The organism is Streptomyces sp. NPDC085900 (genome assembly GCF_044540925.1).
Classification (GTDB): domain Bacteria; phylum Actinomycetota; class Actinomycetes; order Streptomycetales; family Streptomycetaceae; genus Streptomyces; species Streptomyces gilvifuscus.
Genome location: NZ_JBITSP010000008.1, coordinates 279,672 through 395,014 on the forward strand (window position 1 = coordinate 279,672; position 115,343 = coordinate 395,014).

Annotated in this window: 85 protein-coding genes and 6 pseudogenes (1 of these 91 only partly in view); 40 read left to right on the plus strand and 51 right to left on the minus strand. The window is 69.5% G+C overall.

The window, feature by feature from the left end; all coding sequences use genetic code 11:
* From ACIGDI_RS27730 to ACIGDI_RS27780, 11 genes are all read left to right on the plus strand, one after another.
* Window positions 1-272: the final stretch of a hypothetical protein gene (locus ACIGDI_RS27730; RefSeq protein WP_399901871.1), read on the plus strand. The gene continues 1,723 nt to the left of window position 1, outside the view; 272 of the gene's 1,995 nt are visible here — the last part of the coding sequence; its start codon lies off the left edge, out of view; the stop codon is at window positions 270-272.
* Entirely contained in the window at window positions 265-1,917 is a 1,653-nt protein-coding gene (locus ACIGDI_RS27735) for a TOMM precursor leader peptide-binding protein (protein WP_399901873.1), read from the plus strand. Before ACIGDI_RS27730 ends, ACIGDI_RS27735 begins: the two co-directional genes overlap by 8 nt.
* Window positions 1,914-3,488: a SagB family peptide dehydrogenase gene (locus ACIGDI_RS27740; protein WP_399901876.1), complete on the plus strand. Its 1,575-nt coding sequence runs from the start codon at window positions 1,914-1,916 to the stop codon at window positions 3,486-3,488. Before ACIGDI_RS27735 ends, ACIGDI_RS27740 begins: the two co-directional genes overlap by 4 nt.
* A complete protein-coding gene (locus tag ACIGDI_RS27745) occupies window positions 3,488-6,139 on the plus strand; it encodes a lantibiotic dehydratase (protein WP_399901879.1) in 2,652 nt (883 codons plus the stop codon). Before ACIGDI_RS27740 ends, ACIGDI_RS27745 begins: the two co-directional genes overlap by 1 nt.
* Window positions 6,132-7,109 (plus strand): lantibiotic dehydratase C-terminal domain-containing protein, encoded by a 978-nt coding sequence (locus ACIGDI_RS27750; RefSeq protein WP_399901882.1) that lies wholly within the window; start codon window positions 6,132-6,134, stop codon window positions 7,107-7,109. Before ACIGDI_RS27745 ends, ACIGDI_RS27750 begins: the two co-directional genes overlap by 8 nt.
* Before the next feature lie 130 nt (window positions 7,110-7,239).
* Window positions 7,240-8,664, plus strand: coding sequence for a nitroreductase family protein (locus ACIGDI_RS27755; protein ID WP_399901885.1), 1,425 nt, complete (start codon window positions 7,240-7,242; stop codon window positions 8,662-8,664).
* Between the two features lie 13 nt (window positions 8,665-8,677).
* Complete coding sequence (locus tag ACIGDI_RS27760) at window positions 8,678-10,534, plus strand: TOMM precursor leader peptide-binding protein (RefSeq protein ID WP_399901888.1); 1,857 nt, start codon at window positions 8,678-8,680, stop codon at window positions 10,532-10,534.
* Complete coding sequence (locus ACIGDI_RS27765; protein WP_399901891.1) at window positions 10,531-13,002, plus strand: lantibiotic dehydratase; 2,472 nt, start codon at window positions 10,531-10,533, stop codon at window positions 13,000-13,002. The genes ACIGDI_RS27760 and ACIGDI_RS27765 overlap by 4 nt, the downstream gene beginning before the upstream one ends.
* On the plus strand, window positions 12,999-14,105 hold the full coding sequence (locus ACIGDI_RS27770) for a thiopeptide maturation pyridine synthase (protein ID WP_399901894.1): 1,107 nt from the start codon (window positions 12,999-13,001) through the stop codon (window positions 14,103-14,105). The genes ACIGDI_RS27765 and ACIGDI_RS27770 overlap by 4 nt, the downstream gene beginning before the upstream one ends.
* A 14-nt stretch (window positions 14,106-14,119) precedes the next feature.
* A complete protein-coding gene (locus ACIGDI_RS27775; RefSeq protein WP_399901897.1) occupies window positions 14,120-15,112 on the plus strand; it encodes an ABC transporter ATP-binding protein in 993 nt (330 codons plus the stop codon).
* A complete protein-coding gene (locus ACIGDI_RS27780) occupies window positions 15,109-15,972 on the plus strand; it encodes an ABC transporter permease (protein WP_399901900.1) in 864 nt (287 codons plus the stop codon). The genes ACIGDI_RS27775 and ACIGDI_RS27780 overlap by 4 nt, the downstream gene beginning before the upstream one ends.
* 26 nt (window positions 15,973-15,998) lie before the next feature.
* Here the strand turns inward: ACIGDI_RS27780 and ACIGDI_RS27785 are convergent, their stop codons facing one another.
* Window positions 15,999-18,680, minus strand: coding sequence for an AAA family ATPase (locus tag ACIGDI_RS27785; RefSeq protein WP_399901903.1), 2,682 nt, complete (start codon window positions 18,678-18,680; stop codon window positions 15,999-16,001).
* Window positions 18,681-18,926: 246 nt separating this feature from the next.
* Here ACIGDI_RS27785 and ACIGDI_RS27790 point away from each other — a divergent pair, with 246 nt between their 5' ends.
* The 4 genes from ACIGDI_RS27790 to ACIGDI_RS27805 are packed head-to-tail and all read left to right on the plus strand — an operon-like array spanning window position 18,927 to window position 22,358.
* Entirely contained in the window at window positions 18,927-19,832 is a 906-nt protein-coding gene (locus tag ACIGDI_RS27790; RefSeq protein ID WP_399901906.1) for an ABC transporter ATP-binding protein, read from the plus strand.
* Between the two features lie 5 nt (window positions 19,833-19,837).
* On the plus strand, window positions 19,838-20,575 hold the full coding sequence (locus ACIGDI_RS27795) for an ABC transporter permease (protein ID WP_399902260.1): 738 nt from the start codon (window positions 19,838-19,840) through the stop codon (window positions 20,573-20,575).
* 32 nt (window positions 20,576-20,607) lie between these two features.
* Window positions 20,608-21,759 carry a sensor histidine kinase gene (locus ACIGDI_RS27800; RefSeq protein WP_399901909.1) on the plus strand — a complete coding sequence of 384 codons (1,152 nt, stop codon included), beginning with the start codon at window positions 20,608-20,610 and terminating at the stop codon, window positions 21,757-21,759.
* The gene (locus ACIGDI_RS27805; RefSeq protein ID WP_399901912.1) at window positions 21,756-22,358 is read left to right on the plus strand and encodes a response regulator; all 603 of its coding nucleotides are present in this window, start codon (window positions 21,756-21,758) and stop codon (window positions 22,356-22,358) included. The genes ACIGDI_RS27800 and ACIGDI_RS27805 overlap by 4 nt, the downstream gene beginning before the upstream one ends.
* Before the next feature lie 68 nt (window positions 22,359-22,426).
* Here ACIGDI_RS27805 and ACIGDI_RS27810 read toward each other — a convergent pair whose 3' ends face one another.
* Window positions 22,427-24,442, minus strand: coding sequence for a radical SAM protein (locus tag ACIGDI_RS27810; protein WP_399901915.1), 2,016 nt, complete (start codon window positions 24,440-24,442; stop codon window positions 22,427-22,429).
* A 168-nt stretch (window positions 24,443-24,610) separates the two neighbouring features.
* Between ACIGDI_RS27810 and ACIGDI_RS27815 the strand changes: the two genes are divergently transcribed.
* Complete coding sequence (locus tag ACIGDI_RS27815) at window positions 24,611-27,409, plus strand: hypothetical protein (protein ID WP_399901918.1); 2,799 nt, start codon at window positions 24,611-24,613, stop codon at window positions 27,407-27,409.
* A gap of 97 nt (window positions 27,410-27,506) precedes the next feature.
* Window positions 27,507-28,232 carry a hypothetical protein gene (locus tag ACIGDI_RS27820; RefSeq protein WP_399901921.1) on the plus strand — a complete coding sequence of 242 codons (726 nt, stop codon included), beginning with the start codon at window positions 27,507-27,509 and terminating at the stop codon, window positions 28,230-28,232.
* A 651-nt stretch (window positions 28,233-28,883) separates the two neighbouring features.
* On the opposite strand, the gene ACIGDI_RS27825 is transcribed toward ACIGDI_RS27820, so the two are convergent.
* Entirely contained in the window at window positions 28,884-30,914 is a 2,031-nt protein-coding gene (locus tag ACIGDI_RS27825; RefSeq protein WP_399901924.1) for a WD40 repeat domain-containing protein, read from the minus strand.
* A gap of 66 nt (window positions 30,915-30,980) precedes the next feature.
* On the opposite strand from ACIGDI_RS27825, the gene ACIGDI_RS27830 reads away from it, so the two are divergent.
* Window positions 30,981-33,275 (plus strand): WD40 repeat domain-containing protein, encoded by a 2,295-nt coding sequence (locus ACIGDI_RS27830; protein ID WP_399901927.1) that lies wholly within the window; start codon window positions 30,981-30,983, stop codon window positions 33,273-33,275.
* A gap of 338 nt (window positions 33,276-33,613) precedes the next feature.
* Here the strand turns inward: ACIGDI_RS27830 and ACIGDI_RS27835 are convergent.
* A pseudogene (locus tag ACIGDI_RS27835) lies at window positions 33,614-33,874 on the minus strand (GyrI-like domain-containing protein); the annotation flags it as partial.
* Window positions 33,875-34,187: 313 nt separating this feature from the next.
* Between ACIGDI_RS27835 and ACIGDI_RS27840 the strand changes: the two are divergent.
* Window positions 34,188-34,718 carry a hypothetical protein gene (locus tag ACIGDI_RS27840; protein WP_399901930.1) on the plus strand — a complete coding sequence of 177 codons (531 nt, stop codon included), beginning with the start codon at window positions 34,188-34,190 and terminating at the stop codon, window positions 34,716-34,718.
* Here ACIGDI_RS27840 and ACIGDI_RS27845 read toward each other — a convergent pair whose 3' ends face one another.
* Complete coding sequence (locus ACIGDI_RS27845; protein ID WP_399901933.1) at window positions 34,719-35,570, minus strand: helix-turn-helix transcriptional regulator; 852 nt, start codon at window positions 35,568-35,570, stop codon at window positions 34,719-34,721.
* 86 nt (window positions 35,571-35,656) lie between these two features.
* On the opposite strand from ACIGDI_RS27845, the gene ACIGDI_RS27850 reads away from it, so the two are divergent.
* On the plus strand, window positions 35,657-36,439 hold the full coding sequence (locus ACIGDI_RS27850; protein ID WP_399901936.1) for an SDR family NAD(P)-dependent oxidoreductase: 783 nt from the start codon (window positions 35,657-35,659) through the stop codon (window positions 36,437-36,439).
* Between the two features lie 481 nt (window positions 36,440-36,920).
* On the opposite strand, the pseudogene ACIGDI_RS27855 reads toward ACIGDI_RS27850, so the two are convergent.
* The 10 genes and pseudogenes from ACIGDI_RS27855 to ACIGDI_RS27900 form a co-directional block, all read right to left on the minus strand.
* A pseudogene (locus ACIGDI_RS27855) lies at window positions 36,921-37,177 on the minus strand (IS5/IS1182 family transposase); the annotation flags it as partial.
* A 126-nt stretch (window positions 37,178-37,303) separates the two neighbouring features.
* On the minus strand, window positions 37,304-38,089 hold the full coding sequence (locus ACIGDI_RS27860; protein ID WP_399901939.1) for a DUF1963 domain-containing protein: 786 nt from the start codon (window positions 38,087-38,089) through the stop codon (window positions 37,304-37,306).
* Window positions 38,090-38,837: 748 nt separating this feature from the next.
* Window positions 38,838-41,762 carry a discoidin domain-containing protein gene (locus ACIGDI_RS27865; RefSeq protein WP_399901942.1) on the minus strand — a complete coding sequence of 975 codons (2,925 nt, stop codon included), beginning with the start codon at window positions 41,760-41,762 and terminating at the stop codon, window positions 38,838-38,840.
* A 26-nt stretch (window positions 41,763-41,788) separates the two neighbouring features.
* Complete coding sequence (locus ACIGDI_RS27870) at window positions 41,789-43,249, minus strand: glycoside hydrolase family 32 protein (RefSeq protein WP_399901945.1); 1,461 nt, start codon at window positions 43,247-43,249, stop codon at window positions 41,789-41,791.
* A gap of 67 nt (window positions 43,250-43,316) precedes the next feature.
* Window positions 43,317-45,617 (minus strand): glycoside hydrolase family 3 N-terminal domain-containing protein, encoded by a 2,301-nt coding sequence (locus tag ACIGDI_RS27875; RefSeq protein ID WP_399902263.1) that lies wholly within the window; start codon window positions 45,615-45,617, stop codon window positions 43,317-43,319.
* 61 nt (window positions 45,618-45,678) lie between these two features.
* Complete coding sequence (locus ACIGDI_RS27880) at window positions 45,679-46,566, minus strand: carbohydrate ABC transporter permease (RefSeq protein ID WP_399901948.1); 888 nt, start codon at window positions 46,564-46,566, stop codon at window positions 45,679-45,681.
* 6 nt (window positions 46,567-46,572) lie between these two features.
* The gene (locus tag ACIGDI_RS27885; RefSeq protein WP_399901951.1) at window positions 46,573-47,559 is read right to left on the minus strand and encodes a carbohydrate ABC transporter permease; all 987 of its coding nucleotides are present in this window, start codon (window positions 47,557-47,559) and stop codon (window positions 46,573-46,575) included.
* 34 nt (window positions 47,560-47,593) lie between these two features.
* Window positions 47,594-48,889: an extracellular solute-binding protein gene (locus ACIGDI_RS27890; RefSeq protein WP_399901954.1), complete on the minus strand. Its 1,296-nt coding sequence runs from the start codon at window positions 48,887-48,889 to the stop codon at window positions 47,594-47,596.
* A gap of 453 nt (window positions 48,890-49,342) precedes the next feature.
* Window positions 49,343-50,350 carry a LacI family DNA-binding transcriptional regulator gene (locus ACIGDI_RS27895; RefSeq protein WP_399901957.1) on the minus strand — a complete coding sequence of 336 codons (1,008 nt, stop codon included), beginning with the start codon at window positions 50,348-50,350 and terminating at the stop codon, window positions 49,343-49,345.
* A 188-nt stretch (window positions 50,351-50,538) separates the two neighbouring features.
* On the minus strand, window positions 50,539-51,540 hold the full coding sequence (locus ACIGDI_RS27900) for a LacI family DNA-binding transcriptional regulator (RefSeq protein ID WP_399901960.1): 1,002 nt from the start codon (window positions 51,538-51,540) through the stop codon (window positions 50,539-50,541).
* A 324-nt stretch (window positions 51,541-51,864) separates the two neighbouring features.
* Between ACIGDI_RS27900 and ACIGDI_RS27905 the strand changes: the two genes are divergently transcribed.
* Window positions 51,865-54,417 carry a GH32 C-terminal domain-containing protein gene (locus tag ACIGDI_RS27905; protein ID WP_399901963.1) on the plus strand — a complete coding sequence of 851 codons (2,553 nt, stop codon included), beginning with the start codon at window positions 51,865-51,867 and terminating at the stop codon, window positions 54,415-54,417.
* A 265-nt stretch (window positions 54,418-54,682) separates the two neighbouring features.
* The gene (locus ACIGDI_RS27910) at window positions 54,683-55,459 is read left to right on the plus strand and encodes a hypothetical protein (RefSeq protein WP_399901966.1); all 777 of its coding nucleotides are present in this window, start codon (window positions 54,683-54,685) and stop codon (window positions 55,457-55,459) included.
* 65 nt (window positions 55,460-55,524) lie between these two features.
* Here ACIGDI_RS27910 and ACIGDI_RS27915 read toward each other — a convergent pair whose 3' ends face one another.
* From ACIGDI_RS27915 to ACIGDI_RS27940, 6 genes are all read right to left on the minus strand, one after another.
* Window positions 55,525-56,835 (minus strand): alpha-glucosidase/alpha-galactosidase, encoded by a 1,311-nt coding sequence (locus tag ACIGDI_RS27915; RefSeq protein WP_399901968.1) that lies wholly within the window; start codon window positions 56,833-56,835, stop codon window positions 55,525-55,527.
* Complete coding sequence (locus ACIGDI_RS27920; RefSeq protein WP_399901970.1) at window positions 56,832-57,788, minus strand: carbohydrate kinase family protein; 957 nt, start codon at window positions 57,786-57,788, stop codon at window positions 56,832-56,834. The genes ACIGDI_RS27915 and ACIGDI_RS27920 overlap by 4 nt, the downstream gene beginning before the upstream one ends.
* A 42-nt stretch (window positions 57,789-57,830) precedes the next feature.
* Window positions 57,831-58,724 (minus strand): carbohydrate ABC transporter permease, encoded by an 894-nt coding sequence (locus tag ACIGDI_RS27925; RefSeq protein WP_399901972.1) that lies wholly within the window; start codon window positions 58,722-58,724, stop codon window positions 57,831-57,833.
* Entirely contained in the window at window positions 58,721-59,659 is a 939-nt protein-coding gene (locus tag ACIGDI_RS27930; RefSeq protein WP_399901974.1) for a carbohydrate ABC transporter permease, read from the minus strand. Before ACIGDI_RS27930 ends, ACIGDI_RS27925 begins: the two co-directional genes overlap by 4 nt.
* Window positions 59,660-59,670: 11 nt before the next feature.
* The gene (locus ACIGDI_RS27935) at window positions 59,671-60,999 is read right to left on the minus strand and encodes an ABC transporter substrate-binding protein (RefSeq protein ID WP_399901977.1); all 1,329 of its coding nucleotides are present in this window, start codon (window positions 60,997-60,999) and stop codon (window positions 59,671-59,673) included.
* Between the two features lie 713 nt (window positions 61,000-61,712).
* The gene (locus ACIGDI_RS27940) at window positions 61,713-62,528 is read right to left on the minus strand and encodes an endo alpha-1,4 polygalactosaminidase (RefSeq protein ID WP_399901980.1); all 816 of its coding nucleotides are present in this window, start codon (window positions 62,526-62,528) and stop codon (window positions 61,713-61,715) included.
* A 1,237-nt stretch (window positions 62,529-63,765) separates the two neighbouring features.
* Here ACIGDI_RS27940 and ACIGDI_RS27945 point away from each other — a divergent pair.
* A complete protein-coding gene (locus ACIGDI_RS27945; RefSeq protein WP_399901983.1) occupies window positions 63,766-65,001 on the plus strand; it encodes a Gfo/Idh/MocA family protein in 1,236 nt (411 codons plus the stop codon).
* A gap of 208 nt (window positions 65,002-65,209) precedes the next feature.
* Here ACIGDI_RS27945 and ACIGDI_RS27950 read toward each other — a convergent pair.
* Window positions 65,210-66,004 (minus strand): annotated as a pseudogene (locus ACIGDI_RS27950) (family 16 glycosylhydrolase); the annotation flags it as partial.
* A 283-nt stretch (window positions 66,005-66,287) separates the two neighbouring features.
* The gene (locus ACIGDI_RS27955) at window positions 66,288-66,965 is read right to left on the minus strand and encodes a hypothetical protein (RefSeq protein WP_399901985.1); all 678 of its coding nucleotides are present in this window, start codon (window positions 66,963-66,965) and stop codon (window positions 66,288-66,290) included.
* A gap of 432 nt (window positions 66,966-67,397) precedes the next feature.
* Between ACIGDI_RS27955 and ACIGDI_RS27960 the strand changes: the two genes are divergently transcribed.
* Window positions 67,398-68,540 (plus strand): protein kinase, encoded by a 1,143-nt coding sequence (locus ACIGDI_RS27960; RefSeq protein ID WP_399901988.1) that lies wholly within the window; start codon window positions 67,398-67,400, stop codon window positions 68,538-68,540.
* 232 nt (window positions 68,541-68,772) lie between these two features.
* The gene (locus ACIGDI_RS27965; protein ID WP_399901991.1) at window positions 68,773-69,285 is read left to right on the plus strand and encodes a hypothetical protein; all 513 of its coding nucleotides are present in this window, start codon (window positions 68,773-68,775) and stop codon (window positions 69,283-69,285) included.
* A gap of 133 nt (window positions 69,286-69,418) precedes the next feature.
* On the opposite strand, the gene ACIGDI_RS27970 is transcribed toward ACIGDI_RS27965, so the two are convergent.
* From ACIGDI_RS27970 to ACIGDI_RS27990, 5 genes and pseudogenes are all read right to left on the minus strand, one after another.
* Window positions 69,419-69,919 (minus strand): hypothetical protein, encoded by a 501-nt coding sequence (locus tag ACIGDI_RS27970; protein ID WP_399901994.1) that lies wholly within the window; start codon window positions 69,917-69,919, stop codon window positions 69,419-69,421.
* Between the two features lie 54 nt (window positions 69,920-69,973).
* A pseudogene (locus tag ACIGDI_RS27975) lies at window positions 69,974-70,790 on the minus strand (IS5 family transposase).
* 103 nt (window positions 70,791-70,893) lie between these two features.
* Window positions 70,894-72,273 (minus strand): MFS transporter, encoded by a 1,380-nt coding sequence (locus tag ACIGDI_RS27980; protein ID WP_399901996.1) that lies wholly within the window; start codon window positions 72,271-72,273, stop codon window positions 70,894-70,896.
* Between the two features lie 8 nt (window positions 72,274-72,281).
* Entirely contained in the window at window positions 72,282-74,312 is a 2,031-nt protein-coding gene (locus tag ACIGDI_RS27985) for a PEP/pyruvate-binding domain-containing protein (RefSeq protein ID WP_399901999.1), read from the minus strand.
* Window positions 74,309-75,682, minus strand: a complete 1,374-nt coding sequence (locus ACIGDI_RS27990) for an acetyl-CoA carboxylase biotin carboxylase subunit family protein (RefSeq protein WP_399902002.1) — start codon at window positions 75,680-75,682, stop codon at window positions 74,309-74,311. Before ACIGDI_RS27990 ends, ACIGDI_RS27985 begins: the two co-directional genes overlap by 4 nt.
* Before the next feature lie 378 nt (window positions 75,683-76,060).
* Here ACIGDI_RS27990 and ACIGDI_RS27995 point away from each other — a divergent pair, with 378 nt between their 5' ends.
* Together ACIGDI_RS27995 and ACIGDI_RS28000 are read left to right on the plus strand one after the other, a co-directional pair.
* Window positions 76,061-77,410, plus strand: a complete 1,350-nt coding sequence (locus tag ACIGDI_RS27995) for a PAS domain-containing protein (RefSeq protein WP_399902005.1) — start codon at window positions 76,061-76,063, stop codon at window positions 77,408-77,410.
* 535 nt (window positions 77,411-77,945) lie between these two features.
* Window positions 77,946-79,582 (plus strand): annotated as a pseudogene (locus ACIGDI_RS28000) (M4 family metallopeptidase).
* A 109-nt stretch (window positions 79,583-79,691) separates the two neighbouring features.
* On the opposite strand, the gene ACIGDI_RS28005 reads toward ACIGDI_RS28000, so the two are convergent.
* The 9 genes from ACIGDI_RS28005 to ACIGDI_RS28045 all read right to left on the minus strand — a co-directional run bounded on the left by ACIGDI_RS28005 (window position 79,692) and on the right by ACIGDI_RS28045 (window position 88,290).
* Window positions 79,692-80,759, minus strand: a complete 1,068-nt coding sequence (locus ACIGDI_RS28005; RefSeq protein ID WP_399902008.1) for a histidinol-phosphate transaminase — start codon at window positions 80,757-80,759, stop codon at window positions 79,692-79,694.
* Between the two features lie 3 nt (window positions 80,760-80,762).
* Entirely contained in the window at window positions 80,763-81,782 is a 1,020-nt protein-coding gene (locus ACIGDI_RS28010; protein WP_399902011.1) for a 3-oxoacyl-ACP synthase III family protein, read from the minus strand.
* A complete protein-coding gene (locus ACIGDI_RS28015; protein WP_399902014.1) occupies window positions 81,779-82,432 on the minus strand; it encodes an SRPBCC family protein in 654 nt (217 codons plus the stop codon). The genes ACIGDI_RS28010 and ACIGDI_RS28015 overlap by 4 nt, the downstream gene beginning before the upstream one ends.
* Window positions 82,404-84,188 carry a thiamine pyrophosphate-binding protein gene (locus tag ACIGDI_RS28020; RefSeq protein ID WP_399902017.1) on the minus strand — a complete coding sequence of 595 codons (1,785 nt, stop codon included), beginning with the start codon at window positions 84,186-84,188 and terminating at the stop codon, window positions 82,404-82,406. The genes ACIGDI_RS28015 and ACIGDI_RS28020 overlap by 29 nt, the downstream gene beginning before the upstream one ends.
* Window positions 84,185-85,258 carry a GlxA family transcriptional regulator gene (locus ACIGDI_RS28025; RefSeq protein ID WP_399902020.1) on the minus strand — a complete coding sequence of 358 codons (1,074 nt, stop codon included), beginning with the start codon at window positions 85,256-85,258 and terminating at the stop codon, window positions 84,185-84,187. The genes ACIGDI_RS28020 and ACIGDI_RS28025 overlap by 4 nt, the downstream gene beginning before the upstream one ends.
* A gap of 223 nt (window positions 85,259-85,481) precedes the next feature.
* The gene (locus ACIGDI_RS28030; RefSeq protein ID WP_399902023.1) at window positions 85,482-85,661 is read right to left on the minus strand and encodes a hypothetical protein; all 180 of its coding nucleotides are present in this window, start codon (window positions 85,659-85,661) and stop codon (window positions 85,482-85,484) included.
* 238 nt (window positions 85,662-85,899) lie between these two features.
* Window positions 85,900-86,892, minus strand: coding sequence for a serine hydrolase domain-containing protein (locus tag ACIGDI_RS28035; protein WP_399902266.1), 993 nt, complete (start codon window positions 86,890-86,892; stop codon window positions 85,900-85,902).
* A gap of 2 nt (window positions 86,893-86,894) precedes the next feature.
* Window positions 86,895-87,416, minus strand: coding sequence for a pyridoxamine 5'-phosphate oxidase family protein (locus ACIGDI_RS28040; protein ID WP_399902026.1), 522 nt, complete (start codon window positions 87,414-87,416; stop codon window positions 86,895-86,897).
* A 367-nt stretch (window positions 87,417-87,783) separates the two neighbouring features.
* Window positions 87,784-88,290, minus strand: coding sequence for a hypothetical protein (locus ACIGDI_RS28045; RefSeq protein WP_399902029.1), 507 nt, complete (start codon window positions 88,288-88,290; stop codon window positions 87,784-87,786).
* Window positions 88,291-89,090: 800 nt separating this feature from the next.
* On the opposite strand from ACIGDI_RS28045, the gene ACIGDI_RS28050 reads away from it, so the two are divergent.
* From ACIGDI_RS28050 to ACIGDI_RS28065, 4 genes are all read left to right on the plus strand, one after another.
* A complete protein-coding gene (locus tag ACIGDI_RS28050) occupies window positions 89,091-89,501 on the plus strand; it encodes a gas vesicle structural protein GvpA (RefSeq protein ID WP_399902031.1) in 411 nt (136 codons plus the stop codon).
* A complete protein-coding gene (locus tag ACIGDI_RS28055; RefSeq protein WP_399902034.1) occupies window positions 89,498-90,280 on the plus strand; it encodes a GvpL/GvpF family gas vesicle protein in 783 nt (260 codons plus the stop codon). The genes ACIGDI_RS28050 and ACIGDI_RS28055 overlap by 4 nt, the downstream gene beginning before the upstream one ends.
* A gap of 111 nt (window positions 90,281-90,391) precedes the next feature.
* A complete protein-coding gene (locus ACIGDI_RS28060; protein WP_399902037.1) occupies window positions 90,392-90,685 on the plus strand; it encodes a hypothetical protein in 294 nt (97 codons plus the stop codon).
* Window positions 90,686-90,914: 229 nt separating this feature from the next.
* Window positions 90,915-91,181 carry a hypothetical protein gene (locus ACIGDI_RS28065; protein WP_399902040.1) on the plus strand — a complete coding sequence of 89 codons (267 nt, stop codon included), beginning with the start codon at window positions 90,915-90,917 and terminating at the stop codon, window positions 91,179-91,181.
* A gap of 49 nt (window positions 91,182-91,230) precedes the next feature.
* Here the strand turns inward: ACIGDI_RS28065 and ACIGDI_RS28070 are convergent, their stop codons facing one another.
* Together ACIGDI_RS28070 and ACIGDI_RS28075 are read right to left on the minus strand one after the other, a co-directional pair.
* Window positions 91,231-91,608 carry an STAS domain-containing protein gene (locus ACIGDI_RS28070; RefSeq protein WP_399902043.1) on the minus strand — a complete coding sequence of 126 codons (378 nt, stop codon included), beginning with the start codon at window positions 91,606-91,608 and terminating at the stop codon, window positions 91,231-91,233.
* 29 nt (window positions 91,609-91,637) lie between these two features.
* On the minus strand, window positions 91,638-92,165 hold the full coding sequence (locus ACIGDI_RS28075; RefSeq protein ID WP_399902046.1) for a winged helix-turn-helix transcriptional regulator: 528 nt from the start codon (window positions 92,163-92,165) through the stop codon (window positions 91,638-91,640).
* A 109-nt stretch (window positions 92,166-92,274) separates the two neighbouring features.
* Between ACIGDI_RS28075 and ACIGDI_RS28080 the strand changes: the two genes are divergently transcribed.
* Together ACIGDI_RS28080 and ACIGDI_RS28085 are read left to right on the plus strand one after the other, a co-directional pair.
* Window positions 92,275-93,066, plus strand: a complete 792-nt coding sequence (locus ACIGDI_RS28080) for a crotonase/enoyl-CoA hydratase family protein (protein ID WP_399902049.1) — start codon at window positions 92,275-92,277, stop codon at window positions 93,064-93,066.
* Between the two features lie 35 nt (window positions 93,067-93,101).
* Complete coding sequence (locus tag ACIGDI_RS28085) at window positions 93,102-94,328, plus strand: acyl-CoA dehydrogenase family protein (protein ID WP_399902052.1); 1,227 nt, start codon at window positions 93,102-93,104, stop codon at window positions 94,326-94,328.
* Window positions 94,329-94,594: 266 nt separating this feature from the next.
* On the opposite strand, the gene ACIGDI_RS28090 is transcribed toward ACIGDI_RS28085, so the two are convergent.
* From ACIGDI_RS28090 to ACIGDI_RS28120, 7 genes are all read right to left on the minus strand, one after another.
* The gene (locus tag ACIGDI_RS28090; RefSeq protein WP_399902055.1) at window positions 94,595-95,095 is read right to left on the minus strand and encodes a MarR family winged helix-turn-helix transcriptional regulator; all 501 of its coding nucleotides are present in this window, start codon (window positions 95,093-95,095) and stop codon (window positions 94,595-94,597) included.
* A 50-nt stretch (window positions 95,096-95,145) separates the two neighbouring features.
* Window positions 95,146-95,577, minus strand: a complete 432-nt coding sequence (locus ACIGDI_RS28095) for an STAS domain-containing protein (RefSeq protein WP_399902059.1) — start codon at window positions 95,575-95,577, stop codon at window positions 95,146-95,148.
* A complete protein-coding gene (locus ACIGDI_RS28100) occupies window positions 95,574-96,665 on the minus strand; it encodes a B12-binding domain-containing protein (RefSeq protein ID WP_399902061.1) in 1,092 nt (363 codons plus the stop codon). The genes ACIGDI_RS28095 and ACIGDI_RS28100 overlap by 4 nt, the downstream gene beginning before the upstream one ends.
* Window positions 96,662-98,242 (minus strand): PP2C family protein-serine/threonine phosphatase, encoded by a 1,581-nt coding sequence (locus ACIGDI_RS28105; RefSeq protein WP_399902269.1) that lies wholly within the window; start codon window positions 98,240-98,242, stop codon window positions 96,662-96,664. The genes ACIGDI_RS28100 and ACIGDI_RS28105 overlap by 4 nt, the downstream gene beginning before the upstream one ends.
* Before the next feature lie 668 nt (window positions 98,243-98,910).
* On the minus strand, window positions 98,911-100,032 hold the full coding sequence (locus ACIGDI_RS28110) for a PP2C family protein-serine/threonine phosphatase (protein WP_399902064.1): 1,122 nt from the start codon (window positions 100,030-100,032) through the stop codon (window positions 98,911-98,913).
* A gap of 424 nt (window positions 100,033-100,456) precedes the next feature.
* Window positions 100,457-100,702, minus strand: coding sequence for a hypothetical protein (locus ACIGDI_RS28115; RefSeq protein WP_399902067.1), 246 nt, complete (start codon window positions 100,700-100,702; stop codon window positions 100,457-100,459).
* Window positions 100,703-100,878: 176 nt separating this feature from the next.
* Window positions 100,879-101,283, minus strand: a complete 405-nt coding sequence (locus ACIGDI_RS28120; protein WP_399902070.1) for a helix-turn-helix domain-containing protein — start codon at window positions 101,281-101,283, stop codon at window positions 100,879-100,881.
* 315 nt (window positions 101,284-101,598) lie between these two features.
* Here ACIGDI_RS28120 and ACIGDI_RS28125 point away from each other — a divergent pair, with 315 nt between their 5' ends.
* The 4 genes from ACIGDI_RS28125 to ACIGDI_RS28140 all read left to right on the plus strand — a co-directional run bounded on the left by ACIGDI_RS28125 (window position 101,599) and on the right by ACIGDI_RS28140 (window position 103,976).
* On the plus strand, window positions 101,599-102,189 hold the full coding sequence (locus tag ACIGDI_RS28125; protein ID WP_399902073.1) for an RNA polymerase sigma factor: 591 nt from the start codon (window positions 101,599-101,601) through the stop codon (window positions 102,187-102,189).
* Window positions 102,156-102,902 carry a BN159_2729 family protein gene (locus ACIGDI_RS28130; RefSeq protein WP_399902272.1) on the plus strand — a complete coding sequence of 249 codons (747 nt, stop codon included), beginning with the start codon at window positions 102,156-102,158 and terminating at the stop codon, window positions 102,900-102,902. The genes ACIGDI_RS28125 and ACIGDI_RS28130 overlap by 34 nt, the downstream gene beginning before the upstream one ends.
* On the plus strand, window positions 102,899-103,336 hold the full coding sequence (locus tag ACIGDI_RS28135) for a WhiB family transcriptional regulator (protein WP_399902076.1): 438 nt from the start codon (window positions 102,899-102,901) through the stop codon (window positions 103,334-103,336). Before ACIGDI_RS28130 ends, ACIGDI_RS28135 begins: the two co-directional genes overlap by 4 nt.
* A gap of 163 nt (window positions 103,337-103,499) precedes the next feature.
* Entirely contained in the window at window positions 103,500-103,976 is a 477-nt protein-coding gene (locus tag ACIGDI_RS28140) for a hypothetical protein (protein ID WP_399902079.1), read from the plus strand.
* A gap of 494 nt (window positions 103,977-104,470) precedes the next feature.
* Here ACIGDI_RS28140 and ACIGDI_RS28145 read toward each other — a convergent pair whose 3' ends face one another.
* From ACIGDI_RS28145 to ACIGDI_RS28160, 4 genes are all read right to left on the minus strand, one after another.
* On the minus strand, window positions 104,471-105,178 hold the full coding sequence (locus tag ACIGDI_RS28145) for a plastocyanin/azurin family copper-binding protein (protein WP_399902082.1): 708 nt from the start codon (window positions 105,176-105,178) through the stop codon (window positions 104,471-104,473).
* Window positions 105,163-105,690 (minus strand): hypothetical protein, encoded by a 528-nt coding sequence (locus tag ACIGDI_RS28150; RefSeq protein WP_399902085.1) that lies wholly within the window; start codon window positions 105,688-105,690, stop codon window positions 105,163-105,165. The genes ACIGDI_RS28145 and ACIGDI_RS28150 overlap by 16 nt, the downstream gene beginning before the upstream one ends.
* A 105-nt stretch (window positions 105,691-105,795) precedes the next feature.
* Entirely contained in the window at window positions 105,796-106,845 is a 1,050-nt protein-coding gene (locus ACIGDI_RS28155; RefSeq protein ID WP_399902088.1) for a plastocyanin/azurin family copper-binding protein, read from the minus strand.
* Between the two features lie 49 nt (window positions 106,846-106,894).
* Window positions 106,895-108,223: a copper resistance protein CopC gene (locus ACIGDI_RS28160; protein ID WP_399902091.1), complete on the minus strand. Its 1,329-nt coding sequence runs from the start codon at window positions 108,221-108,223 to the stop codon at window positions 106,895-106,897.
* A 2,179-nt stretch (window positions 108,224-110,402) separates the two neighbouring features.
* Here ACIGDI_RS28160 and ACIGDI_RS28165 point away from each other — a divergent pair.
* Window positions 110,403-110,552, plus strand: a complete 150-nt coding sequence (locus ACIGDI_RS28165) for a hypothetical protein (protein WP_399902094.1) — start codon at window positions 110,403-110,405, stop codon at window positions 110,550-110,552.
* 164 nt (window positions 110,553-110,716) lie between these two features.
* Here the strand turns inward: ACIGDI_RS28165 and ACIGDI_RS28170 are convergent, their stop codons facing one another.
* Window positions 110,717-114,019, minus strand: coding sequence for a S8 family peptidase (locus ACIGDI_RS28170; protein WP_399902096.1), 3,303 nt, complete (start codon window positions 114,017-114,019; stop codon window positions 110,717-110,719).
* A gap of 274 nt (window positions 114,020-114,293) precedes the next feature.
* Here ACIGDI_RS28170 and ACIGDI_RS28175 point away from each other — a divergent pair.
* Window positions 114,294-114,549 (plus strand): annotated as a pseudogene (locus ACIGDI_RS28175) (IS5/IS1182 family transposase); the annotation flags it as partial.
* A gap of 177 nt (window positions 114,550-114,726) precedes the next feature.
* Window positions 114,727-115,104, plus strand: coding sequence for a nuclear transport factor 2 family protein (locus ACIGDI_RS28180; RefSeq protein ID WP_399902099.1), 378 nt, complete (start codon window positions 114,727-114,729; stop codon window positions 115,102-115,104).
* Window positions 115,105-115,343: the final 239 nt, after the last annotated feature.

Sequence of the window (115,343 nt, forward strand, 5' to 3'; positions counted from 1 at the left end):
GACTGGAGCGGACGCTGCTCGCCTACCAATCCCAGGCCGCGGCCCAGCCCGGCTACGCGCCGCCGCCGGTGCCCGACCTGCCCGCGAAGCTGCGCGGTGACCTCGGAGGCACCGACGGAAACGGGACGCTGCCGGATTCCGTGAGCCTCGGAGAGGCCGTGAAGGCTCTGACGAGCGAGGGCGGCCGCGTGGTCGCCGTACCGCTCGACCACGATCCCTTCCTGGCCCGGATGTGTCCGTTCGTGGTGCGAGCCGTGGTTGTCCATGGCTGATCGGCCGCAGGTGCTCGTCGAACCTCATCAGGTGGTCGTCGGGCCGTGGGCGCCGGGCTGCCCGGAGTGCCTGAGGACGCGGCGCGCCGCGGCCGCGGCCGCCGAGCGTGCCGCCGAGATGGCCGCCGCGGTGCCGGACCGGGAGTTGCCGACCTTCATCGCGGACACCGTCGCCGGACTGGCCTCGGCCGGGTCCGAGGAGCGGCGGTACTGGATCGTCGACATGGCCACCCTCACGGTGACCCGGCACGCCTTCCTCAACGACCCGCACTGTCCGCGCTGTTCGGCCCTGCCCGTCGACACCGAGCAGGGCGCGAAGCCGCCCAGGCGGGCGCGGCCCAAGCTGTCTCCCGAGTCCAGCCGCGTCCGCGCGCTGGACCGGGACGCACTCGCCGCGCTGTACGTCGACGCACAGAGCGGTCTGATTCCGTCGGTCACCTCCTACACGCAGCACTCGTTCCCGTTCACCGAAGCCGTCCTGGCGGTACCGGGCGTCTCCAGGGAAGCGGCGGGCTACGGGCGTACCCGGGACTTCGACTCGGCGTGGTCCGTCGCGGTGGCGGAATCGCTGGAACGCCTCGCCGCGTACGCGCCGGCCAAGCGGACCGCGGTCACGGCCGGCTACGCCGATGTGGCCGACGCCGCGGTCGACCCCCGCTCGCTCGGCCTGTATCCCGCCGACCGGTTCTCGACCGAGGGTTTTCCGTACCGGGAGTTCACCGAGGACGCGGTCACGAACTGGGTGTGGGGCTACTCGTTCGGCCGGGACCGGCCGGTGCTGGTGCCGGAGAGCTTCGTCTATTACCGGTTGCCGATATCCTCCGGCGGCGGCCACGGGTTCGCGTGCGAGATCTCCAGCGGCTGCGCGCTCGGGGGCTGTTACGAGGAGGCGGTGCTGCACGGCGTCCTCGAAGTCGCCGAGCGCGACGCGTTCCTGATGGCCTGGTACGGGCGGACACCGCTGCCCGAGATCGACCTGGCCACCGTGCCCGACCGCCGGATCCCGCTCGTCGCCGAGCGCATCGAGCGGCAGGGGTACCGAGTCCACGTCTTCGACACCACCCAGGACCACGGGATCCCGTCGTTCTGGACGTTCGCCGAGGACCTCACCGGCACCGGCCGGCCCAGGGCCGTGTCGACCGGCGGCAGCGGCCTGCACCCCGCCGAGGCGATCCTCGCCGCGCTGCACGAACTGAGCCAGACCGTCGAGTACGTCAGCGTCCTCGCGCTCGACCCGGGCTGGCGCGACCGCGCCCAGCACCTGGCCGACCATCCGGACGACGTCGTGTCGATGGCGGACCATCTGCTCTGCGCGGCCAACCCGGCCACCTTCGACCGGTACTCCTTTCTGCTCGACGCCCCGCAGAAGGTGGGCTGGCGGCAGGCACTCGAACATTGGCGGTGGCCGCGCCACACCGACATCGGCGCGGATCTCGACGAGGCCGTACGGCGGTTCGCCGCGGCCGGCATGGACGTCGTCGCCGTCGACACGACCTCCACGGATCAGACAGCGGGAGGCTTCAGATGCGTCAAGGTGATAGCACCGGGCTCGGTGCCGATGACCTTCGGACACGCGGCCCGGCGGGTGACCGGACTGCCCCGGCTCCCCGAGGTGCGCAACCCGCACCCGCATCCGTTTCCGTGACCGAGCGTCAGGACAGCGCGGGCCGGGAGTTCTGGCGGATCACCCTGGAGGATCTCGCCGTCGCGATGGCGACCCGGCAGTCGGAGTACGGCAACCCGGACGAGCCGTTGAAGTTCAAGATCTACCGGGGCCTGCCCCGCCGGCCGCTGACGACCAGGGTGCCCAGGAAGCTGACGAAGGTCACGGCGCTCGACGAAACGGCGTTGTCCACGCTGCTGCACTACGGCTACGGCATCTCCCGGCAGGAGTTCGACACCGACGGGACCTGGCCCTACCACCGGATGGTCGCCTCCGCGCGCTGCCTGTTCGGCGTCCAGCTGTATGTGTGCCTGGCCGACGGCGTCTACCACTACGACGCCCCCCACCACGCGCTGGTGCTGCTGCGCGACGGTGATCACCGGCAGCTGCCGGCCAGGGCGGCCGGAATCGAGGGCGCGCCGCCGGAGGCGGTGTTCGTGCTCTCCGGGCTGTTCGCCAAGACCGCGTACATCTACCGCGACTACGCCTATCGGCTGTGCACCCAGGAGGCCGGTCTGCTGACCGGGAACATCGACCTGGTCGCGCGGGCCATGGGGCTGCGGGCCCATGTGCACCACCAGTTCATCGACGAGCCGGTCCACAAACTGCTCGGCCTCGACAGCGACGAGGAACCGGCGCTGGTGGTGCTGCCCCTCCACTTCGCCGGTGCCGGTCCCGGTATCCGGCGCACCGGGGTCGCCCGGACCGCCGCCGCGCTGGCCGCGACCATCGACCCGATCGAGCCGGATGTGGTCCCCAGCGGACTGACGGTCGCGCAGGCCTGTCCGACCCTGACGGACGTCAACCGCGCGTCCCTGCGCACGGACACCGCGACCTTCGCGACGGCCGTACCGCAGGCGCCCGGCCGGACCGGAGAGGCCGGCGCACCCGGCGCCGTACCGCTGTCCCTGCCCCCGGCCGACGTCCCGGACCTCGACCTGGCCGACGTGCTGCGGGCGCGGGACTCGGGTCCCGGTGTCTTCCGGCCGGTCGCCTCGCGGGTCGACGGCGTCGAACTGTGGACTCGACTGACCCGGGTCCGCACGGATGTCACCAGTGACGCCGTGCCGCCAGGCGCGCCCGTCCCCCTGGGGATCTACCTGACCGTCGGTGACCTCACCGGTATACCGGCGGGCTGCTACCGCCTCGACCCGGACACCGGCGCGCTGCACCCGGCCGGCCCCGTGGACAGCGGCACCGGAACCGACGCCATCACGGCGATCGAGCGCGTCACCATCCCCGGACCGGTCTTCCAGCACATGAACGCCGTCGTCCATCTCGTCGGCGACCGCGACTGGGCGTTCGACACCTTCGGCGACCGCGGCTACCGCGTGATCAGCCAGGAGGCCGGGTTGCTCGCGCACCGCGTGTGCGTGGCGGCCGCGGCCCAGGGCATGTCCGGTCGGATCGTCAACGCCTACCACGCCGACGGGGTGCGCCAGGCCCTCGGGCTGACCGAGCGTCGCCACACCCCGGTCTTCCAGATCCTGCTGGCCAGGACGGGACCGGGCGGGCGCGTGATCGTCCCCGTCGAGCCCGAGGCGGTGAACTGATGGACACCTTGCGGGAAGCCCGCCCGGACGCGGCGGGGTATGTGCTCGGCCCGGCCGCCGTGGTCCGGCTCGCCGGCAGTGCGGTAGCAGTGCTGGACGGGTTGCGATGCGCGCGGAGCTGGCACACCGCCCAGGAACTGGTGCGGCTGCGCGCCGAGATCGCCGACGCGACCGGCGTGCTGTCGGACCTGCTGCACACGGCGATCGGCGCCGCGAGCGACGGGGAGCTGAAGGCCCGACTCGTCGCGGTGCGCAGAGCCGTGCACCGCGGTCGCCGTGTCGATCCCACCCGGTTGGCCGACGTATCGGCCGACATACTCCCTCTGCTTCGGGAGTGGGCGGCGCGGGTCGCCGAACGCGACCGTCTGCTCACGGCACTGCCCGGCCGGCTCGAAGAGGACTGGGCCGCGAGTTACGAGTCGCTGCGCGAAGCGGCCCGGGAGCCCGCGTTCCAGCTGGGCCTGGTACACGCCAACCCGGACATGTTCATGGCCCTGCGCAAGTGGTTCGGCGCCGCACGCGCGCCGCAGCGCCAGAGCGTGCTGCGTCTCGCGCAGTACCTCGCCCGGTCGGCGGCGAAGACCAGTCCGTACTCCACGTTCACCAGCAGCGGCCTGGCGGCCTGGGGCCGGGCCGACGACATCGTGGCGTTGTCCGGGGGGCGGCCGCCGGTGGTGACGGCGACCGAGATCAGCGTCGGGTCGCTGCACCGGATCGCGCGCGCCCTGTGCGAACGCCCGGAGTTCGAGGGCGGCTGCCGGGTGCGGATCAACCCCAGTGCCACGGTCGTCGACGGCGCGCTGGTGTTCCTGGGCCGCCGTCCCGTCGAGTCCGTGCACACCCTCGCGCTCACCCCGATCCTGCGCCGGGTGAGGGAACTGACGACGCACGAGAGCACGTTGGACGACCTGCGGGGGAAGCTGCGGGCCCTGTCGAGCGACGGGCAGCGGGTCGACGTGTTCCTGCGTCGGCTGGTGGCGCTGGGCCTGCTGGAGCTGGTCCCGCCGCTCGCCGACCAGACCCCGGACCCGGTCGCCGACCTGCGCGCCTGGCTGCACGAGCACCGGCGGCCCGGTCTGGAACGGCTGGACCGGACCCTGCACGGGGTGCACGAGGCTCTGTCGACCTATCCGACGATCACCGCGCCCGCCGACCGGGTCGCCGTCCGCGACGCCGTGATCCGCGGTCTGGACACGGCACTGCGCGAGGTGGGCGACCACGCCCACGCGGACCACCCGAAACGGGCCCAGGAGTTCGCCCGGTACAGCTTCTACGAGAACGCGGTCCACCCCGGTACGACGGCCGTGCTGGACCGGGACAGCTGGCACCCGTTGCTGGACGACCTCGACGCGGTGCGCACGCTCCTCGGCCTGATCGGGCCCGACCTGCCCTTCAAGCTGACGCTCGGTTCGCTGTTCCAGAGCCGGTATGCGGAAGGCGCCGAGGTGCCGCTGCTGGTCTTCTACCGGGACGTGCTGGCCGAGCAGTCCGCCGGGTCCGGGTCGGATCGGGTGCCGGCGGGGCCGTCCGTCCTGGCACACAGCCGGTTCGCCGGACCGGACAGTCCGGTCGAGGCGGTGCGCGAGCTGTACCGGCTGCGCACCGCGAGCAAGCGGCTGCTGGGCGAGCGCTCACCCGACCGGGATGGTGTGGTCCGGGTCCGGCCCGAGGAGGTGCGCGCACTCGCGGAGAACTGGCCGGACTGGGTTCGCACCCCGACGTCCGTCGCGGTCTACTGCCAGCTCGCCGACGCCGGACACGGTCCGGAGCTGGTGGTCAACAACATCGGCTGCGGCTTCGGCCGCGGCCGCAACCGGGTACGGCAGATCCTGGACGTGCTCGACCTGCGCGCCGACCTGCCTGCCGAACCGGGGCTGGCCGCGAGCCGCGGCGATGTGCTCTTCGCCGAGTTCGAGGCCGTGGCCCGGTCCGCGGTCAACGTCCGCAAACCGGGCGTCCCGCTGGTCGTCGACTATCCCGGGGTGCGCAGTGTGCGCGAGGCCGATGCCCTGCTGCCGGTGAACGACCTGTATGTGCGACGCGACGAGGACGGGCTGCTGTCGCTGGTGTCGCGGCGGCTCGGCAGGCGGATCTGCCCGGTCCACCCGGGCCTGGGCGCCGACCGGCTGCTGCCGCCCGCCGCCCGCTTCATGCTGGAGGCGTTCGGTGAGTCCAACACCTGGTTCGGCGCGCACACCGAACTCAGGATGACGTCGGACCCGCGCGCGGACAACGGCGTACGTCATCTGCCCCGGCTGATGGTCGGCGGGGTGGTGTTGCGGCGCGCGATGTGGATGACTCGCGCCGACCGGCTGCCCCGGCGGGCCGACGTCACGACCGACGCGGCCTGGATGCTGAGGGTGGCCGGCTGGCTGGCCGAACACGGCATCCCCGAGCGGTGCTTCGTCACCGTTCTCGACCCGGCCGCGCTGGGCCGGAGCGAGACCGGCCAGGGGCCGAGCAACGACACCAAACCGAACTACGTGGATTTCGCGAGCATGCTGCTGCTGCTCGGGTTGGAACGCAGGCTCGCCGAGCCGAACGCGATCGTGCAGATCAGCGAGATGGTGCCGGACCCCGGTCACGTCCGCGGCGAGCACGTCGCCGAGTACATCGTGGAACTGAACGAGCCCGGAGTCACCTATGTCTGAGCGCAGCTGGGTCAGCGCCCACCTCTTCTACCACGGCGATCAGGATGCCGCGATCGTCGGCATCGTCAGGCCCGCGGCCGAACGGCTGCGCCGGGCCGGACTCGCCGACGGCTTCTTCTTCCTCCGCTACTGGGAGGGTGGCCCGCACCTGCGACTGCGGGTGCTCACCTCGCCGGACCACGTCCAGGAGGTCCGCACGGCCATCGAGGAAACGGCCGCGGAGTTCTACGGGACGTCGCCGTCGCGGTCGTCGATGTCGGCACAGGACTACGCCGAGTCCGCGCCCGGTCTCGCCAAACTTGAGCAGATGACCGACTACGACCCGGAGTTGCACCCGGACAACTCGGTCGCGTTCATCGACTACGTGCCGGAGACCGAGGTGTTCGGTACCGGCCGCTCGCTGGAGGCGGTGGAGAAGCAGCTCATGGCGGCCAGTGTGCTGGCGGTCGAACTGATCGCCCGCGGGCGTACGCCGGGACAGCGCGCCATGGACGCCTTCGCCGTGCTGGCCGCCAACCGCACCCTGTTCACCGGCATCCTGCCCGAACTCGCCTACCAGGCACGGTTCCTGGTGGAGAGCGGCGGCGGGGCGGCGCGCCTGCTGGAATCGGCGGAGTTCGAGAAGCACTTCGACGCGAACAAGGCCCACCTGCGCACCAGCCTGGAGGCCGTGTGGTCGTCGACGCGGGGCGTGGCGCTGCCGGACGGGTCCGTGGCCGGCAAGTGGCTGACGGCCATGCGAGACCTCAACGACACCCTGGTGGAGCTCGAGTTGCTGGGCGAGCTGGACGCCTATCCCACCTTCGAGGCGCCGGCCGACGTCCTGGAGCACATCAACCACCTGGTACCGCAGCTGATCGTGGAGCGCTGCGCGCATCTGATGTGCAACCGGCTCGGCATCAGCCTGGCGCAGGAGTCCCATCTGCGGCTGCTCCTGACCAGAACCGCGTTCGACCTGTGCGCGGTATGACCTGATGAGCCCTACGAGTCCCACGAGCGCCGTGAGCGCCACGGCCCCGGCGAATCCCACGGCCCCGGCGAATCCCACGGCCCCTGCTAGTCCTGCAGCGACTGCGGACCCCAGGACCCCCGCGAACCCGATGAACCCCGTCAGCAGCGAGACGACGCGCTATCACGAGACCGTCCACACGCCGACCGAGGTCGCGAACCCGGCGTCGTACCCGCCCTTGGTGGTCAAGAGCTACCCAGGCGCGCCGCGACACCGCCTGCCCTGGCCCCCGGAGAGGTCCCCGCACCGGCTCGGCCGACTGCTCGCCGACCTCGGCGGCATCACCAGGTCCCAGTGGCTGACCCCGCTGGACATGCTGCCCTTCACCGACAGCTTCGAGGCCATCCCGGACGCCGATCCCCTGCAGTGGCTGGTGACCCGGCGGCCGACGCCGTCGGGCGGCGCCCGCTACAGCGCCGAGTGGTACGTGATCGCCGGCCCCGACTCCGAGGTGCCCACCGGCGTCTACTACTACGACCCGGCCCGGCACGACCTGGTGCGGCTGCGGGAGGGCGACTACCGCGGCTGGGTGGCCTCCCGGCCGGCCACCACGGTCCTCGTCCAGAGCAACGTGTTCTGGCGGCTGGCCGCCAAGTACGGCGAGATGTACTACCGCCTCGCCTGCCTGGAGGCCGGCATCCAGGTGGCGCAGGCTCTCGCGATCGCGGGCGGGGAGAACGCCACGGCCCGGCTGTGCTTCCCCGACGCCGACGTCACCGAGGTACTGGGGCTCGACCCGGGGGAGGAGGGGGTGCACGCTGTCGTCGAACTGCTCCCGCGGGTACCCGCCGGGTACGGCGGGCCCTCGCTGGCCGCGTTCCCGCGCGCGTACGGCGCCCACGCGGCCGTCCTCGCGCAGAGCCGCCCCGACCCCGAACCGCTGCCGGCCGCGCCCCCGGGCGAGGGCAAGCGGATCAGCCTGCCGCACGCGGCACCGGATCTGGCGGCAGGCACCCGAACGCGGCACGCGGCCATGCGCGGCTTCAACGGCGAGACCATGTCGATGGCCGCACTGGCCACGATTCTCACCGCCTACGGGCAGGGGGCGCGCTGGGACCTGCCGGCGAACCTGGTGGAGTTCTACTGCGTCGTCGCCGACGTGACCGGTGTCCCGGCCGGCGCGTACCGCTACCACCCCGACGAACACGAACTGGAGCTGGTGGGCGAGGGCGATCCCCGACAGCGGCTGCGCGATGCGGCGTTGGCCGCACTCACCCAGCAGGGTGCGCGCACGGCTAACGTCTGGCTGCTACCCGTGGGCGACGCGGCAGCGGCCGAGGAACGGTTCGGCAGCCGCTGGTACCGGGTGCAGCAGGCGGCCGCCGGTGCCGCGCTGCACCGGGCCTGCCTCGCCGGCGCGGCCGTCGATGTGGCGAGCCGGATCCAGAACGACGTGCTCACGCATCTGCTGGATTCCTGGTTCGGCCTGGCCGGACGCCGAAGGAGCCTGCTCGTGGCGCAGTTCGGCACGGAACACCCAGGCGGCCTGCGCCCCGAGTTCCGGCTGACGTGGTGAAGGAGAACCGCACGTGAGCGAAACGGTACTGGGCGACGGCCTCCTGGCCGCAGCCATCGCGCGGCGGCCGCCGTCGATGCTGGTGGTGGCGCGCGACGGCTGGGACACCGGCGACTGGGCCGCGGCGCACGACCGGGGTGAGCCCTGGCTGCCGGTGTGGACCGAACTCGACCGGGTCGTGATCGGCCCGCTGGTGCGGCCCAGCGAGCGCGGTTGCGTGTGGTGCGTGCAGAAGTGGCGGTCCAGTGCGCCCGAACGCGACCAGTGGACGGACCTTCTGCGGGCGGACGAGCGGATCGCGGCCCGGCCGTCGGACTGGCTGTCCGGCATCGCCGTCGACACCGTGAGCGAGATGGTGCACTCGGCCGTCGCCGACGACCAGTGCTGGTACCTCGGCCTGCGCGACCTGTCCCTCACCCGCCACACGTTCCTGCCGGACCCGCTGTGCCCGGTCTGCGGGACGCTGCCCGACGACACGGCCGAACGCGCCCGGATCGCCCTCGTACCCCGGCCCAAGCCCTCGGCGGGCGCCGACAGGATCGGCGAGCTGTCCGAGCCCCGGCTGACGGAGCTGTACGTGGATGCCGAGACCGGTGTCGTCGCCCCGCCCCAGGGGCTGCGCGACTCACTCCTGCCGCTGGCCGAGGCGGTTCTGTCCGAGTACGGCTACCGCGGAGAGGCCGGCTTCGGCCGCGCCCGGGACTACGCCTCGTGCCGGGCCACCGCGGTCGCCGAGGCACTGGAACGGCTCGGCGGCCAGTGGCCCTGGGGCAAGCGGACGGCCGTACGCGGCAGTTACGCCGAACTCGCCGCCGACGCCCTCGACCCCCGCTCGCTCGGCCTGTTCCCGGCCGGGCGCTATGAGCAACCGGACTGCCCCTACCAGCCGTTCAGCGAGGACGCCGTGGTGTCCTGGGTGTGGGCGTACTCGTTCCGCGACGCCCGGCCGGTGCTCGTCCCGGAGACGTACGCCTATTACCGGACGACCTTGCAGCCGGGGGCCGGGGCCGCGCCGGACAAGCCCTTCACCTTCGAGATCTCCAACGGCTGCGCGCTCGGCGGCTGCGTCGAGGAGGCGATCCTGCACGGAATCCTGGAGGTCGTCGAACGCGACGCGTTCCTGATGACCTGGTACGCCAGGATGCCCGTCCCGGAGGTGGACCTCGCCCGGGCCCCCGACCCGCGCATCGGCCTCGTCGTCGAACGCATCGAGCGCACCGGCTACCGGCTGCGCGTCTTCGACATGACCCTGACCGAGGCGATCCCCGCGTTCTGGGTGCTGGCACAGGACACCACCGGCGACGACACCAGGCCGAGGGTCGTCTGCACCAGCGGATCGGCCCTGGACCCGGCCGCCGCCGTACTCACCGCGCTCGGTGAACTGGCGCCCATCGTGGAACAGGAGATGCGCAGATACGGGGCCGAGGCCGAGCGGGCCCGGCGGATGACCGCCGATCCCGAACTGGTGCGCGTGATGACCGACCACTCGCTGTGCAACGCCACCCCGGAGGCGTTCGACCGTTTCTCCTTCCTGCTCTCCGGCGACCGCCGGATCGGCTGGGACCAGCTCGGACGCAGGCCCTGGCCCGCCCACACCGACCTGCGGGACGACCTCACCGAGGCCGTCGACCGGATGACGGCGGGCGGCATGGACGTCGTCGTCGTCGACCAGACCTCGCCGCTGCACGAGGCCGCCGGCCTGACCTGCGTGAAGGTGATCGCGCCCGGTGCCCTGTCCATGACCTTCGGCCATCACAACCGGCGGACCACCGGGCTGCCCCGGCTGCGTCAGGTACCCCATCTGCTCGGCCACGCGCCGCGGCCGCTGACCGACGCCGACCTCAACCCGCACCCCCACCCGTTCCCATGAGCGGCCACGCCACCACCTTCGGGGTACGCGTGGCGGTTCTGCCCGCCACCGTGCCCGGCCAACTCGCAGACCAGCGGCTGCGGCACATGCTGCTCGCGACGTCCCGCACGGCGGCCGAGCTGACGGCCGAAGCCGCCGTACTGTCCGACCGCTGTCACGACGTGATCGGCGCGCCGCACCCCGCCGCGGCCAAGCCGAAGCTGGTCGCTCTGCGGCGGACCGTGCACCAGTTGCGCGATCCGGCCCGGCTCCTCGCCGAACCGTCGGTCGCCGCCGTCCTCGGCGCCGAACTCGTCGCAGACGTCGGCGAGTTCGGTCGCAAGCTGGTCCGGTACCGGGCCGCGCGCGCCGAGTTGCCGGCGGTGCTGGCCGAAGCGGACCGGTCCGTCAACGCCAGACTGCTCGAGATCGGCGCGGCCCCCCGCTTCGACCAGGGCCTCGCGCACGCCAGCCCCACCCTGCGCGAGGTGCTGCGGCGCAAACCCGGCCGCCAGGAACTGATCCGGCTGGCCGTCTACGTCACCCGCGCCGCCGTCAAGACCAGCCCATTCAGTACCTTCACCGCGAGCGGCCTCGGCCGGTTCGTCCCGGAGGGCCCGCCCCTCCGCTGGACCACGACCGAGCCGCCCCGGTCGGTCGTCGAGCTGGACCTGTCCTCCCTCACGCCACTGGCCACCACGCTGACCGAGGCCAGGGTCCGGATCAACCCGAGCGCACGCCTGGTGTCCGACACCGTCCAGTTCCTCGGCCCGCCACCGGCCGAGGAACTCCTCACCCTGCCCCTGACCCCGCCCCTACGGCACTGCCTGCGCGCCGCCGCAGCACAGCCGACCCTCGCCGATCTGACCGCCGGCATCCCCGCTCCGCCGGAGAAGGCGGCCCAATATCTGCGCTCGCTCGTGGCGACCGGCCTGCTCCTGCTTCGGCCGGACCCGGACTTCGACGAGCACGGCCTCGATCCACTGGGACAGTTGGCGGACCGGCACCCTGAACTGGACGCGATCCGCAAGGCGTTGCACGAGTACGCGGACGCGGACGGCGCCGAGCGGATCACGCTCGGGCCCGCGCTGCGCGAGCGGTTGTCCGGCCTCGGCGTCGGCGGCAAGCTGCGTGACGTCGTCACCGAACAGTCGGTCGTCCCCGGCATCGTGGTCGAAGCGGGTCTGCCGTCCTGGCGGGATACTCTGGACGACCTCGCCGTCGCCTGCCGGCTGCTCGCCGTCTTCGACTGCACCCTGCCGTTCAGACTGGCCGTCGCCGCGTTCATCCAGGAACACTTCGGCACACGGGCCCCGGTGCCCTTCGACCGGTTCTACGCCGAGCTCGTACGTGACGGCCACGAGGCCATGCGCCTGCACCCCGCCGCGGTCGCCTTCGACATGACCGGGCCGACCCGAACGCTGGCCGCGAGCCCGGTCGCGGAGGTACGCGAACTCGTCGGCCTGATCGCCGACATACGGAGCGCGCTGCCCGACCGGGGGCGGATCGAGAGGGTGCTCGCGGCCGCACCTTCCTGGGTGCGCCCGGCGGGCTCGGTCGCCGTGTACGCCCAGTACGACGGCGGACAGCTGATCGTCAATGCGGTGAACTCCGGATTCGGCAGGGGCCGGGCGCACGTGCGTCGGCTGCTGCGTCAGGTCACGGACGATCCGCTCCCGGTCGACACGGTGTATCCGGGTGCGCCGACGTCCGCGCGCAATCCCGGCGCGCCGACGTACGCGGAGTTCCCCCAAGCCCTGGGCACCTCGCTCAACCAGCGCGAACTCACCCTCCCCGACCGGCTCGACTACCCGCCGGCCGCCCGGCTGGCGGTCGGGGTGGACGGCGACGGCCTGCCCGCACTGTTCGACAACGGATCGGTCGTCCGGCCCGTGCACTGCGGTCTGTCCTTCGAGCGGCAACTGCCCCCCGTCATGGCGCTGCTGATCGAGGCCTTCGGCGAGAACCCCATCCTGCTTCGTCCCGACCAGCCGCTGCAGCACGACGCCGGCGCCGGCCGCGGTGCGGGCCGTGTCCTGCACGCGCCCCGGCTGACCATCGGGCGCGTGGTGCTGCGCCGGGCCACCTGGGTGGCCCAGGCCGGGACATTGCCGTGTCGCCCGGCCGGTCAGTCCGACGCGGACTTCCTGTTCGCGGTGGCGGCCTGGCTGGCCGAACACGGCATCCCGTCCCGGTTCTTCGTGTCCGTGCTGAGGCCCCGCGCCATCGCTGCCGGCGCGCTCGCGGGCGACCGCACCCGCAAGCCGTTGTACGTCGACATCGGCTCACCACCCCTCGTACGGGCCTTCGAGCGACTGGCCGGGGACCCCTCCTCCGCGGCGGTGTTCTACGAGGTCGCGCCGGAACCGGAGAACGCGATCGTCGACCACGGGGGGGTGCCGAGAGTGACCGAGTACGTGATCGAGCTCGACTGCCGGGCGGCGCGCGACTGCCGGGTAGAGCCCGACCCTCAGGGAGAAGAGACATGACGGAGTCCTCGTGGCGCAGCGTGAACGTCTTCCATCACGACAGCGACCGCACCGATCTGCTGCTCGACGCCGTGCGTCCGTTCCTCAGCACGGTGGCCCCCGCGATGTCCAGGGCGTACTTCCAGCCGCACTGGCGGCGCGGCCCGCACGTCCGCATCCCCGTTCAGGCGACTGCTGAGGCCTTCGACGACGTCGTCCGTCCGGCCGTCGCCGACGTGCTGGAGGAGTACCTGCGGGCGCGTCCGTCCACCGTGGTCCTCGACGAGCGGCTCGCGCACGCACAGCACGAGCGGCTCGCCGAGCAGGAGCGCGAACGCGGACCGTTGATTCCCTGGGCGCCCAACAACACCGTCGAGATCGAGCCGCACGACCGACGGCTGCACGTGCTCGGCGGACCGGCCGCGGCGGACCTGCTCACCGGCTACTACGTCGACACCAACGACATCGTGTTCGACATCCTCGGATGGATGCGGGGCGGCGGCTCGAGGATGGCGCTCGCGGTCGACCTGTTCGTCGCGGCGGCCCACCGGTTCCTGCCGCCGGTCACCTACGGTTACCTTTCCTTCCGCGGCCACGCCGACGCGTTCCTGGCGAAGATGCCGGACGGCATGCGCGAACGGTTCGACCGGGTCTACGAGACACACGCGGACCGCTTCCGGCGAAGGGTCGTCGAGATCACGGCGGCCGACGACCCCCACCAGGTGATCCGGTTCGCCGGCCTGCTCGACACTCTGCTCGGCTACCGCAACCAGGCCAACGCGCTGCTCACGTCCGGGGAACTGACGCTCAACACCGACGCGAACGGCGATCCGGAGGCGTGGGGGTCGAGCTGGAGCGCATGGTCGGACCGCAGCCCGTTCCATCGGGTGCTCGGCGGCCACCGGGCGGCGGCCGACCAGCTCGGCGACTGGAACACCTTCCAGCAGTACCGGATCGTCCTCAACTGGCTCTATCTCAACATGTACCGGCTCGGCATCGGCGAGCTGGAACGCAACCTCATCTGCCATGTGGTCTCCCGGGCCGTCGAGGACGTGCACGGAGTGACCGCGATGGACCGAATCCAGGACCTGATCGGCTTCGTCGACAACGGCGGTCGTCTCTAGAAGGGAGAGAACGCATGAGTGACGCCGTCACCGTCAGCGAACTCGTCAAGCGCTACCACCCGCGCGCACCGGCCGCCGTGGACGGTCTGAGCTTCACGGTCGAGCGGGGCGAGGTCTTCGGCCTGCTCGGCCCGAACGGAGCGGGGAAGTCCACCACCGTCAGTGTGCTGACCACCCGGATGCTGCCGACCTCGGGCCGCTGCCTCCTGTTCGGTACGGATGTGGTGGCCCAGCCGACCAGGGCCAAGCGGCTGCTGGCGGTCGTACCCCAACGACAGAACCTGGACCGCTCCCTCGACGTACGCCAGAACCTGCTCTTCCACGCCCGCTACCACGGCATCGGCCGGGACGAACGGACGGCCCGCGCCGCCGAGTTGCTCGACCTGATGGGGCTCACCGACCAGGCCGGCCAACGCGTCGAACGGCTCTCCGGCGGACAGGCGCAGCGGGTGGTCATCGCGCGGGCGCTGATGCACGCGCCCAAGGTGCTGTTCCTGGACGAGCCGTCGACCGGTCTCGACCCCCAGTCGCGGCTGTTCCTGCACGAACGCATCCGCGAACTGCGCGAGCGCGGCGTCACCGTCGTCCTCACCACCCACGACATGGAGGAGGCGGAGCACCTCTCCGACCGCGTCGGCATCGTCGACCACGGCAGGCTCCTCGCGCTGGACACACCGAGCGCGTTGATCGAGGCGCTTCCAGGGGGCACCACGATCACCGCGCAGGTGCGCTGCGCGGAGGGCACGCCGGCCGACAAGATCGTCACCGCCCTGACGGAGCTGCCGGGAGCCGGCGCCGTCGAACACGACCCGGCGCCGCCCGGCGCAGGGGCCGGAGCCGACCTCGGCCAGTCCTTCCGGGTGCGCACCGAGACGGACCCGTCGACCCTGCTGCCGGAGGTGCTGCGCACGCTCCTTGACCAGGGGGCGGAGCCGGTCGGCCTGTCGACGGCCCGGCCCAGCCTCCAGGACGTCTTCATCAGCCTGACCGGAAGGGAACTGCGGTGACCGCACCGACGACCACCCTGACCGAACCAGCAGGTCCGCAAAGGGGCTCCGACACCGCCGCCCCGGGAGGGTGGCAGCACGTCGGTCCCGTCACGCGCACCTTCCTCGCGGTGCTGTGGCGCGATGTGTTCACCACTTCCCGGCGGCCTGCCTCGTTCCTCGTCCAGGTGATCGTGCAGCCACTGCTGTTGTTCTTCGTCTTCGGCAAGGTGCTCGGCGAGGCCGGCTACACCCACGGTGACTTCGGCGCGACGCTGCTGCCCGGCGTCATGGCGTTCAACGCGCTGCTCGTCTCCCTGCAGAACACCGCGATGCCGCTGATCATGGACTTCTCGTGGTCCGGCGAGATCGAGGACCGGTTGCTCGCCCCGCTGCCGGGGCCCCTCGTCGCTGTGGCCAAGCTGGTGTTCGGCACGCTGTGCGGCCTGTTCGCAGGCCTGGTCATGGCACCGTTGGGGTTCCTCGTGCTCGGTACCACGGGCTGGCCCCTCACCGCCTGGCCGGGCGTGCTGCTCATCCTGCTGCTGGGCTCGGCGACCGGCGCCGGCATCGGACTGACGCTCGGCACCATCGTCTCGCCCGAGCGGATCAGTGTCACGTTTTCCCTGGTCCTGGCCCCGCTGACGTTCACCGGTTCCGTCCAGTACCCGTGGTCCTCCCTCGACCACCTCAGGTGGTTCCAGGTGATCTCCGCGATCAATCCGCTGACCTACGTCAGCGAGGGCCTGCGAGCCGCGACACTGCCGGGCCTCCACTCGATTCCGCTGTGGACGGACACCCTGGTCCTGCTGCTCGCCATCGCGCTCGCCGCGGCGGCCGGCATCAAGGGCTTCATGTCACGGGCACTCGGCGGGCGCTAGCGTCGCGTCGGCGGAGGTCCGCCCCGTCAGGTGCCGGCGAGCATCCCCCGTTCGTACGCGGCGACGAGGTCCAGTCGGGAACGGCAGCCCGTTTTCGCGAACAGCCGGGTGAGATGGCGCTCCACGCTCTTCTCGCTGAACCGGATGACGGCGGCGATCTGCCTGTTGGTCATGCCCTGCCTGATCAACTGGATGATGCGTGTCTCGACCTCCGCGCTGGAGCGCGAGTTCGTCGTGCGCCGGGGCAGGCTCACGCCGCGCGTGCGGGCGAGCGACTTGATGTACCTGCGCAGCCGGGTGTCGCCGAGCTGTTCGGCGATCTCGTCGGCGGCGCGGAGCCAGGGGCGTGCGTCGTCCGCCGTCCGCGCGGCGATCAGGTAGGCGGTCGCGAGCTCGGTCCGGTAGCCGCCCGTCCTCAGCGCGGCGGCGGCCGCCCGGGCGGCCGGGAACGAGTTGTAGGCCACCGCGGTCACCAGGAGTTCGGTGGGGCTGGGTTCGCGGTCGGGGGAGGGGGAGCTGCACGCCTTGGCCGCCTCCTGGATCTCCGCCAGGTCTTCGCCGGTGCCGCAGGTCGAGGCCATGAACGCCCGTCGGATGATCAACAGGTGCAGGCCCGCCGCGTCACCGGCCTTGGCGTCTCGTACGGCGGCCGCGCAGGCGCGTCGGCCGAACGCGAGCGTCGCCTCGGCCTGGCCCCTGCCCCCCAGCAGGCCCATCTCGACCCAGCTGCGGAGCGTGGGAAACGCGCTGCGCCCGTCGGGCTCGCCCAACCAGTTCTCGGCGAGTTCCAGTTCGTCCCTGCACATGCAGATCTCCGCGGCGAGCAGCCGTGCCACTTCGCGGACGGGGGTCGCCGCCGGGTAGGTCGCCGACAACGTGCGTGCGGCGGACAGCGCGTCGTCCCACTGTCCGCGCCGGTAGTCGTCGACGATCCGGCGGCACAGTGCGAGGGGGCCGTGCCGGGGTGCGCCGTACGCCGGTCCGAGGACCGACTCGAACATTCCGATCGGGTCGAACCAGCCGTCGCCCGGCAGTGGTTGCCGGGCCGTCGGCGGATCGTAGGCGGCGCCCAGGGGGGCCAGGGCGGCCGCCAGTTCCGCGGTGCGGAAGGGTTCGTTCGCGCCGAACCAGCGGCCCTCGATCAGGGCCGCTGCCCCGGCTGCCCGGGGCGGCGCGGTCGGTGCGTCACGGAGGCCCGCGGGAGACGGGATACCGGTGTGCAGGGCCGCCAGACAGGCCGCGGCGGCCAGTTCGCGGGAGTCGCGGGTATCGGTCGGGTCTGCGGCCGGCTCGACGCAGGCACCTCTCGCTTCCGCGACCACCTCGCCCAGCCAGTCGTACCGGCCGATCCTCGTCAACTCCCGTACCAGGGAGGCGAGCAGGGGGGCCTGGTCGGTGGGGGAGCAGTGCGCGAGTGCGGCCCGCCTCCACCGCGCGGCCAGTGTCGGGTTCATCGGCCGGACCCGGTGGGCCGCGTGTTCCAGCAGTGCCGCCGCGTCGAGGCCTCCGACATCGTTGACGACGCCCGAGGTGCCGTCCACGGCGGCCGCCGCCAGGTGGTCGGCGAGTGGGAGCAGCCCGTGGGCGGGGCCCCTCCCACGGGCCACGAGGTGCCGGGCGAAGGCCAGGTGCAGGGCGCGCAGTGCGTCCCCGGCGACCGCGGCGACCGCTGCCGCGCCGAGTGCCGGGGAGGCGAGGGTGAGGACGCCGTCGGGGGCGCAGCGCAGGGCGCCGAGGTCGGTGAACTCGTCGATGGCGCGGCCGCACTGATCCAACTCACCCTCGACGGCGTCCGCGAACACGACGAGGTCGTCCATGCCGAAGCGCTCGGAGTCCGCGATCAGCGCGAGCAGTAGTAGGCCGAACGGATGGGTCCGCCCGGCCTGTTGGACGAGCCAGTGGCCGGCCGGGAGCGCGATCGGGGCGTCCGGATCGGCCAGGCACAGGGCGCCGCCGACGAGGGTGAGCCGGCCCTGGCCGATGAGCAGGTCGCACAGGGCCAGTACCGCGCCCGGGTTCCCGGCCAGGGATCCGAGCGCCGCTTGGATCGCCGGTGTCACGGCCGGGTCGGGTTGCTGCCGGGTCGTGACGGCGATCAGTTCACGGACGTACTGCTCGTCCAGGGGCCCGAGTTCGACGACATGACCGGCCGCTTCGCCGTAGGCGGTCAGTTCCAATGCCACCGTCTCGTCGTCGCACGCGACGACCACGGTGCAGCCGGCCCGCAGGGCGGCCCACGCCGTGGTGACGACCGTGGCAGGGGCCGCGTCGACGTCGTCGAGCAGCACGACCGCCGTGGCCGCACCGTGGAAGCTGTCGAACAGCCGCTGGAACTGGTGGAGCAGCCGGGCGCGCGTGGCGGGCGACTCGTAGGCCGAGGGTGTGCACAGCTGGTTGACCGCGGCCAACGCGGTCGCGAGCCGGGAACCGCCGATGTCGGTGAATCCCGCGCGGAGGGCCCGCAGGACGGCCTGCACACCGAACAGATCCCAGGTCTCGTCCCCTGACGTCGGCGAGGACGACGTCAGTTCGACGATGAGGGTCCTGATGCCGCGGTCCCGGCACTCGGACGCCAATTCCTCGAGCAGCGCGGTCTTGCCCGCGCCGTGTGGTCCGCGTACGACGACTGGTACCGGCTTGCCCAAGTGGACGCTGACAGCCGCTAGTTCCTCGTCTCTGCCGACCAGTCCGCCGCGCTCCCGGGACAACGCTCCTCCTCATCGCGAGAACAACTTCACCGAACTTTCACGGTGTTGGGTCTCCCTCCACATGAGGGCAGGGCCGGGCGCCCCGTTCCGTCGAAAGCGCGGCCGTACGGCAAAAATCTGTCAATGAGCTGTACGCCGTGCCTAGGGGGCCGCGCCCGGTCGGCGCAGGTGTTGACATTTGTCATCTCGGGCCGATGACGGGACATCACTACCGGTCGACCGCCGCGGGACGGGAGCCTGATGACCATGGGAACGACACAGGCGGTCCTGACGGCCGAAGGGCTGCGGTACCGGTACGGGGAGACGGTCGCACTGGACGGCGTGGACCTGCGGGTCGACCCCGGCGAGTGTGTCGCGCTGCTCGGGCCGAACGGCGCCGGCAAGTCGACGCTGGTGGCGCTCGCGGTCGGGCTGCTCGTGCCGCAGCACGGGACCGTACGGATCCTCGGCGGAGATCCGCGGCGCGCGACGACCCGCCGGCGCTTGGGAGTGGCGCAGCAGACGCTCGGATTCCCCAACACCCTGACCGTGAACGAGCTGGTGACCGGCGCCGCTGTGCGCGGTGGCCGGCGGCCTGCGGCGGCCGGTCCGATCCTGGCGGAACTCGGACTGACCGACCTCGCGTCCCGGCGGGTGCCGAAGCTGTCGGGCGGTCAGAAGCAGCGGGTGCAGCTGGCGATGGCTCTGGTCACCGAGCCGGACCTGCTGATACTCGACGAGCCCACCGTCGGCCTGGACACCATGGCCCGGCGGCACTTCTGGCAGATCCTGGCGCGCCGCCGAGCACAGGGCACCGCCGTACTCGTGACCACGCACCTGATCGAGGAGTCGGCCGCGGTGGCCGATCGCGTGGTGGTGCTCGACCGCGGCCGGATACTGGCGGACGCGCCCCCGCAGGAGCTGGTGTCACGGTTGCCGGATCGTACGGTGACCGCCAGAACCGGCATGGACCGGGCCGAACTGGAGCGGCTGCCGGACGTGTTGTCGGTCAGGCACGAGCACGACCTGGTGAAGATCCAGACGCGTTCGCCCGAGGACCTGCTGCGCGTGCTGCTCGACCGGGATCCGGCACTGTCCGAACTGCGGGTACAGGACGCGGGCTTGGAGGAGGCCGTGGTCGCGCTGACCGCCGGTGAGGAGATGGCTGCGTGAGCGGGATGATGCGTCGGGTCTTCGGGGTCGAGCTGCGGGACGAACTGCGGGCGATCGTGCGGGAACCGACCTCGCTGTTCTTCGGCATTCTCATGCCGGTCGGCCTCTTCGTGCTGTTCAACCTGCTGTACGGAAAGGACACCACCCAGGGTCTCTCGGCCGGCACGGCGATGGTGGCCACCTTCGGCACCTACGGGGTGATCACGGTGGCCGCGCTGCAGCCGGGCATCGGGGTGGCGCAGGACCGCGACCTGGGCTGGCTGCGGATGAAGCGGGTGTCCGCGGTGCCGATCGGCATCAGCCTGACCGCGAAGGCCACGGCCGCCCTGCTGTACGGGGTGGGCGTGCTGCTGCTCATGGGGGCGGGGGCCGCAGCGTTCGGCACCCTGCACGCCTCGGGGTGGGCGCTGCTGCGGGTGGCGCTGGTGCTGCTGCTGGGCAGCGTCCCGTTCACGCTGTTCAGCGTCGCCGTCGGGTTCCGGTTCCGTACGGGCGCGGCGATCGCGCTCCTCAACGCGGTGCTGTTCCCACTGGCGATGCTGTCCGGCCTGTGGATCCCGATCCAGTTCCTGCCCTCGGTCGTACGGAAGATCGCGAAGTTCCTGCCCACCTATCACCTGGCCCAGCTCGGACTGGCCCAACTGGGTCACGGCACCACCATGATCCATGTACTCGCCCTGCTGATCACCACGGCGGTGGCGGCCGGTGTCGCCGCGATGTCCTATCGACATGCGCGGATATGAGCACGGTCGCGGACATGGGTACCGTCGCGGGCATGAGCACCGTCGCAGACATGAGTGCGGGCACAGGGACCCTCGACGCTTCCGATTCTGCTTCCGGGTCGGTGGCCGAACGGCTGCTGACCTGGGAGTGGGTCTATCTCGGCTACCTGCTGTTCGTGCTGGCGCAGCCGTACTTCACACCGGATCCCGCCTGGTGGGAGTGGCCGCTGGCGATCGCGGTGTGCGTGCTCACGGCCGTGCTGTACGCCTTGGCGCTGCTGCGGGGCCGGTCCGTGCGTCAGATCTGGACGTCGATCGTGCCCATGGCCGTACTCGGCGCTCTGGCCACGCCGTTCAACACCAACGCGAGTGTGCTGTTCATCTACGCGGCCGCCGCGGCCGGCAACTCGCTGCCGCGGCATGCCGCCCGCTTGTGGTTCGTCGGTCTGACCGCACTCGACGGCGTCACGGTTCTGGTGTCGCGGGTGCCGATGCCCTACCGGCTGTGGGGTTTCGTGCCGCCGCTCGCGCTGATCTGGGTGATCGGGCTGCTTGAACTCAGGCAGCACGATCGGCGGCAGGAACAGGAGAACGAGCGGCTGCGCAGCTCGCAGGTCGAACTCCTCGCGACCATCGCGGAACGCGAACGGATCGCGCGTGATCTGCATGATCTGCTCGGGCATTCGCTGACCGCGGTCGTGATGCGGGCGCAGCTGACCAAGGAACTGGTGCTCGCCGACCCGCAGCGGGCGCGCGCCGAGGCCGAGGAAATGGAACGGAACGCGAGGGAGGCGTTGGCCGCGGTGCGCAGCACGGTCACCGGCTGGCGGCAGACCGACATCCGCACCGAACTGGAGGCGGCGCGGCGCGTGCTGGCGGGGTCCGGGGTGACACTGCGGGTTGCCCTCGACGAGAAGTTGATTCTCCTCTCGGCGGCCGAGCACGAACTGGGGCTGGCGCTGCGGGAGGCGGTGACGAATGTGGCCCGGCACGCCCGGGCGTCCGCCTGCCACATCGGACTGGACGCGGACGACGAACGGGTGCGGTTGGTGATAGCGGACGACGGGATCGGCGGCGACGCCCCGGAGGGGACCGGTTTGACCGGGCTGCGCGAGCGGGTCGCGAAACTCGGCGGCGCGGTGCGGCGCACCGGCTCGGCCGGCACGACCCTGACGATCACGGTTCCGGTGGAGGCCGTCCGATGATCCGGGTGGTACTGGCCGAGGACCAGGGCATGGTGCTCAGCGCGTTCGCGTCCCTGCTGGATCTGCAACCGGACATCAAGGTGGTGGCGACCGCGACCAACGGCGACGACGCGCTGGCCGCGGTCCGCGAGCACCGGCCGGACGTGCTGGTGACCGACATCGAGATGCCCGGCCGCAGCGGTCTTGACCTGGCCGCGGATCTGAATCAACTGGACGATCCCACAAGGGTGTTGATCGTGACCACCTTCGCGCGCAGTGGTTATCTGCGGAGGGCCGTCGACGCCGGGGTGGCCGGGTACGTGCTCAAGGACGCGCCGATCGGCGAACTGGCGGCGGCCCTGCGCCGGGTGTACGCCGGCGAGCGGGTGGTCGCGCCGGAACTGGCGATGGCCGCGTGGGACGCGGCCGATCCGCTGACCGACCGGGAACGCGAACTGCTGCGCGCGGTCGCGGACGGGGCGAGCAACGCGGAGATCGCGGGCCGGATGTTCCTGGCCGAGGGCACCGTGCGCAACTACCTGTCCACCGCCATGGCCAAACTCGGTGCCCGCAACCGGACCGAAGCGGCCAGAACAGCGCAGACCCGCGGCTGGCTCTGATGGCGGCGTGACAGCAGTCCGGGACCCGTCCGGCGCGGCCGGACGGGTCCCGGTTCGTGGTTTAGTCGTCAGCCGGCGAGGGCCGGGAGCCGGTCGGGCCGCGCGAACTGCGTGTCGCGCAGGGCGAACTGCAGGTCGTGCAGGGGGCGGCCGGTTCCGTGCCAGATCGACAGTGCGTACACGCTGACCGGGTAGTGCACCCAGCGCGGCGGTGCCCACACCGTGCCGCGCACGGTGTTCCCCTGTCCGCTCGTGTCGAGACTCGACGGTACGTCGCCGGACGCGACCAGCAGGTTCCAGCCCTGCTTCGGCACCGCGAACTCCGCTTCCTCCAGCTCGCCCCGCAGACTCGCCCGCATGATCGTCGTCGCCGCGATGTCCAGTGACAGCGCACCGTCGACCAGCACACGGTCGACCTCGAAACCGGAGTCGGCCAACCACGTGCACAGGTGGTCGACCGCGGCGTTGAGCAGCTTTGCCGTGGCGCGCTCGGTGGAGACGCTACGGCACAGCAGCGCCTGGAAGTGCACCTCCTCGGGCACGATGATCTGGTCGCCGATGACTGTCTTGAGCAGCGGCATGTCCAGTTCGGCCGGCTCCCGGTAGGCGACGGCGACGTTGCGGGCGACGGCCCGCAGGAACGGGTCGGGGCAGTCGTCGAGCAGGAACGACTGCAGTCGCGCGCAGAGTTCGACCATGCGAACGCCCGTCGTGGCGTGGATGACGCGCAGTGCGCAGCGCAACAGGATCTTCTGGAACAGCGTCATGGCCACCCGGAACTCCATGCCCTTGACCCAGTCCTCGGGTGTCATGGCCTCGTGCGCGACGACGACGTCGGCGACGAGTTCGGGATTGGTGATGTCGCCGGGCATCCAGCGGGTCTTGAGCGCGTGTTCGTCCTTGAAGGATTCGCGTGAGTATTCGGTGTTGTTGAGCAGCAGCAACGGATAGATCACCGGTGAACCGCCCGCGCTCAGCACCTCTTCGACTCCGTTGAGGTAGGAGTCGTACGTCTCACCGGGCAGGCCCCAGATCAGGTCGGTGTAGGTGGGCACGTCGAGTTCGCGGAACCGGGTCAGCAGCCGGCGGTAGTGGTCGGTGCGGATGTTGGAGCGGTTGGCGATCTTCAGCACTTCGGCGTCGAAGGACTGCGCGGAGAGCGTGATCGCACCCGTGAGGTCGGCGGCGTGCAGCATGCTCGCGATTTCCACGATACGTTCGTTGCTGTTTTTCGCCCAGTTCGTGCTGACGATCAGCCGCTTGTCGTAGCGCTTGCTGAGTTCGACGATGTGCTCGGCGATCTGCCGGTCCCGGGCGAGGATGCCGAAATTCGCGTCCGCGATGAATAGCGTGGCGTCGGTGGGCATCAGCCGGATCAGCCGGTCGAGCTCGGCGAAGATCCGGTCGAGGTCGAACTGGCGCACCTTGGAGTTGGTCGCGCCGCCCCAATAGCAGAACGCGCACCGGTACGGGCAGCCACGGTTGGTCTCGTACACGATCATGGACGAACCGGTGATTTCCTCGTCGGAATACACAGGGGTGAGGATCGGTGAGACGATCTGCTCGAGGTCGGTAATGCGATCCGCATCGGGATTGGTGACGAGGTTTCCGTCGGCGGCCCAATAGCTGATTCCGGGGATCGCGGCAAGGTCCCCTTCGGCCAAGAAGCAGTGCAACAGGTCACGGAAACGCAGTTCGCCTTCGCCGTGCACCAGCACGTCCACCCAGGGAGCCTCGGCGAACAGCGCTTCCTGCTGGTGGCTGACGTCGTTGCCGCCGAGGACCACCCGGCAGTTCGGCCAGCGCTCCTTCACCTGGCGGGCCAACTCCAGGGACTGCGCGCGGTTCCAGAAGAAAACGGTCAGCGCGACGACGAACGGTTCGTCCCATGAATCGAGCAACTCCGTCGTCGCCTGCTCGCCTCCGCTCTGTTCCCGCACGCTGATACGGAAATCGCAGGCGTTGTCAAGAGCGGGGTCGGCGACCGACGTCGCCTTGAGGTATCCGAGGGTAACGCTGTATCGGACACCATGCATCGCGGTGAACTCGACGAGCTGCACCGGTCTCTTATCGGTGGAGATCATGGCTTCACATCCGTACAAAGTCGGGCGCGGTGGGCTTTCCGTACACGGAAATGACTCTTCGAGTAGAGATTGTTGTCCACTTGATGAGCAAGAATACCCTGTATCTGATTGCGTGGATGGAGGAGTTCTGCGATGAACATTGAGAAAAGAGAAGGAAATGGTTCCGATTTGTACGAAGCGCCGGACCGATGTCGACCCAGACCCGTTGAATTATCTTCAGGCCGAGACCGACTGGTCCGCGGGATCGTCGACGCCATCGCCGATCCCGCCGGGCCCAGAGCCGTACTGATCCTCGGCACCGGGGGCACCGGACTGAGCACCGTCCTCAAGCAGGTGTGCCAGGAGTTCGGCGACGACCGCACCTGGTTCGTCGCCGCGCGGCCGAGACAGCCGCACTCCGCACTCGGCAACGTGCTCAACAACTTCCGCGCGCTCCGCCCGACGGAGCGGTCCGACCGGCCGGGCACGGTTCTCGCGATCGACGACGCGCAATGGGTCGACACCGGCACGATCAGACGGCTGACGTCGATGGTCCGCGCCTCGGCCGACACGGGTCTGCGCTGTGTGTGCACGGTACGGGTCGACGTCCCGGCCGCCGCCCAACCCCATCTGGTGTCCGAACTGGTCGATGAACGCCTCGTCGACGTCGTCTGGTTGCGGCCGCTCGACGACACCGGACTCGCCGCGCTGATCGGCGAACGCTCGGGCGCCGAACCCACCGCCGAACTGGTGCGCCACGTCGGCAGACTCACCCGGAACAGACCCAAGGCGGTCGGTATCGCCATCGACGCGCTGACCGCCGCCGACGGCATCCGCGTCGTCGACCTGCGCACCCATCTCGTCCGCCCGGACGCCGTACCGACGCTGCGGCCCCAGCACCGGCTGCTGCAGGAACTGCGCGGCCTCGGCGCGACCACGTGGTCCGTAGCAAAGGCCGCAGCGGTGCTCAATCCACTCGCCGATGCCATGCCCGAACTGATTGCAGAAGCAACAGGCCTGTCGCACAACGAGGTTACGGAAGCCCTGCACGTCCTGCGCGCGAACGGAGTCGTGCGGCAGGCGCGGGACGGCGGACGATGGATCTTCCGGCTCCCGCTGGTGCAGCGCATCCTGATCGGCCAGACCGGTCCCTACGAACGCCGTCGCCTCGCCGAGGTCGCGGTCACGGCGGTCTGGGCCGGACGCGCCCGCTGCACCGACCCCGACTACCTCGCCGACCAGCAGGCCTGCGCCGGGCGCATGCTCGACGAGCAGCGCGCCAAGGCGGAACTCCTCGCACACGCCCGGGCATCGACCTGCCGTCCCTCCGGCTCCGGCCCTGGGTTCGGGGTCGGTGCGGCGGGCCGCTGCGGCTCCCGCTCGGGCTCCGGTGCCAACGCCGGCGTGTGGTTGCGGGTGGCCGCCGAACTCTCCTCGGACGAGACGGAACGCGTCCGCATACTCTGGGAAGCCGCGCGCGTGTTCGCCGCCCAGGGCAGAACGGCCGAAGGCCTGGCGACCGTCGAATCGCTGCTCAACGACGTCTCCACGCAACCCGGCTGCACCTCCCTCCTCATCGACATCCACCTGGCCCGCATCTCCATGCTGCGCGCCACCGGCAACCAGGCCGCGCTCAACTGGCTGGCCCGGGGCGAGACCTGGCCCTGGGCGCCCGACCCACTGGTACAGGCCGTGACCAGGGCGGGCGCGTCGTACGCACTGGGCCAGTGGCAGCGGGTCCGCGAACTCCTCGACGGCATTCCGCGCCACCAAGCCCCGACCGGCGGCCACGGAGATCAGGCCGGGCAGCACGACTACCCGGCCCGGCGCGCGGAGGTCCTCGGCTCCCTCGCCGCGCTGTGGCAGGGCGACCCCGACCGCTTCACCGAGCACCTGTCCGGCCCGGACCAGCGGGGCTTCCCGTACACCGCGGCCCTCCTCACGCTCGGGGAGCTGACCGCAGCCGAACGAACCCTGACCCGCAGCGGCGGCCGTCCTGAGCAACTGGCACTCGCCGACCAGGCCGTACTGGCCGCGCGCCGCGGTGAGTTCACGCGCGCACTGAAGCTCACTCGCCGCTGCCTCGCTCCCGGCGCGATGCCCAGCTCGGACCCGAGCCGAGTCGGCATGATCCAGACCGCGGCGCTGATCCTGCTGGCACGCGGCCAGCTGAGAAGGGCGAGCGAACTCGTCGACCGCGGTCACGGCGGCGGCCGCACGCCGCTGCTCCATCTGCTCGCCGTCCCGCAGGCACGCGCCGCGATGGCACTCGGCGAGCACCGGCGAGCGGCACACATTCTTGACCAGGCCGTCACGTACGCGGCGCACGGTGACACAGTGGCCGGCACTGACGAAATATGGTTCGCTTCCGCACAGCTCGCCGCCGCGGCAGGAGACCGCGACCGGCTCGGCATGTGCCTTCGCGAAGCCGAAAAGGTCGCGAGCAAACTGGATACGCACCGTGTCATCACGCACAGCCTGCTCGTCAAGGCCGCCGTCGACCCGCACTCCGGGCCCGCCGCCCTGGACACCGCCCGCGTCCTGGGCCAGCCGTTCGAGCTGGCCATGGCCATCGAACACCTGGTGCGTGTCGGTGCGGCGGACCCGCAGCTGCTCCGAGAGGCCTACGGCTTGCTGGGCCCGCTCGGCGCGTTGCTCGTCCGGGCGCGGATGCGGACGCTCATGCGCGAGCACGATGTCGCGGTGCCCGACCGCCAAGCCGTCGTGGAGGAGAACGAGCGGCTGCTCGCGGTACTGGTCGCCCAGGGGTTCGGCAACCAGCAGATCTCGGCGCTGCTCAGCGTCAGCAGGAGAAGCATCGAATCCCGGCTCACCAGGCTGTTCTCCCGATCGGGCTACCGGTCACGGCTGGAACTGGCGATGGCCATGCTCCGCGACCGCCCCGAGCCGCCCCTGACGGTCAACGCATGCGCAGAGCCGTCCCTGACCGCGTCGGTTTCGGCGGCCCCGTTTTCACCCGGAGGGTGACGTGGTGCGGGACCTGCCGCCCCGTGGGCCGGACACGCAAGGAGAGCGGCGTGTGCCTTGCCGTCCGCTGGGAGGGGGAGGGGTGCAGACTGTCGGCATGGCCGAGAACGAAGCGCAGATCAGCCCTCCTGAGTCGCTCCTGCAGTTGATCGACAATCTCTCGCGGTTCCATCGAGAGCATGAGGAGTACTACTCCCAGGCGCCGTTGCGGCAGGCCAGTGAGCTGCAGGCGCGCTCTCGGGTACTCAAGGCGCTGGCTGATTGGTGGAGCGAGGTCGGCGTGGGTGAGCAGGCGTCGTCGGTCGGGTTCGCCGGCGCGCAGGACCTCAATGCCCCCGGCCTCGTCGCGGAGTCGGGGGTGCTGTTCATGGAGGGTGAGGGCGAGCCGGTCGAATTGCAGCGGTTGAAGCGCGAGGTCCGGCAGGTCGCGGATGACGCCGAACAGTCGGGTGCCTGGCTGACTCATGCGATGGAGCAGGCCTGGGAGATCGCGGGGAGCTTGGCCGCCTACCCCGTGCTGGCAGACCTGCTCGGGGAACGGCACCGGATCATCTCCAATGACTGGCAGTCGGCTGCCCTGCAGTCCCTGATCGCCCGACTGCTGCGGCGCGCCCTTGACCTGCTGGCCAAGGTCGACTTCGCACCGGCGGCACTGCGGGCCGACCTGGCGGGTCGACGGCACGCCCCCGCCTACCTGTATTCGGCTTCCGAAATGCTGGATCGGGCCGCGGACCTTACGGCGGAGTCGGCGATGCTGGTGCACGACAACGAGCGTCGCTGGCGTGTCTTCCGCGCTCGGGTTCGCGAGTTGCAGTCCGCCTAGGCAGGTGGACAGGGGGCCTGCCCGCGCGAGAGGAACTCCCTGGGGCGTCCTCCGCCCGCCGGGCTCGAAGAGCACTCAAAAAGTTGGCGGCAATCGACGCGGACACCGGACAGCGGCGCTGGAGACTGCGAATCGACGCCGGGATCGGAACACCGTCGGGCTGCCGACATAAACGGTCCCGTACGCGACCACGGGCGTGTCCACCGTCCACACCCTGCCGTCGTGCGCAATCGAGTCGACGACGGCTACCTGTACGCAATCGACACCTGACGCCACGCCGGCGCCTGCAGACCGGCGACGAGGTGCATGCCACCGTATACATCGGCAGCGAGGACCATTCCCTCTGGGCGGTGGCCGTCGGCCACCACCGTGCGTTGAAGGCCGAGGCGTAGGTCGTGGGGACGGGCTGCGGTCCTGATGGGCACATGTGCCCATCAGGCTGCGGCAGACCTGAAGTGGGTGGTGCCGGCCCGGTGCGGTGACTTCCTCATCGCGCTGGACGCCGTCAGCGGTGAACAGCTGTGGCAGCGCCGCTTCGGCGAGCGCAATCATGAATTCACCTGGCCCCAGCGGCCGTTGACTGTGCCGAGCGCTCGACCCGTCCCGTTGCTCCGTGTGACGGACGGGGACGGAGTTACGGCCGAAACGTGTTCACCGCCTGGTGAGTGGGAGGCTGAAGACTCCGCGGTCATGTCCGACGATCAGGTCCGCACCCGTGGTGGCCAGGCAGGTGAGCGAAACCTCCAAGGCGATGTGCTGCACCTTGCCGGTCTCCGGTTCCCACAGTCGCAGCCGCTGACCGTGACGGGTACCAATGACCAGCACCGTGTGCCCGCCGCGCGTGGTTCCGGCGGTGATGAGAGGTGGGCCCGCGGTGCCTGTGGAGCCAGCCAGACCATCGCCGACCGGGGCACCGGTGGCTGGATCCCACAGCATGACGACGCCAAGGTGGTCCGACGTGGCCAGCAGGGTGCGCTCGGGCGTGGGGACAGCCTCGACGGCCGCCACCCCATGGTCCGCATCGGCGAGTGCGCGAGAGTTCAGCTGGACGGCCGCGCCACAGGCCCAGGGGTCGTCGACGGTTGGATCCCACACATGAACGCGACCCGCGGTGTCCGAGGCCGCGATCAGCGCGTGGTCGGCGGAGATCGGGACGGCGGTGAGTGACCGTATCGGACTGCCGTAGGGATTGAGGCGCCCGACGCACTCACCGCCCTCTGGTTCCCACATCCGCACAGCGCCTCGGGGCGTGGCGGTGACGAGCAAGGCGCGACCGTCGGGGACGACGGCGGAGCACATCGCGCTCACCCCGCCGGCCCAGTCACCGGCGGGTTCGCGAACCGGCTGCCCGGTGTGGGGGTTCCACACAGCGATCGTCCCGCTGTCGCCTCCGCTTGCCAGAAGGACACGACCGTCGGGCAGGGGCAGGGCCGTCATCGAGAGGATGGCGTCAGGATGTCCTGGCAGCGGGTCGTGGACGAGTCGGCCGTCGACGTCCCACAGACACACCAAGCCCTTGGCTCCGGCGCCGGCCACGAGGGTCGGCCGACCGGGATGAGACACCACCGCCAGGGCGTCGACACCCCCTGACGAACCGGGCACAGAATCGGAGAACACCGCCATACGGCCCCAGGGTGTGCCGTCGGCCGTGATCACCGCGTTCCCTTCCTGCCGGAATCGCGTCGCCGCTCGGCCGGATCGTCCGGCTGCCGCTGACTCCGCCTCGCTGGCAGGCCCGTCAAAGTCCTTCTGTTCCGGGGCCGGACCGTGCTGGGGGAGCGCACCGTCAGGGTTCTCCGCCAGGCCGTCCGCGATCGTCCATGTCTGCTCACAGTCCCAGCAGCGGAAGTACCCGGTGAGCGACATCAGCCGGCGCGCCAGTTCCCTCGCAGCCGATTGCGGGGTGCCCCTGACCCCGACGATTCCGGCGACCAGGCACAGCACGGCTTGTCCCGGTGTTTCGGGGGAGACCCCTTTCATCGCGACGTCGCGTGCCACCCGCTCGAAGGCCCCCCACCTCGCTCCCAGTACCTCGTCCCGCAATGCCGCGGCCACGTCGCCCCAGGGATGCCCTTCCTGCCTGACGTGAGTGGGGTCGGGCAGCCTAGGAGCCTCGAGGGACGGAGGCGCCGAGTCCTCGAGGAAGTCGGGGATCTCCGTGTCGCTCCCGCAAGCCGGACACGACAACAGCAGCCCGCTTTCCCGGAGATCCGGGAACTGCCACAACACCTCGCCCATGTAGTGGCCGGCCAAGGCCACACATGTCAGGACGAGTTGGGCACAGACCTGCCCGGAAGTGCCGACGGCGAGGAGGCTTCGGACGGCCGCCTGCTCGGCCAGCGACAGTGCGGCGCCGAACCCCGCCTCGACATCGGCCGGGACAGGGGGCCGGTAATCGGCGGTCACCATGAATCCGAGGTCCACCCAGAAGTCCACGGTCTCTGCCGGGGGCAGGAGCACTGCCGCCTCGACGAGATGCGGCAGGGCCGCGTAGGTCCCATCGGCGACGACTCCGTCGTCCAACAGGCCGCCCGAGAGGTCCGTCCAGGTATGCCGCCACGCATGGCCGCCCCCGCCGGCAGCCGCGGAAGCCAACTGCTCCAGGAGGACCCGGATCTCCTCGACCTTCACACCGTCAAAGTCATGCCAACGGGGGCTGTCCAACGGCAGCTTCGCAATCATGGAAGGAGTCTCGCAGGCGGCACTGACAATCAGGAGGCGGTTTGGTGCGCGGAGCCCTTCGCCCCGTTGGTTGTCCGATCGACGAACTCTCGGCCCGAACAGAAGCCACCGGACACTGCGCGGCAGTCTGGACGTTCCTTCAACAGATGTGCCCGGGCGGTCGACGAGGGCGGTGTGGTTAGGATGCCCGTCATGTCTCGTGAACTCTCAAGCAGCGGCCCGGACCGCGAAGTGGCGGCGGCAGATGGCAGGTTGACCGATCCTGACCGGCTGGTGCACGGGAACCCGGAGCAGGTGCTCGCGGACCTGGAGCACGCTGCCGGGCCGGAGGAGACACTGGCGGCTGCTGTGTACCGGACGTCGGGGCATGTGCACCGCGACGCCGGTGCGGGAGTGCGGCGGCAGGTACTGGCGCTGGACGCCGCCCGCTACGCGAACCGCGAGCTGGCGAGAAACATCGCCCGTGTTGCCGTCCGTCAGGAGACGGATGACCCCTGGGTCGTGCAGTGGGCGACCGGCAGCGATCTGGACTCCCGGCTGCGGTACGCGTTGCCGGTGCCGGCCAAGGTGAGCGCGTTGGCGACCGTGGTGGTGGAGGGCCGTGGTCTCGCTGTCGCCGGTTGCGGGGACGGCACGCTGCATACGTGGGATCTGGACACGGGCAGCCGACTGGGCGAGGCCGTGTCCGCTCACACCGGCGCCGTACACACACTGGCGACGGCGGTGCTGGACGGTCGTCCCGTCGCTGTCACCGCCGGCTCCGACCGAACCTTTCGGGTATGGGACTTGGCGCGGGGCGAACTGGTCGGTGCGCGCTCCGCCGACGGCGACTCCTGGGTGAAATCGCTGGCTGCCGGGCTGGTCGAGGGGCGGCCGGTCGTGGTCGGCGCCTGCGTCGACGACGTGGTGAGAGTGTGGGACCTTGCGACCCTCTCCCAGCACTGTGAGCCGTTGACCATACGCGCCGGCTTCGTGTCCGCTCTGGCGACGGCGGTGCTGGACGGCCGTCCCGTCGCTGTCACGAGCCACTCCACGGAACTTGCGGCGACAGACCTGATCACAGGGGAGGAAACCGTCCGGGTGTGGGACCTGAGCACGGGACGGGAGTTCGGCGCCCTGGGCGAGGGACCGGACGAGCCTGCCGCGTTCGCGGACGAGGCGTACGACCGGACGGTGGACAGCGGCAGTGACGGCTACGGGGAGGCAAGGCACTGCGACACGCTGGAAATCAACGCACAGGCGCACTTTCTGGTGACGGACCAGGCGTCCGAGTGCCCGATGGCGGTCAGCGCCAACGCCTACGAGGTGCACGTCTGGAACCTGGCTACGCGCGAGCAGGTCGGTGATCCCATCGCCACGTTCGTGGAAACGGCGGCCGTGAGCATGCTGCACGACCGTCCTGCCGCCCTCCTCGCCTCCGCCCATGGGCCAGTCGAGGTGTGGGATCTGTCCACCCATCGGCAGCTGAGGCCGCCACTGACGGGCCACGAGGCGGCCGTGCGGGGAGTGGCGACGGCAGTGGTGGACAGGCGTCACCTCGCGATCACCGGTGGCGACGATCAATCGGTCCGGATCTTCGACCTCGACGGTGAAAAGCAGACGGACAGCTGGCTGACGGGTCATGGCGGCTCCGTGACAGCGGTCACTACGGCGGTCGTGGACGGCAGTTGCGTCATCTTCACCGGTGGCTCGGACGCGAGAGTGCGGATCTGGGACCTGGACGGCAAGGAACAGTTCGGTGAGCCCTTGCCCGGCCACACCATGGCCGTGGATCTGCTGACGGCGGTGACAGTGGACGGACGGCCCACCCTGCTCACCCGCGACGACCGGCGCAAGACGGTGCGGATATGGGACCTGAGCACCCGACAAGAGCTGCACGGACGGTCGACCAGCGAGTACACCAGCCCCTCCATCGAGTTCTTCGCGGCAGTCGATGACCGCTTCGTCGCTGTGACCGAGGAAGGCCGCGTCTGGGACCTGACCGCGAGCCAATGGATCGGAGTACAGCCGCGGCAACGAGGCGCCCTGGCCCTGGAGACACTCGAAGGACGCAATGTCATTCTCACCAGCCACAGGACAGAGGGAGTCCACCTCTGGGACCTGGCCACAGGGGAACCGCTGGCACCCCCGCTGACGGGACACACCAGCGAGGTGCGTGCCGGGGCGACCGGCACGCTGGATGGTCGCCCGGTCGTCGTTGCCGGCGGCGACCGGACGGTATGGACATGGGACGCAAGCACAGGGCAGCAGCTCGGTGCGTACGCCTTCCCGTCCCGTATCAGGGCATTGCGGGTGGCCCCCGACGGGCGGCTGGTCGTCGGTTTCGGCGCCGACATAGCAGTGCTCACCCACCGCCGCTGACCACGCGACGGCCTTCCCCCATCTGACGCAGACCATGAGAGCAGAACGTGCGGGTCGCGCTCCTGCGAGGATGCGCCGAGAACAACGTCCACGATCAACCATGCTCAACAAAACGGCGCCGGAGCACCGGCGGACGAGCCTGGCCAGGCGGTTGGCCAGTCGCGCGGCCAACCGCCTGGCCACCGATGGGGGTGTCACAGACGGGGGAGTGAATATCCGACCGGGCATGACGGAGTCCCGGCATACCAGTAAGGAAGACGCTGCTCGGACAGCCCGCGTGCCGAGGGATCGTCGCGCCAGGCGGCGCTGCACCCCACCAGGCCGAGTTTGTCGCTTCCTCAGTGGCGTTCGGGTTCCACCGGGAGCCACAGTTCGACATCGGCCTCGCCCGTCTCGGGCGACAGGCGGGTGCCCAGGATCTCGGGACCGCTGCGGCTGCGGTAGGAGTTCGACGGGAACCACTCCGTGAAGACGTCCCGCCACATCTCCTAGATGGCCTGCGGCGCGGGCCCGGAGGTGGTGAAGACCGCCCAGGTACCGGCCGGAACGGCCAACGCGACAGTGTCCTCAGGGGCGTTCGCGGAGGTGATGACACCGTGCTAGTCGATACTGCTCACGACCCGGTAGGTCGCGGTGGAGATCCGACCGGCCGACGCAACGGAGGCCGGGTACGAGCTTTGGCCTGAACCGCTGTCAGTGGCGTGTGCGACAGTGTCGCATCCGTTTCGCATCTCGCCGATCGATGAGGAGAGGGTGCTCAGGAGTCGGTGTCTTGATCGGACTGACGCAGCCGAGCACTACAAGGCAACAACGAGCGTGCAACGGCTGGGTGGCGACGCTGGGGCCAGAGGCTGCTCGCCCCCTAGCATGCGAGGGCAGGGGCACCACGCGCATCCCGGGCAGGGGCCAAGCATGTCGTCGATCACTTCACGTCCGACGTTCCGACGACTCGTCGGCGCCGTCGTGGCAGGCCTGGCCCTGGCCGCGGTCTCAGGATGCACCGTTCCCCCCGATGCCGTCGTCGGCCTCTCCGTGACCGCCGACGGCCATCTGCTCGGCGTCATGATGGTTTGCGGACATCACATCGACGGCGCGACCCTCTACGTGGACAGCGACGACGTCAGCAAGCAAGTGACGGTCGGCTCATGGACCGCCGCCCGCCCTCGCACACCGGGCCTCGCGACCTGGACCCTGGACGCTCCTGCCGGTGGCTGGACCGCGACCAAGTCTCTTGCTCCACTCACCGCGAAAGGCACCTATGTGCTTTACGGGTGGACCAAGGACAACTCGTGGTCGGCCAGCAGCGTCTCCTTTACTTTGGCTGACCGGGACCGGCTTACCCCGGGCACGGTCCGCTACGAAGGCATCTCGAACAAAGGCAACGCATCCGCAATGACCTTCTCCGTAGCCGAGTTCAAAGCCAAGGCCTGTCAGAACGTGTGACTACCGCATGTAGTTGCCGGCTTCGGCTCCGAGGACGTTCAGGAGGGCCAGGGCTTCGGCGCCGGGGGACCCCGGTGGTGCGGTGTAGAGCACGAGGTACTGGTCGCGGTCGGGGAGGGTGAGTGTGTCGCAGTCGACGGTGACCTCACCGACGACCGGGTGGCGGAAGGTCTTGGTCAGCACTTGAGCGGCCTGTACGTCGTGCCGTTCCCAGAGCCGGGCGAAGTCGTGGCTGGCGGTGCGGAGTTCGTCGACGAGGCCGGTCACCTCGGGATCTGTGGGGTAGCGGGCGAGGGTGGTGCGGAGCTGCATGACCACGTGGTGCCGGAACTCGGCGGCGTCGGAGATCCCGTACAGCGGCGCATCTGCGCGCTGCGGCCCGAGGAAGGCACGGCGCGCCAGATTGCGGTCCCTGGGGGCGAGCGGTGCGAAGTCCTCCATGAGGGCGGCTGCGAGGTCGTTCCACGCGAGGACTTCGAAGGCGGTGGATATCACGAAGGCGGCCGTCTGTGGGAGTCGCTCAAGGAGCGCGAGGATGCTGGGGCGGACGTCGCGCCGATGCCGTTGGACACGTACCGGCGCAGTTCCTGCGAGGACGTGGAGGTGGTCGGACTCGGTGTCGGTGAGCCGCAGCGCGCCCGCGATCCCGGAGAGGACCTCGGCCGACGGCCGAGGCGCCCGACCTTGTTCCAGCCGGACGTAGTACTCCGTGGAGATGTGCGCGAGGACCGCGACCTCCTCGCGGCGCAGACCGGGTGTGCGGCGTCGCGGTCCGGCGGGAAGGCCGACATCCTGTGGGCGGAGCCGCTCACGGCGGCTGCGGAGAAACGCCCCGAGTTCCTGCTTGTCCATACTCCGAGTCTGCCCGCTGCGCGGCGGCGGATCCTGGTACAGCCTGTGCCTGTATCCGGCCGGCGGCCGCCCGGACGCTGGGTGCCATGACGAACACCACGCAATCTGCACCCATTGGCCTGCTCACCGGCAAGGTCGTTTTGATCACCGGCGCCAGTCGTGGCATCGGCGCGGCCGCGGGCCGGCTCTTCGCCGCTGAGGGCGCCGTCGTCGTGCTCGCCGCTCGCGGCACCGACGCCCTGGAGCGGATCGTGAAGGAAATCCGCGCCGAGGGCGGCGTTGCCGACGCCGTCACCCTGGATCTCGCCGACTCCTCGAGCATCCGCGACGCGGTCGACCGCGTCGAGGAACTGCACGGACGGCTCGACGGCGCCTTCAACAACGGCGCGGTGATCCAGCAGCCAGGCCCGCTCGACACCACCAGCGACGAGGACATCGATGCGCAGTTCGCCGTGAACTTCCGCTCGCACTGGACCGCCATGAACGCCGAGGCCGCGCTCATGCGCCGCAGCGGCGGCGGGGCGATCGTCAACACCTCCAGCATCGGCAGCCGCCGCGCCAACCCAGCATTGCCGGCCTACGGCGCTATGAAGCGCGCGCTCAACAGCATCACCGAGACCGCTGCCGCGACGTGGGGCCGGGAGGGCATCCGCGTCAATGGCATCACCCCCGGCGGCACGGCCACGGAGATGATCGACGCGTGGGAGGCGGTGTCCCCGGGGATCGTCGAAACCATCAACGCTTCGACCCCACTCGGTCGCATGGCCGAGCCCCGCGAGGTCGCCGAGGCCGCCGCGTGGCTGCTCAGCGACCGCGCCTCGATGGTGACCGGCGCGATCGTCCCGGTCGACGGCGGCGCCGGCGCCTGACCGGGAGCGGCCCGGACGGTTCCAGCCCCGCCGGTCAAGTCGGTTGCCTCGACGCTGGCGACGTGCGATCCGCGGTCGGATTGCTTCCTTTGGACCCCGTGGGAGCTGACGATCGTTCTGGGCCCGACCGGCTTGGCCGCCCTCCCCTGGGCGTCGGCGGGCCGGTCAGCAGAGTCGCTTGCTCATCGGTCATGATGAGCACGTTCTGGCTGCAGGGTGGAGGGGCGGGTGGTTCGCCCGTTCGGCGCAGACTGGCCCGGCGTGAGTGGGGCAGTCGGTGTTCACCTCCGGGCCGTGGTCCTTCCGGCGCGTTTCGGGGTGAGTGAGGTGCGGATGCCGCGGCTGTCCCCGAGTCGGCCGCGGCATACCGTCCACAGCCTGTCAGCCTCGGCGCAGACGCCTCCATTCACTCCCTGTCGGGTCCGACGGAATCGCCGGTCGGGTGGGCGCTGCGGTAGCCGTCACGCCCCAAGAGCTGGGGCTGGAGGGTAGCGGCGAGGGCGGCTGGGACGTCCATGGCCTCGGTGACGTGGCGGTGGCGGTGGCCAGGACGCCGAACCCAACCGCTGGCTGGGCGAAGGTGTGACCGAAGGGCAGATGGGCCAGGCCTGTCAACGCCTACCGTCCACAGGTGAGTCGACGCCAGCGGGTGCCGATCCGTCGCCGCCCAGCGGTCAGCTTCCGTCGTATCAGCCGGCGTTCGGGAGTGGACAGGTCCGGTCCGGAAGGGGTGGACAAGCACGCGAAGCTCTCGACAGCGAAGGTTGATCTTGGTCGGCAAACCCGTCTATCAGGAGCTTGGTCGGTCTGCCGTGCCAACCCCAGTGACACCCAGCCACATTCGAAGAAGCGCTCAGTCGCTTCTCAGACTTGTTGCTCGAACTCCAGTGTTTGGTACCGGCGCCCGGCGATGTCCTCGCGGGTGCCGGTGATCAGGGTCTGGGTGTAGACGTTGTAGTCGATCGACTGGCCGTGTATCTGTGCCAGGAGAACGAGGTCGCCCTCGTCCGGTGCCGACTGCCAGGGACTGGAGAAGCCGCCCAGTTGGACAGAGACTCCGTGTGAGGCGCCGCCCGCTGCCACGTTCCGCACGGCGTCCTCGAAAACGTCCAGGATGTCCTCCCGGTCCGCGGCACCGTCCAGGAACGCGCTGGTCGCGGGGGCATCGCGCCAGTCGGGCGCGACGGTCAGTCCCGGGACCGGGTACAGGACGCCTGGTTGGTAGACCGTGGCCTGTTCCGGCTCGCCGTCGAGTGCGTACGTCGCCGGGCGCTCCGTGCTCCGCGCGCCGGCGGGGACGTAGAGCACCACCGACGACTCCGGCTCGTACTCGATCTCGGTGAAGAACAACAGGCGTCCGTCGGGCGGCAGTTCGATGTCCAGGACTTCCCGGGGGAGCGCCGCGCAGTCGATGGTCAGTACCAGCGGTTCGCGTCCCTCGGGCCAGTCGACGCCGTCCGGAAGGGAGGGGAGGCCTCCGGTGCGTGCGGCGGGACGGGCCTCTTCCTGCTGGGCGAGAGTCAGGTTCTGGAAGGGGACCAAGTGCAGGCACGGCCGGGAGCCGGCGAGCATCTCCTGTGCGACCGGCCCAGGAAGGCCATGCTTCTCGGCCGTTCGGAGAACGAGTTCTTCCACGAGCGAAGTAGTCATGACCGCGATCATGCCAGGGCTGACTGACACCAAGTGATGTCGAACTTCCGCTCAGTGGAATGGCATTGGGCCGCATGTCGAGGGTGGCCCCTTGTGATCGCCGCCGTCGACCCAGACCGTGCCCAGGGTGGGATGCCCGGCGGCGGCCTGTGTGAGCAGAGCGCGACAAGCGCTGGCGTCCTCGACGTCGGCCGTGGTGACTGGTTGCCGCCCGCCTCATAGCCGGTGGGGTGAAGGTGCGGTTGCCGAGGGGCGCGCGGCTTCCAGGCGGTGATCACGAGCTCGATCAATGCCCAGCGTTCGTCGGTCAGGCCGCTCGGGTAGGGCTTTCCCTTGAGACAGGGCACACGGCATCGGACCGATGAGCGAGCGCCGACGATCGCCCACCACCGAGAGCGGCTTTCTCCGTTGCGGCGGATCCCCTGGAGATGACGGATGCCGATCAGGTTCTGCTGTCTTCTGCATCGTCGTCGAGGCGGAGGCGGCCCTTGAGGTCCGGGGGAATGCCGCTGGTGCACGCGGCCCCGGGACGCCGTGCCCATCAGAGCCTCGGCGGCAGGCCGGCTTGCGACGGCCTGCTGGGCTTGGGGCATGTCCGCGCGGCGGGCCCAAAGTCGCCCGGGACACCTGACAAGTGCCTCCGGCCATTGCAGGAAAAGGGGGTCAGGGATCCCTGTTCTCGCTGGCCGGAGGCACTTTCCAGACCTCGGGGACAAGGTCATCGATCACCTCGCATGAAAGCCCGAGGTCAGCTGTAGACGGTCAGTTCTGCGATTGACCACCAGTTACTCGCGACATCGGCGGTATTGACGACCTTGATGTAGCGGGCTGTCTGCGTCGGGAAGGATACAAGTCCGACTCGTTGGCCGTCCGTTATGGAAGAGACTTTGGTCCAGTCCGTTCCATCCGTGGAGACGTACACGTCTGCGCTTCGGGCGTAGTCGCCGATGTTGCTGCCGGAATCGAGCAGGATCTTGTCGAACGTTTGGGTCTGCCCCATGTCGACCTGGATCCACAGGCCGTCGTACTGGCCTGTTCCGGAGCTGTACCGGGTGCCGGAATTGCCGTCCAGCATGTTTCCGGGACCATCGTCGTACGGACTTGTGTCCGAAGTCGTTGCGGTCCAACCCGTCCGTGACAGTGCAGGGCCCAGATCTATGACGTCGAACGACGTTCCACCGGCATCCGCTCCGCCGGCGCCGTTCACCGAGACCTTGTACGTGCCCACCGACAGCCCGCTCGGCACGTACGCGCTGATGCTCGTGTCCGACCAACTGTCGATTTCGGCGAAGAGCTTCCCGAAACGCACCGTGCCCAGCCCCTGCGCGTCACCGAAGTGAGAACCGCTGATCGTGAACTTGGCGCGCGGTATCCCTTGCTTCGGCCTGAGGCTTCCGAAGACAGGTGCGGGGAAGCCGGACAGCTTCTGCGTGGTGAACATCGCCGACGTTCCGCTCGGCAGGGTGTAGGTGTACGAGCCGTCGGCGGACACCGGGAAGCTCCGGCTGCCGGCGGTGCCGTTGAACACCGCGGTGACCTGCGCCCCTTCCGGACTGGTCCAGGTCTTCAACTGGAGGCCCTTGGGCACCGCTGTCGGGGCTGCGATCGAACCGGTGCCGCTCGAGGATCCGTATACGTTGATTTCGGCGATACTCCACCAGAAACCGGATGCCGCGACACAGACGATGCGAATGTACCGTGCCGTCTGCTCCGGCAACGTGACGGCTGTCTTCCCTATGCTCCCGCTGCCGTTCGCGACCGCGCTGCCCCAGTCGGCCCCGTCGTCCGAGACGTATATCTGGTACTTGGTGACGTAGTCGAAGGAGCTGCTTTCTCCAGTGGCGAAGACGATCTTGTTGAAGCTCGTCGGGCGCCCCAGATCGATCTGGAACCAGGCGCCACTGGTAGTCCCCTGGCCGAGATTCCACCGGCTGTTGATGTCGCCGTCGATCGCGTTCGAGGCCGGACCCCAGTCCGGGCTCGACGAGGCCGTGGCGGTCCACTTACCACGGCCCAGTGACGTTCCGGGCGTCTTGATGGACGCCCCGATCGGCAGGGAGTACGTGAGCAGCTTGCTTCCGGTGCGGACGGCGTTCTGGTATTGCAGGAGTGCCGGGTCGTACGTGACCGTCATCGGCCCCAGCGACGACTTGAACGTGAAGTCATGGGTCGGGTCGAGGACATTGGTCGCCGCGGGGGTCCCGCCGCTGCGCCCGCCCTTGTAGGTGAACGTGACAGCGCCGCCGGCGTTCAGGGTGTAGTCGAAGGACTGCATCCCGTCCGCGACGCTGAAGTTCTTCGCGGCGCTACCCGAGTTGTACGCGATCACGACCTTCGAGCCGTCCGGGTTCAGGAACGCGACGCTCTCGATGCTTCCTTCCCCGAAGGTGTTCGAGTAGATGCGATGCGCTCCGGGCTTCACAAACCGGCTGGCGTGAGCGAGTGCGTAGTAGTCCACGTTGTAGGACACCTGCCCGCTGTCCGGATCGACCGTGACCAGTCCCCGGCACATGGGGATGCCGTTGGTGTCGCTGTTGAGCGGCCCCAACTCGGGGTCCAGCGCGGTGTTCCAGAACATCACGCCGTTCGCCCAGTTGCGCATGCCCTTGATGATCCACGTGCCGAGTGCGTCATGGAACGCCGTCTCGTCGTCACCCTGCCAGATGCCTCCGCTGGCCTCCGTGATGTAGGTTTCCTTGCCCGGAAAGTCGTTGTGGACCACAGTCTGGTACGTCGGGTTGCCACTGTAGATGTGCCATCCGGTGCCGGCCGTGTACTGGGAGGCGGCGGGGTCACTGAAGATCGTCTCGGGATACGAGGGCACATCCCAGTTGTGGTCCCAGGCCAGGATCTTCGTGGAGATGCGGTTGGCCGCGAACGCCTGGCCGATCTCCTGGATCAACGCGGATTCCTGGTATGGGGACAGGAACATGCCGGGCCAACTGGGCGTGCCCATGGGCTCGTTCTGCGGCGTGATGTAGGAGATGGGCACACCGGCCTTGTCGTAGGCCTTGATGAACTTCACGAAGTAGTCGGCCAGCGTGGAGGCGTAGTCGCTCTTGAGGGTGCCGCCGATCATGGAGTCCGAGGTCTTCATCCAGCCTGGCGGGCTCCATGGGTTGGCCAGGATCTTGGCGGACGGGTTCTGTGCGAGAGCCTGCCGCAAGACCGGAATGATGTACTTCTCGTCGTGTTGGACCGAGAAGTCGGACAGCGTCGGGTCCGTCTGTCCCGCAGGCATGTCGTCGTAGGAGTAGCTGCCGGACGCGTTGAAGTCCGTGGCGCCCATCGGCGTACGGATCAGGCTGAGGCCGATGCCCTTCGAGGGGTCGTACAGCTTCTGCATCAGGGTCGCTCGGTCAGCGGTGGACAGCTTGTTGATGAGCCAGGCGGAAGAGTCGGTCATGGCCGCCCCGAAGCCTTGGATCCTCTGGTACTTGACGGCGTCGTCGACCTTGATCGTGAGCGGGTTGCCCGTGCTCTTCGTCCGGAAAGGCACGTCGCTCTGCCCGACGACCCACTTCTTTGCCGATACGTCGGTCAGCCAGACCTGCACGGAAGAATTACGCGACGCGGTGGCGGCGGCAGCGTTGCCGGAAACCTGGGTCCAGGCGGCGGCGACGCCGATGGCGGTGGTGAGGAACTGACGTCGTCCAAAACCGTGCGAGCTCATTGAGGATCCTCCTTCAGACCTGTTCTTCAGTACTGCTCTGCGGCGCCGGCGGTTGGCGTCTTGATCACAAGCGGGAGCAACTCCCACGCGTCGACCGCGTAGCGAAGGCGCGTGCCTGGTGCGGCGTGGGCCTGAAGTCGCCACGCGCCCTGCCCTGTCGGGTAGAACCGCAGCGTGAGGACCTGGCCGGTAGAGGTCAGGAAGACCTCGGCGATGGAGTGGTCGACGACCACGCGGAGGTCGACCGGCTGTCCGGTGGGGCAGGGCATCCGGTAGGCGCCGCCGTGGGCGCGCGTGTCCAAGGAGGCGTGGTAGCGGTCGACGACCAGTTCGCCCGCGTCCGGATCGAGGCGGATGTCGAGGTACTCGGATCCGTCGAGGGTAGTGAGCAGCCGCAGGCCTGCGGTCCCGATCGGCTCCAGACGGGCCGTCAGGTCGAAGGCCCGTCCCACACTGCCCAGTTCCACCGGCTCCGGGCCATGGGTCGCACCCTCGGCCCGCACGGTGCGCTCACCGCGCAGCGCGAGCAGCTCGTCGGCAGGCCGCTGACGCAGCGTGCCGTCAGCCCCGACATGGATCTCGCGGGGCACGGTGAGGACGCCGGCCCAACCGCCGGCGACGGCCCAGGCTTGGTCGCGGGCTTCCCAGGACCAGCCCCACAGCAGCCATCTGCCGCCAGGTGCACGCAGCAGGGCAGGCGCGTAGCAGTCCGGGCCGTGGTCCGCCCACACCGGCGCGCCTGCCTTGAAGTGGCCGTCGTGCTCTTCGCCGATCAGGGCCGCGACGCGCATCGGGCCAGTGGGCTCGGTCCAGGTACTGAAGATGAGGGCGGCCTGTCCGCCGGCTGCCGGGAGGTACTGGGGGCATTCCCAGCCATCGCCGGTGAGCTCCTCGGTGCCGCCGACGGGCTCCGGATGACGCGCCACGAAGGGCCCTCGGTAGGCCCAGGTCTCCAGATCGGGCGAGTCGTACAGGAGGGTGGCGGCGCGGCCGTCGGCAAGAGCGGCGCCGACCAGCATCCGCCACCGGCCGTCCTCCCGCCAGACGTACGGGTCGCGATACATGGTGCAGCCCTCGGGCAGCTCGGGGATGAGCAGTTCGCCCCGCGGGCGGAAGGTCGTGCCGCCGTCGTGGGAGACGGCGCAGGTGACCGGCTGTTGCTGGGGGGAGCGCGCCACGAGGTGCGCGGAGTAGAAGGCGACGAGGCGGTCGCCGTCGGAGACGGCGTTGCCGGAGAAGCAGCCGTCGGCGTCCACGCCGCCGGGGTCCGGGGTGAGGGCGATCGGCAGCGGCTCCCAGCTCAGCAGGTCGGGGCTGCGGAAGTGGCCCCAGTGCATGTTCGCGTGGGTCGCGCCGTACGGGTTGTACTGGTAGGAGACGTGATAGTGGCCGTCGTGGAAGACCAGCCCGTTGGGGTCATTGAGCCAGTTGCGGGGCGGACGCAGATGCGCGACTGGGAAGTGCGGATCGAGGGGTGGAGTGGACACACGCGTGCCTTTCGGTATGTCAGGCAGGGCCCGCCGGCCGCCCCTGGGGGCAGCCGGGCGCCGGCCCTCAGGCCCGGATGCGGAATCCCGCGCTGAGCTGGTGCTCCCGCCGTGAGCTGGGGCCGACGCGGAGCATGAACTCGCCTGGTTCGACCACGCGACGGTTGTCGGCGGTGACGAGCGAGCAGTGTCCGGCAGGGACGCTGATGCCGACGGCGAGGGTTTCACCGGGCGGGACTTCGGCCTGGGTGAACGCCTTCAGCTCCTGCTCGGCCCAAGTGACGCTGGTGGTCAGGTCACTGATGTACGCCTGGACCGTCTCCAGGGCCGGACGGCTTCCGCTGTTGGTGAGCCACACCGTGGCGTGGACGGTGCCGTCGGTGGAGACCTCGTCCTCGTGCAGGGTGAGGTCGGAGTAGGTGACGGTGGTGTAGCTCAGGCCCTCGCCGAACGCGAACAGGGGGTCCTGGGTGAGGTCCGCGTAGCGGTCACCGTGCTGACCCCGCACCTGGTTGTAGTAGACCGGCTGCTGCCCGACGTGGCGTGCGAAGGAGACGGGGAGGCGGCCGCTGGGTTCGGTGAGTCCGAGGAGGAGTTCGGCGACGGCACGGCCGCCGCGCATGCCTGGGTTGAACGCCTCGATGAGCGCTGCCGCGTTCAGTGCCGAGTCGGGGAGGGTGCTCGGCTTGGACTGCAGCAGTACGACGATCATGGGCGTGCCGGTGGCGGCGACCGCGTCCAGCAGCGCGATCTGACCTCCCTGGAGGTCGAGGGTGGCCGTGGAGCGCACCTCGCCCGTCAGAGCGATGGTGTCCCCGACCACCACGACGGCGTAGTCGGCGGCCTCTGCGGCGGCGGTGGCTTCCCGAAGCTGTTCTTCGTCGACCGGGGCGGGGGTGAAAACGGGCGGCTGCGGCTGGCCGTCGGGCCCGGCGACCCACTGGTCGTGGTCGAAGGCGGGGCTTTCGATCTCGGCTCCGCGGGCGTGTGTGACGGTCCAGTCGACGGGGACGACGGCGCGCAGGCCGTCCAGCACCGTCTCCACCAACTCGCGTGGATGTCCTTCGGGCATCCACGGCACCTGGCCGGTGGCACCCGCCCAGTCTCCGAGCATGGCCTCCGGGCTGTCGGCGTTGGGGCCGATGACCGCGATCGTGCGTGGCGTGCCCTGGCCTGTGGCGCGGCCGGTTCCGTCCGCGGTCAGCCCGCCTTCGAGGGGCAGGATCCCCTCGTTGCGCAGCAGCACGAGGGAACGGCGGGCGGTCTCGAGGTTGAGGTCGGCGTGCTCGCGGCAGCCGATCACCTGCGCCTGCCGCTCGGGGTCGGGGGCACGGGGGTCCTCGAAGAGCCCGAGTTCGAACTTCAGCCGCAGCACCCGCCGTACCGCGTCGTCGATCTGCTTCTCCTCGATCAGGCCGCGGGCGACCGCCTCCTGGGCGCCCTCGAAGAACGCCGGCGTGGCCATGATCAGGTCGTTCCCGGAGTTGACGGCGACCGCCGCCGCCTCGGCGTAGTCGACGCAGGTCCGCTGGTCGTAGACCATCCGGCCGACGTTGTCCCAGTCGGTCACCAGCGTGCCGGTGAAGCCCCACTCACCCTTGAGCACATCGTTGATCAGCCACTCGTTCGCGGTGATGGGCACCCCGTCGATCGACTGGTAGCCCAGCATGAAGCCGCGGCAGCCGGCCCGGGCCGCCTGCTCGAACGGGGGCAGGAACCACGAGCGCAGCTTGCGCGGGCTGAGATCCGCCTCGCTGGCGTCGCGTCCGCCCAAGGTCTCGGAGTAGCCCGCGAAGTGCTTGGCGTACGCCAGCACGGCGGTCGGGTCGCCGAGACCCTCACCCTGGTAGCCGCGCACCATTGCGGCCCCCAACTCGCCTATCAGGTAAGGATCTTCGCCGAAGGTCTCGTTGATCCGGCCCCAGCGCAGGTCCCGGGTGATGCACAGCACCGGGGAGAAGGTCCCGTGGATTCCGGTCGTCGAGATCTCGATCGCGGACGCACGGGCGACCCGGTGGATCAGAGAGGGATCCCAGGTGCAGGCCATGCCGAGCTGTGTAGGGAAGATGGTCGCGCCCGGCCAGAAGGAGTGGCCGTGAATGCAGTCGTCGGCGGTCAGCAGCGGAATGCCGAGCCGTGTCCGCTGGGCCCGTTCCATGGCCTCCGGCATGCGCTCGGGCGTCACATGCAGGACCGACCCGGCCAGCTTGGCCGACACGATGTCCTCGAGGTCCCCGTGCTGGGCGTCGAGCATCAGCAACTGCCCGACCTTCTCCTGCAAGGTCATCCGGCGCAGCAGGTCCTCGGTTCTGGTTTCCACGGACGCGTCCGGATCCAGGTACACGGCAGAGCGGACCGGGTGTCCCACTGTGGTCTCCAAGTCATGAGTCGTTGCAGTTCAGAGAGGTGACGGGGGTAGGCGACGGAGGTCACTTCAGGCCGGTGGTGGCGATACCGGCGACGAAGTGGCGCTGGAAGAGCAGGAAGACGACCATCACGGGGAGCAGGACGACGACGGCGCCGGCGAGGAGGACGCCGAAGCGGGTGAAGTCCTGTCCGCTGCTCGCCAGGGCGAGGCCGACGGGGAGGGTGTACTGGTCCTCGTTCTGGGCCACGACCAGGGGCCACAGGAAGTTGTTCCAGGAGCCCAGGAAGGTGATGATCCCCAGCGTGGCCAGGGCCGGCCTGGTCAGAGGCAGGATGATCTTCCAGTAGATGGCCAGTTCACGGCAGCCGTCGACGCGGGCGGCGTCGATGAGTTCGTCGGGCAGGGTGGAGATGAACTGCCGCATGAGGAACACCCCGAACGGGGCGGCCAGGAACGGCAGGATCAGCCCGAGCAGCGAGCCGGTCAGCTTCATGTTGGCCACCAGGACGTACAGGGGTACGAAGGTGACCAGGCCCGGTACCATCAGGGTGCCGATGACCAGGCTGAACACGGCACGTCGGCCGGGGAAGTCCAGCTTGGCCAAGGCGTAGCCGAGCATGGAGCAGAACAGCAGGTTGCCTGCCGTCACGGCCAGCGCCACGATCACCGAGTTGGCGAACATGGTGGTGAAGTCCAGGCTGCTGAACAGCTGCCGGTAGCTGGCCGGCGTGGGCGCTGTGGGGACCAGGACCGGCGGCACCTTGCGGATGTCCGCCTCGGGCTTGAAGGAGCCGGAGAGCATCCACAGAAACGGCGTGACCATCAACAGCAGGCAGCCGAACAGCGGCAGATACAGCCAGGGATGGCCCCAGTTCTGCCGGATGCAGCGCCGCCGCTGAGTCCGGTCCGTGCTCGGCCCGGCCGTCCGGAGGGCAGAGAGAGTGCTCATGGGGCATCAGTCCTTGTCTCGCAGCACGCGGAACTGCAGCACGGTCAGCGCGATGATGAGGACGAAGACGACGTAACCGGCGGCCGACGCAACGTCGTAGTTGCCGTTGCCGAACTGGTTGTAGGCGTACATCGTGGCGGACAGGGTGGAGTCCAGCGGTCCGCCGTCGGTCATGACGAACGGCTCGTCGAAGAACTGCAGATAACCGATACCGGTCGTGACCGCGGTCAGCAGCAGGGCCGGACGCAGGAGCGGGAAGGTGACCCGCCAGAACCGCTGCCAGGCCCCGGCCCCGTCGAGCTCGGCCGCCTCCATCAAAGACTGGGGCACGGACTGCAGGCCCGCCAGCATGATGATCATGACGGTGCCGAGGTTGCGCCACACCGCCATCACGATCATGACCGGGAGAGCGAAACGGGTGTCCGCCAGCCACGCGGGACCGTCGATCCCGAACCAGCCCAGAACCGTGTTCACCAGCCCTGCGCGCGGCTCCAGCAGCGTCTTCCACACCACGGCGACCGCCACGACGCTGGTGATCACCGGCAGATAGAAGCCGACCCGGAAGACGGCCCGGAAGCGGTGGACACCGCTGTTGAGGACCACTGCCGCGGCCAGCCCGGTGGCCAGCGTCAACGGCAGACCGACCAGGACGAACACGGCCGTGTTGCGCAGCGCATGCACGAACTGCTCATCCTCAAACAGCCGTACATAGTTGTCGAAGCCGGTGAACGACACGTTCAACGGGGTCCGCAGATCGGCGCTCTGCGTGTCGGTCAGGCTCATCAGCAGCGACCAGACGACCGGCAGCAGCATGAACGCCAGGAACAGGGCGAGGAAGGGAGCCGCGAGGATGCACGCGGCCCGCGTCTGCCTGCCGCGCGCGGTGCTGCGGACCGCGAGTCGCCGACGGCCGGCGCTCCTCTCGGGCCGTGCGGTGGTCGGTTCGAGGGTGTCGCCCCGCCCTGGGAGCGTTTTCGTGGACATGGATGTCATCCGTCCGTACGAGGGTTGCTCACGTGGCGGCCGATCAGCGGCCTGTGCCGATGCTGGTGGCCTTGGACTGCAGGTCCTTCTGCGCCTGGGCGACGGTGGCCTTGCCGAGGCTCAACTTCTCCAGTTCGGAGTCGATGGCGTCGGCGACCTGCTGCCAGGTGGTGATGGCGGGCGGCGCCTTGCTGACCTTGAGCTGCTCGGCGAACGCCTGCATCGCCTCGTCGTCGCTCAGCTTTGCTTCGTCCCACGCCCCCGGCGTGGCGGGAAGTGAGCCCGTTGCCTTCGCGTAGGCGGCGAGGTTGGCCGGTTCGGTGAGGAACTCGGCGAACTTCCAGGCCGCGTCGGAGTTCTTGGCGTCCTTGAACACCGCCAGGTCGCTGCCGCCGGCGAACCCGGCCGCCTGCTTGCCCTTCGGCAGCGGCATGGTCTTCCACTTGCTGTCCAGCTTCGCGGCGTCTTTGCGGAGGCTGCCGCTGACCCACGCGCCGTCCTTGTAGACGGCGATCTGTCCGTCCTGGAAAGCCTGCAGGCTGTCCGTCTTGTCGGTCGGCGCCAAGCCCTCCTTCGGGACGCTCGCGTAGTACTCCAGCGCCTTGGCGACCGCCGGCGAGTCGAAGGTGAACTTCTTGGTGCTCGGGTCGTAGATGTCCCCGCCCTGTTGCCAGACCAGCGGCAGCAGGAAGATCCAGGAGTTGAAGCCGATCGACAGCCCGCTGGCGTAGCGCAGCTTCGCGTTCTGCTTGCCCGCGGTGGCCTGGATGGCCTTCAGATCCTTCAGGTAACCGGCCCAGTCACTTGCCGGGGCGCCCTTGATACCGGCCTTCGCCGTGAGGTCGCTGCGGTAGTAGACCGCTTGGGTGTCTGCGATGAACGGGACGCCGTAGGAGGTGTCCTTGTACTTCGTGGTGTCCCACTGACCCGGGTAGAAGTCCGACGACTTGATCGACGTCGGGGTGGCCTGGAAGCCGTTCATACCGGCCATCTCGGCCATCCAGGTGGTGCCGATCACCGACATGTCGGGTGTGTTGCCGCCGGCGATGGCGGTGGTCAGCTTGTCGTGGGCGGAGGCCCAGGGCACCGGGGTGATCTGGACATTCACGCCGGGGTTCTGCTGCTCGAACTTCTTGGCCAGGCTCTGGAGGGACTTGTCGGGATCGCCCATGGACCACATGACGACCTTGCCCGTGGCCTTGCCGCTGCCGATCTTCGCGGGTGCGTCCTTGCCGGGTCCGGAGTCGGCGCTCCGGCCGCAGCCGGTGGCCACCAGGGCTGCCGTGACGGTGGCGCAGGCTATCTGCAGGGTTCTGGCGGTGGGGCGGGTCGTACGCATGGGTGCAACTCCTTGCCGTTGAGGTGATACAGGCGCGGGGGCCAGGGGGCCAAGGCTGGGAACGGGCGGGCGCCCGAGCGGTGGCGACGGCCATCCGCACGTCGCCGCTGGAAGGTCCGGGGCGAAGCCGGTGGCGGCTGTGCCGGGCTTACCGATCGGTGTGCCGGACCGAGAAGACATCGAGGGAAACAGCACCTCGGCGGTGACGCGTGAACACGGTTCCGCGTGAAGGGTGAGGGTGGTGGGGCAGACCGGATGGCGAACAGGCCGGTCGGGGCCGCTGCGTGGAGCGGCTTCAGGCAGGGCTGGGCGACCTACCGGCCTGGCTGAGCGCCGGTAGGGTCGATTCCACGGCTGGATGGAGTCCGTCTCCGCCTGCGGGGCAGGGCAGGATCGGCGGAGACGGACGGTTCGATGAAAGGCTCACGCCGGGCGCATCGCGAGAACGCGGCGTCAGTTCGAGCCCGGCTGTAACGTCGAGCCACGGATCACGAGGCTGGTGGGAATGACGCACGAGGGGGCTGCCTCCGGCGATCCGCGCACATGGTCCAGCAGCAGACGCGCCGCCGCCGCACCCATCTCCCGCATCGGCTGGCGGATGGTGGTGAGTGCCGGATAGGTGTACGACGCCATCTCGACATCGTCGAACCCCACCACGGCGACATCCTGCGGAACCCAAAGACCGGCCTCGTGCAGGGCGGTGAGCACACCGGCCGCCGAGGGGTCGTTGTGTGCGAAGACCGAGTCGAACTCCAGGCCGTCGGCGAGAGCGCCTGCGATCGCGCTCCGGCAGCGTTCGAACTGGAAGTCGCCGCAGATGATGCGGTGTTGGTCGATCTCGATCCCGGCTTCCGCGAAGACATCCACGAAGCCGCCCAGTCGTTCCCGGGTGCACCCGAACGCATCGGGGCCGGTCACGACCAGAGGACGACGGCGGCCGACGTCCAGCAGGTGGCGCGCCGCCTGCTCACCCCCCTCCCGGTTGGTGGTGGCCACGTAGGGGAATCCCGGCCGCTGGAAGCGGTCGTCGATCAGTACGACCGGCAGCCCCGCTTCGTGCAGTTCCGTGATGTAGCCCATGGCGCCCTCGGGCTCTATCACCAGCAGACCGTCGAACGACTTGGCGGCGACCTGCAGACCGAGCCTGCGCAGTGACTCCTCACCGCGGTTCCAGGTCAGCATGCGCAGCCCGAAACCCTCGGCCTCCAGCGTTTCGACGACCGCCTGCACGATGCCGGACCAGGCCCAGGCCAGGTCAGGGACCAACATGCCGATCATCTGCGTCGTGCCGCGTGCGAGCCCGACTGCTCCGGCGCTCGGCACATAGCCGAGCTCCGATATCGCCTTCCGGACCTTCAGGACGGTGTTCTCGTTGATCTCGCCTTTGCCGTTCAGCACTCGCGAGACCGTCGTCTTGCTGACGCCGGCCCGTGAGGCCACGTCGGCGATGGTGACTCCCATGCCACCTCCTCTCACTCCTCGCAGAGGCGGAAGATGTTCTCCCGCACCGAAGGGCCGATCCTACAGAGATCGGTGGAACCGGTACCGGGATCGGTGCCGGAACCGGTTTCGGTACCGGTTCCGGCAGTGAAGCACCGAGAAGCTCGCCCCGTCAACACACCGGAAACAACTCGTTCACGGGGAAGTCGTCAGCCGTCCTCGGGAGCGGCGAGTTCGCCGGAACCGCGGGCGAGGTAGCGGGTGGGCAGCACGCGGTGACGGGCGGGGCCGCCCTCGCCCTCAAGTCGCTCGAACAGCAGGCCGGCGGCCTCCTTGCCGATCGCGGCGTGATCCTGGGCGATCACGGAGATGCCGGGTTCGAGCAGGTCGGCAAGGGACAGGTCGTCGAAACCGATCAGCGACACGCGGCGCTGCAGCTGAAGCTCCTGCAGAGTCCTGCGGGCCCCGATGGTCAGGAGGTTCTGCCCGGAGATGAGTGCGGTGGGCGCGTGAGCGAGGGCCAGGAGGTCGTGTGTGGCGGCCTGGGCGGCCTCCGTACCGTGCAGGCCACGCCTCACGAGAGAGGGATGCAGGACGCAACCCACCGCGGCGAGCCCCTCCACGAATCCGGTGTAGCGCTCTTGGGCGGTCCAGATCGAGCGGAGGTCACCGAGGAAGGCGATGCGCCGGTGACCTGCCTCGTGCAGCCTTTGCACCGCCGCCCGCACGCCCGCGCGGTTGTCCACCGTCACGGTGTCCACCTGCGGTGCTGTGGTGCGGCGGTCCACGCAGACGACAGGTGTGCCGGCGCGGCGGGCCGCCTCGAGGTCGGTGTCGTTCTGGCCGGTGGGCACCACGATGAGGCCGTCCACCCGGCGGGCGGTGAAGGTCTTCAGCAGGCCGCGTTCCCGGACCGGGTCCTCGTCGGTCGACCCGGCCAGGACCAGCATGCCGTGCTCGGCGGCGGCGTCCTCCACTGCGCGGTGCAGCGCGGCGGAGAAGGGGTTGGCCGCGTCTTCCAGGACCAGGCCGAGGGTGTGGGTGCGGCGGTCGGCCCGGCGCAGGCTGCTGGCCGTCAGATCCTGGCGGTAGCCGAGCTGTTCGGCGGCCCGCGTCACCCGTTCCGCCAGGTCAGGGGTGACGGGCTTGCCGTTGACGACCCGCGAGACGGTGGCGATCCCCACCCCGGCCATGGTCGCGACGTCGCGCATGGTCGATCGCCGACCACTGTCGTTGTGCTCGCTGGACAACGTTTTCTCCCGGGGATCAATGGAACCGTCTCGATCCTCCCATTCAGGAGTTTTCTTGCACAGGGTCTGGACTTCGGCGACGTGGTGCCCTTACGTTCGGCGAAACGTTTCCAGCCCTTGCGGGAGCTGCCGGTGCCGCGCTGCCCCCACAGCCGGGCTCGCTCGTTGCCTTGGACGAGGCCACGGCGGAGCCGCCGCCCGTACCCGCACCCGACACGCGTCAAGCGTTACTCGTCACGCGTCAGTCCCCTACGGCTGAGCCGAAGCCCGCCCGCAAGGAGCACCATGTCCAGAACCATTCGTCCGCGCCGCAGACTCGTGGCCGCACTGGCCGTCCTGTCCGGGCTCGGCCTGGTCGCCGCCTCTCCCGCCATGGCCGACACGCCCTACCACGAGCAGTACCGCCCCCAGTTCCACTTCACTCCGGCTCAGAACTGGATGAACGACCCCAACGGCCTCATCTACTACAAGGGCCGGTACCACCTGTTCTTCCAGTACAACCCGGACGGCAACACCTGGGGCAACATGTCCTGGGGTCACGCGGTCAGCACCGACCTGGTGCACTGGAAGCAGCTCCCGCTGGCCATCCCCCAGGACGACCAGGAGATGATCTTCTCCGGCAGCGTGGTGCTGGACAGGAACAACACCACCGGCTTCGGGACCAAGAAGAACCCTCCGCTCGTCGCCGTCTACACCAGCGCACAGAAGGCCTCCGGCAAGCAGCAGCAGGCCCTTGCCTACAGCACCGACGCCGGCGCCACCTGGATCAAGTACGACGACAACCCGGTGCTCGACATCGGCTCGAACAACTTCCGCGATCCCAAGGTCTTCTGGTACGCCCCCACTCAGCGCTGGCTGATGGCAGTCTCCCTGGCCGACCAGCGCAAGATCTCCTTCTACAGCTCGGCCGACCTCAAACACTGGACCCACCAGAGCGACTTCGGCCCGGCCGGCGCCACCGGCGGGGTGTGGGAGTGCCCGGACCTGTTCCCGCTCCCGGTCGACGGCAACTCGAAGAAGACCAAGTGGGTCCTTGCGGTCAACCTCAACCCCGGCGGCATCGCGGGCGGCTCCGGCGCCCAGTACTTCGTCGGCGACTTCAACGGCAAGAAGTTCACCGCCGACGACACCGGCACCACCTACACCCCGCCGAGCGGCACCGTCATGCAGGACTTCGAGTCCGACTCGTTCGGCGACTGGAAGGCCACCGGCAGCGCGTTCGGCAGCGCGCCGGCGACCGGGGCGGTGGACGGCCAGCAGACCGTCACCGGCTTCGAGGGCAAGGCCTTCGCCAACAGCTTCCACGGCGGCGACGCCTCCACCGGCACCCTGACCTCGCCCGAGTTCACGGTGACCGGAAACTACATCAACTTCAAGGTCGGCGGCGGCAACCACCCGTACGACCCCGACGCCGTCCTGGGCGACGAGCCGGCACCCACCGGCGAAACCCTCGCCGACTTCGAGGGCATCACCTACACCAGCCCCATCGGCGACTGGACCGCCACCGGCGACGCCTTCGGCACCGGACCGGCCCACGGCGCCATCGGAGACCAGCAGCAGGTCTCCGGCTACCTCGGCAACGGCCTGGTCAACAGCTTCCTGAACGGCGACGCCTCTACCGGCACCCTCACCTCACCGGCCTTCACCATCGACAAGAAGTACCTGGACTTCCTCATCGGCGGCGGCTACCACCCGGCCGGCTCCGACGCCCCCACCGCGGTGGAGCTCGTCGTGGACGGCAAGGTGGTGCGCTCCGCCACCGGATCCAACGGCGAAGCCCTGAACTGGGCGTCGTGGGACCTGTCCGACCTGCAGGGCAAGCAGGCCCAGATCAAGGTCGTGGACGACAGCACGGGCGGCTGGGGCCACCTCAACCTCGACCAGGTCGTCCTCTCCGACACCCAGGCGAAGCGCCCCTCCATCGAGACCGGTGTCAACCTGCTGGTCGACGGCAAGGTCGTCCAGAGTGCCACCGGCGCCGACTCCGAGAACCTCGACTGGGCCTCCTTCAACACCACCGCCTACAAGGGCAAGAAGGTCCGAGTCCAGATCGTGGACGCCAACCCCGGCGGCTGGGGACACGTCCTCGCCGACGAGTTCACCACCGCCGACAAGCCCGCCCTGAACGCCACCCAGCGCGCCCACTGGCTCGACCACGGCGCCGACTTCTACGCCGCCAACACCTGGACCGACGCACCCGGCGGCCGCCGCGTCATGACCGCCTGGATGAACAACTGGAACTACGGCCAGGCCATCCCCACCTCCCCGTGGCGCAGCGCCGACACATTTCCCCGCCAGCTCTCCCTGAAGACCGTGAACGGCAAGGTCCAGCTGATCCAGCAGCCGGTCGGTGAACTGGCCACCCTGCGCGGAGCCCGCACCCGGGTGCCCAGCACCCGCGTCACGAACACCACGACCCCGCTCTCGGTGCACGGCAGCACCCTGGAGGTTCAGGCCGACCTCACCCCGGGCACCGCCGACCGCTCCGGCCTGGACGTCCGCACCGGCACCGGGCAGCGCACCCGCATCGGCTACGACACCGCCACCGGCGAGGTCTACATCGACCGCTCCGCCTCCGGTGACACCGACTTCGACCCGGCCTTCACCGGCGTCCAGCGAGCTCCGCTCGATCTCCACGGCGGCCGGCTGAGCCTGCACATCCTCGTCGACGCCTCCTCCGTCGAGGTCTACGCCCAGAACACGCGCGGCGAACAGGTGACCCTCACCGACCAGATCTTCCCCGACCCGTCCAGCACGGGTGTCGGCGCCTTCGCCGAAGGCGGCGCCGCCACCCTCGACCACATGCAGGCGTGGCAGCTGAAGTCCATCTGGCGGTGACGAACCCTCAGGTCCGTGCGCCGGACGGCGGGGAGCCGCTTCCGGCGCACGGATACAGGCGAAGAGGAGTTTCGCGCAAGCCACCTGAGGCACCGAGGGGAACCTGGAAAACGCGGAACTCGTCGAGGTCCAGGGGGTTGAGCTCGTCCAGGTACTGACCGTCTTTGAGCGTTCCGTGTCGCGTTCAGTGGCGTTTCGGTACCGTCCCAGCGTCGGTGCGATCTTAGGGGGGCGTGTGAAAGATGATGCAGGCACGGAGGCGCGGATGCCTGAGTCGAGCTGTTTGGTCGGCAGCTGGCTGGTCGGGCGCAAGAATCCGACGCAGGCCGTGATGAGCGAAACTCTGGCGCTGGCCGAGGACGGCTATCTGCGGGCGAAGGCGGACGAAGACGGATACGTGATACTTCCCGGCACCCGGTCCGCGGCCGGGCTTCCCCCGGACCGGGCTGCCCTGCTGGAGGCGATCCTTGGCAGGGAAGGTGAACTGTGGCTGCGGCGCGAACCCGGTCCGTCGGCCTCCCTTCGCGGTACCAGGATCAGCCTCGCGCAGATTCAGAAGGGCGTTACCGACGCTGCCCGTGAGCACGGCTACCTGGCCCGACCGTATTACGTGCTGTTCAGCATGGCGATTGCCGTACTGTCCGGCGCGTTCCTGATGTGGAGGGGCAATACTTCCTCGGCTGTCCTGCTGTGCATGGCAGCGGCCCTGCTGGGCACGTGGTCGCTCGGGAAGACTCATATCAGCAAGACCGGTGCCGCCGAGCAACAACGTCTCCTCGACCTGCAAGACAGTCTCCGGCGTCCGAGCCGGCCCGCGCATCCAGAGGGGGAAACCTCGCGCGGCTATCGTCTGCTGCCCTGGGCCACTCTTCTGCTCGACGGCGAGGATTTTGGTCGTTGGTACGCCGACAACCTGCTCGACGTCGAGTTGCCCCGGTGGTGGGCGCAGGATCCGGACGCCCCGGACCCGACCTTGCAGTTCGTCTCCCAGGACGGGATGAAGGGGCTTCTGCATTCACTGCTGCACCACGTCGGCCCGTAGTGACGTCAGTTCTCCCTGAATGTGGTCCGGTCGGTGGGTCGCGGGCGGCCTGCCGACCGGGGCGCTCACGATCCCAGGCGGATGCGCAGTGCGGGCTGGAGGAGGTCGCCGTGGGCGGTGACCATGTCGTCGCACAGGCGCCAGATGTCCTCGACCGGCAGGGCCGCGGCCGTGGCGGGGTCGGTCATCGCGGCGTGCCTGATGTGCCGCGGTTCATCCTCGATCGCCGCCCGCACCACCAGGTCGTTCGCGCTCAGGTAGGTGCGGTTGAGCGCCGCCAGCTGGGGCGGGAGGGAGCCGACCCGGGTCGGCTGGACGCCCAGCGAGTCCACAAGGCAGGGCACCTCGACGACGCCGTGCGCGGGCAGGTTGTCGATCAACGCCCGGTTGGGGACATTGCCGTAGACCGTGCGAGGGGTGCCGGTGACCATGCTGTGGATGATCTGGGGCGCGTACTCCATCGTCCCCTCGACGGCGAGCGGTGTCCCGGCGACCAGCGCGTCGCGGGTCTTCTCGTAGGTGGCGACGTTCTCGTCGACGATCTTGAGGTACTCGCCGATCGGCAGCCGTAGCCGTTCGACCTCGCTGCTGTGGTGCAGGTACCACGGAACGTATTCGGAGGAGTGCTCGCTGGTCTCGGTCGGGTAGTAGCCGAGCCGACGGTACATGTCGACCCGAACCCTGCGGCGCAACTGGGCCTCGGAGGCGATCAGTTCGTCGAGGAGGGGGTAGAGGCTCCGGCCCTGGTGCTCGAAGCGCAGTACCCACGCCTGGTGGTTGACACCCGCGGCGTGGTAACTGATCTCCTCGTAGGGGACCTTGACCAGATCGGCTAGGTCGCGCATCGTCCAGTACACCGAATGGCACAGTCCCACCACCCGGGTCAGGCCGGTGGCCTGCGTCAGGTACTGGACGTTCATGGCCATGGGGTTGGTGTAGTTCAGCAGCCAGGCCTGCGGGCATACCTCGGCGATGTCCTGCCCCAGTTCCCTGAGGAACGGGAAGGTGCGCAGGGCTCGGAAGATGCCTCCAATGCCGAGGGTGTCGCCGATGGTCTGCCGTAGGCCGTAGCGAGCCGGTACCTCGAAGTCGGTGCGGGTGGCCTCGCCCATGCCGATCTGCACGATGTTGATGACGAAGTCGGCGTCCGCCAGAGCCTTGCGGCGGTCGGTGTCCGCGGTGACCGTGGGACGGGCGCCGAGGGTGTCTGCGATCCGGGCGGCGGCGGCGTGCGCGGTGGCCAGACGCTCGGTGTCGATGTCGTGCAACGCGATGTGCGCCGACTTCAGTTCGGGGAACGCGAGGAGGTCGGCGAGCAGTCCCTGGGTGAAGACGACGCTGCCTGCGCCGATGAAAGCGATCTTGGGGGTGGTCATACCAGGGTTTCCTCGGTCTCGGAAAGGCGGGCGAGGACTTCGTCCCGCGTGGGCTGTGCGGTGGTGCCGCCGTGAGCACGGGTGGACAGGGCTCCGCAGACCGCGGCGAAGCGGAGGGCTTCCGGCAGGGGCCTCTCGTCGAGCAGGGCGGCGATGAATCCCGCGTCGAAGCTGTCCCCGGCACCGACCGCGTCGACGGGCTGGACCCGTATTCCCCGGGTGCTGAAGAGCCGTTCGCCGTCGTGGCACAGCGCGCCGTCGGCGCCGTTCTTGACCGCGGTGACCGGGCCCCGGCGGGCGAGCCGTGCGGCGGCCTCGGCGGGATCGTCGGTGCCGAGGCGGGCCAGGCGCCGGGCTTCGGCGGCGTTCGGCAGCAGGAAGTCGGTGTGGGCCAGGACCGCGTCCAGACCCGAGGGCTCCCAGCGGCCCGCCGGGTCGTCGTTGGTGTCAAGGGAGGTGGTGGCGCCGTGCCGGCGTGCGGTGCGCAGGAGTTCGGGCAGGGCGACGGCGAGCTGTGGCATCAGGAAGTAGGAGGCCGAGTGCACGTGCCGCGCGGCCCCCAGCAGCGTCGCGGGCACATCGTCGGCCGTGGTCGCGGCCAGGGTGCCCGGGGCGGTGACGATGGCCCGGTCGTCCCCGCGGGTGAGCACGACCGTCATGGGGGTGGGCCGGCTGGGGTCGAGCCGCAGCGCCTCGGTGTCGACGCCGTGGGCGACGAGCCGGTCGCGCATGTAGCGGCCCGCGTCGTCGTCGCCCACTCGGCCGGCGAAGGCGACCCTGAGACCGAGGCGCGCCGCCCCGCAGGCGACGATCGCGCCGGACCCGCCGACGGTGAGGGTGCCGGTGGGCACCAGCTGTTCGCGCTGGCCGAAGGCGAGCGGGCCGTCGAGCGGGCCGACGACGACGTCGGGGTTGGCGTCACCGATGACCAGCAGGTCGAATGAGTACGGCATTGAGCTGTTCCTGCCTGAGGGGTGTGTCGGGGGGCGAACGGGTCAGCCCTTGAGACCGGTGGAGGTGATGGACTGGATGAACGCCTTCTGCGCGCCGAGGAAGGCGAGCAGGACCGGCACGACGGTGATGACGTTTCCGGCCATCACGGCGGCCCACTGGGTGTGGTGCTGTCCCTGGAAGGTCGTGAGGCCGAGCTGGAGCGTGTACTGGGTGTCGTGGTTGATGGCGATCAGGGGCCAGGTCAGGTCGTTCCAGGTGCTGAGAAACGTCAGGACGGCCACGGTGCTGAGGGCCGGCCGGGACAGCGGCAGCACGATCCGCCACAGCACGTGAAGCCGTGAGCAGCCGTCGATCCAGGCGGCCTCCTCCAGCTCGCGGGGCAGCGAGAGGAAGAATTGGCGCAGGAGGAACACCGAGAAGGGCGTGACCAGGGACGGCACGATCAGCGCGCCGAGGGTGTCGATGAGGCCGAGCTGCTTCATCACCAGGAACGTGGGGATCATCGTCAGTTGGAACGGGATCGCCATCGTGGCCAGCATCAGGCCCAGCAGCAGCCGGGAGCCGGCGAACCGCATCCGGGCGAACGCGTAGCCGCCGAGGGTGCCGAGCACGAGGTTCGCGGTGACCGTGACGAGGCTGACGAGGAACGAGTTGGCGAACCAACGGGGGAACATCGCGTTGCCCAGCACGTAGCGGTAGCCGCCCAGGTCCAGATGGGAGGGCCACAGCGCCGGGGGGAAACGGTTGATCTCGGCGTTGCTCATCACCGAGCTGAGCGCCAGCCAGATCAGGGGGACGGCGAAGAGCAGGGCCATCGGCGCGAGCAGGAGGTGCCAGGGGCTGAACGGCAGTTGCGGGCGGTGTCGTTGAGCGTCGTTGCGGGGGGCGGAGGGAGCCGCCTGCGCGGCGTCGGGCGGGGCGGAGACGGTGGTCATGCGGAGGCCCCCTGCACACGGCGGCGGAGGAGCTGGAGGATCAGGGCGATCAGGCCCAGGGCCACGGCCAGGACGTAGGCCGAGGCGGCCCCGTATCCGGCGGTGGCGTTCTGGAAGGCCTGCTGCCAGATGAAGTAGACGATCACGGTGGTGGAGCCGAGAGGGCCGCCCTTGGTGGTGACGTACACAAGGTCGAAGGTCTGGAGGGACTCGATGGTCTGCCACAGCAACAGGAAGACCGTGACGGGTCTGAGAGCGGGCAGCGTGACGTGGCGCAGGAGCTGGAGGCGGTCGGCGCCGTCCAGCCGGGCCGCCTCGATCAACGAGGCCGGCACGTCCTGGAGCGCCGCGAGGTAGATCACCAGGCAGAAGCCCGTACCGCTCCACAGGCTGATCGCGACGAGTACGGGAAGTGCCTGGGAGGGGTCGGTGAGGAAGCCCTGGGACGGGATGCCGAGGTGGTGCAGTACGGCGTTGGCGGCGCCGAACTCGGGGTCCAGGATGAACGAGAACAGCACGCCCTGCGCGGTCGCGGAGACGACGAACGGCACGAAGTACAGGGTGCGGTAGAGCCCGACGAAGCGGATGCGCCGGTTGAGGGCGAGGGCGAGGAGCAGGCCGACCACCATGCTTGCCGGCACGTACAGTGCGGTGTACAGCAGGGTGTTGCGCAGAGCCTGGCTGAAGTGCGGGTCCTGGGCGAGGGCGCGGTAGTTGTCCAGTCCCACCCAACGGCTGGGGGTGACGAGGTCGTCGGCCTGGAAGGACAGCAGCAGCGACCAGATGATGGGTACCACGCTCAGGCCGATGATGATCAGGACGGCGGGGGAGACGAACGTCCAGGCCATGGCGGCCTCACCTGCTCGTCTGCGGCGCAGGGCGCGCCGACTGTCCGGGGGTCCGGACACGGTGATCGGGGTGGGCAGTCGCGACATGACGGGGCTCCTCAGCGCGGGATGAGCAGTGCGGCGTTGGCGTCGGAGGTGCAGGCGCGCAGTGCCTTGGTGGGGCTGCTCCGTCCCAGGAGCACGGCGACGATGGCCTGTCCGAGAGCCTGCGAGATCTGCGGATAGGCGGCGTGTACGGGGCGGGCCCGGGCCGTGTCGAGGGCCCTGGTGAACACCCCCAGGCCCTCGGTGCTGCGTTCCTTGTGCTGCCAGGCGGGCAGAGCGCGGGTCCGGCGGCTGAGTGGCAGGCTGCCTGCGTCGATGTCCCAGCGCACGTCCTGGGCGGGCTGCATGAGCCAGGTCACGAAGGTTTTGGCGGCCCGTCTGCGGGCCTCGCCGTTGTCGAACACGGTCCAGGTGTCGGGTCCGCTGATGGTCACCGGCCGGCCGGAGAAGGTGGGCAGCGGCACGACGTGGTAGTCGATCTTCGCTTGGTGAATGTCGGGCAGCTGCCACGGACCGGTGACGACCATGCCCATGCGGCCGGACGCGAAGACCTGGTACATCTGCTCACTGCCCGGCTTCGGGTCGACGTAGACGCTCTTGTCGTGGGCCAGGGCGGCCACCACCTCCAGGGCGCGGGTCCCGGCGTCGGCGAATCCGACGTGTCTGCCGTCGTCGGCGACGACATCCCCGCCGAGATCCCAGATCATGGGCCACAGGCGCCAGACGGTGTCCTCGTCCCCGACGCCGGGCCAGCCGGTGCCGAAGCGGCCGCCGCCGGCGTCGGTGAGCGCCTTGGCAGTGGCGACGAAGTCGTCCCACCGCCAGCCGGGTTCGGGCAGCGGCAGGCCGGCCCGCCGAAAGAGCTCCCTGTTGCAGACCACGGCGAGTGAGTCCAGCAGCGCGGGCGCGGCGCGCACCTGGCCGTTGACGGTCACGGCCGCGCGCGCCGGTTCCCAGTAGGCCCCCCAGGGAGCGGGGGCGTGTTCCACCATGTCGGTGAGGTCGACGACCTGCGGGCTACGGGCGACGCTGGCCAGGTCGGAACCGAAGATGTAGGCGATGTCCGGGTAGGAGCCGGCGGCGAGGGCGGCCGTCACCTTCTGGAGCATCGAGTCGGCGAGCACTCCGCCGCCCAGCTCGACCCGGATGCGGGGGTGGCTGCGCATGAAAGCGGCGACCAGGGATTCCACGGCCTTCTTGCCGGTGTCGGTCTGGCCGTGCCACATCTCGATGGTCACGGTGCCGTCGGCGCTGACGCCGTTGTCGCCGCCCGCCGCGCAGCCGGCGGCCGACAGGCCCGCGGCCGCCGCGCCGGCCCAAGCCGCGCCGGCGCGCAGCACGTCGCGGCGTGCGGGCGGCGCGCTGCGGTTGACCGCATACATGGGTACCTCCGGGGTGGAGCTGTGGGACACGCATTTCCGAGCAAGGTGTGCGTCCGTGTACGGCGTTGCGGCCGTGGCCAAGGCCGGTGGTTCCGGCGGGGCTGGGGTGCGGCCGGTCTTCGTCGGTCGTCGCGTCGGGGCGGGCCGTGCTCAGTGCCGCGGGCGTTGCGAGACGGACGGCGGTCGTACCGCTGTCGCCGGCATCGCGCGACTCGGGGGACCGTTTGGGTTGATGAGCACGCGAAGCGCGTCCAGGTGAGGCCGTCGAGTCGTGGCGGCCGGGGGAGTCGCGCCGATGAGGATCATGTCTGGACCCCAGATCCTGGTGGGCACGTCCCCGCCTCGGACCCCGCTGGGGTCCTGGCGACTCAGTCCGGACTTCTGGCGCGTGGCCATCTACCGGCTGGGCGTACCTCTGCCGCCGAGTGCTTCGACTGCGGCGTTGGCCAGGAGTTAAACGAGGGAGCTGGGCGGCTGTCAAGAGGCGGTCGTGTTTGAATCTGCGTGAAACGCCGATGAAATTGGCATGATTGAGCATCGGGAGGGTGTGCGACATCGGCCTGTGCCGCCTCACCGAGACGTCACAGGCCGACGCGCGCTCTTGCGTCAACTGCGGCTTGACAGCGCCCTGAAGGGGCGCGCGGAACTGTGCGACCAGCCACAACGGTGCCGCAGACGGTCAACGACACGCCGCGGCACTTACGGCGGAGCGATCAGCAGGTCTTGCGGACGTACCCGCTGCTGCCGGCCGGCGAGACGTCCACGTCGCGCTGGACAATGCTCAGCGTGCCGCCCCACCCCCTGCACGCCTTCGACCTGCCGGAGTCGGTGTACTCGATCACGATCACGTTGTTGCCGAAGGCGCTGGTGTAGTCGCCGCACTCGTCGTACTGGCCGCACTCCTCGGCCACGGCGAAGTCGAGGCCGTTGGCCTTGCGATTGCCGGCCAGCTCGGAGGTGTTCTTCTGGGCGATGGCCAGGCCGTCCGCGTGGGCGCGGGCGGAGAGCAGCTTGATGAATGCCTGTGCGTTGTTCGCCGTCAGGCGGTTCCCGGAGCGGGTGTAGCTGTCGTAGTTGTCGGGCTCGACAGCCTGGAAGCCCTTGCTGCGGCAGCCGTCGATCTGGGCTCCGATCGTGCCGGCGATGCGCTGCCGCTTGGCGTCCGTGCTGACGTCGAGGAGGGCCTCGCCCCAGTCCTCGTCGTAGACGACCTTGCCCGCGGAGTCGCGCAGCAACAGGTCCGAGGCCCAGTCCTTCTCGGCGCCCGGCTGCGCCTGGAAGGCGTTGACGTAGCAGATGTTGTACAGGCCCGCCGCCGGGGAGGCGGTGTGGTCACGGGTGACGACCTTGACGCCCTGCGGCGGGGTGTAGGCGCCTCCGATCTGGTAGTCGAAGGCGGCGTGTGTCGGCGGCAGGGTTACGGTCGCGGCCTGCGTCGAGGGCGCCTGGACGAGCAGAGAGCCGGTCAGGGCCGCAGCGCCGATGGCCGCGCCGGTGAGTTTGCGGGAGGCGGTGTTGAGGTTGCTCATTCCGTGAGCTCCAGAGGAAGCGGGCACGTCCCCGCCTCGGACACGTGGGGCGTCCTGGCGACTCGGGCCGGGCTCGCGGCGCGAGAGCCTGCATACCGGCTGGGCGTGCCTCTGCACGCGGAGCGAGGCTCCAGCGTTAGCCCAGGAGTAAAGCGACCACCCGTGAGGATGTCAACGCACTGCCGAAGTCCTCCTGATACGGCGCCAGTCGGGGGTTCCGCGGGGCGGGTTCGACTGTCGGCGGACTGTCGCCGTGTCGAGCAGATCACGGTGCACCCCGCGGTCGAAGTCCCCGGCGAAGGACGCGGCCAGGGTGGCGGCCGACAGCGCCACGGCCTCGACGAGCCTCTCCGGCCAGGGCGGAGGTGGGCGGTGGGGTAGGGGCGACGACTCTTTCGGGGTCGAGGTGCGACTGCCTCCCGGGTGCCCGCGGCTCTCATTGCGGCCGCACCGGCCTCGGATTCGCTGCTGGCGTTGACCGCGGCGAGCTCGTGAACGTTCGGCTTGACGACGTCCGGGCCACGGTGATCGCGGCGGCGAGCGCGTCGCTTTCCGCGTCGACCAGAGTGGATACGCCCCGGGCGTGAGCCACAGCGCTCACCGAGGCCTATGCGTCCCCACGTATGCCGGGCGGCAGGCTGTCGGAGAGGGCGACGACCGCGGCACCGTTCCACAGGAGCCGGTAGTGGCCGCAGAAGCGGGCTCATTCGGCCCTGGTCACCGAGGTACCGGGTTTCGGCAGGTCGTGGTGTTCCGGTCGTCCACGACGGTGATGGTACGACGGTTCCCGCCTTGGACGTTCGAGGTGTTCGTCGTCGGTGAAGGCGGCATTGGCCAGCGGCCCACGTCGTAAGAGCAACCAGACGCCCTCGACCGCGTTCAGAGCGATCGCATGGCGAGACCTGAGCATCCGGGCTCGCCTCCGTGCCCGAACCCCGGCCGGCGCACCGGCGACGAGGCCCTAGCGGAATTCATGCCTGAAGATGCTTGATATGGGCGTTGATTGAGCATGTCCAAGCATTTATGGTCATGGGTGTCACCGACGATCTCGTGCTGCGTACTCAGCCTGGAGCGTGTCGTGGTGCACGTCTGCCGTGCGCCCGTGCGGGCTCCGTCGGAACAGTGCTCCCGCTCCCCGGCAAGTCCCTCGACCGCCGCCGTACGGCGGCTTCCCCCGACCAGCCGGCGGCGCCCAGGCGTCGGCCGCGTCTCCCCGTCTGCGATGAAGGGGCGTTCCATGACCCATCGTCCGATCGCGCCGGAACTGCGCGTCGGTGTCGTCGGCACAGGACAGCGAGCCGGGCTGGCCGTCCTGGCCGAGCGGCCCGGCTCGGCCCGCGTGGTCTCCTGCGCCGATACGTCCGAGCGTGGCCGCGCCGACGCCCGGACGCTCTTCGGGGCCGATGTCCAGGTCCACGAGCACTACGAGGACATGCTCGGGGACGGTCTGGACGCCGTTTTCGTCCTCACCCCGGACGACATCCACACCGCGCCGGCCCTGTACTTCCTCGAAGCAGGTGTCGCTGTGTTCGTCGAGAAGCCTCTGGCCGTCGACCTCGACGACTGCGACCGGGTCCTGGCCGCCGCGGCCCGCACCGGCACCCGCCTGTACGTCGGGCACAACCTCCGCCATCTGCCGGTGCTGCGCACCATGCGCAGACTCATCGACGAGGGAGCGATCGGAACCGTGCGGGCCGTGTGGTGCCGGCATTTCGTCGGCCACGGCGGCGACTACTACTTCAAGGACTGGCATGCCGAACGAGCCCGGACCACCGGCCTGTTGCTCCAGAAAGGCGCGCACGACCTGGACGCGATCCATTGGCTGGCGGGCGGCTGCGCCCGTACGGTGACCGCACTGGGGGACCTGTCCGTCTACGGTGCCAACCCGCACCGCCGTACCCGGCCACAGGGTTCGGCGCGGGTGCAGGACTGGTTCGACGAGGGCGTCTGGCCGCCGTCCGCGCTGCGCGATCTCAACCCCGTCATCGACGTGGAGGACATCAGCATGGTGCTGACTCGCCTCGACAACGGGGTGCTCACGAGCTACCAGCAATGTCACTTCACCCCCGACTACTGGCGCAACTACACCGTCATCGGCGACGGGGGCCGGATCGAGAACCTCGGCGACGGTGTCGAGGGGGACGCTCCGGTGATCAAGGTGTGGAACCGGCGGCGGTCCGGCTACCGCCCCGAGGCAGATCTGACCCTGCCCCCGACCGAAGCGGCCGGCGGCCCACACGGAGGCGCGGATCAGTACCTCGTCGACGAGTTCCTGCACTTCGTCGCATACGGCGGGGCAACCGAGACGTCGCCCGTCGCCGCCCGCGCAGCCGTCGCGACCGGCATCGCGGCAACCACGTCGCTGCGTTCTGGCGGCTCTCCGGTGGAGGTCCCCGCCCTCGACCCGCAGCTTGCCGACTACTTCGTACGCCACCAGCCCGGCTCCCGTGCCCCAGCTTTGCGGGGCGACTGAGCCTCTTCCCGTCGACCCACACACCGTCCGTGTGACCAGCTCGCTGCACACTGCAGAGAGACGATCCGACACATCGTTGTCGTGACCGCCTTCCGGGATCACCGCGAGATGAGCGAGATCATCTCGGTCCGGCGCGTTCGTACACGCGGACCCAGTCCGTCAGCATGCGGACAGGGAATGCGGTGGAGGGTGCCACGGGGCCGGGCCACACGCCGCCGACGGCGAGGTTGAGCAGCAGGTAGAAATCGTGGTCGAAGATCCACTTCCGTCCGGGACCGTGGGACGCTCGCGAATCGGTGTGGTACTTGTGACCGTCGACGGACCAGGTGATGCGATCCTTGTCCCATTCCACGCCGTACGTGTGAAAGGCGTCGGAGAAGTGGCTGCCGCCCCGGAGCGTGTGGTGGCCGCCGATGCCCTCGTCGCCGTAGCCGGGTCCGTGGATCGTGCCGTACACGGTGTCCGGTTCACCGCCCGCGACCTCCATGACGTCGATTTCACCGTTCCCGGGCCACGGAGTGGTGTCGTCGTTGTCGCCCATCATCCAGAAGGCGGGCAGAAAGGGGCCGTCGGCGGGAACCTTGATGCGAGCCTCGATTTTTCCGTATGTCTGCGAGAACGTGCCCTTCGTCGTCAGCCGGGCCGACGTTATGTCGCAGGTGCCGTCAGGGCAGCCGTCCATGCCCGGCAGTCTCTCCCGACGTGCGGTGATGACGAGGTGACCGTGGCCGTCGGTGGCCGCGTTCTGCGGCCTGTCGGTGTAGAACTGCCATTCCTTGTTGCCCCATTGAGGCTCTCCGCCGGTGTCATGGGTCCACTTGTCGGGGTCGGGTGCCTTGCCAGCGGCTCCGGAGAACTCGTCGGACCAGCTCAGACGCCAGCCGTCCGGCGTCGACTGTGTGTCGCCCGACGGCGAGGCGGAGCACGAGAGGAGGAGTCCGGTGACCAGGACACCGACGGCCAGGCGCGCCGGATTGTGCGGGCGGCCGGAGGTGAGACGCATGCGGAGCTCCTGGGGTTGGGGCGCGGAGAAAAGGGTTGGCGGCCGGAGGTCTTGAGGCCGTGTCCGGTGGAGGAAGAACGGAGGTGAGATCAGCCCCGGTCGTCCGCGCGGGACAGCCGTCGCCGACGGCCTCGCCGAGCAGGTCTTGCATATGGCGAGGCCCACTCGGCTGATGGCCGCGCACGACTGCCTCACCGTTTGCGCGCCGGTGCTTGAGCCTCGCCGCCGGGATCCCGGTCAACCCACCTGACAGGCACTGTTGTGATATCGCCGGCGACTCGGGTCACGCTTCGGAGGCACGCGTCCAGGGGTCGTCAGGAAGGTCTGGTTCGACTCCTGCGTGATCACATTCGTCCGCGATGCCTTCCCGGGCCGATTCGAGGGAGCCTGTCACCCGGTAATTGTCCGGCAGGTCCAACCCGACGTACTTGCCTTCCTCGTTGAGCTCGCCATCCGTTCCATAGAGGCGGACTATCGGCGTCGGGAGTTCATCAGCGAACTTGGGAGGATCCCACCCGACGACCCGGCCGAGGTACGTCTCCCCCTGATCGCCCAGGGCTGCGAAGTACAGCAGGTAGTGCGCCGGGTCGACAGAGAACGGATCAGCATCATGGACCCCTTGCCTGCCGTGCGGCTGCGGCCAAGTTCCAGTGGACGAGGCCTCCTGCCAAGCCTTTTCCACGTCCTCGACTGACCGGCCTATCCAATATCTCTCAGTCCGGCTGCCCAGAGATACGTACTCCGGCAGGCCTTCCTCTCCCTGCTGATCGAGGAACCGTACGACGGGTTCAATAGCAGGGGTGATGACACCGTTGAAGGCTCGGTAGAAGGCGACGACCCGGCCCACCCGCAGCCGCCCGCCCTCGTCCTCACCATAGAAGAACCGGCCGTGCCTGTAGTAAGTGTCGGTGATGTCTTCGAAGCGCGGCCAATGTTCGTACTGGCTGATCCGGTACTTCACAACCCCCAGCCCCTCCCCGCGTGTCGGCAAACCACAGAGCACACTATCCACCTTCCAGTTGGCCCTTTCTCCGAGGTCTTGGGCGGCGGGCCGCCGGGAAGACACTGATGGCCCGTCACGCGGGAAGTCGGTCAAGGTCGCTTCGAGTCTCGAGAGTTGCTCGCCGGGCTGTTGCGCGTGCTCGCTTGGCTGATGACCTGGAGTAGCGATGCGCTGTGTGCGCTCGCTGGCCCCGCGACCGAGGCCCGCTACTTGCTCGGCTGTCCGACATCTCGCCGCTGTTGCGGTGAGGGGAGTGTGCCTCTCCCGCCGCCCTCGCTCACTTTCCGTCGTTTGCTCCTTCGGGGGAGAGTCTTTCCTGAAACGATCTGGTCAGAAGTGGGCCGAGGGCGCGTCGCGTGATCGTGCGCGTGGTGCAGGAAGGGGTTGACGGTGCACCAGGGGGAGTTGCTGGCCGGCAAGTACCTGCTGGAGGTACGGATTGGCCAAGGCGGCATGGGTGAGGTGTGGTCGGCACACGACCGGGAGCTGGACCGCCCCGTCGCGGTCAAGATCGTGAACGCAGATCCCGGGTTGATCGCTCGGCTACGGCGAGAAGCGCGTACTGGCGCCCAGTTGCAGCATGTCGGCATTACCGTCGTGTACGACATCGGAGAACATCACGGGCACCCGTTCTTTGTGATGGAGTTGCTGGCGGGCACTGACTTCCAGACGCTGATCGAGGCCAGCCCAAATGGTCTGCCGGTCGTGAGCGTGGCGCGGTTGATGGCGCCGGTGGCGGACGCTTTGGACTACGCGCACCGCAAGGGGGTCGTGCACCGCGACATCAAGCCGGCCAACCTGATGGAATTGGCCGACGGCGGGGTGAAGATCTGTGACTTCGGGATCGCCCGCTTCACGGATGCCACCACCGGCCTCACCGCGCCCGGCGGCATGCTCGGCACACCCGCCTACATGGCACCCGAGCAGTACGAAGGCAAGGACGCCGACCCGGCCAGCGACCTGTACTCCTTCGGCGCCACCCTGCACGCGCTGCTTGTCGGACGGCCCCCCTTCCCGGGCCCGTCACTTCCCGCCCTCATGCGCCAGCACCTCACCCAGCCCCCGCCACGCCTCACCGATCTCCGGCCCGACATCCCCGCCGAGCTTGAATGGCTGGTCCTGGATCTGCTGACCAAGGACGCCACCGGCCGGCCCGCATCCGCGGCTCACGTGAGCGACACCCTCCGTGCACTCAGCGGCGACCTCCTCCAGTCGACGCCCCCGCCAGCGGTCCAGCGTCGGACAGGTTGGGCTCCGCTCCTTCCGCTGTCACCGGCGGAAGAGCGGACACTTCGTTCCACGGACGGTGACATCTCCACCCAGATCGAGTTCGTCAACCAGCGCAGCGAGGCCGTACGGATCTGCTGGCTCGACTATCAGGGCTCCCGCACCTTCTACATGCAACTCGACCCAGGCATGTCCTACATCCAGCAGACATATGTCTCACATCCATGGATCATCACGAACGCCGCAGAGATCCCGATCGTCATCTTCCAGCCGAGCGCAACACCGGGCCGGGCGACCATCTACTGACCAGGTCGGGCCACCGACCACGCGGGCGTGACGCAGCCCGTCGGCCAGGCGGGGCATCAATACTGGGGTGGGTATGCATCGTTGGTCGCCTCTCAGGGACGCTGGCGATCGGACCGCACGAGCGGGGCGGGGGGCCGACACGGTGGCAGACGCAGCGCACCGGTGCCCTTCGGGTGCGAACGGCCCGGACGGGGAAAAGACTTGGTCGGGACCAGCGCAGGGGGGAGACACTGTGGCGAGCGAGATCTCGGACGGATTCCGGTACAGCATCACGCACACGTACGTCACGCGGCGCGTCGGGGACAGCACTCAGACGAAGACACTGGTCGGCGCGGAGGTGAGGAGCCTGGACCGTTTCGCCGACCGGACCAACGAGCGGAGCGAGCACTGTGAGCAGTGCGGCGCCCGGGTGCGGGTCGTCCTCAGGTCGGCGGCCGACGTGCGGCGCCGTCGGCGTGCGCATCGGTTGCTGTGGCCTGTCTGGGCGGTGCTGGCCGTGCTGAGCGGCTGGGGCCTGGTGCATGTGGTGCGCACGGGGGACGGGCTTGGGTACGACGACCTGTTCGGCCTGTTCTTCACGGCGGCCGGCAGCGTCCTGCTCGGCTACAGCACCCTGCGCAGCCTGGTCCTCATGCATGGCTTCGACACCCCGGTGGCGACCAGGACGGACGACCGCGAGCCGTACGGCGTCCAGCACGGCTGGTCCCCGCCACGGCCGGCGGACGTCCACGATCGCACTCGGTGACGCACTCAGAACTCCTCACAGAATGACACTTTGGGGTCAGCACCTCGTGGTGAGGCGCAGTCGGGAAGCATGAGGCGATGGACTTCGATCCTCTCTCCAGCAAGTCGGCAGGCGCCGTGTGCCGGTGCGGAAGTCAATCGCGCGCGAGCTGGAGCCGTCCGAGAGAGCGCTCATCGGCGAGCCACTCATCGACCTCATGGTCGACGATGAGGCCACGTAGCCCCGCCCGCAGCTCAGGATCCAGGCGATCGCAGGCGGCTGTGAAAGTCACCAGGTCGTCGGCGCTAGCCAGCAGGGTCAGAAGCTGGAGGACCTGGCCGCTGTGGTCACGCGGGATGTTCAGGAGATCGGCGGTTGCCAGGACCGTGCCGCTGACAAGATCCCGGCTGGGGAAGCGCTGCAAGGCGCCGTAAACGGCTTGGTGGGCGCCGTAGTCCTCCTCCGCGCGGAGCGAGGCGATCAGAGCGCAAACAGTGTGGGGACCTTCGGTGCCGTCGACCATGTCCGCAAGCGCAATGTATCGGTCGTAGCGGCGTCCTGCCTCGTCGTCGGAGACGGAGAGGTCGCCGTCCTGGACAAGGGCGCTCGTGGCCAGCAGCTCTTGCCGCCATGCATCGAAGTCACCGAACGGCATAACTGCTCCCCTCATGGCTGCCCGCAGGAGCGACGGCGGGCTCGATCTCGGACCTTACCGAGCGCTCGTTCGGCTGCCTTCCGGCGGGTGCACGATGACGAGCTGTGGCAGGTGTCGCCAGCAGATGAGTGCACATCTCAGGGTGAGGAAAAGGCTTCGTGGATGTCGTCGCGGATTTCCCAGCGAATCCGCAGGCGGCGAAACCAGTGCAGATGAGCGAAGGCGCGCTCCACAACCCAGCGTTGGGTTCCGAGTCCGGAGCCGTGTTCGGTGCCTAGTCGCGCAATCAGTGGCTTCACGGCGAGCGCGCGGACGAGGCGGCGGTACCTGTCGTGATCGTAGCCGCGGTCACCGAACACGACGTCGAGGCGGCGCCGGGGGTCGGCCACGATTGCCCTTGACGGGTGGCACTGATTGGAGCAGGGGGATGAGCTGGGTGACGTCGTTGCGGTTGCCGCCCGTCAAGGTGACGGCGAGCGTGCCGGTGGGGTTCGTGATCAAGTGGTGTTTACTGCCCGTCCTGCCTCGGTCGACAGGGCTTCGTCCCGTCTTGAGGCCCCTTTTAACGCCCGGGTGTGAGAGCCGTCGACCGCCGCCCGGGAGAAGTCCAGGGCGTCCGCGCTGCGGAGCTGGCCAAGAGGACTGCGTGGAGCCAGGGCCACACGTCGGCCTCGGTCCACTCGGTCAGGCGCCGCCATCACGACATGCCCGAACCGAAGCCGAGTTCCTGCGGCAGGTGTTGCCAGGCGATCACGGTATGCAGGACGAACAAGATGCCCTGGAACACCAGCCGGTCCGGATGATGCTTCCGCCCGGGATGACGAGTGCAACGTTCGACTTTCGGCAGCAGTGGTTCGATCACCGCCCACAGTTCGTCCCCGACATGTCAGGGCTTCGGCCGAGCCACCTCACACCCCGGATCAGCGGTTCCGGATGCGATCCAACCACCTCGAAGATCATTTTGTTAGGAGTTCTTATCGGCCCCGGCGGGGACCCAGGGGCGGCTGGGCGGCGGCGCCCTCGTCCGCCGGCAGGGATGCCGGCTGCTCCGATGGCCGGGGGACGTGGGAGCCGGGGATGGGTGTTCGGGCGGTGGAGTGTTCGGTCCGGGGCTCGCCACTCCGGCGGGTTCGGTGCAGGACCAGGTGCAGGGCCGGGATCAGGAGGCAGGTGACCGCGGCGCTGTGCCACAGCAGGTCGTCGAGCCAGCCGGCCGTGAGGTAGGCGCCCGCGGCGACCGCCGCCAGCGCGCACACCCCGCGGTCCACGATGCTTTCCACGGACAGCAGTGTGGCGCGTGGTGCGTCGGCCGGGACGGCGTCGTTGACGAGCTTGCGCTGCACCGGGTACACGAACCCGGTGATCGCGGCGAACGCGCACAGCAGTGCGATGACCAGCCACGGTCCGCCGAGGGTGGTGGCCGCAAGGGTCACGGCCAGCGCCACGCTCAGCAGGGACACCCACTGGGCGGCGGACAGCCGGCGGCTCAGCCACCGCGGACGTGCCGACGCCACCGCCTCGGCCACCGTCATGGCCGCGAGCACGCCGCCGTGCGCGCCCTCCCCGATGCCGTGGTCCAGGAGCACCGGCTGGAAGAGGTTGACCTGGCAGATGCGGGCGAGCGTGAACACCGCGACGCCCTGCACCATGAGCAGCGGCAGCCACGGTGAGGCGCGCAGGGCCCGCAGGGCGGCCCCCATGTCGGGCAGGAGGGCGCCGCGCCGTCGTACGCCTGCGCGGTGCCCGGCGTCCGGGCGGGGGGCGAGGCGGGGCAGGGCCAGCGCGCACACCAGCGACCCGGCGGCGCAGGCCGCGCTGAGGACGTACGGGGTCGGCCGGGCCAGCGTCATCAGCGGGCCGACCAGCGGCCAGCACAGGACCTTGGCGGCCAGTCCGAGGGAGCGCGCGCTGCCCTCGGCGTCCAGGTAGTGCGCGTCGGCCCCTTCGCTGCGCAGCGCGTCGTAGAGGTAGGCACTCGCCGCGCCCGACGCGAGGGAGCGTCCGGCGGCGATGGCGAGGAAGTGCACGAGGAAGCCGGTGTAGGAGGGGGCGAAGACGGGCGCCAGATTGGCGGCCGTCATGACGACCGCGCCGGTGCGCAGGCAGTTGCGCGCCCCGATGCGGTCGGCCACCACACCGGTTGGGATCTCGAAGAGGCAGAACGCCGTGTAGTAGATGCTCTGGATGCCGAAGATCTGGCCGTCGGACAGTCCGGCGTCACGCTGGTAGGCATAGAACACGGGCATCCACCACAGCAGGTTGAACAGCAGCTGGAAGGCGTTGTTGAGGCGGATGACGCGGCGGGCGGCCGGGGAGGGGGCGGGGCCGGCGCGGCGGGCGGCGCGGGCGGGCATCGGGCGGCTCACCGGGCGTAGGGGCGGATCTGGACCAGCCGGAAGTCCCCTTCGCCGGTCATCAGCCACTCGATGTCGAGGGCGTCGTCGGGGTCGTCCGTGCTGAAGTGGGACTGCAGTAGGCGTCCGGTGAGGGCCAGTCGAGCGAGCGCCGCTCGGGTGGGGGCGGACAGGTCCTCGCCGGCGGTGCCGACGTCGAGGGTGCGCCCGCCGCCCTCGACGGTGTTGTACAGGTACTGCTGGGGCAGCACCGAGCCGTCCACGACGTGTTCGGGCGAGCCCGGGGCGCAGTTGACGTACACGTTGCGGAAGTCCCCCCGGCGGGTGGGGTTGCAGGTGACCAGGACGCCGCCGAGGCTCGCGGGCAGGTACTCCTGGACGATCACGCCCATGTAGGTGTCGTCCAGGCAGATGCCGACCTGGTGCCGCAGGCGCACGCTGCGCGGTGACAGCAGGGACGCCCACACCTGACGCACCGCGTCCATGAGTTGTTCCGCTCCCCGCACGGTGGTCACGGAGTCGTAGATGCCGGCGGCGGAAAAGCCGGGCAGGTCCTCGGCGTTGGAGGAGGAGCGCACCACCATGCGGCGTCCGTCCGCGAGCAGCCGCGGCACCGCGGAGGTGACCGCGCGGGCCACGTCCGGCGGCACGGGCGTGGCCCGCACGAGTTGCTGCAGATTCAGGCACAGGGGATCCACGAGGTCGAACGCCTTCAGTTCCAGGGCCATCTTCAGCTTGCCGATGCCCTGTTGGAGGGCGGGTGAGGAGGTGAGGAACAGGTGGTGCAGGCGGAAGGGCAGCGCCACGCCCTCGGGTGCGCGCACGGTGTCCGCCACGTACTGGGCGGCGGCCGCCCGGAGATGCTCGTGTGAGGCGTCCCGTTCGCCGAGCCGGGCCGCCAGGTGGCCGAGGAGGTCGCGGCGCGGCGGGCGCGGGCGGGCGTGGAACACCGTCAGGTCGGCGGTACGGCTGTCGAGGACGTGGTGGAGTTCCCCGAGGTTGGCCGCCTTGGTGCCGTAGCTGTCGCGGTCCGCGCTCCGCAGCCGGTGCAGGGCCAGTACAGGGGCATCGTCGAGCAGGGGTGTGTCGATGCGGATGCGCTGCTGGTGCCAGGCGGGTTTGGTCAGCCGGGGCGGCGCCGCGAGCGGCTCCAGCGTGACGGCGTCCTCGCTCACCCGGTAGCGCACCCAGGTGCCGTCCAGGCCGCCCCGTCCGTCGAGGGCGTCCGGCTCGTCCAGGGTGTCGAGGTCGCGCATGATGGCGTTCGGGATGCCCCAGCCGGAGGCCAGCACGTTGGTGTGGGACAACGGCGTGATGGGCGCGGTGTTGATGAAGCCGGCCACCCTGGGCACGTCGTCGGGCAGGCGGGGCATGGCGACGATGTCCGCCCAGCCGAGGTCGGCGGCGGCCGCCTCGTACGCGGCCATGGTGCGGAAGTGCCGCAGACGGCCCTCGGCCAGCCCGGGGTTGAGGCAGGTGCGGGTGCGGTCGCCGAACAGCTTGTGGCTGAGGACGCGGGGGACGACCGCCTCGGGGATCGAGGAGAGTTCCCCCTCCTGCCCGTGGTTGGCGGGCTTCAGCAGCAGCGGGAGGCGTCCGTCCACGCGCCCGCGCACATAGAGGTAGAACTCTTCCAGTAGGGCGCCGTGCATGGTGTCGGCCTCGGTGGTCTCCAGGACCAGGAAGGGACACTCGGTGCCGTCCGCCGCCCGGTCGGTGTGCAGGGACAGCACGCCCAGCAGGAAGCGACGGTCCGGGTCGGTGTACACGGACGCGTTGAACGCGTCGAGGTCGGCGTCCAGTTCGTCCATCGTCATGCCGAGGACGCGGGTGGCGATGTAGTTGACGTGGAAGGGGTGCACGCGCGTGTCGAGGAGGTGCCAGGTGCAGGTGTGCCGGTCGACGACGACCTTCAGGTACGGGTGCCCGGCGAGCACCCCGGACAGGGTGCGGAACAGCGGCAGCGTCAGGTTGGCGCCGACGACGGTGCGGTCCCCGCCCGCCTCGGCCGGGTCGGTGCGGTCCAGGGTGGAGGTCATGCCCGCGCTCCTTCCGTGGCGTGCCGTGGCAGAAGGTCCGGCAGAGCGTCCACGAGGGCGGTGAAGTCGCGGACGACGGCCTGCGGCCGGTCTGCGGACAGCAGGCACAGGGCGGCCATGGTGTTGGCGCCCGCGGCCGGGTCGTAGACGGGGACGGGGGCGCCGTCCGGCAGCGAGCTCTCCTCGACGACGCGCAGCCTGCTGCGCGCTCCCACCGGGGCGGACTCGACCACCGCAGCGGAGTCCCACAGGTGCCGGCTCGGCCACGGTTCGCCCGCGCCGTCGACGGCGAGGACGACCAGGGACCCCGCCGCGCCCCGGGCGTCCGCGGGTGTCAGCGCCCTGGCCGGCCAGTCGGGCGCGCCGCCGAGCAGCTGGTCGGTGAACAGGCCGACCAGGTCGATACCGAAGACCTCCTCGATCTGCGGCACGGTCATCGCGCCGCCGAAGCGCGCCGCTGTCTCGATCACCCACATGCGGCCGTCGGCTCCCAGCTTGATCTCGGTGTGGGTGCCGCAGTCCTCCAGGCCGAGCGCGTCCACAGCTCGCCGGGCCAGCTCCACGATCGCGGCCTGCGCCTCGCCCGTGACGGCGGCCGGGGTGATGCCGGCCCGTTCGGTGAACGGCGCCACGGTCGGCATCCGGCCGCTCACGCAGACCGGCCGGAAGACGCCTTGTGCGACCACGCCCTCGACGCTGACGTAGTCTCCCCAGCCCGGTCCCTCGAACCACTCCTGCGCGCAGCCGGTGACGATCTCCTCCACGATGAAGTCCTCGCCGCTTCCGGCGACATGGAGCTCGGCGTATCCCAGGCGCGCCGACTCGACCATCACGGCGCGCGAACGGGCCCACGCGGCCGGGGCGTCGGCCGGGGCCGAGATGATCTGGTGCGCGGTCGAACCGGCGCTCCAGGCCGCCTTCAGCAGGAGCGGGGACTGTAACTCACGTGTGGCGCTCCGCAGTTGCTCCAGCGTGGCGACGGGCCGGAAGTGCGGCTGGGGGATGCCCTGGCGGTCCCAGGCCGTACGCATGAGCCGTTTGTCGCGGGCGAGGGCCGCGGCGGGGCCGGCTCCGCGCAGTCCGAGCAGACGGGTGGCCTCGGCGACCGCGACGACCGCGTACTCCGAGAAGGTGACCACCGCGTCGGCGCCGACTTCGCGGGCCCGGCAGGTGATGGAGGCGACCAGGTCGTCCGCTCCCGCGTCCCCGGCGGCGACCTCGGACGCGCAGCACGCGCGGGTACGCGCCGCGCTGCCTGCGGGCAGTTCGCTCAGTGCCAGCAGGTGCACCTCGGCCCTCGCGGCCACCCTGGGCAGGGCGTACCCGACCGGGGGACCACCCTTGGCATGCACGTACAGCACCTTCGCCATGGGACTTCAACTCCTCTTCCTGTTCGGCGGCTTGCTCGGGCGTCACTTCGCGCGGACGGACGACGGGGCAGAGCGGCGACGAGTGCGAGGCGACGAGGCGGCGGGGTTCCGGCGCGCCGTCTCCGTATCTGCGCCCGCCGTACGGGCCGCCGTCCGGCCTTCCGTCCGTGTGCGCCGTGGGACGGTTCCCGTCCAGCGAAGCAGTCGGGTTTCCCGGCTCTCGCCGCTTCGAGCGCGGTCGTCTCAGGCACATGCCTGAGTGGGCTCGCGGGCCGGGTGCCACGCGGGCGGAAGGCGGGCCGCATGGCTCGGCATGTACGGGACACGGATGAGATGTCACACACCGTGACACTCGTACGCGATTCAAGGAGTTGGGCTGTGGACGAGGTCGATTTCAAGACGCTGCTCGCCCGTCTGCCGGTGTCCTGGTGGGAGACGGACGCCGATTCGGGGCGGGTCCGCAGCGGGGGCGGTGCCTTCACCGACGAGCACACGGCACACCGTTTCCTGAAAGCCCTTTCTGCGGAGGCGGGGGGTCCGCCGACTGCCCGGTGTGGTGAAGGCGCGCGGTTCGGTGAGGGTGCCCGGCCCATTGGCGGTGCACCGTCGGGTGACGGCCCCCGCCGCACCCGGTTCGAAGGCCGCACCTTCGACGTCACCTGGTCGGCCCGGGGCGGCGACGCCCGGTGCCGTGGCAGCCGGGGCATGGCGGTGGAGGTGGGCGACGGCGCGCCGGCGGGAGCCGGTGCCTACGCGTCGTTCGCCGATCTGAGCCCGGCGGCGATGTTCGTGCGCGACGCCGCCGGGTGCTATGTGTGGGCCAACCACGCCTACGCCCACCTGTACGGCACCACTCGCGACCGCATGGTCGGCCGTCACCTCGGCGAGTTCGACGCCCCGGGCGACGCGGCCCGGTTCATGGCACTCGACGACGAGGTCCTCACCGGCGGCCACTCCCTGCGCCACACCCTCACCTACCGGCGCCCGGACGGCTCGCCCGGCCACGCGGCGGGATATCGCTTTCCGGTGTCCTGGGGTGCCCTGCGCTGTGTGGCGGGCACCTACGTGGACGTCAGCGAGTACACCCACGCGCTGGACGGCAGGCGCCGGGCCGAGGAGGACCTGCGCGCGCTGCGGGACCACAGCGGCCTGCCCTGCGTACGGCTGTCCGCGGACGGGGTGGTCGGCGAAGCGAGCGCCGCGGCCGCCGAGTTGCTGCGTCTGCGGCTGCGCGACCTCGTGGGCTCCCCGGCCGACGCCCTCCTGGCCGAGACCCCGGAACGCGCCGCGCTGCACGCCGTCTGGGGCGAACTCACCGGCGGGCGGCGCAGGAACGCGCAGTCCAGTGCCGTGCTCGTCGACGGGGACCGCCGCCTGCGCCGCGTGTGGGTCCACCTGAGCGTCGTCAACCGCTCCCGGGGGCGGGACGCGGGAGTGTGGGCGGTGGTCACGCGGCTCGGCCTGAGCCATGAGCCGCATCCCGCGCTCACGCCGGCCCAGGTGCGGATACTCGCCCTGCTGGCCGCGGGCTACGACAACGCCGGTGTCGCCGCGGCGCTGCGCCTGTCACGGCAGACGGTCGACTACCACCTCGCCCGCCTCCGGCGTCTGCTGGGTGCGGCCACCCGTCCGGCGCTGGTGGCTCGCGCCTACGTGCTCGGCATCCTCTCCCCGCACTCCTGGCCGCCGCGCTCCACCACGGCGGCGCATCCGCTCAGCCCCGCCTGACCGGCCGTGTTGCAGGTGTGCCTCGGCCCGGCCACCGATGTGTGCCCCGGCTGTGAAGGACCTGTGGGGGAGTTGTCGGACCTTGGAAACGGGTGTAGCGCTCCCAGGCACGTCTGGGGTTCTGTCGTGTTCACCTCTCCAACCCCCCACATTCCATGGAGACTTCATGTGCACCGCTGCCGTCAGGCCGTCCAGCGTCCGAGTGGCCACGGGTCACTCGGCGAGATCGGGCCCGGCCGGAAGACCGTAGCCGCCGGGGCGTGAGGCCCCCGCCGACCCCTCGGCCAACCGGCCGCGCAGCTTCGGTCGTCCGCGCCTCTTGCCGTACACATGCCACCCCCTCGCGAACACGCGGGGTCGACCGCCAACGTCCATGGCACCGCAAGTTGTTGAAACTTGTCATGTCCATAACAGGCATGCCGTGAACGGGCATGCCTGCGGGCCAGGACGCGGCACCGCATCGGCCATCCCCCGCGCCCAACCGGCCGGCACCTGCCGATCGGACCACCCCCCACACCCCTTCAGAGGAGTTTGTGTGACCTCCCGTTCCCAGCGTCACCAGCACACCCTGCTGGCCCTCGCCACCGCCGTCGCGGCCGGAGCGCTGCTGAGCACCACCCTCGGCGGCGCGGCCACCGCACAGCCGACCGCACAGAACCGGCCCGGCGCGACTCCGGTCGCCCTGTCCGCCCATGCCCGCACCGCCCTCCTCCAGCAGGCGAGGACCTCGGCCGCCGCGACGGCGAAGGCGATAGGACTTGGCGCCCAGGAGAAGCTGGTCGTCAAGGATGTCGTCAAGGACGCCGACGGCACCGTGCACACGCGCTACGAGCGCACCTACGCCGGCCTGCCCGTGCTCGGCGGCGACCTGATCGTGCACACGGCGAAGTCCGGCGAGCGCGAGGGCGTGACGAGAGCGGCGCAGGGCTCGCTGAAGCTCGCCTCGCTCACGCCGCGCATCGCCCCCGACCGGGCCGAGCAGCAGGCCCTGGGCGTGGCGAAGGCCGCCGGCTCCGAGAAGTCGCGCTCCTCCCGGGCGCCGCGCAAGGTCGTCTGGGCCGCGTCCGGCACGCCCGTCCTCGCCTACGAGACCGTGGTCGGCGGCCTCCAGGACGACGGCACCCCGAACGAGCTGCACGTCGTCACCGACGCCGCCACCGGCCGCAAGCTGTTCCAGTACCAGGGCGTCGAGACCGGCGTCGGCAACACGAAGTACAGCGGGAAGGTGGACCTGACGAGCACCCAGTCCGGCTCGTCGTACACGCTCACCGACGCCTCACGCGGCGGCCACAAGACCTACGACCTCGCCCACGGCGAATCCGGCACCGGCACCCTGTTCTCGCAGGACAACGACACCTGGGGCGACGGGACCACGGCCTCGGCGGCGACCGCCGCCGCGGACGCTGCCTACGGTGCGCACGTCACCTGGGACTTCTACAAGAACGCCTTCGGCCGCAACGGCATCAAGAACGACGGCGTCGGCGCCTACTCGCGCGTCCACTACGGCAATGCCTACGTCAACGCTTTCTGGGACGACTCCTGCTTCTGCATGACCTACGGCGACGGCGAGGGCAACAACGACCCGCTCACCTCGCTCGACGTCGCCGGCCACGAGATGAGCCACGGCGTCACGTCCAACACCGCGGGCCTGGAGTACTCGGGTGAGTCCGGCGGCCTGAACGAGGCCACCAGCGACATCTTCGGCACCGGTGTGGAGTTCGCCGCGAACAACTCCAGCGACGTCGGCGACTACCTCATCGGCGAGAAGATCGACATCAACGGCAACGGCACGCCGCTGCGGTACATGGACAAGCCCAGCAAGGACGGCGGCTCGGCCGACTACTGGTCTGCCGACGTCGGCAACAAGGACGTCCACTACTCCTCCGGCGTCGCCAACCACTTCTTCTACCTGCTGTCCCCGGCAGCGGGAAGAAGACGATCAACGGGGTCGACTACGACTCGCCCACACAGGACGGCTCCACCGTCACCGGGATCGGCCGGGACAAGGCCCTGCAGATCTGGTACAAGGCCCTGACCACGTACTTCACGTCCACCACCGACTACGCCGGTGCCCGCAAGGGCACCCTGTCGGCCGCCGGCGACCTCTACGGCGCCGACAGCGCCGAGGCGAAGGCGGTCGCCGCGGCCTGGAGCGCCGTCAACGTCAAGTGACACCACACGCCTGGCGGGCGGCACCCGGAATTCCTCCGGGTGCCGCCCTCGCGTACGCAGGGCCGCCGGTCGCACACGACTTTCCGACCTGCATGGGCCCAGATCGCGCTCACATCGCGTTCCGGGCCAGGGCCACTCCGTCCGGTGATGCCATGGATGGGCTCCTGCCGGACACTTCGTGCCGGCTCACCCCCGCCAACGCGGCGAGCACGGCGTCGTTGGCCTGCCGGCTGCCGACGGTGAGCCGTAGGCCCTCGCCGGGGTAGTGACGAGCCAGGACACGGGCGGCGGCAAGTGCGGCAGCAGCCTCGTCGACCGGATCGGGGGCAGCGAGCCAGACGGAGTTGGCGTGGCCGGGGCGTATGTGCCAGCCTCGCTGGACGAGTTGGTGGTGGAGCCGTTCGCGTTCGGCGATGAGGGTGTCCACGCGTCGGCGCAGCTCGCCGACGGCGCGAAGCGAGGCCTTCACTGCCGCGGCTGCCACCGCGTTGATCCCGAAGGGCAGCTGTTGCCGGCGTATTCGTGCCACCAGGCCGGGGGCGCCGAGTCCGTAGCCGACGCGCAGGGCGGCCAGGCCGTACGCCTTGGAGAAGGTGCGCAGGACAAGCAGGTTGGGGTGGTGGAGCAAGAGGGCAGGCGTATCCGGCAGGTCGGCGTCACGGGCGAACTCGACGTAAGCCTCGTCGAGGAGCACGGTGACGTGTCGGGGGACCTGGCGCAGGAACGCCGACAGCGCCTCGGCGGTGACCAGGCTTCCGGTGGGGTTGTGCGGATTGCACAGCACCACGACGCGGGTGCGATCGTCGAGCGCCGCGAGCAGGGCGCCCAGATCCTGGCATCCGTCCGGGGTCAGGGGCACGGGTACGGGCCGAGCGTCGACCATGGTGGCCAGCAGGGGATAGGCGTCGAAGCTGCGCCAGGCGTAGACGACTCTTTCGCCGGGTTCGACCACCGCCTGCAGCAACTGAAGGGCCACGCCCACCGATCCGCTGCCGACCACGACACGGTCGGGGCTCACCTGGCACCATGCGGCGATCCGCTCGGTGAGGTCGTCGGGGTAGAACTGCGGGTACCGGTGGGCCTGTGCGACAGCGCGTTGCATCGCCTTGCGGACCGAGGGCAGAGGGGGGTACGGGCTCTCGTTCAGCGCCAGTCGGTGCAGCACGGGGATGTCCATCCGTCATCCCCGCCCGCCGTGCCAGCGGACCGCGACGGCACCGGCGAAGTCGCCCGCATGGGCGAATCCGCCGAGCACCACCAGGTCGCCGTCGGCGATCTGATGAGAGCGGATCGCGCGGTCCAGGGTGATCGGGATCGCCGCGCCGAACAGGTTCCCGTACTCGTCGAAGGTGTTCAGGTGGCGTTCGGCGGGCAGTTGCAGCGCCTCGCGCCAGTTCCGCAGGAAGGTGCGGTTGGGCTGGTTGGTGATGAGGACATTGATGTCGGTGGTCGCCACGCCGAGCCGCAGGCACAGGTCTGTGACCACTTCGGGGACGAGGCGGTTGCCGCGTGCCAGGACCTTGGCGACGCTGGAGTCGGTGAATCCGATGCGCAGTTGGGACTCTCCCGGCTCCCAGTACTTTCGGCCGTCGTCGAGCGCCACGGTCATGTCCCCGGCGTACTCGCCGATATGCCGGGTCTCCACGTCGAGCACAGGGCTGTCGGCCGATGTCGTCACATACCCCACGCCGCATCCGTCGCCCGGAATCGCGGCCTGGGCGAGCCTGCGCACCTCCGACTGCGTGAAGCACTGGCCCGCGGCGCTCTGCGCATTGCAGATCAAAGCGGTCTTGGCGTCGGTGGTGGTGAGGATCTGCCGTGCCAGCTTCACCATGTACACGAAGGACGCGCAGCCCGCGTTGGCCACGTCGACGAGCCACTCCGGGTTCAGGCCCAGCCTACGAGCCACCTCGGTGCCGGCGCCCGCGAACGGCAGGTCCGGCAGCTGGCTGTGCACCAACAGCACGTCCACACCTCGGATCTCGGCCCTTCCATGGCGTTCGATCAGGGGCTGTACGGCGCGCTCGACCATGTCTGCGTTGGTCTCGTCCGCTGCCACGTGGTGCCGTCGCGGCGGGACCCTGAACATCGGGTGGTTGCGCAGCTTGTCCTCGGCTCCCGGGTACTCGGTGTAGAAGGCCGCGGGGACCGGCTCGCCGGGCAGGTAGCTTGCGACGTCGGTGAGACTGACCGTGGTCATCGAGCCACCGCCTTCACGGGAGGCACGCAGACCGGCAGGCCATTGCGGTGGCGGTGTTCCAGGATCGCCTTGAGGTTGTTCATCTCCACGGTGTGCCCCGCGTAGAAGAGGTCCCAGAAGTCGCCCACCCAGGGCCGGTCCGGGCGGGGAGTCATGTCGGGGTGCGGATTGTCGTCGTAGTAGGGGTGGCGGCAGTTGGTCCAGGTGATCACCGACCCCGGCTTGTCGAGGACCAGGCGAGCCGGTACGACACGCATCAGGTAGATCATCCACAGCCTGTCGCCCTGGTCCCAGGAGCAGTGGTAGTCCACGGTCATGGCCTCGGGGTTGGCGGCCACCTTGCAGTAGATCCTGGTGTCGTCCTCGAGCCGGTCGTATCCGGCCCACAGTCCCGGTGTGCCGGTGGGCGCGAAGCCCCGCAGGGTGCAGGTCCACTCCTCCAGGTGGTGGCCCTGGCGCAGGTAGTCGTAGGCCTGCTCCGGGGGGCAGTCGACGTACTCGTGGATGGTGCAGTACTGCCCGTAGATCTGATGGTGGGGGTAGACGGCATGGGTGAGTTCCATGCAGTGTGCTGTCAGCTCCTCTTTGCCGGTGTTCTCGATCCGCATCAGACCGGGGATGTCAGCCAACGTGGACGACGCCTCGCTCATGGGAGCTCTCCTTGCTGTCGGTGGTTCGGGTGGTTTCGCCGGCTCGGGTGGCTGCGGTGAAGGACTGGAAGGGCAGGAACGGGGGGAGCTCACCTGGCTCGCAGTCCAGCGCGACGAACGCCGGGCCGCAGCCCGCGTTGCTGCGCAGCAGAGCCCTGCGCAGGTGCGCGGCGTTTTCGGCCCCTGTGACCTCCAGCGACGGGAAGGCAGCGGCCATCCCGGCGCCGAGGTCGGTCCGGGAGAAGAGGTCGTCGCTGCGGATGCCGCCCTGGAGGAACTCCTCCCGCACCGCGCACATGGCATGGGCGTTGTTGTTGAAGATGACGAAGGTCACGGGTGCGGCGTGCTCCACGGCCGTGTGCACTTCCATCCCGTGCATGAAGAAGGCCCCGTCCCCGGCGAGTACGTAGGTGCGTCGGCCGGTGGCGAGCGCGGCGCCGATCGCGGCTCCGAAGGTGTAACCCATGCCTCCCATGCCGAGCGCCACCACGAAGCGGCCGTGGCGCGGTGCCGGGAGGAGATGGACCGCGCTGGCCCCTGCGTTGCCGGCGTCCACGAAGACGTGCGCGTCGTCGGGGAGTGCCGCCTCCACCGCGGCGAGGGCCTGGGCGTAGGGGATGGTGCGGCCCCGGACCTGAGGGTCCGGGCTCGGCATGATTGTGGGAAGGGGGCCGGAGTGCTGTGGGCAGGCGCGTCGTCGCGGCGGGAGCAGGTCGGTCACCGCGCGCAGCGTGTCCGGCAGATGTCCGAGCAGCATGGTGCCCGTCACGAACGGCGGTTCGGGACCGATGCAGACGACTTCGGTGGCGGCCAGCGCGCGGTCGAGGCCGCCGCGTGCCAGGAGCGGCAGTCGGGTGCCGACCAGGAGGCACACATCGGCCCGGCGCAGACAGTCTTCGACGTTGGCATGGCCCATCACCCCGGCCACGCCTGCGAATCGGGGATCACTGTTGTCGAAGACGTCCTTGGCGTCGGGGGTGACCGCCACCCACGCCCCGAGGCGTCGGGCCAGTTCGGCCAGTTCCGCGCGTGCGTCCGTGGCGGCGACGTCTTCACCGGCGATGACGAGGACGCGGTCGGCCCCGCGAAGGGTGTCCGCCACGGCGGTGACGGCCGCGGTGTCGAGCCGCGCCGCCGGTGCCGCCGCCGTCGGCGGCACGCCCGGCGTCCGGGCCACGCTGCGGCTGGGCACCTGCACCTGCGCCTGCTGCACGTCCTTGGGCAGCAACAGCACCGCGGGCCCAGGCGGATCGGCCTGTGCCGCCGCTACGGCACGAGGCAGCAGTTCCGTGAGCGAGTCCGCGTCGTCGACCCGCGCACAGAACCGGGAGACAGGAGCGAAGACCTCCTTGGCGTCGAAGGAGCCCGCCCTGCCGCTGGTGTCCTGGAACGCCCCGTGGCCTTCCTGCCCGGTCGGAGGCTGGCCCACCAGGGCCAGGACGGGCACCCGGGAGGCGTACGCCTCGGCCAGGCCCGGCAGGAGATTCATGGCACCACCGCCCGAGGTGGCGACGACGACGCCGAGGCGCCTGGTCGTACGGGCATAGCCGTCGGCCATCGTGACGGCGGAGAACTCGTGTTTGGCGACGACGCCGCGGATCGAGCCGGCGCGGTGAACGGCGTCGTACAGGTCCTCGATGTTCGCGCCGCCGACCCCGAACACGTGGGTGACGCCGGCCCTGGCGAGTTCGCAGGCTATGTGGTCGACCAGGCGTACCGTTCCTGCCTCGGGTAAGTCCGCGGTCTTTGGGGTCATACGGGGCTCCTCTCATGGTGCGGGTCGATGAAGCCGGATGGCGAGATGAGCTGAAAGCGGTGCCGGTATTCCGTCGGGGTGAGTCCCAGCGTTCTGCCGAAGGAGCGGAAGAAGGTCTCGGGGGCGGCGAATCCGCAGCGGCGCGCTATCTGGCTGATAGTGAGGTCGGTGGTTTCCAGCAGCTCGCGGGCGCGGGCGATACGGGTCTGCTCGATGTACTGGCCGGGGGTCGTGCCCGCCTCGCGCCTGAAGACCCGGGCGAAGTTGCGCAGGCTCATGTTGGCTCGCCGGGCGATCTCGGCGACGGGTAACGGGTTGTGCAGGTTGTCCAGGATCCACTCCTGCGCGGCACGGATGGGCGGATGGTCGGCCAACTGGGCGTCGAGGACGGCGCTGAACTGCGACTGTCCACCGTGCCGCTTGAGGAACAGCACGAGGAACCGCGCCGTATGCAGCGCGCGCGCCGAACCGTGGTCGGCCTCCACCAGGGCAAGCGCCATGTCGATCCCCGTCGATACGCCGGCGGAGGTCACAAAGGGGCCGTCCCAGACGAAGATCGGCTCGGCGTCCACCGTCACGTCCGGATAGCGGCCGGCCAACGCCTCGCTGTAGGCCCAGTGCGTGGTCGCGCGTCTGCCGTCGAGGAGGCCCGCCTCGGCGAGCAGAAAGGATCCGCCGCATACCGAGGCGACCCTGCGGGACCGGGCCGCTGCCTGGCGGATCCAGGCGACCAGCGCCCGGTTGTGAAGCGCCCCGTTGAGGCTCCATCCGCCCGGCACGAGAAGCGTGTCGATCGGACCTTCCGCCGCCTCCAGCGGCGCGGCTTCCACCCTCATTCCGGAACTCATGCGCACCAGTGGTGCTTCGGGGGAGACGAGCTCGATCCGGTAAGGGGCGCCCGCCGGAGCAAGGAACCGGTTCGCGGTATCGAACACTTCAATCGGTCCGGTGATGTCCAGGGCCATTGCGCCCTCGTACACCACCACCACTACACGTCGCTCAAACACGATCACAGCCTGTATCGACTGCCGCACTGGCTGCAATGACAGATCACTGACGTATCCGGCCAACGCGCAGTCGTCGAGTACGTGAGAGCGGTGCTGGCCATGCAGTTCGTGCCGTGAGCGGCCGGCAGCGGGTGAGACAGCTCACAGGGCGCCGACTGCGCCAGCACTCTGCCAGTGGATGTGCACTCGACCCGCCCAGGAGGCGCCGGACGTCATCAAAGCCATCAAGGGCCCGACCGTCCGCACACGCTGCAAGGAGTGACGAACTTCCGGGTGACGGACGGATTTACGGCAGTTCGTCCCCGCGGACCCGATCGCAGGTGAGCAGTACCGGGTGACCTCGCTCGCCGATGTACACCGGGTGAGCCTCACGATCGTCCTGCGCGGTGCGATCGCGGACGACGTCGACGTAGGACGGGGAGCCGAAACCGCAGTCGACGGCCTCCGACAAGAACGCGCCTGCCACGCAGGGCCCCCTGATGCTGCGCGGTTGGGATCGCGACCCCGAGCTAACAGAGGTCCGGCTGCTATGTCGTGGCTGCCGAGAGATCACTCGATCAGGGGCCCTGTTCGACTGATCAATCCTGACGACGGCAAGCGGAAGCTTCGCAGTGCCGATGCTCAAGCAGGTGGGTTGAACTCGGCTGTAGTCAGGTCTGCGAGCCGTTGTGCGGTGTTGAAGTGCGGGGTGAGGCGGGTCTTGGTCATGGCGAAGGAGGTGCCGGTGGCGGTGTCGGCATAGACGTAGCTGCCGCCACCACCGACCCAGCCGAACGCGGTAGGTGCCTCGTCCGGCCGAGCGGATAGCCCAGGGCCAGCCGCGCATGGTTGCCGAAGACCTGGTCGGTGCCCTCGAAGGCCACGGCCGGCACCTCCTGGAGCTGATGCGAATCGATGAGCCGACCCTCGAGGACCGCAGCATTCATGGCAGCGATGCCCCGCGCGGTGAAGGTGCCAACTGACGGGATGTCCGCTTGCAGGATCTTGGGGCTGTTGCCCATGGCAGCGGTCGGTTGCATTTCCCAGGGCGCAAGAATGGCATCGCTGTCAGGCGGGGTGACCGGGCGCGGTGCGGCGTCCTCGAGCCGTGCCAGCCGGGCCAGGTCGGTTCCGGGCACACTGAAGTACAGCTCGCCGTCGATGTCCAGAGGCGCGGTGACCCACTCGTGCAAGAGTTGCCGCATCGGTTTGCCTGTGGCCCGGCGGGCGATCTCGCCAACTAGGAAGCCGTAGGTGAACGAGTGGTACCCCGTCTCGGTCCCGGGTGGCCACCGCGGTTCGGCGTCGGCGATCGCGCCGCAGACCCGCGACCGATCAGCCAGGTCGGCAGGGCCGATGTCACGAGGCATGGCCGGCACGCCGACCGAGTGTGTGAGCACGTGTCGAAGAGTCGCGATCGCCTTCCCGTGGGTGCCGAACTCCGGCCACAGGTCGGCGATTGGTGTGTCGTAGCCGACAGCACCGGTCCGGACGAGCAAGTGGGCGATCAGCGACGTCATGGCCTTGCCGGCGGAGAAGCCGAAGAACGGAGTCTCCGTGGTCACCCTGCGCCCGGTCTGGCTTTCGGCGACGCCGGCGACGGCGTCGACCACAAGAACACCGTGGTGGTAGACGGCGATCTGCAAGCCGGTCTCGGCTCCGGTGTTGACGAGCTCGCCGAGGACGCTTTGAGTCTTTTGCTGCAGTGAGGGCATCATCGTCACCGGCTCGGCCAGGTGTAGCGAGTCTGGCTGGACATGGGTAGCTTGCGGAAAGCGAATCCGACAGTCGGCGCCACTCGATACAGCCTTGTGTCGCCGGTGATGACGGCCTCGCCCAACCGGTACCAGGAACCCTCGGGGCTGGTCAGATGCTTTCCGTACTTCCGCTCGAAGTCTGAGACAGCCTGTTCACGCTCGGAGCGCTCGTCCACCACGGATGCGACACCCTCGATGACGACGTCCACACCGGTCAGGGCATTCGTGCCGGTCGTCAGCACACAATGGGGATTGTGATCAAGGTTTCGCGCCTTGCGCTCCTGGCCACCCGTGGTGAAGCACGGGCCGCCCAGGCTCCAGGCCGCCAGCAGCGGTGTCACGTGCGGTCGCCCGTCGGGCCGCACCGTGGAGAGCCAGAACACCTCCGCCTCACCGATGACCGCCAACGCCGACGCCCACGGCGTCGCTCGCGCGCCCGGAGACGAGAACGGTCCCAGCACAGCATCCGGTTCACTGTCGAACATGTCACGTCCTCAACGAGGCATGCTCAGGCCACCAGCACTGGTGAAGCAGTGACAGAAAACCGACCCAACACGCCTTCCGGTAGGGGTTACGTGCCGCCTTGATGATGACCGGAACTCACCGAGAAACTCATCGGTCCGCCAGAGGGCGACACCGAGACCCGCTGACGACAGGCTTGCTGTGTCCCGGTACGGCAGAGGGCCCGCTGTCGGTGCGCTGCAGCGGGCCCTCTCGGGATCGCACAAGACCACGGGGGAAGGGACATCAACTGCGTGTTCTGTGCAACGACAGCCGGCCCAGTGAGGTCACGCTCATCAGCGCATGCCCAACTCGTTCCACCGCGGGCGGCAGTGAGGTTGGTCCGTCTCTCTAACACTCGGGGCAGTCTGTCGACGGTGGGGGTTCGGGGAAAGATCGATTGCCGTCGAGCCAGTCCGTCATCCACTGTGCCAAGGTGAATCGCTCGGGGAAGAGACAGTGCTGCTCGCAGCGGGCGTTCGGTTCCCAGCCCCACATGCGGCCTTCTGGCGTGCTGAAATCAACGAACCACCAGACGGCACAGCCAAGGGTCACCAGGGGCACCGTCTGGCGCGGGGGATGCGGTGGTTCCGGCTCGGCCGGCCCGAAGGCGCGTGCTAGCTGGAGAAGAGACTCTTCGTCGCTGTACCACTGGCCAGTGTCGGTGAGAGACAGCACCCGTCCGCTGGGTCCGAAGCCGCCGTTGGCGACTTCGAGGTACAAGCGGCGGAGCAAGTCAGGCATGGGCCATCCGATGATGGCTTCCAGCTCCGCAACGGCTTCCGCAGGGGCTGGGGGAGGCAGCCGGTGTTCCTGGGCGAAGACCCGAACACGGTCGATGATCTCGTCCTCGGTCACCGACTGATCTTCGGGGCAACACCATCCGCCTGTCTATGCCAAGAGCCCCTTCCAGGGACCCGCTTACAGGCGTATGCCCAACTCATCTCACGAATCCCTTGATGATCACCAACATCGATGAGGCGGCAATTCACAGCGAGCGGGCCGCGCCTGCGAGCCTGCGGGGCGCGACGCCGCCAAGTATGCGCACCGAACGGGTTACCGCCGGGCCGCGCGGCGACGTACGAGCAGGACCGTACCCGCACCGGCGGCTACGACCGCGGTCGCGGCGCCCGCGAGAGGCAGAGCAGGACCGGAACCGGTGGCGGCGAGGTCACCGCCGGTGGTGGAGGCGCTCGCCGAAGATCCGGTGGCCGGGGAGCTGACGGTGGTCCTCGCAGGTCAATTGGGTTCTGGCCGGCAACTCGTCGTACGAGTGGATGTCCCACCGCACGCAGTTGGAGGGCACATCGGCGTAATCCAACTCCTGGGTGACGGTGTACCGCAGCCAGACCTTCTCCAGCGCCTGGTTGCCCCCCGCAAGCGGTGCTCGACGGCGGTCCCGCTGCTACCCGACTGGGACAAAGGCTGTCGAGGATCAAGCGATGCGAACCGGGGAAGCCGTGGCCGGAACCCAAGCCGTTTCGCTCGTACATACGTTTGATCTTGAGCCTGGGGGGCTACCCGAGGACGGAAACCTGATCGCTGCCTTGAGGCCCGTGGTGACCTGCGGGAATGCGTCGCAGCGTTCCCGTCTCGGGGAGGGCGGGATCGGCGAGACGCTGTGGAGGCGGGATCCCGCATAGGGCAAGGGGCTGATCGTGATGACGGTGGCAACGCAGCAGGGTGGCGGCGGAGGAGGCTCCAGTGGCCTCTATGACGTGCTGGAGCTGATTCTCGACCGGGGGCTGGTGATCGACGCGTTCGTGCGGGTCTCCCTGGTCGGCATCGAGATATTGAAGATCGATATTCGGATCGTGGTGGCGAGCGTCGACACGTATCTGCGTTTCGCCGAGGCATGCAACCGTCTCGACCTGGAGGCGGGGCCGCGCAAGCCTGCCGGCCTGACGGAGCTCACGGGACAGCTCACCGAATCCGGTGCCCGAGGTAAGACCAAAGGGGCGCTGTCCGGAGCCGCCGAGACGGTCTCGGGGGCTTTCCAGCAGGCCCGTGACGAGGGGCGCCAGCGGCAGGGAACCCGGTCCGCGCGGCGGGGGGAGGATGAGCAATGAGCACCTACGTCTATGGCATCACGCATGCCTCGCACGCCTCGCTGCCCAAGGACGTGGACGGCGTGGGTGACCCACCGCGGCCGGTACGGGTGCTGCGCGAGGGCGAGCTGGCCGCGATCGTCAGTGACGCTCCCGAGGAGCTGCGGCCCAAACGGCGTGATCTGCTCGCCCACCAGCGGGTACTGGACGCAGCCGGAGAAGCAGGCGTGGTCTTGCCGATACGGTTCGCCAGCGTCTCGCCCACCGACGAGACGGTGACGACGGTGCTGGCCGAGCGTGCGGACCACCTGCTGGAGCGGCTGCGGACGCTGGAGGGCAAAGCGGAGTACAACCTCAAGGCCAACCACAACGAAGAGGCGGTGCTGCAACTGGTGGTGGCGGACAACGACGAGATCCGCTCCCTGGCGGAAGCGAACCGGCAGGCCGGCGGGGGCTCGCAGGAGGACAAGGTCCGGCTCGGGGAGATGATCGCTGCCGCGCTTCAAGCCCGCGAAGCAGCCGATGCCGACATGCTCCAGCGGGAACTGAGCCCGTCGGCCGAGGCGGTCAGCGCCGCCCCGTCGAGCACCGGCTGGCTGGCCAACCTCTCCTTCCTGATCGACCGCGGCTCAGCGGCCCGGTTCTTGGACGCTGTCGACCAGCTCCGTCGGCAGCACCCGCATCTGGAGCTGCGGGTCAACGGCCCGCTGCCGCCCTACAGCTTCGTCGACGACGCTTCCGAGCACGCCGAGGGCACCGCGAAAGCGTTCGAAGCAACAGCCGAGCAGAACAAAGGGTGAGTGTGCCCCTGCTGAACCCGGCTGCGGGGCGGGTGCTGATGTGCAACCTCAGCCCCGGTCGTGGCGCGGGTGGGTCTTCGCTGGTGGCCACTTGCAGGCAGAAGGGTGATCATGACCGAGGTGCTGTACCTGTTCGGTGGACCCTGTGTCCGCTGTGATGAGGGCCTGCTGCAGGGCGGCAGCGGTCCGGGAGGGCCGCGCAGGCTCTGCTCTGATCATTTCCGTGAGGCGGCGGCCGAGTACTTCGCTTGCCGAGGCCACGCCACCCCCGCGCTGACGGCTGCTGCGGCGCTGTCCCAAGGCCTGCGCGGCGTTTCCCTTCCTGCGGATGAGGTGGGGGCGCATACGCGCGGATCAGGTGAGCAGCGGGACGCCGCGCAGCCGTCGGTGTCAGCAGTGGGTTAAGTGGTCGAATGGTGTGAGAGGTGAAGAGCCCGAACAGCTGCCGGACGGACAAGGGGGCCTGGGCCGGATGGCGAACGGTGGCGTCCGGGTGGAAGGTGTACCGGGTCCGTCGCGTAGACGGCTGACGCAGCCGGCCCGGCTGACAGAGGGATGCGGCAGGGCTGGTGCGGCACGAAACCCGTCATGCGGCGCCGCACGCGAAGCCCCCCGCGAAGGATCCTCACCATTCGTGTCCGATCAGCACGCGGCCACCGCGCTGACCGCCGCCGTCACCGCCACGATCCTCATTGCCCGGGCGGCGATCCTCCACAGGGCACCCGGCGAGACACCACCTGAGCCCGCCGGCCGCCGCGCCATCCGCACGGCACCTTTCGGCCTTCCCAGCCCCACCGTCGTCGGGTGCGCTGTCGGTGACGCTCTCCGCGCCGTGCACGAGGCCGAACACCACGTCCACCGATGCTGGCAGCAACTGAGGCAAGGCGCCCAGCCCCCGTAGTGACCCGCAGCCCGACGACGTCAGGCTGGCGGGTGGTCGGGCCGGGCAGTCAGCCAGTGAGGGCATGGCGGAGGCTTTCACGGCAGTCGATGAAGGCGTCGATGCCGACGAGGCGGATGGTGCGCATCACGGACGCGCCGACCGCGGCCAGGCGCAGCCAGCCGCCGGCCTCGCTGAAAGTGCGGTGTGCGGCGATGAGGATGTTGATGCCGCTGGAGTCCATGAAGGTGACCTGGCGCATGTCGACCACCACGCGGGGGCGGGAAGTGCCGACAACGTCCAGGGCCTGGCGGAGAGTGTCGCCGGTGTAGTGGTCGATCTCTCCGGCCAGGGTCAGCACACGGATGCCGTCGGTGGCGGTGGCCACGACCGACAGCTGACCGGCCTGCCCACCGTGTTCGGTGCCCGCCGTCTTTCCCTCAGCCATGCCGGTGATCCTGGCACACTGAGTCCGATTCACGCGTTGGCGACTTGTTCGGGGTTCCCATCCTTGACGAAGCGGGCCTGCACGTCGGGGCTGTCGAGGAGCCGTGCCGGGTAGCCGGGTCCGGTCCGCACCGTGACGTCCTGGTGGTGCAGTGGTTCACCGCAGGAGGGGCAGACGACCTGGGCATGGGTGTCGTGGCCGCAGGCAGTGTGGTGCATGACCACGGGGATGCCGTCGTCATCGGCCAGCCACCGGTCGCCCCAGGCGTTGATCGCGGCGAGCACGCCGAAAAAATCCCGGCCCTTGTCCGTCAGCAGGTATTCGTGACGGACCGGGTCGCTCTGGTAGGGGCGGCGCTGCAACAAGCCCGCGTTCTCCAGGCGGCGGAGCCGGTCGGCCAGGGTGTTGCGTGCGATCCCAAGCGAGTCGATGAAGCCGTCGAAACGCGTCTCGCCGTAGAAGATCTCGCGCAGGACCAGCAGGGTCCAGCCGTCGCCCAGGATGTCGACGGTGCGGGCGATCGAGCAGGGCCAGCCGTCGAATGAGGTCCGTCTCATGTCAGCGACCTTATCAGTTTCATCATGAGATTCACTTGCCCCGGCGACCCGGTCCGGCTAGCGTCCCGTCAGTCTCATCATGCAACTTACGAGGAGGATTGTGGGATCCATGCCTGCGAGTACACCGGCGGTCACCGTCGAACGGCACGGACGTGTGCTGCTGATGGGTCTGAACCGACCCGCCAAACGCAACGCCTTCACCCGGCAGATGCTCAGCGAGCTGTCCACCGCGTACGGTCTGCTGGAGTCCGAGGACGATCTGTGGTGCGGGGTCCTGTTCGCCCACGGCGACCACTTCACCGGCGGCCTGGACATGCTCGACGTCGGCGCCGAGCTGGCCTCGGGCACGTTCGATGCCCCGGAGGGCGGGCGCGACCCCTGGCGTCTGGACGGACCGTGGTCGAAGCCGGTCGTCGCGGCCGCGCAGGGCTGGGTGATGACGCTCGGCATCGAACTGCTCCTGGCCGCCGACATCCGCGTGGCCGCCCGGGACACGCGGTTCACCCAGTACGAGATCCGCCGCGGCATCTACCCCTTCGGCGGGGCCACCTTCCGCTTCCCCCAGCAGGCCGGCTGGGGCAACGCCATGCGCTGGATCCTGACCGGCGAGGAGTTCGACGCCACGGAGGCCCACCGCATCGGCCTGGTGCAGGAACTGGCCGCCGACGGCCCTGCCGCCATCGCCCGCGCCACCGAGATCGCCACCCTCATCGCCGAAAAGTCCGCACCCCTTGGGGTACGCACCGCCCTCGCCTCCGCCCACCTGGCCCACGAGCACGGCGAGAGCGCCGCGATCGAGCGGCTGCGCCCGGACATCGCACGGCTTTTCTCCACCGCCGACGGCGCAGAAGGGATCCAGTCCTTCATCGAGCGCCGCGACGCCCACTTCACCGGCCACTGACCAACCTGCCCCGCCACCCTGTCAGGAGCTTTCCTGTGACCACCGCGACGACGCCTTCCCTGTTCCACCTGCCGCCCGAGATCGCCGAGGCCCGTGAGTGGGCCCACGGCTTCGCCGAGAAGTACGTACGTCCCGTCGCCGCCGAGTACGACGAGCGTGAGGAGATGCCCTGGGCGGTCATTGAGGAAGCCGCCAAAGTCGGCCTCTATACCCCCGAGTTCGCGCTGCAGATCATCGCCGACCCCACCGGGCTGCTGCAGCCCGTGGTCGCCGAGGAGATCTTCTGGGGCGACGGCGGCATGGGCCAGGCCCTGCTGGGCACCTTCCTGCCCGTGGCGGCACTCTTCGGCGCCGCCACCAAGGAGCAGATCGACACATGGCTGCCCGCCTTCTTCGGTACCCCTGGCGACCTGGCCGTCGCGGCCCTGTGCGCCAGCGAGCCGAACGCCGGCAGTGACGCCGCCGCCATCCGCACCCACGCCCGCTACGACGAAGCCACGAAGGAGTGGGTACTCAACGGCACCAAGACCTGGGCCACCAATGGCGGCATCGCAAACATCCATGTCGTCAACGCCGTCGCCGCTCCCGACCTCGGCGCCCGCGGCCACGCCCTGTTCCTCATCCCGCCCGGCACCCGCGGTCTCAGCCAGGGCCAGAAGTTCTCCAAGCACGGCCTGCGCGCCTCCCACACCGCCGAGGTCGTCCTCGACGACGTGCGCATCCCCGCCCAACTGGTCCTCGGCGGCAGGGAAGCGCTCGACCAGCGCCTGGCCACAGCACGCGAAGGATCTCGTGTCCGCGTCCCCGCTGCCATGGCCACCTTCGAGATGACCCGGCCCGGCATCGGCGCGATGGCAGTCGGCGTGGCCCGCGCCGCCTATGAGTACGCCCTCGAATACGCGGGCATCCGCGAGCAGTTCGGCCGGCCGATCATCGACAACCAAGCCATCGCCTTCACCCTGGCCGACATGGCCATGGAGATCGACGCCGCCCGCCTCCTCGTCTGGCGCGCCAGCCACATGATGACCTGCGGCAAGCCCTTCACACGCGCCGAGGGCAGCATGGCCAAGCTCAAAGCCAGTGAAGTCGCCGTGCGTACCACCGAACGCGCCGTGCAGATCCTCGGCGGCAACGGCTACACCCGCGACTACCCCGTGGAGCGCTGGGCCCGCGACGCCAAGATCTTCACCATCTACGAAGGCACCAGCGAGATCCAGCGCCTGGCCATCAGCCGCGCCATATCCGGCCGCCGCATCCAGTAGACGCCGATTCCCGCACCTTCAACTCCCCACCGCCTCACCGGAGCACCACATGAGCACTCGGACGCCTGTCCTGGCAGGCAAAGTCGCCGTCGTCAGCGGAGGCGGCCACGGCATCGGAAAGATGATCACCCGAGGACTCGGGATCCAGATGCGGTCGCTGGCCATGCCGGTGCACCACCCCCCTTTGGCCCTAATACGCATGGACCAAGGGGGGTTCTGCTGGACCGCGGGGTTCTGCCGGACCGCGGGCCGGCAAACCGCAAGCTTCAGGCTGCCGAGTGAGCGCCGGGCCGACGGTGCTCCGCGCCGTCAGCGGCGGTGAGCTGTGCGGCGAGTGCGGTGAGACCTCGCGCCAGAGCTCTCCGTTCGCCGGCGGGCATGTTGTTGATGGCTTGATGGAGCATGGCCTCGCGCTGTTCGCGGACACGCTGGAGGTGCCTCGTTCCGGTGGGGCTGAGCCGGAGGGTGACTTCGCGTCCGCTCTGCGGGCAGGGGAGGCGTTCGAGGAAGCCGGTGGCCTGGAAGCGATCGCACATGCGACTGACGTTCGAGGGTGAGGAGGCCAGCAGGTGGCAGACGGCCCGCATCTTGATGCCTTGCTGCTGGTCGATCACATACATCAGCCGAAGCTGGGATGTGGAGGCGGGCGCGGTGGCGGCGGCGTCCTTTGAGCGCTCCCACATGACCTCGAGAAGTTCAGCGATGCTTCGGCCGCTCTGAGTGGCATCGGAGCAGCTCGTGGTGGGGGCGGCTTCGGATGCGGGCATGACTCCCCCGTGTGGGTGGGTGCTCTGCCGGTTGGTCGGCCGGGCATGGCTCAGGTGGTGCCGTCCGGTCCGGCGGGGCGGGCCGCTCGTGTTGCCCTCGTGGTCTCCGAGGATTCTGTCGTGTTCTGGTGTGCGGCCGCGGCACCGGTAGGGGTCGTTGCCGTGAAGTAGTCGAGCGTACCGGTGATGTCGAGGAGTCGGTCCAGTTGTGCGGGCCGGTCGTCCAGGTGCAGGCGTGCCGCGGCCGCGGCAGTGCGGCGGCCGATCATCAACAGTATGGACAACCCCATGGAGTCGACGGTGCCCAGTCCCGCGCAGTGCAGGTGCACGTGTCTCACCTCCGGCCGGGCACCGAGCTGGGTGGTGACTTCTTCCAGGAGGAAGTCAGCGGTGTCGTAGTCGAGATCCCCGGTGATCTCTATGCGGACCGTGTCGTCGGTGTCGATGGTGGTCAGGTGGAGTGTGGAGGGCAATGTGGTCATGCAGGCGTTCCAGCTGTGGGGTGGTCGACGGTGAGGGCTTCGATGCCGCGCTGCAGTGTGCTGGACGCCCGGGGGAAGTCCTTGAGCTCGCGGGCAAAGAGGTTCAGGGCCGGCGGCAGGGACTGCGCGGGCACCCCCCGCGCCTGGAGGATTTGGGAGGTCCAGGTGATGAACCAGGTGAAGAGGCCTTCGTCACCGACGTAGAGGGCGGTGGCGAGGAACTCCACGATGTGCGCGAGGTCTTCCGCCGTGCGCTCGCGCTGCACGTCGTCATAGACGCGCATGGCGGGAAACGCGTCCTCCAGGGCGAGGAAGACGGTCCGTACCAGGGAGTCGCTGCTGCGGGCGACCATCGTGTATTCCTGGTCGGCCAGGTGCGGCAGGTCGTCCATCTGCTGGTGGTCGACCTGCGGGCGCGGCAGCGGCCCTTCGGCGAGCCGGTCGGCGGCGGCACGCGCGTCCCGGGCCCACGCCTGGGCGCCGAGCAACCGGGCATAGCGGCCGTCGGGTCCGAACGCGGCGCCGCCGACCAGGACGGGGACACCGACGGCCTGGCATGCGGTGATCGCCGCGTGGGCTGCGGGAAGCCTGGTGGCGATCGAGCTGGACAGAGCGACCGCGTCGGCCTTCGTTGTGTGCAGGTGGGAGATGAGATGCGGTGCGGGGACCTGCGCTCCGAGGTAGTCGACCTGCCAGCCGCGCAGCTTCAGCACCTCGGCCACCAGCCGGGCGGGCAGCGCGTGCCATTCACCGTCTACGCAGGCCACCGTGATCCGGCCCCGGTAGGGCCTCTGGCGGGCGGTGGGGTGCAGGGCGAGCGCGGTGACGGCGCGTTCGTTGATGGACGTCGCGGCGTGTTCCTGCGCGACGCTGATGCGGTTGGCGGCCCATTCTTCACCGGCTCTGCCCTGCACCGTCGCGATCACGTCCAGGAGGACGGACTCGGGGGCGATGCCGTCGTCGAGGGCGCGCAGGACGATGTCGGTGGCGCTGTACTCGTCCCCGGCCGCCACGGCGTTCCACAGCCGGTCGGCCAGTTCGCGGATGCGGGCGCCTGCGGGGAGTCGGGGCGGGGTGCTCGTGCTCATGCGGTGTACCTGCCCCGGGTGTGGCCGTTCACCGCGCTCAGATGATGCGTGCGGGGTGCGGAGATGGCGACGACGGCCATGTCGTCGTGTCGGCGGTTGCCGAGCCACTGGGATGCGAGCATCTGAACGTGCTCCACGATGCCCTCCGCCGGCATGCCGGCGCATGCGGCGAGGGCGCGCTGAAGGCGTTCTTCACCGAAGAGCGCATCGCCCAGCGGGCCGCCCTTGGCCTCGGTGATTCCGTCGGTGTACAGGATGCAGGACTCCCCAGGGGCGAGTACGACGCTGGTCGTGCGGGCCCGGACGTCCGGCAGGGCCCCGACCAGGGTGCCGCGGGTGTCGGCTTCCTCGACGGTGCCGTCAACGCGGATGATCAGCGGGTTCGGATGGCCGGCGCTCGTCAGCTGCACGTGCACCTCGTTGCCCTTGCGGACGGCGGAGGCCAGGACCAACGTGACGAAGCGGGTGTGGTGGGAGTTGAGCAGCGCCGTGTTCAGCAGGGTGAGCATCCGCTGGTGATCGTCGGCCAGAGGCAGCAAGGCGTGCAGGGTGTTGCGGATCTTGCCCGTGAGAACGGCGGCCTCCAGGCCCTTGCCGCACACGTCGCCCAGCGTCACCAGTGACGGTTCACCCTCCACGTCGGCAGGGTGCACGTCGTAGAAGTCCCCGCCGATCCGTTCGTGGTCCGCCGAGGGGCGGTAGCTGCCGGCGAAGTCGACGCCGGAGATCTGGTGCAGGGCCGGGGGGAGCAGCTCCCGCATGAGTACCTCGGTGATGGCAGTCTGCTCCGCGTACAGGCGCGCCGCCGACATCGCCGCCCCGGCACGTGCGGCGAAGAGGCGGGCGAAGACTTCTTCCTCTTCGGTGAAGGCGGCGCTGCCCTCCTTGCGCAGCAGCACCAGCGCGCCGGCCGGGACGCCGTGCCCGGGCAGTGGAGTGATCACTATCGCCCCGATGGGACCGAAGCCTTCGGGAATCATCCAGGCCGGGGCGGCGGCGGGCTCAATCCACCGGGAGGGCACCGGCGGGAACCCGCGCAGGGCTTCGCCGAGACCAGGAACCTCGTCCGCGTCGACCAATTCCTGAGAGGTGGTGGGGGTGCCGCCGCGCAGGCAGGTCACCACGGGCAGGTGGTGGCCGCGGGCCGGGGCGATGGCCAGGGCCGCGTCGGCGAGGTTCTCGGCGGCCATCTGGGCGGTCACGTCCATGCAGCGCCCCAGGTTGAGGGAGGAGAGCAGAGTGCTGGACGCCGTGGCGAGGAACGCGGTCCGCTCCTGCTCCATGTGCAGGGCTTCACGGGCGAGTTGGTGGTCGGTGTCGTCCACCAGCCACCACGCCACCGTGCCGTCGTCCCGCACGCTGGGGTGTGCCTCGAAACGGCGTCCTTCGATCACACCGGACAGCGGCGTCTCTGGCTCCAGCGCGGCCGGCGAGCCGGCCGGGTGAATCGACCGCTGAGCCGCGGCGAGCCAGGCCGGGACCACGTCGGCCAAGCGTGCCCCGGGGCAGGCTGCGGGCAGGAGGGCCTGTGCGGCGTCGTTGCGCTGCGTGAGAAGACCCGCCGCGTCAGCGACCAGGACCGGGTAGGGGGCACGGCCCCAGGGGAAGTTCGGCTCCGCGTCTGCGACGGTCTGCGCTCGGGTGAAAACCAAATATCGAGGACTCGCTGGGCGAATCCCTCACCTCACCAACTCAAAAGGAATCATTTCCTTCAGGCAACGATCCCGCAGGGGGTGCCTGTCTGGCAAGCCGCCCCCTCTTCACTCCGGCTATCCGCACACATGTGAAGGTGACGTGTGCAGAACGGTTCGGGAGGACACTTCCGATGCAGGTCAGCTGCAAGAACCGTGAGGTGTCCGTGTCCCCACTCGTCGCCATCCTCACAAACATGCGGATCACGCAACGGGTGCGGACAGGTGCTTGCCGTCTCAGAATCGACCGCTGTATGTCGATCTTCACTTTGCTGTACGGCGTGACGTCGGTGGGGAATGGCGGGGTCAGCCCCGATGAGCGTCTTGGCGCCGGTTCCCGCGAGTCCGTACGCGGGGGAACCCGCGCCGATACCGAGGGCGTCGGCCCCTCACCTTGAAGCGGCGGAACGTGTCCGGTTCAGGCGCCGCCCTCGACGGGCCTGGGCGACAACGCAAACCCGGAGATCGTTGTGGCCGAAGCGGAGGGCCTCGTACCCGCTGAGCTCGAGGTCTCTTGGCTCTGGACGACTGACCGAGCCCACGGGCGGCCGGGTTCAGGCTGCCAGGCGGCGGATCGCGACGACGGCCGCGTCGTCGTTGAGGTGATCGTGGACGTGTGACAGCAGGTCGCGTCGGAGCAGGCGCAGCAGTTCGTCGGGGTCGTCCTTGGCCCACTGCGGCGCCCGTTCGGCCAAGGGATAGAACACTCCCTGCGCATCGCGTGCTTCGATGACACCATCCGTGTACAGCAGGAGCACGTCGCCGACCTCGAACGAAAACGTCTGCACGGTGTAGGCACCACTGCCGAAGACGCCGCCGAGTCCGATCGGCAGGTGACTGGCCTCGGGCATGAGTGGGATCACGTGGTTTCCCCGCAGCACCAGTGGTGGTGGGTGACCGCAGCTGATCAGGTGAACAACCGGATCATGGTCGGGGATGTCGAGCAGAATAGCGGTGGCGAAGTCCTCATCGGTGTCCTGTTCTGCCGGCGGCTGCCACTGACTGGTATCCCAGCGGAACGCGGCGTCCAGGTGGATGGCGAGACGGGGAAGGGTGGCCTGCCGGTGAGCGGCCCCGCGGAATGCGCCGAGCAGCAGGGCGGCGTTGTTGATCGCGGCCAGGCCGTTGCCGCGCACGTCACCGATCAGGATCCGGGTGCTGTGATCGGCGGTACGGGCTACGGCGTACAGATCTCCCCCCAGCTCGGCCTCCTCCACGGCGGGCAGGTACAGGCCGGCGATTCCGAGCGCACCCGCATGGGCAGGCAGAGGCTGCAGAAGCACACTCTGCGCCGCCTCGGCCACCGACCGCACCCGGTGCAACTGCTGCTCATGCCGATCCCGCACCACGCACGCAGCGACGCACACGACGGAGACAGTGAAGAGAGCGGCGATCTGGGTCTGGACGTTCGCGGTCGCCAGGGTTCCCCTGAGGACGCCGATCAGCACTTGCGCGCCGACCGCCAGCACCCCCATCAGGGCAGTCATTCGCGGGCCTGCGAGTGCCACCGCGATCGCGGGTGCAGCCACCAGCAGCGGCCCGAGGTGGATGTCCGGCGGCGCCAGTACGTCCACGACGCAGACCGTGACGATCAATGCGAGGGGAATGACGACCAGGGCAGGCGTGTGACCCGGCTGCCAGAAACGCCTGAAATCCGGCCAAGGTCGAAACGTCATGGTTCAAGCCTTCCACTACCCCTGGGAGGCGATGACGCGCCACACCGCCGACAGTCGGCTTCAGGAGCCGGTCTCCAACTCGCGGGCGGCGAGGCCGAGGAATGCCTCGTGGACGTCGTCGCGACTTTGCCTGCGGACCCATGAGCGGCGGAAGCTGGTCGGCTGGGGTTCGTACGCTCGACGACCTCGCGGAAGGTGTGGTGGTCGTAACCGCGGTCGGTGTTGTCGGGCCGTCTGCGCGGTCGTCCGGCCAATCGAACAATGGCCGGGATTTTGTCGAGCAGCTCAATGGGCTGGGTGACGTCGTTTCGGTTGCCGCTGGTCGGCGACACCGTGAGCCGGAGGGTTCCGGCGTGCGACCCGGGCGTGGGAGGAGTCGATCACCGCCCGGGACCAGTGCAGCTGGTTTTCGAACGAAGGTCGCTCAACAGGCTCGGGCCGTCGGGGTGCACGTCTGAAGCTGGGTCGGCAGGATGATGTCGGCTCCGCAGAAGCACAGCAGGCCGTTCGCGGTCGGCGCCGGAGCCCCGAGATCGACGGTGAGCAGGGCGTGGAGTTCCTTGAACACGTCCAACACGTGTGAGCCTCTCGCCACGAGGATGCGAACCTCGTCGGGATCCCATACGGCGGCGGTGGGCAACTCGTCTACCAGGGCAACGTGGATGCACACAACTGTCTCCCCAGGGATGCACAACAGAATGAAGTGAAGTGATCCGCTCCGGGAGGTCAGCGGCTGACTGATGGTACCCGTACTCAGTGGTCCTGGTGGGGCTTTCGGGGTTTCCATGACAGCCAACAAAGGGTGTGCATATGCCTACCGCTGACGTGTTCTCACCGTCAGGGCTGTCACGTGATGCGGCTGACCTGCAACATGGCCTCGGCGTCCTTGATCAGGGCGCGCTGGCGGGCTTCCGGCAATTGCCGGTACAGCATGAGCAAACGGGCCTCGCGTTCGTCCGCGCTGGGGCCGGGTACGGGGCGTCCGGCTGCTGCGAAGAACTCCCGGGGCGTCGTGTGCACACCCCAGCTTCGGAACACCTCGACCATGGACCGCAGCTTCTCGGGGTCGATGCGGGACGTGCCGCGGGTGCGATTCATCCAGGCGTTGAGGGTGGGGTAGGGGATCCCCGCCTCCAGGGCGAGGTCTTTCTGTGTTCTGTCAGGGACTGCCGACAACAGGCGTTCGAGGAGCCTCGCCAGGTCTTCGTCCTGGTGAGCTGGCTCATGTGGAGGCGTCGGCTGGTGCGTCACGCACATGAGGATCCGGCATGAAATCTACATGCGCAAGTAGATCGCAGACCGGCATCCGGAGTACGTGAATCGAGGGCCGCTCGAGAGCCCAACTGCGAGGTGGAGGCGTCGGCTTGACAGAATCTACATCTACGCGAAGACTGCAGATGTCTTCGGGAGGCGGGCGTGCGCCCGAGATATGACGAAGGCGTTCCCGTGCGAGAACCCGCAGCCCCTGACCACAGCTTCGAAATCTACATCTACATGAAGAGTGAAGATGGGGCCTGATCGTGAGGCCCTTCACGGCTTCCCGTACCGTCCTAGGAGCAGTCGACCATGTCCCAAACGACCCAACTCGGCAGCGCGCAGACCGTCGCAGAACCCGCGTCGCTTACGCGGGCCCGCTCCGGTGATCCCGAGGCGTTCGCCGTGCTCTACCGCCGCCACCATCTGCTCGTCTACCGCTACCTGTTGCACAGGAGCCATGACCGACATCTCGCCGAGGACCTGACGCAGGAGGTGTTCCTGCGTGCCTGGCGCGGCATCGGCAGCTTCGTCTGGCAAGGCACCGACCTCAGCGCCTGGCTGATGACCATCGCCCGCAACCTCTACCTCGACGAGATGACCCGCAGCCGGACCCGCAGAGAGACGGCGGTTGCCGAGCCCGAACGGACAGCAGCTCACGGCACCGCGTACGACACACCCGCGCTGCGCGCGCTGGACGCCGTCGAAGCGCGCGAGACGCTACGGCGCGCACTGCGCACCCTCAACCCGCAGCAGCGCCACTGCATCGACTTGCGGTACTTCGGCGAATTAACCCCGGAAGAGACGGCTCGCACGATGGGCCGAACCACGGGAGCCGTCAAGGGCCTGACACACCGGGCGCTGCGCCAATTGCGCGGCACGGTCAGGCAGGTGCCGGCATGAACGACCGTACGTGCCGACCGCCGCTCCGCATCCCCACCGACAGCCGACGGCACCCCACTGGGCAGACTGTCGCCTCGGCCCAGCCACCCACAGTCCCCTCGCCCCCGATCCTCCTGCACCGCACCGTCGGGGGATCCTGGATCCGCACACCACGAGCGCTGACCGTCCTTGAGTGCCAGGCCCTCGCTTGGGACGCCCGCTGCGCCCGCAGCCGGGAAGTCGCTGCGGCCATCACACAGGACCTCGGGGACCATCCAGCCGTGCTCGCCATCGGTGCCGACGGCGACCGGGTCCGGGTCCGACTGGGCATCGAGGGGATGTCGCAATGGGACGGGTGGCGGAACTACTTCGGCATCACACTCAGCGGTGAGCAGGCCCGCCCACACCTGCTCGCGGGCCAGGGGCTCCGGGACGGCGTACGCGTGGCAGTGCTTGCCGAGGCACCCCTTGTGCCCACCACGGGACCGCCACCGTCGCCGGCGCCATCGGCCAGGCGGGCGTTCCGCCTCGACGGCGTGCTCTATGACCTTGAACGGCCCCACCGCGATGCGCACGGCGACGTCTGGTACTACCAGGGGCTGCGAACGGCTGACGGTATGCCGATGATGACCCTTGACGGCCGCCTCGAACGCTGCTCCCTGGCCAACATCGTCGCCTACGTCGGACCGCTCAGACCCGTCGCCGACCCGGCACCGCGCACACTGCGGCCATGAGTACCGCCACATCCGACGAGTCGTGGGAGTCGTACGCCGTGTGCCGCCACCACGACCCAGATCTGTGGTTCTCGCGGCGCACCTCGGCCACAGCCATCGCCATCTGCCGCACCTGTCCCGTCCTGCCGGCCTGCCGAACAGCCATGCAGCGCCGCGAGGACGGTCTGCCCCGAAATCATCGTCAGGGCATAGTCGCCGGCCTCACCCCCAGCCAGCGCCACCGCCTTGAACGGACTGCGCGCAGACATCCTGTGCCGGTCCTGCCCCCCGACCCGGTACCGCGCACCCGTAAGACACGCGTGCCGGCCCCCTGCGGGACGCGTGCCGCCTACCAACGGCATCTGCGTCGGCGAGAGCCTGTGGACGAAGCTTGCCGCGCCGCGAACGCCCGCAGTGCCGGCCACTACCGCCGGACCGGATCCACTCGTAGATGAGCAAGCCGGATCCGGGCCGCCACCTGCCCGGCCCGGATCCGGCATCCCCGCCCTGTCACCCATTGCGTCACCCATGACCCGGAGCGCTCACGTGTCCCCGCCCCCTTTTGACGTCGGCTCACCTCCAGCCCCCGTCTCGCCCACCGCCCCGAGGCACCGGCGCGTGCCCCGCTTCTTGCGCTACGTCCTCGCACGTGACGAGGATCGTCAGCGCCTCGAAACGGACCTGCGCAACTGTGCGGAGGCGACCGCCCGCTGGCAGCGGCACGCCGACTCCTACGCACACGAACTCCGCCGCACCACCCGAGAACGTGCCCAACTGCTTGCCTGGCTCGCCGCCCTCCATCCTGCGAGTGCCGTCGTCACAGTGTTCGACGACCCGGACGGCTCGATGGACTCTTACTGTCTGCGACTGGTAGCCGGGGGACGGGTGCTGTCCTGGCCCATCGCCCGCGACGATCTGCCGCTGTTCGATCATGTTCCCTGCGCCGTGACGGCCTCGCCGTACGAGACGCACGTGGAGGAGCCAGCCGAACGGGCGGCACATCTCAGGCAACACGCGCGGCTGTTGGCCCGGGACGGAGCCGAGCACCATCCCAACGGCGCGGCCGCTTCGTGGAAGGGCTGCGCCGAGTCCTGACGAGGCGGCACGGCCGCCCGGACTCCGGTCGGCAAGCTCGGGAGGCAATCCGGCCGGATGCGCAGCGCCCCTCGCCGACACAGGCGGGGGCGCTGTCCGCCTCAAGAGGCGACGGTGCGCCGCGGCACGAGACATGCAGATGCTGGGGACAACTCCCCTCCTGCCCCTGTCGCGATGCTGCCCACCATGGACGATGCGCGACACAGGGTCGGCGTAGCGGCCCTTGTGACACCGGTGACAGGGACAATGAAGGCTACCGGCAGCGACTCCCGGGGCCGCGCCTATGACGCCATGGACCGCGCGATCCGCGCCTGGGTGGTCGCCACCCTCTTCGAGGTTTGTGCCGCCGAGCCGCGCTTGCAGCACCCCGTGGACGTTCGCGCTGAAGAGCGGCGCTCCGATCGTCTCGCCACCCCTGCGTCACGCCCTGCTCGCCCTGTCTCCTGCTGAGGGGGCGAGCAGAGCGTTGTGAAGGGTGTGCTCTTGCCGTGGCGTCAGTCTTCTTTCCCGTTGGCGGAGGTCGCAGCCGCGGCCGCGGCGGAGCGGGATCCCACCAGGAGCAGGCACAGGACGGCGACGCCGGCGATGATGCCGGCCAGGACCAGGAGCGGGTCCAGTGGGCGCGTCGCGCCGGCTGGCTGCGCCGCCGGTGTCGCTTCCGGCTGTGCGGCGGCGGCCGGGACGGTGGAGGCGGTGGGGCTGTCCCTCGCAGCGGGCGCGGCGGCCTTGGCACTGTGGTGTGCAGGTGCGCCGGATGCCGGGCTCCGGGTGTGTGCGGGATTCGGCCCAGGCGCCATCGGCATGGTGTGGTGGGAGGTCGGGCTCGAAGCCGGAGCACGGGTGGCAGCGGCCCTGACGACGATCTGCGCGGTCATGCCGGGGTGGACGGTACAGACGTAGCCGTAGGTTCCGGCGGTGGTGAAGGCGTAGCTCCAGGTGCCGCCCTTGTTCAACATCGGTGAGTGGAACGAGGCGGGGCCCGAGGAGGTCTTCACGTCGTGCGGTGCGGTGTCCTGGTTGACCCAGGTGACGGTGTCGCCGGCCGTGATCGTGAGCGAGCGGGGGCCGAACGCGTAGCCGGACATGACGATCTGGTGGCCGGCGGCCTGCGCTGCGGGCGCCTGCAGGAAGGTGAGAGCGGCCGTCAGGAGCAGCGCGGCGAGCAGGGCGCCCGGGATGCGGAGGGTCAGGCGGGGCGGCATGTGAACTCCGCGGCGATGAGCAGACGCAAGCGGTCTGCGGGGCGGATGCGGGACAGGGCGAAGCCGGTGGTGCGGCGCAGCGGGTGGTAGGGGACGCGGATGGTGCCGAGGACGAGGAGGCTGGTGTCGGTGCGTTCGACGACGCGCAGGGCCAGCGTCGCGGGAAAGCCGGGGACGGTGGTGTCGCCGGTGGCGAGTTCGCCCGGGAGGCGCAGCCGCGTGTCGTCGGCGTCGGGTTCGATCGCCGTGCCGGCGAAGGTCAGCTCCTCGCCCTCGAGTGCGGTGCCGGTCAGTTTCAGGCTCAGGGTGCAGTCGTCGGGGGACGGCGCGACGGTGAGGGTCGCTCGGTCCGCGGTGACGCGGCGGCGCAACGTCGGCAGGGGACCGAGGAGGGTGGTCAGTTCGACGATGCAGCGGTCGCCGGCGGCGCCGTAGGTACCAGGGTGAGGCAGCCAGGACGGGCCGGGGACGGGAGGAGGCAGGGTGTGGGTGGGGAGGGTCTGTGTGTTCACGGCGGGCACCTCGGTGTGCGAGGGAGGCGGGGGAGGGGACAATGGCCTGTGGCGGGCCGGCCGACTGCGACTCGGCCGGCCCGCCACCTTTCTTCAGGGCCCGCTTCAGCAGGAGTTGGTGAGGTAGTCCTCGGTGGGGGTGAGCATGTGCTCGGCCCAGACGGTGTGCATCTTCACGTAGGCGTCCGGGTTGAGGAGGTCTGAGACCTGCTGGCCCAGGGATTCCTGCAGGTGCGCGGAGTTGATGTGCTGCAGGAGCACGGTGAGGGTGTCGTCGCCGACGGAGCCGGCGCCGTTGACGGCCGGGGCGATGATCGACTCCACCCAGACGGTGTGCATCTTGAGGTAGCTGTCGAGCTTGAGCGCGTCCTGGACCTGCTGGCCGGGGGACTCTTCCAGGTGGGCCTTGTCGATGTGCTGGAGGATCGGCAGCAGGACCTGCTGGATGCTGACGCACTGCTCGGAGCCGCCGTCACCGCTTCCGCCGCTCGTACCGCCCGAGCCGCTGCTCCCGCCGGTCGAGCCCCCGCTGGAGCCGCCGGAGCTCGATCCGCCCGTGCTGCCGCCGGTCGAACCGCCCGTGGATCCTCCGCTCGTTCCACCGGTCGAACCGCCCGTGGATCCTCCGGTCGAACCCCCTGTGCTGCCCCCGGTGGAGCCGCCGCTGTCGGCGACCACGGTGAGGGAGGCCGTCATGTCCGGGTGGACGGCACAGTAGTACTTGTAGGTGCCCGCCTTGGTGAAGGTGTACGACCAGCTGTCGCCCTTGTTCAGCGTGCCGGAGTCGAACTTGGCCGGGCCGCTGGTGGTGGTGACCGTGTGCGGCGCGCTGTCCTCGTTGATCCACTTCACGGTCTGGCCGACCTTGACGGTCAGCTTCGGCTGGGCGAACTTGTAGTTCGTGATCTTGATGGTGTAGTCGGCCGCCTTGGCCTGGGCCGCCGCCGGCTGTGCCATCGAGTGGGCTTCCGCGGCCGGCTGCGCGGTGGCGGGAGCCGGGGCTCCACTGGCCTTCTGCAGGAGCGCGAGGCAGCCCGCGGAAGCCAGGGCCGCGCCCAGGCCGACCGTCAGCAGTACCCGGTTGCCGCGCCGGGCACGGGATCCGTGCCCTCGCTGCCGCCGAGCGCCGTCGGCGGCGGAGTCGTCAGTGCTCATAGGGATGGTTCTCCTTCAAGAGGAACGGGTGGTACGGGTGGTGCACCGGTCAGCGGCCGGGGGCGGACGTGACCAGCAGACTCGTCGCGGCAAGGACGACGAGGACAAGCCCCGTCTCCGCCGCGACCGAGTGGACGAAGGGCCGGACGGTGGCGCGATCGCCGCGCAACAGGACGGCGATGTCGAGCCGGGTGCGCACCCAGCTCCGGCTGCGCTGGGCGCCCAGCAACACGGCGCCCAGCACGGCGAGTTTGATCAGCAGGAGCCGCCCGTAGCCGGTGTCGAAGAGCGCGCTGAACGAGCCGACGACCTGCCAGGCGAGCACCGCTCCGGCCACCGCGATCGCCGCGACGCAGACGCCGGCCAGCGTGGAGTAGCCATGCACGGCGGCCGACAGTTCCGCCGGTCGACGCCGGGGCAGCACGCCGAACAGCAGGAAGGCGAGACCGCCCAGCCACAGGCAGACGCCGAGCAGATGGACGAGATCGGCCACAGCACCCCATCCCGGGTGACCGCCTTCGGAGTTGTGGCCCGCCATGCCCGTCGTACGCAGCAGACCCAGGCTGACGACGGCCGCGCCGACCCGCCAGCCCGGCGACCGGGCCGCCCGCTCACCGCCCTGCATCAGCGCGGCCAGCACCACGGCCGCCAGCACCCACATCAGCCCCCGGCACGCGAGTACGACGCCGACCTCGCTGTTCAGCAGGTTCGTGTACGTGGACACCTTCAGCGCGTCGCCGAGACCGCCCAACGCGCCGTACGCGCCCTGCAGTCCGGCACCCGCCAGAGTGGCGACGAGCCCGGCCGCCCAGGAGACCGCCAGGATCCGTCGCGTCCTGCGGTCCTGGGAGCCCTGCGGCCACAACATCGCCAGAAACCCGAGGCCGCCGACGAACAGGGCCAACGCCAGATAGTCCACCCAGCGGACGGCGACCCACGCCTTGCGCACGGCATCGGAAGGCGCGGGGGCCGCTGCCGCGTCGCTCCTGGCCGCCGACGCTGAGGCACCTGCACCGATGACGAAGGACACACTGCCGGAGGTCGGATGCCCGTCCTCTTCATCGACGACATGCCAGTCCAAAGTCACCCGGCCGGCCTCGACGGTGGCCTTGGGGAGGGTCACGACGACGGACGCCGCGCGCCGCTGCCCGGTGGCCGGCCTCGCGACGGTCAAGGGCCTGCCACCCGCCGCCACGTGCACGTCGGCCAGGTCCAGGGCCTCGCTGAAGGTGAGCGTCACCGTGCCCGGGGCGTGGGACAGATGGGTGCCGTCCTTGGGGGACGACGACTCCAGTTCGGTGTGGGCGGAGGCGACGGGAACGCCGACCAGCAGGACCAACAGAGCCAGAACGGCTGTCACCACAGCGCGAGCTCTCATCGCGTCAGCTCCCCAACCACGGCCGGGTCGGACGCCACACCGACGCAGACCCCCGTCGAATCGGCCGAGGCGGCCGCCGAGTCAGCGGACACCGACGGGGACGCGGAAGGGGCGGGCGACGGGGAACTTCCGCCTGTGAGACCACTGAGGCCGTCCAGAAGTCCGGTCACGGGAGTGATCACCCCATTGAGAAGCGGCTGCACCAGATGCACTTCGCCGTCCTCGCAGGACTGCGACGGAGCAGGGGAAGGGGATGAGGAGGCAGGCGACGAGGGGGAGGAAGAGGGCGACGCGTTGCCGGAGGGGCCCGGAAGAGGGCCCGCACCGCCGTGCCCGGCATGGCCACCGCCGTCCTGGGTGCCGCTGCCCGTAGGCACCGCACCGGAGGGCAGCGGCCAGGAACCGTCCCAGGTCCCGCCCTCCGAACCGCCGGTATCGGTGCCGGTATCGGCAGGACCGGAGCTGCTGCGCTCCGACGGTGGCGTGGGGGCCTTGGCGGCCGGAGGAGCGGCCATGTTCACGCTCTGGTCGCCGGTGCCGCCGATACCCGACGCGTATCCGAGGACGACGATCACCGCCGCGACGAGCGCACCGGCGACGATCTCGTCGCGATGGTCTCCGGGCCAGGACATTCTGGCGAAGGGCATGACTCCTCCTGACGGCGGCACGTGCTGGCAATGCCGAAGAACGGGATGGCAATGCCCAGGAGTGGACCGACACAACGAGTCCCTGTGAATACGCGTCAGTTAATGCGCCGTTTCATTGCCTCACTTCCGCGCCATGGCGCACTGTGAGAACGGGCCTCACCGGCCGAAGGCGCGATTATCGGTCATGGAGTAATCATGGAGTAATGGTGAATGCGAACAGAGCAGTCATTATTCCTTCACCGAATTCACTTGCCTGCATATGCGGCCGTGCGTCCATGGAGGTGCGGCGGATTCAGCAATCGACCCTGGCTCGCTGGCTTCACAGGCGGAAAGCATGGACGGTCCGGCCTGGCCTTGCGCTCGCCGTCAGGAAGCCAGTTCGACCACGAGAACGAAGATGATGTGAGTGAGCAGCCGGCCGACGAGCACAGCGAAGCCCGGGCATCTGACGCTCGTGGGAGGACGGGGCGGCGAGTTGGCACGCAGCCCCGACCCGCGTTCGGCAGCTAAGAATCCCGATGATTGGCGTTTCGGGTGACGTCGACGCTGACTGCCACCACGAGTTCGGGTTTCACGAGCGGATGGCGGACCAGGGCCACGCCTCGCGGTGGTACGGTGACGGGTCCGGTGTCAATCTGCCTCGCGGCGCGGAGGCGATCTATGCGGGCAGCAGCTCGGCGGGCGTGATGCGGACAGCGAAGTCGGCGCGATGCCTGGGGAGCCCACGCGCCACTTTCCGTGCATAGGCAGCGTCGAACGGCGGCCACGACGGCGGCAGGGCCGCGCGGTTGGCGTGCGGATATGGCACTGTGGAAGGGCTCCTGGCCCGCCGCTTTCCCCCGTAGCGGCGGGCCAGGGTCACTGTCCCGCAGTTCTCGCTCCGCCCAGGCCCGATGACGGCCCCGCGGTGGGCTATCACGCCCGAGTTAGGCCACCCGCAGCCCGGACACCCTGATTTGCGAGGACGAGCAATGAGGGTGGCGATCGTCGACGCCCTTTCTCGCCGTCACGAGTGTCGAGGCGCCGGGCTGTGCCGATACGGCCACCGGATCTTCCTCTGCGTGGGGAGGATCGGGGAATGGCCTGTTCGGCGGGAGCGACAGTCAAACCCGGAGCGATTCGCCCTCCTGTCAAAGAGTGACCACTACGCCAGGCGACGTCACCGGGGGCGGCGCCTGTGGCAGCGACAACGGCAGTCTCTTCGGCGGGCCCACGGGCTGACGCCTGCTGACGGAAGGGGTGAGACGGGATGCATCCGTCGGACATGTGACGGGTTACTGAGTTCCTGCCCTTGTCTCGCGCTGCATGATCCTCACCCGCAGCCGACCGTCGGGGTTCGACGGCCGCGGGTACGCCGCGCGCCGAAGCGCTCTCCCCGCGACGGCACTTCGGATGAGGGCGTCGAGACCGCTGCCGGGGCGGGGTGGAGGAGGGCGATGGTGCGCCGGAGGCGTCGACGAGGTGGACGATGGGCAGACCGGGGCCGGTGCCGTCGTAGTCGCGACGCACGACGTCAGGAGAAGAGCCACGTCGTGAGGCGGCTGCACCACCCGCCGGTCGGGGACTTCTCGCTGCGCTTCGAGACGTACCGGGTGGCGGGCGACACCGACCAGGCTCTGATCACGTACCACGCCGAGCTGGAGTCGGCCTCGGCTCAGTCCCTGCGCCTGCTGGCCAGCTGAGGCACGGATGCGACTCGGGCGGTGCCCGCGGTCCGAGGCGCTGCCGGCTGTCCGAATGGCGCCCCGGCCGAGGCGCGGGTGGCGGGTGTCCGGGGCGGCGCACGCGAACGGCCCGCGGGAAGCGGTGCTTCCCGCGGGCCGTCCGTCATCGGCCTACCGGTGTGTCACTTGCCGAGGTAGGCGTTGTAGATGGTGATCGCCGACGTGTTGCCCTTCTTGTCGGTGATCTTGGCGCGGAACGAGATGCCCTTGTTCTTCGCCGGGTTCTGCACGGTGATCTTGCCGCCCCGGACGGTGACCTTCTTGAAGGTCTTGCCGTCGTAGGAGACGTACACCGAGAGGGACTTCAGGTTGCCGCCCGCGGCCGCGCCCTCGACGGACACCGGGAAGGTGACCTTCTTGCCGGCGTCGACCCGGCTGTCCAGGCCGGTCGTAGCGCCGAAGTGCAGGGCGGAGACGGGGAGCTTGGCGGAGCCGCCCGACGGCTTCTTGGAGCGGAACGTCCATGTGGCGTCGATCCGCGAGGACACCGCGGCGACGTTCGACGCGCGCTTGACCGAGGTGGTCAGCTTGTACGCGGCGTCGGCGGACGGGACCTTGAAGGGCTCGTCGCCGAAGAGCGGGTCGTGGTTGGAGCCGACCTTGCTGCCGTTGCGGTACAGGGTGGTGTTCACCGAGGTGAAGAGCGAGGAGCCGGCGTGCTTGGCTCCGTCGGCGAACAGCGGCAGCAGGCCGTAGATCTGGTTGCCGTCGCGGTAGACACCGAAGTCGGCGTTCAGGTGCGGGCCGAAGACCGCGGTGTTGAACGTCTTCGTGTACGACTTGCCGGCCGTGAAGGACTGGGCCCCCAGGGCGTAGCCGGCCTCGCCGATCGGGAAGCCGTCCTGGTCGAGGCCGCCGTCCTGCTCGAACTCCAGCTCCCACTTCACGCCGCCCTTGGCGGCCAGGTGCAGGGTGCGGGTCCCGGGCAGCTTCTGCGGGATGGAGACGGCGGAGCCACCGGAAGCACCGGGCAGCCAGCCGAAGGCGGCGATGGAGCCCTTCTTGCCGCTCACGGAGGCGCCGAGCCGCGCCTTCACCGTGGCCAGGTCACTCGCCTTGTAGTGCTTGGTGTAGCCGGTGGCGAGCTGCCTGACCGCGCCGCCGGAGGTGACGTCGTACTGCTCGGTGGCACCCTTGGTCCAGTGGCCGTCCCACTGTTGGGTCAGCGTGCCCGCCGGCAGCTGCGGGCCCAGGTGGGCGGTGTGGAAGTTCTTGTACGTGTCGAGGAACCAGCCGAAGCCGTACTCGCCATCGCCGACCGTCACGTCCCACTCGGGCGAGGCGAACACGGACTTGGCACCCGAGGCCGGGACGGTGATGTCCACCGGCTTGGCCTTGCGCGCGTCGATCGTGATCGTCTGCTTCTTGGCGACCGTCAGTTTCGGCTGGGCGATCGAGTCGATGCCCTTGCTCGCGTCCTGCGGGTCGCCGAAGACGGCGGTGTTGAGGATGTACGTGCCCTTCGGCGCGCGCACCTTCACCGTGCCCGACTTGTCGTACGGGTTCAGCCGCTGGCCGTTGGCCAGACCGGCCACACCGGCCAGGTCGGCGCTGTAGTACGGTGCCGGCTTGCCGTCACGGCCGATGAACTTCAGCGTGACGTCGTAGGACTCCACCTCGCGCTGCACCGCGGCGGCCGTGCGGACGGTCTGCCCGTCGCCGGTCGCGGTCACGTACGACGAGTAGGCGCCGTCGATCGTGCCGCCCAGCTTGGTGTCGACCGTGAAGCCGACCGCGGCCGTGCCGTGCGCCGGGACGGTCACCGAGGTCGCGGCCAGCTTGAAGAAGCCGGCCGGGGCCGCGTGGCCCTTGGGGTCGGTGGCGGTGCTGGTGAGCTTGAGCGTGACGTCCTTGTCGCCGAGGTTGCGGTACGTCAGCTGCTTGGTGACCGGCTTGTCGTCGGTGTGCGGCCACTGCTGCACCCCGAAGCTGACCGAGACCGGGTCGGCGATCACGGACTGCTTGATGGCCTTGTCGACCGCGATACGGCCCGAGCCCTGCTCGAACGGCGTGTAGTTGCCGCCCTTGGCGGAGCCCGTGAGTGCGCCCTTCAGCTCGGCGTAGCCCCAGTCGGGGTGCTCCTGCTTGAGGATCGCGGCGGCGCCCGCGACGTGCGGGGTCGCCATCGACGTGCCGGAGATGGTCAGGTAGCCCTCGGGCTTCTCGCCGACCTCCTTGTCGATGACGCTGCCCTTGGCGGCTGCGGCGGTGATGTCCACGCCGGGCGCGGTGACGTCCGGCTTGATGGCGCCGTCGCCGACCCTCGGGCCGGTGGAGGAGAAGTCCGCCAGCTTGTCCTTCTTGTCGACGGCGCCGACGGTGAGCGCGGCGTCCGCGCTGCCCGGCGAACCGATCGACTGGGGGCCCGCGTTGCCCGCGGCGATGGCGAACAGGACGCCCTTGTCGGCGGAGAGCTTGTTGACCTCGGCCTCGAGCGGGTCGATCTCGGGTGTGTCGTAGCCGCCGAGGCTGAGGTTGATGACGGATGCGCCCTGCGCGGCCGCCCACTCCATGCCGGCGAGGATGCCGGAGTCGTCACCGGAGCCGGTGTCGTCCAGGACCTTGCCGTTGAGGATCTGGGCGTCGGGGGCGACACCCTTGTACTTGCCGCCCGACTTGGCGCCGGTGCCCGCCACGATGGAGGCCACGTGCGTGCCGTGCCCGAAGTGGTCGGTGGCGTCGGCGGCCGCCGTGAAGTTCTTGGACGCGACCACCTGGCTCTTGAGGTCCGGGTGGGTGGTGTCCACGCCGGTGTCCAGGACGGCGACCTTGACGCCCTTGCCGGTGTAGCCGGCGGCCCACGCGACGGGGGCGCCGATCTGCGGCACGGACTTGTCGAGGGCGGCCTTGCGGACGCCGTCGAGCCAGACGTGGGCGATGCCGGAGGCGGCCGCGTCCCCGTCGGTGACGGCGTGCCACAGCTCGGCGGTGTCCTTTACCGGGGTCTGCACGGCGTCCGCGTTCAGCGCCTTCAGGCTGCGGCGCAGGGTGCCGGCGTCCCGGACGTCGGTCTTGGCGGCCGCGGCGGCGCCGCTGTAGCCGACGATGACCTTCAGGCCGTTCTTCTGGGCCTTGCGGGTGGCGGCCCTGTTCAGCTCGGTGATGTCGAACAGGCGCTGGTCCAGCTTGCCAGACGCGACCAGGCGGGCCGCGTCGGCCGGGACGACCAGCGTGTGGCCGTGGGCCTTGCGTACCTGGATGGGTATGTTCTCCCGGCCCTTGGCCCGCCGCAGGCCGACGACGCGGCCCTTGGCGTCGAGGTCGACCCGGTCCCCTGTGATCAGGGTGACGTGGTGCTTGGCGGTGAGTAAGGAGCCGGCGGCTTGGACTTGCTGCGCGGGCTTCGCCGACGCGGGGCTGGTCATACCCGCTGCGAGGGCGACGGCTGCGGCGGTGGCCACCGTGGCCGCAACCGCTGTTTTCACTTGTCTGCGCAAGATCTCCCCCTGGAGATGAGGTATCGGGCGAATTCCCCGTTCGCCCGACCGAGGGATATCTCGTACACCTGTACGCCACCCCCCGGACGACGGAGTATGCCGGGGGTGATGAGACGGCTCAAGACTTGAGAGGACGGTGTGAAAGCGCTGCCTGCAACTGTTACGCGGCGGGGGAGACACCGTTACCGAATCGGGAAGTCCCGCTCGTCCGAACGGTGTTATGCGACGTCAGGCCCGCGTTCGCGCGCACGGTGATCTTCCCGACAAGGCCTACGACCGCCCCGACATACATAGTTGGCCTCGATGGAACGGATCGGATTGCGCATCGCGCGCAAAGGCATCGAGTCGAGTGAACGACCAGGGCGACGCTGCTGGTTGATTGAGCGGACCATGTGCTGGCTGTCCGGCTACCGAAGACCCAGCCCTCGATACGAGCGCAATCCCCGCGACTACCTGGCTTTCTCGTACTTGCCGCCTCCCTGCGCTGCTACAAGCGACTCGTCCGACTCACCACGTAGGACACGGTCTTGGTCGCGGACCAGACCGATCGTCTTTCCCTTCGCGATGGATGCCGCGGACCGCTGTGTCTGATGCCTGCATGGCAGGCGGGGTGTACGGCTTCAGTGGCGTTGTCGCCTGCGGCTGTCCGGCATCACGGACCGAGTGTTGTCAGTAGGGCCTGTCAGGATGCGGCCATGGAGTCTTCTAAGATCGTTGAAGGGTTGTGGGAGCGCATGCAGGCCCGGGACTGGGAAGGGCTGGGTGAGTTGCTGGCCGACGGCCTGGTGGTGGAGTGGCCCGTGAGTGGAGAGCGGATCGTGGGTCGCGACAACTTCGTGAGGATCAAGGCGGAGTACCCGGAGGGGTGGTCGATCCGGGTGCTGCGGATCGTGGCGGATGGCGAGGCAGTGGTCTCTGAGGTGGAGGTCCCGCACGATGTCATGGGGGTCCACCGCGTGGCGTCGTTCTGGACCGTTCGGGACGGAAAGATCGTTGGTGGGCGGGAGTACTGGACCGAGTTGGGTACGGACCCGTCGCCCGAATGGCGGGCTGGGTACGTGGAGCGGATGTAGACCGCTCGCGTTGGCCGTCCGTGCGCCTGTCGTAAGCCGGCACCGGTCCTACCATCCACTACACCCTGCCCACCGCCGGCCCTGGTCTGTGCGAAGACGCCGTCCAAGTTACCGGCGATGACCTGCCCCTCCCGCCCTCGCCACCTACTGGGAAGACCTGGTCACCTCCTGAACAGAGCTCCCGCAGGGGCACGTCAGGCCCGCCCACTATCCTGCTTCCGTCACGGGGTGAGGTGACC

Coding starts and splice junctions, on each gene's coding strand:
- ACIGDI_RS27750 (WP_399901882.1), top strand. CDS start 6,132: ATGTCTGAGCGCAGCTGGGTCAGCGCCCACCTCTTCTACCACGGCGAT.
- ACIGDI_RS28090 (WP_399902055.1), bottom strand. CDS start 95,095: ATGCCCGCATCCGAAGCCGCCCCCACCACGAGCTGCTCCGATGCCACT.
- ACIGDI_RS27805 (WP_399901912.1), top strand. CDS start 21,756: ATGATCCGGGTGGTACTGGCCGAGGACCAGGGCATGGTGCTCAGCGCG.
- ACIGDI_RS28075 (WP_399902046.1), bottom strand. CDS start 92,165: ATGAGACGGACCTCATTCGACGGCTGGCCCTGCTCGATCGCCCGCACC.
- ACIGDI_RS27915 (WP_399901968.1), bottom strand. CDS start 56,835: ATGACCACCCCCAAGATCGCTTTCATCGGCGCAGGCAGCGTCGTCTTC.
- ACIGDI_RS27790 (WP_399901906.1), top strand. CDS start 18,927: ATGGGAACGACACAGGCGGTCCTGACGGCCGAAGGGCTGCGGTACCGG.
- ACIGDI_RS27860 (WP_399901939.1), bottom strand. CDS start 38,089: ATGACTACTTCGCTCGTGGAAGAACTCGTTCTCCGAACGGCCGAGAAG.
- ACIGDI_RS27970 (WP_399901994.1), bottom strand. CDS start 69,919: ATGCCGTTCGGTGACTTCGATGCATGGCGGCAAGAGCTGCTGGCCACG.
- ACIGDI_RS27895 (WP_399901957.1), bottom strand. CDS start 50,350: ATGGGAGTCACCATCGCCGACGTGGCCTCACGGGCCGGCGTCAGCAAG.
- ACIGDI_RS27990 (WP_399902002.1), bottom strand. CDS start 75,682: ATGGCGAAGGTGCTGTACGTGCATGCCAAGGGTGGTCCCCCGGTCGGG.
- ACIGDI_RS27800 (WP_399901909.1), top strand. CDS start 20,608: ATGAGCACCGTCGCAGACATGAGTGCGGGCACAGGGACCCTCGACGCT.
- ACIGDI_RS28125 (WP_399902073.1), top strand. CDS start 101,599: ATGTCCCAAACGACCCAACTCGGCAGCGCGCAGACCGTCGCAGAACCC.
- ACIGDI_RS28100 (WP_399902061.1), bottom strand. CDS start 96,665: ATGAGCACGAGCACCCCGCCCCGACTCCCCGCAGGCGCCCGCATCCGC.
- ACIGDI_RS27890 (WP_399901954.1), bottom strand. CDS start 48,889: ATGCGTACGACCCGCCCCACCGCCAGAACCCTGCAGATAGCCTGCGCC.
- ACIGDI_RS27745 (WP_399901879.1), top strand. CDS start 3,488: ATGGACACCTTGCGGGAAGCCCGCCCGGACGCGGCGGGGTATGTGCTC.
- ACIGDI_RS27770 (WP_399901894.1), top strand. CDS start 12,999: ATGACGGAGTCCTCGTGGCGCAGCGTGAACGTCTTCCATCACGACAGC.
- ACIGDI_RS28160 (WP_399902091.1), bottom strand. CDS start 108,223: ATGAGAGCTCGCGCTGTGGTGACAGCCGTTCTGGCTCTGTTGGTCCTG.
- ACIGDI_RS27980 (WP_399901996.1), bottom strand. CDS start 72,273: ATGCCCGCCCGCGCCGCCCGCCGCGCCGGCCCCGCCCCCTCCCCGGCC.
- ACIGDI_RS27880 (WP_399901948.1), bottom strand. CDS start 46,566: ATGAGCACTCTCTCTGCCCTCCGGACGGCCGGGCCGAGCACGGACCGG.
- ACIGDI_RS28180 (WP_399902099.1), top strand. CDS start 114,727: ATGGAGTCTTCTAAGATCGTTGAAGGGTTGTGGGAGCGCATGCAGGCC.
- ACIGDI_RS27795 (WP_399902260.1), top strand. CDS start 19,838: ATGATGCGTCGGGTCTTCGGGGTCGAGCTGCGGGACGAACTGCGGGCG.
- ACIGDI_RS27820 (WP_399901921.1), top strand. CDS start 27,507: ATGGCCGAGAACGAAGCGCAGATCAGCCCTCCTGAGTCGCTCCTGCAG.
- ACIGDI_RS27985 (WP_399901999.1), bottom strand. CDS start 74,312: ATGACCTCCACCCTGGACCGCACCGACCCGGCCGAGGCGGGCGGGGAC.
- ACIGDI_RS27825 (WP_399901924.1), bottom strand. CDS start 30,914: ATGATTGCGAAGCTGCCGTTGGACAGCCCCCGTTGGCATGACTTTGAC.
- ACIGDI_RS28060 (WP_399902037.1), top strand. CDS start 90,392: ATGACCGAGGTGCTGTACCTGTTCGGTGGACCCTGTGTCCGCTGTGAT.
- ACIGDI_RS27910 (WP_399901966.1), top strand. CDS start 54,683: ATGCCTGAGTCGAGCTGTTTGGTCGGCAGCTGGCTGGTCGGGCGCAAG.
- ACIGDI_RS27865 (WP_399901942.1), bottom strand. CDS start 41,762: ATGAGCTCGCACGGTTTTGGACGACGTCAGTTCCTCACCACCGCCATC.
- ACIGDI_RS27840 (WP_399901930.1), top strand. CDS start 34,188: ATGTCGTCGATCACTTCACGTCCGACGTTCCGACGACTCGTCGGCGCC.
- ACIGDI_RS28110 (WP_399902064.1), bottom strand. CDS start 100,032: ATGACGTTTCGACCTTGGCCGGATTTCAGGCGTTTCTGGCAGCCGGGT.
- ACIGDI_RS28020 (WP_399902017.1), bottom strand. CDS start 84,188: ATGACCCCAAAGACCGCGGACTTACCCGAGGCAGGAACGGTACGCCTG.
- ACIGDI_RS27935 (WP_399901977.1), bottom strand. CDS start 60,999: ATGTATGCGGTCAACCGCAGCGCGCCGCCCGCACGCCGCGACGTGCTG.
- ACIGDI_RS28055 (WP_399902034.1), top strand. CDS start 89,498: ATGAGCACCTACGTCTATGGCATCACGCATGCCTCGCACGCCTCGCTG.
- ACIGDI_RS28035 (WP_399902266.1), bottom strand. CDS start 86,892: ATGATGCCCTCACTGCAGCAAAAGACTCAAAGCGTCCTCGGCGAGCTC.
- ACIGDI_RS27885 (WP_399901951.1), bottom strand. CDS start 47,559: ATGACATCCATGTCCACGAAAACGCTCCCAGGGCGGGGCGACACCCTC.
- ACIGDI_RS27755 (WP_399901885.1), top strand. CDS start 7,240: ATGAACCCCGTCAGCAGCGAGACGACGCGCTATCACGAGACCGTCCAC.
- ACIGDI_RS28010 (WP_399902011.1), bottom strand. CDS start 81,782: ATGACCACGGTCAGTCTCACCGACGTCGCAAGCTACCTGCCCGGCGAG.
- ACIGDI_RS28095 (WP_399902059.1), bottom strand. CDS start 95,577: ATGACCACATTGCCCTCCACACTCCACCTGACCACCATCGACACCGAC.
- ACIGDI_RS28155 (WP_399902088.1), bottom strand. CDS start 106,845: ATGAGCACTGACGACTCCGCCGCCGACGGCGCTCGGCGGCAGCGAGGG.
- ACIGDI_RS27940 (WP_399901980.1), bottom strand. CDS start 62,528: ATGAGCAACCTCAACACCGCCTCCCGCAAACTCACCGGCGCGGCCATC.
- ACIGDI_RS27810 (WP_399901915.1), bottom strand. CDS start 24,442: ATGATCTCCACCGATAAGAGACCGGTGCAGCTCGTCGAGTTCACCGCG.
- ACIGDI_RS28080 (WP_399902049.1), top strand. CDS start 92,275: ATGCCTGCGAGTACACCGGCGGTCACCGTCGAACGGCACGGACGTGTG.
- ACIGDI_RS28015 (WP_399902014.1), bottom strand. CDS start 82,432: ATGAGCGAGGCGTCGTCCACGTTGGCTGACATCCCCGGTCTGATGCGG.
- ACIGDI_RS27850 (WP_399901936.1), top strand. CDS start 35,657: ATGACGAACACCACGCAATCTGCACCCATTGGCCTGCTCACCGGCAAG.
- ACIGDI_RS28005 (WP_399902008.1), bottom strand. CDS start 80,759: ATGGACATCCCCGTGCTGCACCGACTGGCGCTGAACGAGAGCCCGTAC.
- ACIGDI_RS27930 (WP_399901974.1), bottom strand. CDS start 59,659: ATGTCGCGACTGCCCACCCCGATCACCGTGTCCGGACCCCCGGACAGT.
- ACIGDI_RS28070 (WP_399902043.1), bottom strand. CDS start 91,608: ATGGCTGAGGGAAAGACGGCGGGCACCGAACACGGTGGGCAGGCCGGT.
- ACIGDI_RS27905 (WP_399901963.1), top strand. CDS start 51,865: ATGTCCAGAACCATTCGTCCGCGCCGCAGACTCGTGGCCGCACTGGCC.
- ACIGDI_RS28040 (WP_399902026.1), bottom strand. CDS start 87,416: ATGTTCGACAGTGAACCGGATGCTGTGCTGGGACCGTTCTCGTCTCCG.
- ACIGDI_RS28145 (WP_399902082.1), bottom strand. CDS start 105,178: ATGCCGCCCCGCCTGACCCTCCGCATCCCGGGCGCCCTGCTCGCCGCG.
- ACIGDI_RS27945 (WP_399901983.1), top strand. CDS start 63,766: ATGACCCATCGTCCGATCGCGCCGGAACTGCGCGTCGGTGTCGTCGGC.
- ACIGDI_RS27775 (WP_399901897.1), top strand. CDS start 14,120: ATGAGTGACGCCGTCACCGTCAGCGAACTCGTCAAGCGCTACCACCCG.
- ACIGDI_RS27920 (WP_399901970.1), bottom strand. CDS start 57,788: ATGCCGTACTCATTCGACCTGCTGGTCATCGGTGACGCCAACCCCGAC.
- ACIGDI_RS27900 (WP_399901960.1), bottom strand. CDS start 51,540: ATGCGCGACGTCGCGACCATGGCCGGGGTGGGGATCGCCACCGTCTCG.
- ACIGDI_RS27735 (WP_399901873.1), top strand. CDS start 265: ATGGCTGATCGGCCGCAGGTGCTCGTCGAACCTCATCAGGTGGTCGTC.
- ACIGDI_RS27845 (WP_399901933.1), bottom strand. CDS start 35,570: ATGGACAAGCAGGAACTCGGGGCGTTTCTCCGCAGCCGCCGTGAGCGG.
- ACIGDI_RS27925 (WP_399901972.1), bottom strand. CDS start 58,724: ATGACCACCGTCTCCGCCCCGCCCGACGCCGCGCAGGCGGCTCCCTCC.
- ACIGDI_RS27765 (WP_399901891.1), top strand. CDS start 10,531: ATGAGCGGCCACGCCACCACCTTCGGGGTACGCGTGGCGGTTCTGCCC.
- ACIGDI_RS28135 (WP_399902076.1), top strand. CDS start 102,899: ATGAGTACCGCCACATCCGACGAGTCGTGGGAGTCGTACGCCGTGTGC.